We start from the raw sequence: 115,343 nt of genomic DNA, 5'->3' as shown, positions 1-115,343 counted from the left end.
CCGGCAATGGCGGCACAATCGATCTGACGATGGACACGTCGATTGCCACCTACGGCAACCGCTCTCATGGCGTTCTGCTCCAGTCCATCGGCGGCGGCGGTGGTTATGGCGTCACCGGTAGCGTAGAAGGTGGGCTTGATCTGGCAATCGGCGGCACGGGCGGTGCGGCAGGCAACGGTGACGCGGTGACGTTCCAGCTAACCGGAGGCGCGGGCATCCAGACCCGCGGCGACGGCGCTTTCGGCCTGGTGGCACAATCCATCGGTGGTGGCGGTGGATTGGCGGGCGATGCGACCGGCGGTTCCATGACCAACGCCACCGCGAACCTGACCTCCGGCGGCGCCAGCGGCAATGGCGGCCAGATCACACTGGATATCGACGCGCCGATCACCGTCACGGGTGACGAGTCCATCGGTATTATCGCTCAGTCCATCGGCGGCGGCGGCGGTATATCCGGAACCGGCACCGGCGGCGTCGCTGGCCTCATGTCAACAGACAGCACGGGAACCGCGGGCGCTATCGATCTGGAAATCGCAAGTCAGGTCTATGCCTCCGGATCGCGTTCGTCGGGTGTCTTTGCGCAAAGCCAGGGCGCTGACGGCAACGGCACAATCGGGATCACGGTTGACGGACAAGGCAACGTCCAGGGGGGCACGGATACGGATGCCGCGGCCATCAGGGTCTCCAACGGGCTCAACAACACGCTGGTTCTGAACGACAATGCCATTGTCCAGTCAGGCGCATCTCGCAACGGCACCGACGACACCGGCTCCTATGCGGTCTGGTATTCCGGAACGGGCACGACGGCTGACGGGGCAATCCTCAATGTAACCGTCAACGACACTGCGTCTCTTTACGGGGATGTCGTCCTGACCAATGCCGACGGCGGCAGCGCCGGTACAGTCACCAACAACTCACCCAACACCCTTGCTGACGGCTATCTGTACGATGCAAATGTGGTCAACAACGGCCGCTTTGTTTTGGGCCGCGCACGCGACCCCGGCAAGACAGTGATTACCGGCAATTTCACGCAGAACGCACAAGGATTTCTGGTCGCGGACATCGACCTGAACAATTTCGATTCCGATTGGCTGGAAGTGCGCGGCGACGCGACGCTTGCAGGCACACTCGGCCTCAAGACCATCAGCCTTCTTCCGGACAGGAAGACGAAAGTTCTGTCGGTCGGCGGATCTGTTACAGGCACCCTCACCCCGCAGGACTCTCTCATCTTCGATTACCTGTTCAGTCCGGAAGGCTCCGACTATTATTTCCAGGTAACCGGCGCCGACTTTACCCCCAACGGCAAGGTGAAACTAAACCGGGATCAGAAGGCCGTTGCGGAAAACCTGCAGAATATCTGGGATCGCGGCGGCAACAACATCTTCGGAACACTGTTCGGGGCCATTGCCGACGAGGTCGACAATCAATCCGGAAGCTATGCAGACACCCTGAACCAGCTTCTGCCGCGCACCGGGCTTGCTGCCGTCGTCGAACAGACCTTCGAAATGCTGTCCTTCGGCGACAGCCTGATGAGTTGTCCTGTCTTCGAAGGCGATGGCGCCGGCATAACCGAAGGCTCCTGTGGCTGGGCACGCGCAACCGGCGGAACGGGCCACCGCTCAGCCATCGGCAATTCACCGAGCTATAACGCTAACGCGCTGACCTACCAGTTGGGAGGACAACGGGAAATAGCGCCCGGCTGGTTCATCGGTGGCGCTGCTGCCTTTCAGCAAACATGGATTTCACAGGCCTCCGGAACCGTGAAAGGAGACGGCAAGGCGGGGTATCTCGGGGCAAGCCTGAAGCGGGAGATAGGGGCCTGGACCCTTTCGGCCGCTGCCGCTGGCAGTTACGGAGCCACCAGGTTCGACCGTAACCTGTCGATCTCCGATCTTTCCGAGACGATCTCCAGCTCTCCCGATGTGCTGGCTGGCTCCGTCAGAGCACGGATCGCACGCACCTTCGCGGCAACCAACGTCTACGTTAAACCTTATGTCGACTTCGACGCTATCTACTCCCGGGTCGGCGACTACCGGGAAAGCGGTGATTACGGACTTGAATTCGACTCCACCGGCCACTGGAATTTTGCCGCAACACCTTCTATCGAGATTGGAAGCCGCCTGCGCTACAAGGACGGCAAGGACCTGCGTGTATATGGAAAACTCGGTGTGTCGTTCCTGTCCAGTGACCAATGGGAAACAGATGCACGCTTCACCAACCGCGCCGGGGGAACCGGGTCGTTCAAGACGTCTCTCGAACATGAGGATCTGTTTGCCTCGATCGGGGCTGGCCTTCAGCTCACATCCATTGAAGGGGTCGATCTGCGCCTGGAATACAATGGCCGGTTCTCCGAAAATCTGGCCACCAACAGCGGCTCTCTCAGGCTCAGCATTCCGTTTTAAGTTTGGCGTTGGTCGGCAACGTAACCGCATATGGCCAATCAGACCACGTCTTCCGCATTTCCAAATCGTGCAAGGAGCAACTCGGCCCCGCCGTGTTCCTTGAGGGCATTTTCCAGTGCGTTCTCGTAATCCGGTTGCGCGGTTTCAAAATGTGCACGTCCCTTGTCGGTGAGAACGGTGTAGACACCGCGCTTGTCGTCCGGACAAAGATCACGAACCGTGAAGCCACCCCGCTCCAGACGCTCGACCATGCGTGATACGGAACTCTGGTTCAGCTGCAGATGGGCGGCCAGTTCCTGCATTCGCAATTCGGAGGTGGGCGATTTGGAGAGGATCTCGAGGGCGCGATAATCCGACAGACCAAGGCCATGCCGGTCTTGCAGGACTTTTGCGAGGTCTGCTTCGACATTGGCGACCGCGTGGATCAGCCTGAGCCACGAACCACTGCTATTGGACATGATCTATCTGGACCTTCGAGTGTTCTGCGCTTGCGTTGAACATTTGTATGCTCATGCAAGCGCAGAAACAAGTAACTGCCATTAGTCGGAAATGCGGCTTTTCGCGGCAAAGTTCTGGAAAGGCCGCATAGCTTTGGGCACGGCCAGCTTGGCCACGCGAGGCGACTGCCAGGCCAACGGATCACTGGCAAACAGCCCATAGGAACCTCGATAATCAAAGCCGTGCCTTGCCACTTCATCACGATCGGCGGCAAAGAATACCTGCGAGATACCTGCATAAAGCGCGCTCATGTAACACATCGCGCAAGGTTCGCCTGAAGCAAGCAGAATGGCCCCATGCAGATGTGGAGTTTTTAGCGTGCGGCAAGCGTCGCGGATCGCGTCGACTTCCGCATGCGCGGTCGGATCATGATGATCCCGAACGCGGTTGACACCGCGCCCGATTATTGTGCCATTTCCGTCAACGACAAGAGCGGTGAAGGGAATGCCGCCTTTGTGGACATGATCCACGGAGAAGGCCACGGCCTCCTCCATGAGCTGGTCAAGGCGTTCTGAACGATCCGTCCCCATCAGGCTGTCGCCGCAAGCTTCGGGCTGTCGGCCAGCTTCAGCCAGACGACACCTGCGATAATGACACCCAGCCAGACTGCCTGGATCAGCGTCAACGGCTGGTCGAGCAAGAAGCTGCCGAAGACGGCAGCCCCGACCGAGCCGATCCCTGCCCAGACCGCATAGCCGATCCCCACGTCGATGGTTCGCAGCGCGGCACTGAGGAAGTAAAGCGTGAGCAGGAAGAAAACGACGGCAGCAATCGACCAGCTCGGAATAGTGAATGCCTGACTGCCGCCGACGCTGAGCGCATAGCCGATTTCGAACGCGCTGGCGAGCATCAGCATGCCCCATGCACCGCCATTGCCTTGGGTTTTCTGTAGCGTATCCATGATTTGCTGTTCCTTTTGATCAGAAGAGAATTGGAGGAGATACTTCGTGTTTCAGTTGCTCAGGCAGCACCACTCAGGCGCAGGCCGACAACGCCGCCGATGACGAAGGCGATGCCGAGGCCTTTCTTCCAGTTGAGCTGCTGACCAAAGAACAGCGCCCCCAGGACGACGATCCCGACACCTGAGACGGAGGTCCAGATTGCGTACCCGACACCTACATCGAAAGTGAGGAGTGCAAGGCTCAAGAAGAAGGTGGCGATAGCGCCGCTCACGAGGGTTGCGACGGTCCACCCGAACCGTGTGAACCCTTTTGCATTTCCGGCACTTATTGCGACCGCGATCTCAAAGATCACGGCGATTCCGAGATAAACCCAGCTCATTGCATATTCCTTTTGTAGATTGAGAGTGTGTGAAGGCGGATGCCTTTCGACTTGGCCGCGTCGATTAACGGGAGCGGCCGCTATTGCCGGGGGCGCTATCCAACCGGTCGATTGCCTGAAGCAACTCGTCCAGCGGGGGCACTTCCCGGAAAATCTGATCACCGACCACGATCGTGGGAACCGACGTGATCGCCATGTCTTCGCGGGCGTGGCGCAGTGCTTCACGGTGACGTTCGCGATAGGCCCCGGTTTCGAGAGCCTGCCGGGCTTCATCCGGGTCGATCCCCGCTTCCGCAGCCAATGCGACAAGAACCTCGGGATCGCCGATGTCGCGATCCTCCTGGAAGAAGGCGCGCAATATCCGCATCGAATACGGATGATCCAGTCCCCTATCCTGCGCCAGGGCCAGCAGCTCGAAAGCCTTGTTGGTGCGTGGCTGAGGCGAAATCGACGGCAGCTTGATTGGCACCTGAAGGCTTTCCGCAAGCGGATAAACCGACCGGTTCCAGATCGTCGGAAGGTAAGGATCTTCGGGCTTCAGCGTCGGCACCGGGTCGGGCCGCAATTCATGAGCCCGCCAGGATATCGGGATCTTCCTGTCACCGATCGCCGTCGTCACGACCTGTTCAGCGAGCAGGCAAAAGGGGCAGACGTAGTCGGTGTAAACTGTAACGGCACTCATCAAGTTGGCTCTCATTTTATTTGTATGTGCATGCAATATAGTTAGAGCCTCGCCATCGTCAATATATTTGCATGCGCATGCATGTTTATTTTTGCCTTACGAGTGAAAAGGTCTCTTCTTGTTGCCGCTGCCAAAACCTCAAGGAGCGACCGTGCGGCACTGCCAACAGGCGATGGTGAGACTGGCAACCCTTGAGAGGTTTCGCAGTCGCGGCGGTTCGCCTAACGTTGTTACAAAGGGATTTTGCTCAAAGGCTCAATCCGCGGGGCAAACAGCGCAACGGAAATGCCCGCAAGGCCAGAGCCCTGCGGCGGCGCCATCCCTCATTGGGAGCGCAAAAGGAATGGAAGAGCAATTTAGCCGGGTCATTAACGCTGCAACACTTCAGGTCAATGGGTGGCCCTGAAGTAGCACCGATCGAACGTTTTATTTAAGTGATATAATTTCTATCAGAATGATCTGTTTAAATGATCATTTTCCCAGCCGCCGCAACATCGATTTTCACGACGGTCGCCAGCGGACAGGAGCCCCTTTGCCAGGAGTTTCCGATCCGCAGACACTCATTTGGACGGCTGGGATATCACGCGTGCAGGAGGGCGTTGCCGGTTTCCCTGTCGAACAGGTGGATGTGTTCCGGTTTGATCGAAACGGAGACCGACCGAACGCCATCTTCGACACGAACCGGAGCAGTAATCAGGAGCCCGGGATCCGTGTCGGTGAGCACGTAGGAGACTGCCCCCGTTCTCTCAACGAGCGATACCGGAAGCGTCATTTCATTTCCGGAGTCCCCCTGCCCCACCATCAGGTGTTCCGGCCGCAGTCCGACCGTTACCTTTTGACCGGGCAGTTGCAGTCCTTCAAATGCGACCACCGGTGTCCCGGGAAGAGCAAGACCAACACTCTTGCCCCCCTCCGCTACGACGCCATCGACAAAATTCATCGCCGGGGAGCCGATAAAGCCCGCAACGAACTTGTTCACTGGCCTGTCGTAAAGGTCGAGTGGCGCGCCTTTCTGTTCAATTACCCCGCTTCGCATGACCACCACCTGATCGGCCATTGTCATCGCCTCGATCTGGTCGTGGGTCACATAGACGGACGTCGCACCGAGGCGATTGTGCAGTTGCCGGATTTCGGAGCGCATGTGCACCCGGAGCGCCGCATCCAGATTGGAAAGCGGTTCGTCGAACAGGAACGCCTTCGGGTTGCGGATGATGGCCCGGCCCATGGCAACGCGCTGGCGCTGCCCACCGGAGAGTTGCCGCGGATATCTGTCGAGAAGTTCGCCCAACCCGGTCACGCGGGCAATTTCCTCCACCGCCTTTTCGATTTCGGACTTGGGGCGTCTCCGAAGCCGCATGGAATAGGTCAGATTCTGGCGAACGGTCATGTGCGGATAAAGGGCATAGGACTGGAACACCATCGCCAGGTCCCGCTCGCGTGGAGCCTTATCATTTACCGCATCCCCCGCGATCCGCATCGTGCCGCTGGTGATTTTTTCCAGTCCGGCGATGGTGCGCAACAAGGTGGATTTGCCGCATCCCGAAGGCCCGACCAGAGCAACGAATTGTCCCTTGGGGATCTGCAGGCAGACGTCGCGGAGCGCGTGATAGGCACCGTAGTATTTCTGGATGTTTTCCAGCTCGATCTGATAGCTCATTTGAGGGCTCCGGAGGTCAGGCCGCTGACGATCTGGCGTTGCAGCAACACAAATATGATGAGAACCGGCGTCACGTAGATCGCGGAGTAGGTCATCACACCGGACCAGTCGGACGTGTTGGGGCCCATGAAGGATTGCAGACCGACAGTCGCCGGCTGCAGCGCCCGCTGTGTGATCAGGGAGCGCGAATAGACATATTCCCCGAAGGACTGCAGGAAGATGAGCACCGACGTCACCAGAATGCCGTTTCTTGCAAGCGGGACGATGATGGACAGGAAGGCACCGATCCGCGAGTTGCCGTCGACCAGCGCGGCTTCTTCCAGTTCCCTTGGAACCTGCAGAAAGGTTGCGCGGCACAGCACGATATAGAGCGGCAGAACCTTCGCCGCCTGCGCCAGTATCACCGATGTTCTTGGCACTTCGTTGAGGCCAACCTGGTTGAAGGCAACGAAAATCGGCGTGATCATCAGGGAAGATGGCAAGACCTGCATCATCAGAACGATGAAGAGCACCACGTCCATCCAGCGGTTGCGGATGCGAGAGAGAACATAGGCACAACCCGTGCCGCAGATGGCGACGATAATCGTCACACCCGAGGCAATCAGAAGCGAGTTCCAGAGGTAGACGTCCATCTTCAGGCGCGTCCAGACTTCGCCAACCATCCATTGCGGATTTTCCGGCCAGAAGGTCGGCGGATTGGCGAAGATTTCCGTGCCGCTTTTCAGGGCCGTGATGTACATCCAGTAAAGCGGGAAGAGGTAAAGGCTCACCAGACAGAGCGCGATCGCGGTCAGGCCATATTTTTTCATCATCGCTCGACGCCTCAAGCTAGCTGTTCGTGGCGCGTGGACCGCACATAGACCGCGGCAACGAAAATCACGAACAGGATCATCAGAACCGAAATCACCGAACCGACGCCAATCTCGTAGTACTGAAACGACAATTGCCAGCTCCAGTACTGGAAGACGTTTGATGCATTCGACGGACCGCCCTGCGTGAGGGCTGCAAACAGGTCGAACTGCTGAAGGGTGAAAATGACACCCAGTGAGATCACCGCTCCGAGCTGGGCGCGCATCATTGGCAAGGTGATGGTGAAAAACCGTTGGATGGCATTCGCACCGTCCATTTCGGCGGCTTCGTAGATATCCTCCGGAATTCCCGCCAGTCCGACGGACAACAGGATCATGTTGAACGGAACACCCAGCCAGATATTGGCGAGGATGACCGAATAAAGGGCCACGTTCGGGTCGGACAGCCAGAAGATACGCTCACCGGTCAGGCCGAGAGACAACAGGACATGGTTGAGAACGCCAAAATCCCCTGCCAGGATCCAGCTCCAGACAGCGCCGACAACAAGAGCCGGCATGATCCAGCCCGCCAGGAACAACCCGCGCAGCCAGGTGCTTCCCGGAAAATTCTGCTGAAAGAACATTGCCAGGGCAAATCCGATGGACAATTGCGCTGCGACCGAGATGCCGACGAATTTCACGGTGTTGAGGAAGATGCCCCAGGCCTCGGGACGTGACAGCACATCAACGTAATTGTCGAGACCGACATAGGGCCTGTCGAAGGATCCGAGTGAAAACAGGTCCACTTCCTGAAACGACATGACGAGGTTGTAAACGAGCGGAAAACCCGAAAACAAAACCAGGTACCCGAGTGCCAGCGTCACGAGGATCGTGTCGAAACCGGCCCCGTCCCGGAACGGTCTGGTAAAGTTGAGCATCCGTCTCCTCCTCCATGGCGGATGAAAAAGGGTGTGCGCTCCCGTCCGGTCGGACGGCTCGCGAGCACACACCCCAAGGCAGGGCGAACATCGCAAAACCCCGCCTGAACAGACCCTACTTCAGGACCTTGTCGATGCTGGTCTGCGCGGCAGCGAGAGCATCTTCAGGCGTTGCCTGACCGGTCAGTGTCGACTGGATTGCGGTCTGGATCGCCTTGCTGATGCGCGGCCACTGCGGATGAGGTCCGCGGTTGCGGGCATATTTCATCGATTCTTCGAAGACCGCATAGATTTCCGGATACTTGGGATCCTTCACCTCGACCTTGGAAGCCGGCAGGTAGCCGAATTCATTCCAGACGCGGTCCATGTTGTCATAGAGAAACTCCAGGAACAGGAAGGCTTCATCCGGATTGTCGGTGCTGGCCAGAATGACGTTGTCGCCCTCCCCCAGCGCCGAAGCACGGTCCGCTCCCTCGTCCGGTGCAGGCAGGAGCGCAGCCCTGAAATCGAACTTGGCTTCCGAGCTCATTCGGGGCAGTTCCCAGGGTCCCGAGATCGACATTGCGGCGGTCCCGGCATTGAAAGTACCGGTGCTGTCCCACTGACCGCGAATGAGCGTGTCCGGCGAGGCCAGTCCTTCGTCGAGGATTTTCTTCCAGAGTGAAAGCGCTCGTACCGCCCCGTCCGTGTCGACATTGTCGTAATCCCCACCGGTCATCTGCAGCCAGGGCAGAAACTGGAAAGTGCCCTCTTCGGTCGCAACCGCAGAAAAAGCGAGGCCGTAGATATTCTCTTCCGGCTTGGTCAGCGCCTTGGCGGCTTCGTAAAGCTCGTCCCAGGTGCGTGGCGGGTTGTCGGGGTCGAGCCCGGCCGCACGGTACATGTCGGCATTATAGTAGAGAGCGATCGTATTCGCCCCACGCGGAATGCCATAGATGCCACCCTCGTAGCTGACTGATGACAGCGGTCCCGGGAAGATGTCGTCGGCATTCACGATATCGGACTGCTCGATATAGGGCTTCAGGTCGAGCAACAGTCCGCGAGAAGCAAACAGCGCCACTTCCGGATTGTCGATGTAGGTGATGTCGGGAGCATCGCCGGTCGCCACGCCGCGTGCGAGGTCATTGACCATGTCCTCGAACTGGACGGTTCGCACGTTGATCTTGATGTCGGGATGCTTGGCCATGAACTCGTCGGCCATGACGTAGTGATATTCGCCCGGGTCGTCGATGGTCCACAGATCCAGCTCGACCGGATCGGCAACGGCGGTTGAAGCCAGCGCGATCAGCCCGGATGTTGCCAATGCTATTGATTTCAAGTCCATGTTGGGTCTCCTCCCTGTATGCGACATGAATGACGGACGGCGTTGCCCTAGGTCAGTGAGGGATCGCCGCCTTCGTATTTGCCGGTTCCCGGTATGAAGGCACCGCCCCGGCTAGTTTTCAGATGGTTGAGCGCATGCACCTGGCCGGTCATTTCGAGCTCGTCGCGATAGACCGGGTCGTGCCAGCCCTCAATGTCGATGGAGCCTGAATACCCTGCAAGACGCAGCTCGCTGATGATGTCTGTCCAGTTGCTATCGCCAAAACCCGGCGTACGCATGAAGACGAACGGATGTTTTCCGAAAATGCCGTGTTCCCGGATGACATCATGGCGGACTGTGGCGTCCTTGCCGTGCACGTGAAAGATCTTGTCGGCCCACTTGCGGATCTGCGGCAACGGATCGATCAGATAGACAAGCTGGTGGCAAGGCTCCCATTCCAGGCCGAGATTGTCGTCCGTCGTTTCGTTGAACATCAGTTCCCAGGCATCCGGATTATGGGCGATGTTCCAATCGCCGGTCTGCCAGTTGCCGTCCATGGCGCAATTTTCAAAAGCGATCCTGACACCCTTGTCGGCGGCGCGTTTTGCAAGCTCGGACCAGACTTCCCTGTATTTGGGCAGGCTGTCTTCCAGGGGCTTGCCACGGATCCTGCCGGTAAAGCCGGCGACGCAAGTGGCGCCGAAGTGATGGGCGTTATCGATACAGTCCTTCCAGCCCTGCAGGGTGTCTCGGTCCAGCGGCTGATCTTCCAGCGGGTTCCCGAACATGCCCAGGGTCGAGATGGTGATGTCCCGGTCGCCGATCGCCTCGACACAGCGCTTGCCGAGCTCGGCCAGGTCCTGCCCGTTGGTCGTCTGCCAGAAGAACGGCTCGAAGCTTTCAAACCCGAGATCGGCGATTTCATCGATCCGCTTCGCAGCTTCTCCGCCCGTGGCGGCGATCATCGTTCCGATGCGAATGGATTTTGCAGGATTGCTCATGAATGAATGTCCTCGGGTCAGATATCTATCTCGACGAAGCGCTCTTCCTCGGCACTCCGGATTGCAGCAAATGTCATGGCGAGTGAGCGGATGTTGTCGGCGGAATCCGTGAGAGCGGCCCTGCCGGTTTCACGCGCATCCAGGAAATCGGCAATGACGCCTGCATGGCCGGTGGCCTCCAGCGATGCGGGCAATTCGGGCACCTCGACCTCTTCCAGCGGATACAGAAAGCCTTCGGCCGCTTTCACGATTTCGGCTCGGAAGCCTTCGTTGCCGTCCCACAAAAGAGTTCCGCGCGATCCGATGATCCGCCAGGAGGCTTCCCAGTCCGTGCGTGCGCCTTCCGCACACCACGAGCCGCGATAGGTCATGGTCACATTGTCATGGCAGTCGAAGATGGCGGCGGCACTGGCTCCGTGGCGGTACCAGGAATGGGACGGATTGCTCTCGTGACAGAAGACCCGGCGCGGTTCCAGACCGGCGACGAAACGGGCCGCGTCGAAAGTGTGGATTGCCATGTCGTGCAACAGCACATGATCCATCTCTTCCCGGAACCCACCGAAATGCGGTGCGATGAAGAAGTCGCAATGGACCTCCGCAATCCGCCCAATGCCACCCTGGTCCAGAAACTGTTTTGCACGCCGGATGCCGGGCAGAAAGCGGCGGTTCTGAATCACGGCATGCAACCTGCCCTGATCCCGTCGCACGTCGAGCAGTGCTTTTGCCTCGTCCAGCGAGTTCGCCATCGGTTTTTCGGAAAGCACATCGCAGCCGGCAGCGAAGCCCTGGGTCACCACTTCGTTGCGGGCAGATGGCACGACGATATCGAACAGGAGGTCTGGCTTCAGCCTGGACAGCAGTTCCGTCAGATCGTTTCCGGCCTCTGCGTTGCCGAAGCCGGAGGTCTGAGCACGTTTTTGCGCAAGGTCCGTGTCAAGGTCGACAAAGCCGACAATCTCGACCCGCTTGCCGGAAGAGTTGATGTCCTGAAGTGCACGTAGCCAGCCCTCGGACATGGCTCCGCACCCCACCATGACGGCGGTCTGCATGTGATTTCCTCCCATCGGGCGCGGTTGTGACCTTTCGTCTTTCCGGGCTCCGTAAACGTTTACGACGCTAGATTACGATGGAACTTTGTGTCAAGAAGTTTCGTAAACGTTTTCGGAAATCTTTTCAGGAGCCCCTGTCCTTGAACATAAAAGACCTCGCGCAACATCTTGGGATCTCTATCGGAACCGTTTCGCGAGCGCTGAACGACAAGCCGGATGTAAACGCAAAGACCCGAGAGCGCGTGCTCAATGCTGCAGTTGAACTCGGCTACAGTGCGAACGCTTCGGGCCGTTCGCTGCGTCGTGGAACAACGCAGACAATCGCCTTCATGCTTGAAACCGGGCAGTCAGAACTCAGGAGCGGCGACAACTTCTTCATGCGCGTGATTGACGCCATGCAGGCCGAACTCGACGACCAGGGCTATGATCTCATCATCCTGCCTTGCCATTCCGCCAATGATCCGACGGAGTTTCTGAAACGCGTTATCGCGCGTGGCACGGCGGATGCCATTGTTGTAACCGCGACCATGAAGAACGATCCGCGGATCGAGTTCCTGCTCAAGTCAAGGCTCCCGTTCCTGACACTCGGACGGTCACGCCTGGAAGACCAGCACCCCTGGATCGATCTCGATTTCGAAGGATATGTCGATCAGACAATCCGCAAGCTGGTGGCCCTCGGGCACAAACGCATTGCCATTACCGTGCCGCCGACCCGATCCAACATCGCCAGTGTGTTGCGCGAAGCCTATGAAACCGCAGTTGCCGAAACGGGGCTGGAATTCGATCCCGGTCTGATCTTCGAGTGTGAAGTCAGCGAGTCCGGCGGCAATCAGGTGACCCGCCAGATCCTGGAAATGTCCAACCGGGCGACCGCGCTGCTGCTGAACTACGAACTGATGGCCTTTGGCGTTTACTCGGCCCTTCAGGAAGCCGGGCTCTCACCGGGCAAGGACCTGTCGGTTGCAACTCTCCGCAGAAGCAAGCTCCTTCGCTTCCTCAACCCGCCGGTAACGGCATTCGAGATCGATCTGGAGCAGCTCGGGCGAACAATCGCGAGGGAAGTTCTGCAAGTGCTGCGCGACAACAGCCACAAGACCAGGATTGTCTGGCCTGCCACGATGGCCATAACAGAGAGTTTCGCGCCGCCACCTGGCCGGTAGTCCAACTCGTATCCGACCAGCTTGCCACTTGTTTTTCAGAGGACGCTGCCCTCCCCTCCCAAAGGCAGTCAGTCCCTGATGACGCGTCACTACATCGGAAATCGCTGCACAGCTGCGTCAAACAGAGTTGACGAGCAGGTCGTTCCAAGGACATCGCCGACCGGTCGAGTCAGCCATTCCGGCTGAAGTGCATCTGACAGGAATGACGGCAGTTTCTTTTCGTGTTCGCTGAAAGCCTGTGTGCTCATCAGGCTGGGATCGGCGTCCAGGCACAGGGTCAGGTTGCTTGCGTCATCCTCTCCTCGGAAAGTGAGATTGAAGCCGTCAGCGGGGCCACTGCCAAGAATATGGCGGCGAGACCTGCAACCGGTGAAAGCCGGTGCATTGAAGGGCAGCACGTTGATCAGGGGAGAGAAGAAGTACCGGCTGCCTTCTGTCAGCCCCTGGTCTTGTGAAATCTGCTCGATACGGTAGCGGCTGTATCGCCTTTGGCGTTTCAGCTCAGCAGCCGAGCCTTTCAGAAAATCTGCCAGGTTGTCGGTTCTGTTCACCTCCATCCGGAACGGCAGAATGTTGACCAGCAGCGCCGGCAAATGCGCCCCCACACTGCCCCACCGGCTCATGAAAGGAAGCCAAAGGGTCAACGCATTCTCGGTCGGCATCTGCCGACCGGTCCGTTCGCGCAGAAGATAGAGACCGCAGAGCAGCGTCAGGAGATCCGGCCAGCCAATTTCAACCGCCGCAGCGGTTGTCTGCAGGTTTCGCTTGAACTCCGGAAATAGAGAAACCTGAGCGTGATACCCGGGGCCACCATAGTCTTCATCTCCCCTCTCCAGAACTTCGATGTCGGAGGCTCTTGCGAAATAGTCCGACCAAAACGCCTTGTCGTCGTTCCACTGCCGGCTCTCCTGATATCGAGCCTCTTCAGACAGAAAACTTGCCAGCGGATGGAATGGCAGACCGGCATCGCCCTGGCCGCGATAATGGTTGTACAGCTCGGCACAGCGCTGTTCGATCAGCGCCAGACCATAGCCATCGACGATGATATGGTGAGCGCGGATGTACCAGAGGTACTTTCTCTCCCCGACGCGGTAAAGCGCATGCGCCGACAGTTTATCGTGCTGCAAATCCAGTTTTGCGGCCAGATCGGTTTCCATCCGCTTTCTGGCAACTTCGAGTGGCTCGGCATCCCCGCGCAAGTCCACCTGTACAAGCGCGGGCAGAAACTCCGGATCACAAACCTGAACCGGCGCTCCACCATCCGGGCTCACACGGAACCTTGCCGACAGGATCTCGGCCTCGCTGATGGTGCGTGTGATCGCCCTGGTCAACGCTGGCTCGTCAATGTCGCCTTCAAGCTCGATGTAATGCGCGACCGTCGACACGGGCTGGTCGGGATGAAAGGTGAATTCTTCCCAGAAGTCGAGCTGTGGCAGCGTCAGCGGCATCTCACCGGTTGGACCGATGTCCGGCATGAACGAAACTCCTTTTTCGATGTCAAATGACGACGGAATTATTCGCAAGGTTGGAAAACGGAACGTCTTGAGGCCAATCAAGGCAGCTCTCGGGAAACGAGTTCCTCCACCTGGTTCGCGTTTCGGCACGTGAGAAGTTGCTTTGGCGGCAGAGCGACGCCGAATTCGTCGGAGATGCGCTGAGCGATCGACTTGAGATGCGACGGTAACAGCCCCATCGACAGGAAGTCGGTAGCCCCATTTACGGCTGACGGTGCTCCGCAGCCGACGACCTCCAGATAGATGTCGAGAAGCCGACGGTTTGCCGTGGATGTTTTCCTTTGCGGCACCGGTTGTCTGGAAGGGAAATCTGCAAACAATTGCCTCGCAGCCCTTCGATCCGGTTTTCCATTGGCAGAAAGCGGAATGCTATCCACCTTTAAAAAGTATGCGGGAACGTGGGATTCCTGCAGGTGCTGTCTTGCAAAATGCCGAAGGTCCGCATCGGAAAGTCCGCTTCCTGGAACCGGTTCATAAAGGGCGCCCAATTCGGTTTCCCCACGGCGTTCGTCTCCAAGATCCGTCAGTAGAACGCGGGCGACGTCAGGGTGTTTCACAAGTTCATTCTCGACGTCAGGCATGGAAATGCGGACGCCGCGCACCTTGACGTAACCCTGAACGCGGCTGTCGAACAGGATCAGTCCGTCCTGCCTGTATCGCCCCCGGTCTCCGGACCGGAATGCGCGAACCGGCTCTCCGTGCTCATCCCGGATCACGACGAAGTCATGCTGCCGCAACTCGCCGTCTTCCAGATATCCGAGCGCCGTGTTCACACCCGAAGAATGGATACGGCCAACAACACCGACAGGGCAGTGCTCGCCTTTCTCGTTGAGCACGAAATACCGGTTTGCCGGCAGCGGTCGGCCATAAGGTATGTTGCCTGTATCTTCCGGACAGATCCTGTGCCAGATACTCCAGATCGTGGTTTCGGTCGGTCCGCCGATTGAACTCAATCGGATAGCCGGGTTGCTGCGCCTTACTTCTGCGATCACCGCCGGTTTGAGGTAGTCGCCGCCCTGGTTGATCAGGCGCAAGTTGGCAAGTTCCGGCTCTTGACGGCAGGAAAGCAGCATCTCGAAGATGGTCGGAACCGAGGACCAGATCGTTACGCCGTGCGCGTCAATCAGCTGGTTCCACCGAACCGCATCCTTCTCCTCGCCCTCAGCGGGTTGAACCAGCGTTCCGCCAGCGGTCAGACACCCGAAGACCTCGTAGACAGACATGTCGTGATGCAATGGACTGACTGAAATGAAGATGTCACCCGAAGTGATTTCCCACTCCGCATTGGTACTGCCGATGACGTTGTCGGTCGATCGGTTGGACAGCACGACGCATTTCGGTTTCCCGGTCGTGCCTGACGTATAAAGATAGTAGGCAGCCTCCGGACTGGACGAGAGCTCCTGAAGCGGCGGCATGAAGTCAAATACGTCGCCGGAGGGTTCTCCCTGCAGCAGCGTCTCGGCAGAAACGACGTCGTAGCCCTCAACCGGCTGCGTTCCGACGACAAGGTCTGGCTTGCAATTGTCGCAGAGAAATTTTCTGCGCTCTTCTGGGGCAGAAGCATCCACGGGAACCCAGGTTACCCCACGCAGCGCACAGGCCAGCGTCACCATCGTCTGTTCAGGAGAACGCGGCAGCGCAAGAACCGCAACATTTCCCTTTTGAAGGTTTCGGGCCGCGAGAGACGCCAGCACCTTGTGCACGCCCCTGCCGAGCTCTGCATAGGAGACCCGACGGGCACCGCAGACAAGCGCGTCGTTTTCCGGCGGTGTTGAAAACATGTTGTCGGCAATGCGCCTCAGGAACCCGCAGGCGGCAAAAGTCTCCTCCGGCATGTTGAACCGATAGTGGTCGAAATCCAGCACGTTTCGCGCTTCGACCTGAAGCTCTTCGCTTTCGCAGATAGCGGTCACGGCCCTGTCGATGGCTGTAAGAATATCGTCGACGACGGTGCGCTCGATAGCCTCGACAGCATGATCGATATCGATCACCAGACCTCCGTCGGCCAACGCACCCAGGCGAATGTCCAATGCGACCTGCGGTGTCTGTGTCAGGCCGTCATGCAGGCGAACGTGCGCATCGGACGAGAGCACTGGCCAGGACAGCCCGTTCGTGAGGACAACCGGCAGGGCGACACCACTTGCACCACCGCCGAGATCCATCAGGAACCGGCTGATGTCGACGCCGGAAAACGACAGGTGATCCAGCCCCTCCAGAACGTCGTCCTGCAAGGCCCTTGCCCTGGCAACAAAATCGTCGGTTCCCTGCCCGTCCCAAGCGACGGCGAAGAACGTCGACCCGTTTTGGTAGCCCCCTTCCGTTCGCGGGGCCGCCGGTACGCCGACATGAAGCCCCCCTTCGCTCAACCAGTGCGACAGAACTTCCAGGATCACGGCCGACAGCACCGTATTGCGAAAGAGGCCCGCCTTTGCCCCCATGCGCGTGAGCTTGCGGAATCGTGCTGCATCGATCGTCAAACCGGCGCGCGCATAGCGAGAGGTTCCAATGGTCTCCAGAGATTTCGCCCAGGGAAGCTTCGGCACGCCTTCGTAAGACCCGAGCTTGGCCCTCCAGTAGTCTGCATCAGCCTCGTTCTGGCTCTTGATCGGCTGTATGGCAGAAGGAACAGGCAAGCTTGCCGCGGATTCGATCTGTCGATCCTCGAACAGTTCAACCATCAGCGCAGCTATGGAAAAACCGTCCAGGATCAGCGCATCGAACCGGAAGAAGATTGCACAGTCATCTCCGGTCTCACCGCCCGTTTCGGGCAGCTGGAACGCGACGACCCGCCAGGGCGGTGCAGTCAGATCGAACAGCTCATGGGTAAACCCCTGCTTCAACTCGGCGATCTTTTGCTCAGCACTTTCCGGCGTCTGGTCGGACAGATCGATGCGGAGGAAATCGACCTGCGGCGTTGCCAGGACGTGTCTCGATTGGCGTTGGCCATCGACAACCGTCCGCAGACTGTCATATCGCTCCGCCAGATGGAGCAGCCGGCGCTCCAGAAGAGCGAGGTTGAAGCGACCGCGATACTCGCGAAACTCCTGCATCGCGACACCGCCGAGAGGCACATATTCGCTTCTGCCAAGGAGGTACGCGCGCTGCAGCGACGTCAGTTCGGATGTCATGATGTCTCCAGCGGATCTATTCGGCAGGTTGAGCGGCAAACGAAATCCGGCTACTTGCGCCAACCGCCTGCAGAAAAGCTCGTGCGATGCTGTCCGACGCCTTGCCAGAGCGATCGTTGATCAGGGATGCCAGGGCAGCAGTCGTGCTCGCAGGCCCAATGTCCTCCGGTGCAATGGCTGCAGATGGAATGTAACGATTGAGAAAGGTGACGAAGTCCGCAAGATCGCCCTCGCCCAGTCCGAAATCCCGGATAGGGAGATGCATGTCAGTGTCACTGCCAGTCACCCTGCCCGGCGCCAGCCGGTTCAACAATTCCAGAAGCATGTCTTCGGTGTATGTGGCGGGCCGTCTTGCAGAGCCGCACGTCATGACGCTGCAAACTGCCTGTTCGCCAAGTGACCGCGGGTCGGCCGCAACTTTCCTCGCGAGCCGCTGATAGCTCTTGAACGCGGCATCGACCCAGGCTTCGGGCAGTGCGTCATATCGGATATCCCAGTTGACCAGGATACCGCCGTCCAGTTCCGCAACTTGGGCATCCAGGGCAACTTGCGGCCCTTGTGACACGGCCCAGTTCATCGATCCGAAAACCTGGCGGACACGTTCGGAAAAGAGGCCTCCCCCCGGCAGACCGAGGCCGGAGGTAAACACGATGGGCGCAGACTGCAGGGACCGATGATGGCGCGACAGATCACGCATCACGCTGACACCCGGATAGGCAGAATGGGCGAGCAGGTCCAGCATTCTGCCGGCCAGAGATTTGCAAACCTCTTCGTAGGTCTCCCCGGGCCGTAGATCGACCGCCAGAATGAGGGTGTTGGAAAAGTCTCCGACAAGCCGCTCGACACCGGCGGTGTAAGGAGCGCGCCAGAACATCGGCACGTTGAGACGAAAACGGCTGCTGCCGGTGGCCCCTCCCACAACAGCGGCGAACAACCCCAGCATCAATGCCGACACTGTCACGCGCAGCCGGCGTGCGGTCTCTTCCAGTGACCTGCGTTCAGCAGGCGACAGATAGGCGGCGAGCCTGCCGCTTTTGACCCGTTGGCCAGCGGCAACGACCGGCAGATCGGGCGCCGGCGGCATGTCATCCAGACGCTCTTGCCACCAGCGCTTGTCTTCCTGCTGACGCCTGTGCAAATCCGCATCATCGGCTTTGGCGTCCAGCCAGTCGAAAAAGCTGCTTTCCCCGGGTTCCACTGGCAATGAGGGCTTTTCGTAGTACCGGGCAAGGTCCTCCATGAGGAGGCAGAAACTCGGCGGGTCGATCGCCGCCATATCCGTGTCGACATGCAAGCGGCTGGCACCATCGGGCAGCAGGCTAAGTCCGAATGCGGACGTCTCACCGCTGGCAAGTTCCAGCGATCGACTGGTCCAGCTCTCCCGCTTTTCCGCCAATCGATGGGCGAGTGCTTGCGGTTTGAGACGGCTCAGGTCCTCAACCTCGAAAGACAGGCTTTCTTCTGTTTTTCCAATGATTTGCCGGCCATCCGCCGTGATTTGCATGCGAAGCATGGCATGCGTCTCATAGAGTTTGCGAACCGCCTCCTCCAGCCGGGTCGGATCGATGTTGCTGCCATCGAATTCCACATAAAGATGAGCTGATACATTTCCGAGGAAGCCCTTGGCTTCGCGCCCGGTCCAGTAAGCGGCCTGCATGGGTGTAAGATTTTTCATTGCGACTTTTGGTGTTGACAAAACATGAGTATCATACTCAAGTATTGAAGCAGGTCAACCATTCATATAGGAGATGCTCCATGGCAACCGGAGCGAGAGTGATGCGTCACGAGGACGTGGCCATCCAGCCTGATCCCAAGCGAAAATTTCTGTTCACTTCAGGCGGAAACGAACTGCATGCCGACGGAATTATTGAGCGGATTGCCGTCCCGGCCCGGACCGGAAAAACTTCGGGCGACCTGTTTCAAGCCACGGTTGGCGCAGCCCTGGAACGCGCCCGCAATGCTGGCCAGGAAAACCCGATTGTCGTTGGTGCCATTCCGTTCGATCTCGGTGAGGTGTCCTGCCTCTACGTGCCTGAACGCCATGAATGGCGCACCTGCAAGGAGCCGAACGGAGGCGCCGTCACCAAACGCATCATGCCGGAGCTGCTCGCGCAGCGGAGTTATCCGGATGAGGCCGGCTTCAAACGGGCCGTCCAACACGCCATCGTCAACTTCCAGCACAGTGATGTCCGCAAGGCCGTCCTTTCGGTCATACGGGAACTGCAATTTGCAGAGCCTGTCGATGTCGAGCGGCTCATGACAAGCCTGCGAGCCCAGAACAGCGACGGCTATCAGTTCCAGGTGCCACTTCCGGATGGCAGCGAGCTGATCGGCGTCAGCCCGGAATTGCTCATTCGCAAGAACGGCCGCTCGTTCACGTCAAACCCGCTAGCGGGGTCGACCAGACGCCTGCCCGAACTCGCCGATGACAAGGACGCCGGCACTGAATTGCTTCGCTCCGAAAAGGATCGCTACGAGCACAGGCTGGTCGTCGAGGACATTCACCGTTTGCTGCAACCCTATTGCTCACAGATCGATGTGCCGGATCAGCCGTCGCTTCTTGGCACAGCGGCTTTGTGGCATTTGTCCACCAGGATCGAGGGAAAGCTGAACGACCCGTCGATGACCGTGTTGCAGCTAGCATGCCTCCTGCATCCGACGCCGGCTGTCTGCGGATATCCAACCGAGCTGGCTCACCGTCTCATCCGATTTGTCGAACCGTTCGAGCGCGGGCTTTTCACCGGAATTGTCGGCTGGTGCGACGCCCAGGGCAACGGTGAATGGGCCATCACCATCCGCTGCGGCATCGTAGAGCGTGACGTGGTGCGGCTTTTCGCAGGCGCCGGCATCGTTGAGGCCTCTCAACCGGATTCCGAATGGGCCGAAGTCCAGACCAAACTGGGTACCATGCTCAAGGCTTGCGGCCTGGCCGCCTGAGCCCCTGACCTTACCAAACAATCAGGTTTTCCAATGAACGTCGAATTTCAGCGCTGGCCAGAGGATCTGGCAGCGCATTACCGCACCTGTGCCTATTGGATCGATCAGCCATTGACCCGAATTCTGGATCAACAAAGGCAAACGCGTCCCTCCGCACCGGCGATCGTGTGCGGCGAACGAACCCTTTCCTATGAGGTACTCGACCAGCTGTCCTCCAATCTGGCTGCAAGATTGGCGGCAAAAGGGTTGGGCCACGGTGACACCGCACTGGTACAGCTGCCTAACCTCGCCGAGTTCTACATCGCCTTTTTTGCGTTGCTGAAGGCCGGCATTGCACCGGTCAACGCGCTCTACAGCCATCGACGTCACGAGATGACGGCCTATGCCCGGCAGATCGAACCGAAACTTCTGATCGCCAGCCGCCAACATGAGCTGTTCAGGACGGAAGACTTCATCGGCACCCTGCAGGAAATGCAGGACGGTGCTCTCACTGTTCTTCTTATGGACGAAGCAGATGCCGCCTCCAGCCTGTCACACTGGATCGAAAGTGCTCCGGAAGGCGTTGCCCCCGATTACGGCCCGACACCCCCACGCGAAGTCGCCTTTTTCCAGCTGTCCGGCGGCAGCACGGGTACACCGAAGCTGATCCCACGCACGCACAACGACTACGACTACAGCGTCAGGGCCAGCGCGGAAATTTGCGACCTGACACCCGAAACGCGGTTTCTTTGCGCGTTGCCGGCCGGGCACAACTTTCCGCTCAGTTCACCAGGCGCACTCGGAGTGTTCCATGCCGGTGGCTGCGTCGTGCTCGCCCCCAATCCGGAACCTCTTGCCTGTTTCGAGCTTATTCGCAAACACAAGGTGACCATGGCCGGTCTTGTGCCTTCCGCCGTCAATCTCTGGCTTCAGGCAGCGCCTGATCATCGCAATGCGCTGGAGAGCCTGAAACTCCTGCAGGTGGGTGGCGCACATTTTCCCGAGTCCCATGCGCGTCTGGTCCCTCAGATACTTGGCTGCAAGCTGCAACAGGTCTTCGGAATGGCGGAAGGACTGGTGAATTACACCCGTCTGGATGATCCGGATGAGCTTGTCTTCACGACCCAGGGACGCCCGATCAGCCCTGACGACGAAATCAAGATTGTCGGAGAAGACGGGCAACCTGTTCCCGATGGCGAAACGGGCAGACTTGCGACGCGTGGTCCCTACACCTTCCGCGGCTACTTTCGAAGCCCGGAACACAATGCCGACGTCTTCGATGAGGACGGGTTCTACTATTCCGGTGACCTGGTGTGCCGCACCGGTGAAGGTTATCTGCGGGTGGTCGGGCGGGTAAAGGACCAGATCAACCGGGGCGGCGAGAAGATAGCCGCGGAAGAGGTGGAAAGCCTGCTTCTGCTTCATCCTGATGTGCGTGAAGCGGCCCTTGTCGCCATCCAGGATCCGGCACTCGGCGAGAAAAGCTGCGCTGTCATTGTCTCGGACAACTCCTGCATCAAGCCGCTTGCTCTTCGCAGGCACCTGATGTCGCTCGGAGTTGCCGACTACAAGCTGCCTGACCGCTTCAGTTTTGCGGACGCCATTCCCCTCACAGCCTTCGGCAAACCCGACAAGAAGAAACTGCGCATGGATCTCGCGCAGAAATTCACTCCCGCTCTGACACAGTAGAGGTTCCCAATGACCATCCCGACAATTTCCGACTACCCGATGCCGAAGGACTTTCCAGCGAACAAGACCGGCTGGAAACCGGATGCCGCTCGTGCTGTCTTCCTGATCCACGACATGCAGGACTATTTCCTCCGCTACTACAACGCCGACGGCGAACTGATGACGCGGTTGATCGCCAACCTGCAGCGTGTCCGCAACTGGGCCTACGCCAACAACGTCCCGGTCATCTACACGGCTCAGCCTCATGACCAGCCGCCGGAAGACCGAGCACTCCTGAACGACATGTGGGGTCCCGGCCTGACCGTGGCCGACCCGGCCCTGCAGCAGGTGGTCAAGGGCCTGGAGCCAGGCGAAAACGACGTGGTTCTGACGAAATGGCGCTACAGTGCATTTCAACGATCCGACCTCAAGGCCCGCATGGCATCCCTTGGCCGCGATCAACTGATCGTCGGTGGCATCTACGCACACATCGGCTGCCTGATGACTGTTGCGGATGCGTTCATGAACGACATTCAGGCCTTCATGATTGGCGATGCGGTTGCCGATTTTTCCGAGGCCGAACACAAGATGGCCCTGAAATATGTCGCCACCCGCTGTGGTGCGGTCACAGATACGGCAAGCCTCACAGGTGCAGCCCGGAAGTCTAAGCCGATGCGGGACTGGCTGCACAGCCGCGTGTTGGAGCTCATCGAAGACGACGCCGATCTCGATCCGGAAGAAAACCTGATTTTCTATGGCCTCGATTCCATTCAGGTCATGAAACTTGCCAGTGAACTGAAGGAACGCGGCATTGTGGTCGGCTTTGACGAACTGGCGCGTGTCCCGACCCTGAACGGCTGGTGGGCGCTCATTGAAAGCAAGCGCCTTGCAGCCTGACACAGCAGAGCGCTCCGACATGTCAACTCGGCAGTTCGCAGGCAAGCGCGTGTTCGTAACCGGTGCCGCAAGCGGCATCGGTCGGCGCATCGCAGAAAGGTTTTGTGACGCGGGCGCCACGGTCCTTGGTCTGGACAGACAGGCCGGCGACAGCACCCTGCCATTTCGCATTCTCACAGCGGACCTTGCCGATGCCCGTCAGGTTGAAAAGATCTCTAGCGGGCTCATGGCAGACCGGTGGTACCCGGACATCCTGGTGAATGCCGCCGGTGTCCTGCGAACCGGGGCGGCGGAGGATCTGTCGCTAGAGGATTGGCAGGCCTGTATGAACGTCAACGTCAGCGGACCGTTCTACCTGCTACGCCAATGGATACCGGTGTTCAAGGAACGGCAAAGCGGGGCGATCGTGAACATTGCCTCCAATGCGGCGCATGTGCCTCGCACGGGCATGACTGCCTATTGCGCGTCCAAGGCAGCGATGGCGAGCCTCAGCCACTGCATCGGGCTGGAACTCGCTCCCTTCGGCATCCGCTGCAACCTTGTCTCGCCGGGTTCGACCGATACGCCGATGCTGCGCGAGATGGCGGGTGGAGCATCCGGCTACAGGCAGCTGGTCGCGGGCCAACCGGATCGGTTCAAACTCGGCATTCCGCTGCAAAAGGTAGGCACGACCGACGATATTGCCGAGACCGTGTTGTTTCTTGCATCCGACAAGGCCGGGCACATCACGCTGCAGGACATCGTGGTCGATGGAGGTGCGACCCTGGGCGCATAACAGCCAGCGCCCTCCCCTGCCCTCCATTGAGCCGGACCCTCCGGCAAATTTTCATTTACAAGGATTGCGAAATTGACAGCACAAGCTCCCACACCTTCCGAACACCCGGCAGCCGTTCCACCCTTCAAGCTGATGGCACAGATCACGGCATATCGCACGTCTCAATGTATTCGTGCTCTTGTCGAGCTCGGGATACCCGCCCTCCTGGTCGAGCGGGCGAGATCGCTGGGAGAGCTTGCGGAAATCACTGGAACAAAGCCCCGTCTCCTGGAACGAGTGCTCAGGCACCTGGTCAATGAAGAAGTGATTTCCCTGGATGCCCAGGGGCATTACCTCCCCTCCCCTGTCACCCGCCACCTCGTGCCGGGGCATCCGCAGAGCCTGCGCAACTGGGTGGCCTGTGAACTCGACCCATTGCTCTGGCAAAGCTGGGAAAACCTGCCCGAACAACTGCGAACCGGTACGACTGCCTTCGATCTGGCCCATGGCTCCGCGTTTTTCGATTGGCACGCACAGGATGAGGCAGCGCAAAAACGGTTCGACGACCAGATGAACGGGGCCTCAAAAGGCATTGGTGCTGTCGTCGTCGACAAACTGGCATTCGCACCAGGCACCAGGATCATGGATGTCGGCGGCGGCAACGGGTCGTTTCTGGCACAAATTCTGGACAGAAACGCGGAAACCACGGGAACTCTGTTCGAGCTTCCGCGCGGTGTTGAAGACCACGATCCGTTGTTCGAGCGGATGCGGTCAAACGGCCGGGCAACTACTCAAAACGGATCCTTCTTCGAGCATGTACCAGGTGGTGCCGATGTTTATCTGTTCAGCCGGGTCTTCCATGACTTTGACGACGAAGCTGCGATCACCATCCTGCAGAACACCAGCCAATCCCTGAGCGGAAAAGAGCGCCTTTACCTGATCGACATGATGACCAGCGCCGCTGCTGCCGACGCCCGCGGATCGTCCCAGGATATCTTCATGATGACGCAGCTCGGTGGCAGGGAGCGGACGGCCGAAGAATTTACCGAGCTGTTGGCGAAGGCAGGTTTTGAGACTTTTTCCATAACACCGACGGCCAGCCCCGTCAGCATTCTGGAATTCAGGCTGGCAGGTTGATGCAGCCACTCCCCTCCCCTCTCGCGCGGAAAATCGGTTCGCATCAGATAGATATTTAAACGGCTAAGTTTCTTAAGCAATCAATGTTCTGCCGGCGGCAAGGTTTCCCCAGCCGCCGGCAGAATTGTGTCGTGAAGCCTGATTTAGAACGTTGCCTTTGCACCAATGCCGAACATGCGCGGTGCCGTCATGGTGGCGAAGGAAGCGACTCCCGGCCGGTTCTCGAGATAGGTCGGAACACGCTCATCGAAGATATTGTTCACGTAGCCATAGAGCTGGAAATGATCGTGAACCTGGTAGGTCGCCCGTGCATTCGCGATTGTATAGGGATCGACCTGAAAAGCCGGCGTGTTGAGATCGTCCGAATAGTACCCGTCGAAATGCTCGACATTTGCCGAGAGGGTCAGGTTTTCCAGCACACTCCAGTCCACACCAAAGCCCAGCATATAGCCCGGAGCCTTGCCGAATTCATTGCCTTCGACCGACGGCAGCGTGTCGAATTCGGAGATCTCACTCTGAAGCACACCGGCATTGGCATTCACACGCAGATTGTCCAGGACCTGGTAGCTCATCGCCACTTCAAGACCATAGGCGTGGGCCCGTTCCGCGTTCAACGTGAGGAGCTGCGTCACGCTGCTGCCAGGCAACACCGTTTGGAAGTAACGCTGGGAGTCGTGATAGTCGGTGTAGAAAAGGTTTGCGGACACAAACAGTTTGTCGTCCAGAAGATTGGCTCGGCCGAAAATTTCGTAGTTCCAGGACGTCTCCGCCTTGAACGGCAGGGCTTGTCCATTCAGGAAGTCGAAGGCAACACCACCTGGATTGAAACCCCGATTGACAAGGCCGCCCACGGTAACGTCCGGCGTGATGTTGTAGGCGAGCGCAATCTTCGGCAGAAGCGCGTTGAAGGTCTCGTCGTAATCGAAATCCACGGGCCTGGGCGCAACCGTCGACGACAGGCCGGTACGCTTGATCCGGTCGCTCTCGAACCTCAAGCCGCCTGTCAGGGTCCAGGCATCGCTGATCCGGTAATCGATCTCGGTGAATACACCCAGATTGGTCTTGGAATCCTCGAAATCCGGCGAACCATTGAAGGGCAAGAGCAGGGTTTCGTCTGACTGTGTATGAGCTGCATAAAGGCCCGCAACACCGCTGAAAGTGCTGTCTTGGGTTCCGAAGTTCACCAGGGTCTCGTTCGACCAGTTCTGCTGGTCGATGGTCGCATCGCCGTTGCCGACTGTTTCGACGCTCCGCTTCACTTCCAGATCGGTGTATTGGGTGACGTTGCTGACGACAATTCCGTTTTCGAACTCATAGGAAAGGTCGGCGATCCCGGTGTGTGAACGGGAATAGAAGCTCGGCACGTTTGCCTGGCTGTTTTCAAGCCGGTCGTAGGGCTGGACCGTCGCAGCTTCATATGTCGGCTGATTGTTCTGAGCGGTCGCATAGGTGAGCTTTGCCGTCAGACCCGGAATGGCGTCAGGCGTATAGAGCAACTTCGCCCGTCCATTAAAGGACATGATGTCGAGGTTGGTCTCGTCATCCGTGAAGCTTGAATTGATATAGTCGATGAACGTGTCACGGCCGTAGTAGTCCAGCGCGACACGGGCGGCGAGCTGGCTGCTCAGCGGTCCGCTCAGCATGCCCGACACACGGTGAGTGTTGTAGCTGCCGTATTCAGCCTGCAGCGCACCTTCCGGCGTGAACGTGGGATCCATGGTCTTGACGATGATCGCACCGGCGATGCTGTTCGCACCTTGAGACGTTGTCTGTGGGCCCCGGAACACTTCGATCTGGTCCACATCCCAGATCGATGTCGCACCGAACACCGTTTCGAAATAGGTCTGGTAGTGACCGTCAATGTTGATGGACGCCCGAGGAACGGTACCTGAATAAAACGCGACCGCGCCGGTGTTCGGCCCTTGTGTATCCTGCCCGCGGATAATGGGCGCAACGCCTGCCGTGCCGGGATAGTAGACGTTGGGAACGTCCTGAATGGCACTCTGGACATTTTCCTCATCCGGCCGTGTTTCCAGATCCTCCCCCGTAATGATTTCTACCGAACTGGCCGTCTCCTGAAGGCTGCGCGAAATCTTCTCGCCGCTCACGAGGATAGTATCGAGGACAGTTACTTCTGCAGCAGTTCCGGTTCCTGCATCTTGAGCCCATGCGATGCTGGTAACCATCTGTGAAACGGTGAGCACGGCGGTGCTGCCAAGCATCGTCGCAATACGAGTCGGTTTCATCTCTTGATCCTGATGAGTTTATGACTGCGCGAGCTGGAAAAGCCTTGCCCACGAGCAGTTGGGGAGAGGCGACCCTGTCACCGGTTGCGGCTCATGCTTGCCCCAGCCGCCGGTGACCGGATCAACTGAATTTCACTATACAGAACTCATTACACATTTCAACATGAGTATAAAACTCATAAATAAATGTGGCGAACTGGCAACACCTTCTGTCAACAAACTGAATTTCAACGGAAAATCTGCTGCATTCACGATTGAACTTGCAACGGTTGCCAAATACCCTGTCGGTGAGATGGGAGGGGTGTGCGTTGTCGAAATATTCAGATTGGTTGCACGACGAATCCAGGCATCAGCCGATTAAGGTGCCAGGCAATGAGTGAAGACGCAGATGGTGAAATGACCGGACAATCACCCAAACGCTCCGGTAACATTCAATCCGTTTCCATTGCCACGCGGTTCTTGAACATCCTGGCCAATGGTTCCGAAGCCATGGCACTTGGCGTCATCGCCAAACAGGCTGGCACCGGCAGCCCAACCGCACACCGATACCTTCAAAGCCTTGCGAAGGAGGGGCTCGTCATGCAAGACCCCCAGACCGGGCACTACGATCTTGGCCCGACAGCGCTGAGTATCGGAATTGGCGCCTTGAAACGTGTAAACCCTGTCGAGATCGCGGCAAGGCACACGAAGCAACTCGCCAGTGGGTACGCCGCAAGTGCGGGCATTGCCATCTGGACCGAGCGTGGCCCAACAGTCGTGCGCTGGTATCGCAGCGCACTTTTTTCGATCAGTTCCGTCGGGCTTGGTGACGTCCTTCCGGTCGACAATTCCGCGTGCGGTCTGATCTTCCAGGCATTCCTTCCCGAAAGCCAGATCAACGTTGCCAGGAAATTGCAGCCCCCTCATTTCCGAGGCAAACCACCCTCGCGCAAGATCCTCGAGACCGTCCGCACCGAGTGCTGGGCCGAACTGACCGACCACCTGCTACCAGGTATTACGGGGCAGGCCGTACCGGTGTTTGATGCACAGCAGGAGATTGCCTGCGTCATGACAACGGTCACAAATCTTGGCCTCATGCACAAGCCCGAGGACAGAAAGGCTCTGTTCGACTGTGCCCGGCAAGCTGCCCGGGAAACTGGTGGCCTCGATGCTTTCAGGGGTTTGTAAGCCCCCTCCCCTCTCCGGGGATTTTCGATACAGCAGGCTCACAAAAAGCTTTTGGCCAGATCGGCTCCAATTAAAAAGCCGGCGACCATCTAAAAGCCCACCTGGCACTCGTTGCCCAATCCACCAGAAAGATCTTCGGGAGTGAATACAGGCCCTGGCATCTGACGATGCTGCTTTCATTAGCGTCCGCCCAATTTTTTGCCGCGTATTTTTGCCATGCATCGCAGGACTGTTCGCCTGGAACCACTGCATTACAAACCACGATCATGGCCGAACAATCGACGAAATTGGCGTCAGGCTCTTTGTGCCTCTACGAACGCTCAGCACAACACCGGCCAATATAGCAATTGCTATAATTTCTAGCGGAGCGACTTTTAACACTGAAGGGTCATACCCCACACCCGGAAAAATCAGCTGATATAGCAATTGCTATATTCACAAGTTTTGCCCTTGGCAGCGTGAAACGTTTGCGAACGTTATGAGGCATCGTCGCCTGCGACTCTGGTACTTCCAAAATTTCGGTGCAGGCAACACATTGCAGATGACTATCTATATTCGCCAAGCCTTGGACGTTCAAAAGAAAGCCCTATCACAGAGCCTCCGCTTGTTTTCCGGCGAACATTCTCAGAACCAAAACATCGCGCCACTCAGCGCAAGAAAAGAAGAGATCAGAAAACACCTCAAGCTGAACAAGGCTTCGGACGAAAGTTTGGTCCTTGGCATAACGAGCATCGGCTCGCGCGGACTGTCTCGATATTCTCTTTTCTTGAAGCGGGTCAGGACAAAAATGGAGCGGGCAGGGAGGTGACACTGAACGATGAAAGTAACGTGACCTCTGGCTGGAGACACAAGCTTACGCTTCTCACAATGCGTCCAATCGAAACGTCCGGAACATCTGCAACTCCAGCACCAACCCGTCTACCGCTCCATCCACCAATGAGTGCTCCGCAACACCTTCCATAAACCACGTGGCAATAAAGAGCTCAATCATTCGGCAGCTTCAATTCAAGGCTGAACGACGAACAGCCTGTATGGCAGCAACCGGACTCCTGACCGGAGCTCATTAGACCAACGAAAATTACGCAACGCTTCAAGAAAACTTCCTCAATCGAGGGAGCGCATCGCATCTGGGGGGCTATGACTATTGAACGAACCCCATCGCGCTAAAGGCCATTTCACACAACTAGCAAATCCCAAAAAGCAATCAATTAGCCGAACCTGTCCGCGAGCTCCCCGGCATCTCACAACTAAGTATTTTCAGACCGGAAACCAATGAACCGGCAACACAAGCATGGACCAAGCCGACAGCTCCCTTGTTGGCTCTATATAGCTCAACCCGTGTTGGTGAAACCCACTGTGGCTATGCGACCAAACTTTAGTTTCCTGTTTGCTTCCCCAATCAGCCGTCACCTATCCGAACGAAATCTTGAAGAGAATGAACCAACTCAAGAGAGGAGCAAGTGGTCACGTATTTAGGAGCGACCAGATACATGTCCTGCAAACGCTAGCTGCTTAAATTGTGCAACCGGCCTGACAGGAACAGGACGACCTGTTTTCAGAAAGATGAATAAGACTTGATGGCATCGACCTGACCGCCGGCCCTGCGAACAGAATTCAAACGACAACCAAGAGAGGCATTACGTGCAATGGCGCACACCAATCAATACGCTCAACGATCATGCCGCGCTGAACAACATTGGGAAATTGCGCGGCAGTCCCGTGCAATGCAAAACGCCAGACCCAAGAACGACCGCTCAGCAAACAGAGCCGGCCGAAGTCTGCACAACACGAAATGGATGCACCCTGGCCATGACAACAACCTCTCGTCGCTTGTATGCCGCAAGGGAATATGAGAGTTTATTAACTGTTTTTTAAGGAGTTCAACTCGACTGATGGATCAGCTAATGATTGAGGAGAAATGATCCGGACGGGCCACTTTCAAGACTTGCCCGGATCTCCCTCATGAGCTTCCCTCGCGTTGAACATCACCCCAACAATCTGGCCGACCGCCGTCTGCTGCGCCCGGCATCGCTGTAATAGCTGGACGCCTGGGCGAGGGACCTGTGCCGGGACTGCAGCATCGCATCCTGGATTGGAATGTCCCTGTTGGCCGCTTCTGTCAGAAAGCCAGAGCGCAAGCCATGCGCGGAAAAGTCCTGCGGGTCCAGTCCGGCAAGTGCACAGCGTTTCTTGACGATGGCATTCACCGATTGCGGAGTGAGGGCGCGGGATTTCAGGTTGCCCCACTGATCGATCGCGCGGAAGACGGCCCCTTCCTGAATCCGGGCCGCTGCCAGCCAGGCCTTCAGCGCATCGACACTCCGGCCGATCAGAAGAACCGAATTGTCGTCCGAAGATTTTTCCGTCTTGGTGCGCCCCAGTCGCAGGCTGGCGGCAGGCAGGAGGTCGCTATCCGGGTCACTCGGATCCAGAGGCAAGAAGTCCTCCCAGGTGATCTGACCAAACCGCATTCCGGATAACTCGGAGCGCCTGCGGCCACCGGAGGCAAACCCGACCAGCAGCAAGGCCCTGTCTCGAATGTCCATCAGGCTTGGTGCGGCGTAGTCCGTGCCGTCACATGTCGCGAGCAGCAGCTCCAGACAATCGGCCGTGATGGCCTTGCGGCTTTTCCGCGCCCGCGGCCGGTCGGCGACACGAACAGCCAGACGCATGGCGGAGCGCACTTCCGCCGCGGAGAAGTCTCCCGTCAGACCCCGCCAGCGATGCAAGGTCGACCAGGAGGCCAACCGCCGCTGCACAGTCGCCGGTGCATGCGGGGGCCGTTGGCCCGCCGTATTTTTCGCGCTGCGGAGCAATCCTTGCGCCTCAAGTTGCGTCGCAATGTCTTCAGGCATCCCGTGACCGGGATCAGAAATCTTCTTCTCAGAATCCCACAGGTGATGGGCGATGAACTTGAGAATGAGCGGCGCAGGCGCGGGCCAGGGCAGGGGGCTTCCGGTTGCCGCCAGGCACCAGCCTTCCAGATAGGAAAAGTCGGAGGTCAGAGCCCTCAGCGAATTCTCGCCCATGCCTTCCCTGGCAAGGTGGCGCAGGGTGTCGATGTCCTCATCGGTCAGAAGCCGGGCCAGCTGCTCTGCCCGGTCTGACCCGGCGAGGGCTGGCAGAATGGCGGACAACGTGTCGAGGGTTTCTATCTTGTCGCGCATTGCCTGATCCGCAGCCTCGCTCCGTGCGGGCTGCGACGAGAGACGGGGCGCGGGGAGGGGGCTTTCGGGCATGGCTGACAGGCTTTTGCGGATCGGGACAGGAGCCAATGTCTAGCATGAGGTCGCTAAAAAGTCTAACTATCGATAAGCTTTGATTATCATTGCTTATGATCCTTAGTTGACTGATATCCATGTGATGATACTTTTTTGCTTGTTGATTATCGTTAATGAAATATTATCAGCCGATGTCAATGGTTTACGATCTTCACAAGTCCCTGAAATCACTGGATTGGCTCGATCTGGCCGACCCGCTCGATCGCGCCAGCCGGTCACTGACCCGAGCTGATGAGAGATTGCGCCGGACACAAGCGCTGGAAGACGGCGTGCGCAGCCGGTCCCACCTGTTTGAGACCTGTGCCTCCATGGCCCTCGATGGAGACCTCGTTCATCTGGAGGACCTTGTCCTGCACGACGCCGGCACCGACAGACGCGCGCCCACCCACGAATTGACCCGGGCCGCCAGGTTCCTGGCGCTCCGCAGACGGGTCGACCGGCAAACCCCGGACAGTGTCTTGAGCCGCGACGGTCTACTGGCACTTGTGGGCCGGCCGACAGATGACGCCGAGTTCGAGACAACGACAATCCGAAGCTCGGGGGAGGGGATGGGACCTGCCGCCTCAGCTTCGGCCCAACAGGACACTGCCGATACGGAAAAAAATCTCCTTGCCGAGATCGACGCCGTTCTGGAACGCTCCAGACAGCTGGCGCAGGGAACCGTTCCGGAAAGACCTGTCTCGTCCCGCCAATCCGGAGACATACCTTCCGTGCACTTCTCTCGGTTTTCGGAACGGGGTGACCGTCTGGACGACTGGCTCACTGTCAAAACGGAAGCTGAAGCCCTGAAATTGCCGCCCGTTCTGGCGGCGGCAATTTTGCTTGATGCATGGCAGGTGCTGCAGCCGCTGGACGGATGGCCGGAACTTGGCCGCCTGCTGTCGGCGGTCTTCCTCAAAGCACAGGTCACCACGTCTCATTTGCCGAGCCTGTCAGCGGGATTGCGAAAGTCGCCCTTTCGCTGGCGCCGCAAGGACACGTTCCAGGTGCGTATCGCCGGCTTGCTGTCCGGTTTTGAAAAAGCCGCCCAGGAAACCATGGATCAGCTGGACCGGCTATCGATTGCCCAGGAGCAATTGGCACGCCATTGCCAGTCTTGCCGAAGCCACTCGAGGCTGCCGGAGTTTGCCCGGATGTTCCTGTCCCGCCCCCTGGTGACCATTCCCATGGCCCGTCAGGACCTGGGTGTCACCGCCGCTGCCGTCGACCGCATGATCCGCCAACTCGGCCCCGCGCTCCCCCGCGAGCTTACAGGCCGAGACAGATACAGGGCCTGGGGTATCCTGTGACGTCTGATTGAGTGATCTGCCCGAGGAAGATCCCGTGACACAGGGGTCTGGGGTCTGGGGTCTGGGATCAGGCACAACGCCATAGCCTCATTCCGGGCGATACCCGCGCTTATGCTTTTGTGCCGCCAGCTTCTGCTGATGCGCCAGAGCCGATGACACATCCGCAAACAGATCAAGCCGCGTTCGACCCCAGGTGCCCAGGCGTCCCCATGTCCGGCGAACGGCAAATCCGCCGAACAGGGTGGGCTCGACCGACAGGTGGTAGAACCGGTTCATGTTCCGGCCGGGGTCCACGCGTTTGAGGAGAAGGAGATCGTCATCTGGTTCCATGACCGCAGTGTCGAAGATCTCCGAACAGCGGTCCAATGAATGATTGGAATCGATGCGAAGGAACGGATTCAAATGGATGATAAGTGGCTGGGAAGAACACCGCCAAAGGCGGAGGCTTCTCAGCCACATTCGGATGGCGTCCAACATGCCTTAATCTGGCCAAGGGTGACACCGCGACGGGATTGCGCCTGGCAAGACTTGATAGGCGGCCGGTCAATCAAGCCGGCTGCGAGACAACGGTTTGTCGCTGTGTCCCAAGGCCGGAGATGCTTAGATCGACAACGTCACCAGGCTTGAGAAACTGCGGGGGATTGAATCCAAGGCCTACGCCTTCCGGCGTTCCAGTGGCAATGACATCACCGGGCATCAGACGCATGAAATTGGACATGTAGGAGATGATTTTCGCCACGGTGAAAATCATGTCGTCGGTTGAGCTGTCCTGGCGAACCACTCCGTTCACCGAGAGCGTCAATCGAAGGTCCTGAGGATCCCGGATCTCGTCCCGTGTAACCAGCCAGGGACCAATCGGGCCAAAGTTTGGTGCGGATTTGCCTTTGATCCACTGGCCACCGCGCTCGATCTGATAGGACCGCTCACTGACGTCGTTGATGAGGCAATAGCCGGCGACCATTTCCAGCGCGTCCTGCTCTGGAACGTATTGGCATTCGCTGCCGATCACGACACCCAGTTCGACTTCCCAGTCGGTTTTTTCCGATCCCTTCGGCAAAATGATCGGATCGTTCGGACCGCTGATGCATGAGGTGGATTTGGAAAACAGCACCGGTTCGGAGGGATTTGGATTGCCTGTTTCCTTTGCGTGCCGGGCATAGTTCAGCCCGACTGCGTAGAAATTCCGGACGCCCCCCACACAAGCGCCAAGGCGCACGTCCGGATCGACGACCGGCAGCTTTGCGGTGTCCAGGGCACTCAGGGCAGCAAGGGTGCTTTTTGTGAGTGTTTCGGGCGTCAGGTCGCTTATGTGATCGGACAGGTCCCGAATGCGGCCTTCGGCATCAACACAGCCAGGTTTTTCCTGACCCAACGGGCCAAAGCGCAGAAACTTCATGTGAAATCCTCGTGATTCTGTTTCTTGGGGAGTTTTTGTCAGGCAGAGAGCAGGATCATGTCTGCGGCCTTCTCGGCGATCATCACGACGGGTGATGCCGTGTTGCCGGAAACAATGCGCGGCATGATCGAAGCATCCACGACACGCAGTCCATCAATGCCCCGCACCCGCAGTTCCGGGTCGACGACGGCTTTGTCATCGACACCCATCCTGCAGGTTCCGACAGGATGAAAAATGGTTGTCCCGATGTCGCCCGCAGCACGCATGAGCGCCTCATCGGACCGGACGTCGAGGCCGGGCAGAGCTTCCTCCGGCTCGTATTTTTTCAAGGAAGGCATGGACAGCAACGCGCGTGCATGACGCAAGGACCTGAGCGCAACCGTCCTGTCACCAGGAGCAGACAGATAGCGCGGTGTTATTTTCGGTGGCGTTTCAGGGCTGTCGGAAGCGATATGAACCGTGCCGCGGCTTTCCGGCCGAAGATTGCAGACCGAAACGGTGACGGCCGGATAGGGATGCAGAGGCTCGCCGAGCCGGTCGGTCGACAGGGGTTGAATGTGATACTCCAGATCGGGAGTCGCCACATCCGGGCTGCTGCGGGTGAAAATGCCGAATTGGCTGGGCGCCATGGAAAAGGGACCCGACCGCGACCAAAGATATTGGGCAGCCATCGACACTTTGCCTGAGAGCGAATTGACGACCTGGTTCAAGGTCCGGGCATTGCGGACTCGAAAAACCATGCGCAGTTGAAGGTGGTCCTGGAGGTTCTCACCGACGTCATCCAGGGCATGCACCACATCAATGCCGGCCTTCCTGATGACCTCCGGCCGGCCAATGCCTGACAGTTCAAGCAGCGCGGGAGAATGAACGGCTCCCGCCGCAAGGAGGACTTCCTTTCCGGCCGTGGCTATAAGCTCCTGTCCTGCGTAACCGAAGGCAACGCCCGTGGTGCGGCGGCCGTCCAGAATGATCCGCTCGACTGTGGCGCCGGTCAAAAGCCGCAGATTGCCGCGTTTCAGTGCCGGTTTGAGAAAGCCCCGTGCCGAACTCCAGCGGCGGCCGCCTTTCTGGTTGACCTCGAAATAACCTGCGCCTTCGTTGTCTCCTGCGTTGAAATCGGTCGTTCGGGGAATGCCCATTTCGCTTGCGGCGCTCTGGAAATCATCCAGGAGGTCCCATCTCAACCGCTGCCGCGCGACCTTCCACTCTCCGCCCGCACCATGCAGCCTGCCATCCGCATCCGGTCTGTCCTCGGACCGCACGAAGTAGGGCAGCACGTCTTGCCAGCTCCAGCCGGTGTTTCCCATCTGCGCCCAGCCGTCGTAGTCGGCTGCCTGACCGCGCATGTAGATCATGCCGTTGATGGAGCTGCATCCGCCGAGGACCTTCCCCCGCGGGTAGGCGAGAGACCTGCCGTTCAGTCCTGGATCGGCTTCCGTGCGAAGCATCCAGTCCGTACGCGGATTGCCCATGCAGTAGAGATACCCGACCGGAACATGGATCCAGGGGTAGCTATCCTTGCCGCCCGCTTCCAGAAGCAGAACCCTGTTGGCCGGATCTGCCGAAAGGCGATTGGCAAGCACGCATCCGGCCGTTCCGGCTCCTATGATGATGTAGTCGTATTCGCCGTCTAACCTGCGTCTCATGAAGTCGTCTCGATTACCATTCTTGAGGGAAGTGCGTCAGTGCAGTGCGAGGGCCGGGAACATCACCAAAAGCCCTACCGCAATGACCTGAAGAGCGATGAACGGAACTAGGGACCGGAAGATCTCTCCAAGGGAAATCTCGGGTGGTGTCACGCTCTTCAGATAGAAGGCGGCTGGCCCGAAAGGTGGCGTCAGGAAAGACACCTGCATGTTCATGGCAAACAAGACGCCGAACCAGACGGGGTCATAGCCAAGTTCCTTGATGATGGGCACGAAGATCGGCATCGTCAGAAGTGCGATCCCGACCCAATCCAGAAACATTCCGAGTATGAAGAGGATGAGCATCATGAACAGGATGATGACGGTTGGATTGTCGGATATGCCGGTGATGAGCTGGGAGATGAAACGGATGCCGCCCATCAGGTTGTAGACGCCCACCAGGGCGCTGGCACCGATGCCGATCCACATGATCATGCCGACGGTTGCCAATGTGTGCATCGACGCATCCAGCAACATGGAGAATGAAAACTCCCGCCGCAGGATGGTCGACACGATCACGCCGGCGACCCCGATGGCCGAGGCTTCCGTCACCGAGGCGATGCCGCCATAGATCGAACCCAGGACCACGAACACCACCGCCATCGGCAAGACCAGGCCGCGCAGCAGGGGCAGATGTTCTGAAAGCGAGATCCGTTTTTCGGGCGGGGGAGGCGCGACCTTGGGATCGGTGTACGAACGGAACAGGATATAGGCGATATAAAGCCCCGCCAGCATGAAACCCGGGACGAATGCCGCGGTGAACAGGTCTCCAACAGAGACGTTTGCTGTCAGTCCGTAGATGATGAGAACGATGGACGGAGGCACCATTGTGCCGAGCGCACCACCGGCACAGACAACACCGATGGCCAGGCGGCGGTCATAGCCAAGCCTCAGCATCTGCGGCAGGGCGACGAGGCCCAGGAGCACGATTTCCCCGCCGATAATGCCGCTCATTGCAGCCAGAATAACAGCCACGAATATGGTTTGGACCGCCACGCCCCCACGCAGCCGTCCGCCGACGAGTTTCATCGCGTCGAACAGATCCCTGGCAATGCCGGACCGGTCGAGGATCGCCGCCATCAGCACGAACATGGGCACTGAAATGAAGACGAAGGACGAGACAAAACTGTAGACGCGGCTGGTGATCAACGGAACGGCCATCGGTCCGAACCAGCCAACTGCAAAAAGAAGGGCAACCAGCAAGGTCACCATGGCAAGAGGCATGCCGGTCAGAAGAAGTCCGACCAAAAGGGCGAACATCACCAATGTTCCCCAACCGATGCCGAGTGCCTTGAGGTTCAGACCAAAATCGAGAAGGTCAAGCATCGCTGTCTCCCCCTGTCCGGAGTGGTCGGCGTAGGTAATTCACCGTCAGGATCAGGAACTGGATGCTCATGGTGACCATCACCACGAGCAGGAAGATCTTCAGGAGGGCCGGCGCGGGTGAGTTCCAGGCGCTGCCGCTGGTTTCCAGGAAGAAGGACCCATCCGGACGGAACATCGCTTTCTTGACCATGAGCCAGGATGCCCAGGCAAAGAACAGGCACGCCAGCAGACTGGCCATGGAAATCAGCACATCCAGCACCCTGCGTGCACGCCGGCTGACCACGTCGTAAATCAACACGACCCGGATGTGCGAATTGCGAGCGACACAGAAAAGACCACCGAAGATGAAGGTGACGGCACTGAGGAAGGTGGTAGTTTCATGCGCCCAGATAGTGGGCGAGTTGAAGACATATCGAAGGAAGATTTCGACGACCAGCACCGCCATGGCGATGATGATTCCAACCGCGAACAATCGGGCAAGACGGGTGATGGCCCAACCCAATCGGCCAGATTCAGGCAAATATTCCTGAGCCGGCAAAAGAGGTTCGACCTGATCCGGCACTGGGGCACGTTCTGGCGGCAGAGGCATGGACAGCCACTCCAGTCTGAGAATGGGGGATCAACCACAACGACCAGGGACGTTACCGTTCGTCCCCTGAAACCGGTCGGCAGGCGGCAGCGTGTCGGGGCCAGACGCGGTTGCCCGGTTCCCGGACGCATTTGTCCGAGCAAACGCTTTCAAAGGGCTGCTTGCCGGTTGTGGCTTATCAAAAGTTCGAAGGAGGAATTCGGGCGCTGAGGCAGCGCCCGAAAACATGTGTCACTTCAACATGCCCTGACTGTCGAGATAGGAGGTCAGGGTCTCATAGACGTTCTGGGCATTGTCTGAGCGCGCGGCCACCTTGGCCCACTGGTCCATCGCGATCCTGCGGAACTTCGCCCGTTCTTCTGCCGACCAGTTGTGAACGGTGATGTTCGGGTCTGCGGTCGCTTCCGCATAGGTCTTCAGGTCGTTCATCGACAAGATGGCAACCGCATCCTGCGCAAAGTCACGAACGGAGACTGTCAGGATTTCCTGAAGATCAGAGGGAAGGGCGTTCCATTTGTCGAGGTTCATGGAAACCTCCACCAGAGGCATGGAATGGAACCCCGGATAGACAGGATGTTCGGCAACCTTGTGCAGGCCCTGCTGGTGATTGGTTGAAAAGACGGTGGAATCCGCAGCGTCGATAACGCCCTTGTCGAGCGCTGTGTAAACCTCGGAATAGGGCAGGTTGACCGGAACCGCGCCGGCGGCAGCGAAGACTTCCTGAATGAGGCCTTCCGGGGCCCGTACCTTCAGGCCTTTCAGGTCATCGACCCCGTCAAGAGGACGTTTGGAGACGAAACCTTCAAGCCCCGTGGTGGTGGCGCCGATGAAATGAAGACCATACGGCTCCTCAAGCGCGTTCATCAGCTCATAGCCACCGCCGTAATTGATGAAGCGGAACATTTCGTCGGGTGCGGCCCAGGCGCCGATGGGGTTTGCAATCAGCCCGAACGCAGGATCCTTGCCGGAGAAATAGCTGACGTCGGTGATGTGGCCGTCCAGAATGCCATTGCCGACTGCGTCCTGGGTTTCATTGTATTCGACAACCGAGCCAACCGGCAGAAGCTCGATCGACAACCGGCCGCCTGACATCAGTTTTACACGTTCTGTCCAGGCCTGCTGGATGGCGAAGTTCGGGTTTCCGGCCGGATCGACCGACTGGAATGTCAATTCGAAATCCTGTGCGACGACCGAGGTGCTGCTGAGCATGCACGCTGCGATGAACGTCTTGAAAAACGTCACTTTCATACTTTCCTCCCTGAATTGGACATGTTTGGTGATCCCATGTCCTCGGATCATGTTGCGGGTTGCTGGTCCCGCAGGAGCTTTGCGTCAGGCCGCCCCGCTGAGAGCTGGCGTGACCGGTGAATTGACGAGGTTGCGAAGGCGGCCCTCGCGCAGGAACTGCATGGCCGTTTCCACCGAAAGGCGCCGCGCGTCGGCGACGCTTTCCGGGCTGGACCAGGCCGCATGGGGCGTCACGAACAAGCGCTCACCGACGATCGGATCGGCGCCATTGGCATAGGCAAGGGCGATTTCATCGGATTTGGAAGGCGGCTCGACCGGAAGCACGTCGATCCCGGCACCTGCGATCGTTTGCCGTCGCAAGGCGTCCAGAAGCGCGTTCACGTCGATGATCGCGCCGCGCGCCGTGTTGATCAGAATTGCGTGCGGCTGCATCATCGACAATCGCTCCGCGTTGATCATGTTGCGGGTTTCCGCTGTCAGCGGACAATGCAGGCTGACGACATCGCTTTGCGACAGCAGCTCTTCGAGATGGTCGCACCGGTCCACGCCTGCGGCGATCTCGGTACCGCGCGACACCAGCGGATCATATGCCAGAACGCGCATGCCGAAAGCCTTGGCCCGAAGCGCCGTGGCAATGCCGATCCGTCCGAGGCCGATCACGCCGAACGTTTTGCCGCGCAACCGTGCCAGCAGCGGCGCCCGGGCATGGTCAAAGCCGTCTTGGGGCGATTGCATGAGGTTGCGATGATAGCTGGCGATACCGCGCCGCATGGTGAGCATCAGGGCTATGGCATGATCGGCAACTTCGCTGGTGCCGTAGTCCGGTGTATTGCACACCGGAATGCCTGCATTGGCGGCTGCCTGAAGGTCGATGTGGTCAAATCCGACACCGGCTCTCACAATGATCTTGCACCGGTCCAGCTTTGAAATGAGCTGGGGTGAAACCGGCATTTCATGCCAGACCACCATCGCATCACACGACCGCAGAACTTCTTCAGGCAACTGCTCGGGAGAGCGCTCGCGGTAAATATCCCAGTCCACATCGTCACCCGCCGTGGCCCGTTCGATCAAGGCATCGTCTGGGTATTGGGCATCAGGGGTCAGGAGACGCAGGCGGGACATGAAATACCTCTTGAACTTCAAAGTGCATTTTGTGTTTGCATTGGCTCTTCTAGAATTCTAGAATTTATTCGAATGTCAAACAAATTTTTGAAACTATGAAAAAAGCAAGGTTTTTGGCGATTACAGGTCTGCTAGACCGTGGTGTAGTGAGCCAGGTGGATGCGAGGAGAAGAGAGTGTCGCTAACCCAGGAAGCCAGCGAGCGCATTCGCGATGCGATCGTGTCCGGTAAATTTGAATTCGGTGAGCGGCTCTCGGAAGAGCAAATCGCAAGAGCGCTCGGGATGAGCAAGGCACCGGTTCGAGCCGCCTTCATGGAATTGCGTGACATGGGTCTGGTGACCATTGTCCCACAGGCTGGAACCTACGTGTTTACGCCTTCGCGAAAAGACGTGGAGGAAATGAGCCAATTCCGGGCCATGCTTGAAAAGGAAGCTCTCCAGATGGCACTGGAGCGGAACCGAAGTGGGCTGGTGCAACAGTTGTCCGCCGCCATTTCCCAGATGGACCATGCGATAGAAATTGGCGACCGGCTGCGCTACAGCACGGCCGACAGCGCGTTTCATCGGGTCATTCTTCAGATTGCCGGAAACAGGTATCTTGAAAAGGCCTATGATCTGACGGCAACTGCTCTGGCCGCGCTGAGAGCGCGCCTTCAGTCAGGCGAAGGCGACTACTGGCACCGCTCCTACGCCGAGCACACCCGCATGCGCGACCTGATCGATCAAGGCGAATTCGACTCCGCTCACGCACTCCTACAAGAGCATATCCTGATCATCAATCGATCTCTGGCCCTGCCGGATACCAACACCCAGGTCCGCCAGAAGGCACAGCTGCGCTCGGACCAGGAGTGTCAGGAATTGCTTCTTCAAAGTCAGGGATGACTGCCTTCGGTGAGTAGCCGCAATTTTTGCGGCTAAGCGCTTGCGACAAGCCCGGCGATAGTCGCGGCGCCGTGACCTTAATAGCGAGGGTCTTTTGGGGAAAAGATCATTCAGAATCTGACCCCGGCCGTCGGACGACCAACAGTTTTCCGGCACCTCCGCTGCCGCAGAAAAAGCGATCACCGCCATCGGATTCAAGTCCCGAGACGCCGGAACCCGATGGCATTTGCAAACGCTCCAGCACATCTCCAGTCGTGGCATTGATATGCCGGATATCGCTTTCGCCGTCCTGCCAGGTGCCGTGCCAAAGCTCGCCATCCACCCACGTGACCCCGGTGACGAAGCGATCCGATTCAATTGTACGATGAACCTTGCCACTTTCTGGATCCACCTGGTGAATCCTGCGGCCCCGATGCTGTCCAACCCAAAGGAACCCCTCGGCCCATGCCAGTCCCGAATGCCCCCCGTCGCCGGGGGTCGGTATCGTGGCCAGCACTTCTCCGGTTGTGGGGTCGATCTTGTTGATCGCATCATCGGCAATCTGGAACAGATGAGTTCCATCGAAGGCGGTGCCTGCATCGGCGGCAGTCGCGATCGATCCGGTAATCTCTCCACTTTCCGGATCAAGCGCATTTAGCCTGTCTCCGGACGCGAACCAGACTCGCTCGTGATCAAAGCTGACCCCGGCAATGTCATCGATGCCGGGGAAGGGGCCGAACTCCCGGATGATCTCTGCTGTTCTGTGTTTCATGTGGCGATTCTAACCGGTGGCGATTGCAAGGGGGAGTAACAAACTTGTCGGGAATCCGGGAACGCTCGATAGGATCCAGCGGCAGGCCCGGCCTCGTCCGAAGGAACGAACTTTCCCGGCAAGAGCAAGGTCTTCAAGCTTCCTTTGAACCGTGCGTGGACTTACGCCGAGTGCCAAGGCCAGCGCAGAACTCGACCAGGCCTCGCCGTCCGCGAGCAGCGCTAGCACCTCCGGGTGGTCGCTTTCCACCGGCGGCGCCAGCACGGCGACCTGGTGAGCGCCGTGCAGCTTGAGAGCAAAGCCCAGGCTCGTTGACCTTACCCCGGCGACGGGTTTGATGACCTTGCGAAGGCGGGCAATCTCGACACGCAACCTAGCCCGGTGCGAGTCGTCCACATGCTTTGCCCCGAAGGCGTGCATGAGAAGGTTTTCGCGCGAAACATCTTCCGGCCAGACCTCTGCCAACGCCCGTGCCAGAGCAAGCAGGACTGGACGGCGGTCGAGTGAGATCATCTTCTCCCCAAGCCGCACAGCATTTCGGCAGGTATCTACAATAAACGTATCGGAGGCGACCAGAGCCTCGACCCGGTCAAGCTGCAGCAAGTCTTGCCTGTCGCGAGAGACAAGACGGGCGGCCGGTGCCTCCAGGGCATGCCTTGCCTTTTCAACTTCGGCCTTGAGGGAGGGAATACCGGCATCCTGGGCTGCACGCGCCGCCTGCTGGAGTGCGGCTCGTGCAGGCCCTGTCCGGATTTGCCGCATGGCTATGCCGGCGACCACAAGACCGTAGCCGGCTCGAGACGCAGGCGGCAAGACGTCGATGTCGATGCTGTCGAGTGTCCTCTGGGCATCTTCGAGCCGGCCGATGAGCAGAAGCTGGCGGGCTTCGAGATAGCCGGCATGTGCGGCATTCACCTGGTCACCACCGGCTTCGAGCGTCGCGCGTGTTGCACCGAGCGTTTGAAACGAACGGCCGAGGTCGCGGCAAACCAAAGCGATCTCGGCTTCGGCAACCATGCAGCGTGCACGCGCCATCGGCTCATCCGGCCCGAAGGCGCGGGCCGCATCCTTCAGCAGCTCTCTGGCGCGCGCAAGGTCGCCGAGCTGGGCCATGGCAATGCCGCGCAACGCCAATGCCGGCGCGTCGTTGCGCAGTGCCACCCGTTTCAATACCGCCAGAGGATCTCCGGACGAAAGGGCGCGCGCCGCCGCGGCGATCAGCATGTCCATGGAAATCCCGCCAAACTTGTAACTCTCACCCGCCCCGTCTCCGCATCTATGTCTTTGCTCACCGGGCGATGGTCGCAAACGCCGGATCATACGGAGGACCGATAATGACGATGTTTGCAGGTACAGGGAAGACACAAGCACCCTCTGGTCACCGCCGCGACACAGCAGGGTGCCTTCAGCTGGCCGCCGCGCCAACCTTTGGCTCAATGGCATGGATTTCCGCAACCGGAGTGCAGGGGTGGGAGATCTGTTCATCCGTTCCAGGCTTCCTGCCAGTGAATGACATGACCCTGATGTACGTCCTGATGGGCGTGTTCCACCTGCCGCCCTGGCTCAGGCTGATGTCCGCCCGCTCGCGGCGCTTCGATATCCCCACTACCCAAACTGAAGGAGAATGATCATGCAAAACGCTGTTGTTTCACATGAAGACTGGCTCGCTGCACGGCGGGACTTGCTGCAAAAGGAAAAGGAACTCACGCACCTGCGCGACGGTGTCGCCAGCGAGCGCCTCGCCTTACCGTGGGAACGCATCGAGAAGGACTATGTCTTCGATACACTTGACGGCCCGCGCTCTCTTGCCGGGCTTTTCGAGGGACGGTCTCAACTCGTGGTACAGCATTTCATGTTTGCACCGGGATGGAAGGAAGGCTGCCCGAGCTGTTCTTTCATGGCCGACCACGCAGATGGCATGAACCTGCATCTTGCCAACCATGACGTGACCATGATTGCTGTCTCCCGCGCACCCTTGGCCGATATCGAACGTTACCGCAAGCGCATGGGCTGGACGTTCGGATGGGTCTCGTCCTTCGGTAGCGACTTCAACTACGACTTCCGGGTCAGTTTCACCCCCGAGGAAGTTGCCACCGGGCACATCGACTACAATTTCGGCGGCTGGAACATGACGGGCGAGGAATGGCCCGGCGTCAGCGCCTTCATCAAGAACGAGGCCGGCGAAGTTTTTCGCACATATTCGACCTACGGACGCGGTGTCGAAGTGATGATGGGCACCTATGCCATGCTCGACCTGACGCCCAAGGGGCGCAATGAGGCGAGGGGAATGGACTGGGTGCGCCGACACGATCGCTACGAATAAGCACCTGGGAATTGAGTGCGCAATGCATGTCGGCATCGCCGGAAAAGGTAAGATCGCCGGGCCTGCAAAGGCCCGGCAATTTGCAAATTAGCCTCTAGGCCTACCAGCCCCTTTCCGGACAGCAGCGACAAGGGCGAACAGCTGATTGAGACTGCTCGCATCAGCAGTCACGGCATTCATTATTTTCGACTTTCAGCGAAGGTTGGTTTTTTTGCCACCGCTCTGGCGACTAACTTATTTTGATGCTGCTTGCTAGCGGAAGACCTGAGGCAAACCATCGCTGCGGCCTCGGAAGGTGCGTGTCACACCGACTGCGGATAAGGCCGACCTAACGTGTCCTCGGTCAGAGGCGCAATTTCTTGTTTCAATCGGTAATTCCTGCAGACATTATGTTTCCGGTGACGTTGGGTCACAGCACATCGGGTGGGGGAACATTCATGAGCACAACGGCAACGACGGCGCAGACACTGGACCCACCGCCGGATTCCTGGGTCGCGCCCGGCGCCAGCGACGGCTTTGCCACGGCCGGGTTGATCACACTGCTGCTGCTCCTTTTCCTGGTGATCTACCTCTATGCCGTTTTCGACCGCTACGCGGAGCACAAAGGATCGAGGACGCCGATCCGCACCACGATCCCGACCATGCTGGTGATCGGCCTTGCCTATGATCTGGTGCCGCCCTTGCGGGACGTGAGCCTTCTGTTGCCGTTGACCCTGATTTTTGCCGCCTTTGCCTATGACGTCGTTCTCTGGATGAAGCCGGAACCGGTCGCGGACGAGACGTTGCAGGAAGAGGAAACAGCAGCCGTCGAGAACGCGTCGCCTGCCAATGGGACGCCCCCTGCCAAAGAACAACCGATAGCAGAGCAGTCAGTTGCGGATCTGCAGACACCGGTCGAAGGAAAAGGAGCCAACGCATGATTGAGCTCCTCATCACCTGCTTTCCGCTGTTGCTGCGCATGGCCTATCTGCGCTGGCGGGGACGCCCCGTGACGCTCTACAACGTCCACCGCGCACTGTTCGTCTGGATTGTCTTGTTCGTCGCGCTGATCTTCACGGTCGAGTATTATCATCCGGACACCCCAAATGCGTTGATCCCCTACCGTGTCGTGCCGATCGTCACCGAACGCGGTGGCACGGTCACCGAGGTGCCGGTCAAGGCCGGTCAAACCGTCAAGGTCGGCGATCTGCTGTTCACGGTCGATGACAGCAGCGAAAAGGCGGCGGTCGCGACCGCCCAGACCGCGGTCGGCGAGGTCAACAGCCAGATCGATGTCGTCAAGGCACAGATCAAGGCAGCCGCTGCCGACCTCGCCCGGACGAAAGCAGCTCTCGACACCGCCAACCTGACCCTGTCGGAGCAGCAGGACCTCAAGGACAAGAACTCGCCCGCCTACACGCTGAACAGGTACGAAAACGCAAAGGCCGCACAGGAGCAGGCGGCCGCCAATGTGAACGCCGCCAACTCCAAGATGGAAGCGCTGCAAGTGCAGCTTGATCAGGTCCTGCCTGCAGAACTGAAATCCGCAGAAGCCGCCCTAGACCAGGCCAAGGTCAATCTTGCCAAGACCAAGGTGTATTCGTCGGTTTCCGGCAAGATCGAGCAGCTAACCCTGAATGTCGGCGCTCGCGCCGCGCAGTTCTCGGTTAATCCGGCGATGGTCATCGTGCCGGATCGCGACAAGACCGATCCCATCGAAATCGTCGCCGGCTTCAGCCAGACAAACAGCGCGGTTCTGCATGTCGGCATGCCTGCGGAGGTCGCCTGCGAGAACAACATCAACAGCGGCATGGCGAACACGGTGCTGGCAGCGCGCATCGTCCGCATCCAGGACGTTATCGCGACCGGCCAGCTCGGTCCGACCGGCGTGCTGATGCAACCGTCAGACCGTCGCGGCCCCGGTGACCTGGTCGTACATGTTCGGCTCGAATATCCCGAACAGAACGCTCTCTTGGTTGATGGTGCCAGATGCCTGGTCCAAGCCTATACCACCCATATTTCCGGCTCGCTTCAGGGCACCTTCATGGGTGGCATCATCCAGGCCTGGGCGCTGGAAAAGGCGCTGATCATGCGGATGAAGGTCTGGATCATGCTCTTCGCTGGAACGGGACTGATCGGCGGGGATTGAGTCGGCAGAAAATCGTCAGATCCGTGACGCGATGCTCGATGTCATCCGCAAGGACAGCGCAAATTCGACTTGTTGACCAACTGCGGGCATTCCCCGCTGATGATTGGGTCGGGTTTCTGGATCCTGACGAGAGCCGCCGAAAGACTGATATGGGGACGCTTTGCCGGCTGGCAGGCGCCGATGGCACCAACCGCGTGCGCAACGAAACCTTTGGTGCAGTGTCAAATGTGATGCCGGTAAAGGTCCTGAGATCTGTTCAGGTGCGAGCGCATTGCGCTTTCGGCCTCTTCCGCAACGCCGCCTTCGATGCACTCGACGATTTTCGAATGCTCGGCAAGCGTGACGTTCTCCCGTCCCGACCAGATCAACAGGTCCGTATGATAATTGAACAGCCAGTTGAGCATGGCGTCACTCACTGCTGCAAAAATCGGATTGCCTGAGATCGAGGCGATCTTGCTATGAAACGCGATGTCGGCCTTGATGAAGTCGGACGGACTGTCGAGCATGTCCTCTTGATGGCTTATGAGGTGTTTGAGCTCGGAAATGTCTTCGGGCGTTGCCATTTCCGTTGCGATCCTGACCATGCCGACTTCAAATAGTCTACGCGCCTGCTTCAGGTGCTCCAGATTGTCCGAAGACGCAGACAGCAGCATGCGCGCCACCATATCCATCTGCCGAAACGCAAGATCGGCCGAAAGCTCACTGACCCTGGAGCGCTCACCCTGCGAGATCGAAATGAGACCCTGGGTGTGCATCGTCTGCATGGCCTCGCGCACCGCGGGCCGGCCGACGCCGAAACGTTGCATCAGTTCACGCTCAGACGGCATGGGGTCACCGGGTCCAAGCTCACCCCGTACAATCATTTCACGCAATCGATCGAAAACCTGATCGGAGAGTTTTCGCCGGACAATCTTGTCGTCACCGGCCCCCAAGCCGTTCCAGTTTTCCATGACCCGCCAATCTGATCTCTTCATTGTTGGGGTGTCTGAACGTCGCGACAAGCACGGCGTCAAATTCGCCAGCCGCTTCAACACCCTTGGGAAGACTTATAGCCGGATAACTTCAAATGGGCCAAACGTCCTGCGTTCCCCAAAGCCAATTTCCAGTTCCCGATTTGTCAGATTTGCAGCAAACCGCAAGACCTCACCGTCCTTCTCCACACAAAGGGCAGCTACGCTGGCTGGTGTTTCATCGCTGCAATCGATGACAGCCCCTTCGCTTAGCCCAGCAAGGAGCGAGACAACTTCACCGACAGGCAGAAGAGATCCGCTTTCTGTGTCCACGATTCCTCTCGGGCCTGTGAAGCTGGCAGGGATCCATTGGCGGATATCAGCGTTGGCAATTGCGGACGCATACCCCATGGCCCAGGCAGCGGCGAAAAGGCCGCGCTGACGCGGATCGTCGTGGGTCATGCAGATGCGCTCGTTCCCGGGATTGGCGAATGTCTGCGAACCGTAAGGATTCTGGCGCATTCCGATGGTTGTCGGTCCCAGTCTGTATTCCTTGTCCTTGCCGATGATCGCACGGGCAGTGCGTGTGATATGCGGCTGGGTCTCAAGTGTTTCGAGAACACTCTCGTCATCAGCAGCATGGACAATCGGATTGGTCGCGTGGGTCACGAAGTCAAGCAACGACACCGGAGGTCGCTTGCGGTTCAACTCGGTGAAATAGCTGAACATGCCGCCCCCGAGCCTCATGCCGGGGAAACAGTGCCTTGCGGCCGTATAGATGTCCGCCAGGGGAGGGCATTGCGGCCATTCGCTTCCAGGTGGTGTCGATTGTCGATCAACGGAAGGACAGACCGCAATGGAAGCCAACTCGAGCCCGCTTCGATCAATCATGTCGGCAAGGTTTTGAAACTCGGCCAAGAGGTCTCCCTTGCAGGAAACCACATATTCAAGTTCATAAGACGCCGGGAAAAGAACTTGCAGCTCCCTGAAATCCTCGAGCGCCTCCTGCCCATGCAAAGCAGTGGGATCAAGGTGACACAGGATTGCTGGAGGGTTCACTTTCCTCAGGAGGTCAATGTGACTGATGGCAGACTTCAGGTCTTCCGGGCTGATCAACAAACCGATGCGTGGAAACCTGCTTTTTGTTTTCTTTCCCGATTTAAGTTCGACACCCCCGGTGGAGGTGCTTAGCGGTGTTATGGTCGATGGGGCAGTCTCGTTTGCAAGATTTTCTATCTGAAGGGTAATCGACTGCTCGACCTCCTTGCCCGCTTCAATGACATATGGCCACGGAAGCGCCAGGGGTCTCACATAGGTCTTGTAGGAAGCGTCTGACCAGTTGCGCTGGTCCTCCATTTCGAACGTGTCGCCGTCCATCTGGCATCGGGCCTTCAAGTGCGGCGCAGGTGCGTGGGTCAGCGACCGGATCGACTTGAACGGTTGCCAGGGATCTATGAGGTCTGGAAACCAGGTTTGGACGACCGAACCATCACAATGCTCCACTTCGACAGGTTCACCGGCTACTCCGTTGATCGGATGCAGCACCGTGAAACCACAGCGGTTGGTTTCGAAGGCGCTGTCGGCAACAGCCGAGGAGGCAAATCTCAAGGAACCGGTTTCCGTGCCGGTGATGCGTGCCGTGACGCTGAGACCCGCCCCCTGGTTTTTGTAGCGGGAAACATAGGAAATCTCGAACTTCCCAGGCTCTTCCAGGACAACGAGATCGGAGATGGCTCCGGCCAGCGTGCCCCAGTCCTTGTCACGCACCACGTAGGAAATAGCGCGCAGCACTTCGTGGCCCTCGAAACGGACGTAGCGCAGGTTTCCGTTTTCCAGCCGTACTTCCAACGGTCCTGCGCGCAATATCCGGAAAGGCTCCGGCGCACTTTCCGTTCCATACAGGCGCATGCGGCTCACGGTACTCATCTCAGGCGCTGCCCAGTATGATTGTTCGGCTGTTCCCGGCGGCAGAAAGATACGCAGCCTCGACCAGTTCCAGCGTCTTCAGGTTGTCCATTCCAGATGTCTCGGGCGTGCTGGCAGTATTCAGGCAATCGATGAAGTGCCGTTGAATGTTGTAGACACTTTCCTGAATGTTGTGCCAGGGGCGCTCCGCCCAGGAAAGCAATGGGGGTGAAACATCCAGTTCCCTGGTGCCGGACGCATTGTGCAGCACCAGCCTGTAATCAGGCATCAGCCTCAGCGTCCCTTCACTGCCATCCACTTCAAGAAGGCTTTCCGGAAAGCTTTCCCGGGACAGCCGCGATGCGTAGCTGCAGTCGACAACACTGGTGACGCCGCTTTCGTGAACCAGCATCATGGTGGCAACGTCTTCCGCCTTTATTGCCGGATTGACCCGCTTGGTGCTTGCCGAGATGGTACGCGCGTCACCGAACAGGAAACGGGCGATATCCAGGATATGAATCCCGAGGTCCTGGATGATGAAACGGTCATCTGTCGCAAGATACGGCTGGCTGGCATAGACATCATAGGCCGAGCGGAAACTGACCCGCCCCCAGAACGGCGTTCCGATACTTCCCTTTTCGATTTCGGCTTTCGCCGCACGGATTGCCGACTGCCAGCGAAAGTTCTCGTGCACCATCAGGGTCACGCCGGCCGCTGCAGTAGCATCGACCATTGCAGTGGCGTCTGCCAGAGTGTCCGCAAAAGGCTTCTGGCAGATGATGTGCACTTTCGACCTCGCCGCGAGTTCCACCAGCGGCCGGTGGGTCTGAACTGTCGTCGCGATGTCGACAAAGTCGAGCTCTTCCGATTTCATGAGATCGACCGCGTCGGAATAGGTCCTTTCAATGCCAAAGCGTTCGGCCGTTTCCTTCAGGCGTTTGTCGTCGCGATCACACAGCGCGATGATGGCTGCTCCGTCGACATCGGCCCATGCATGCATGTGATTTTGGGCGAAAAAACCGCAGCCGATCAATGCGCCTTTCTTCATGAAATTCTCCTCAAGCTGCCGCGGCCTGCTGCTGTAGTGCCACACGGGCCTGCAGCTTTTGCTGCGCCTGGTCGACAACTACGGCGGCGATGATCACCAGGCCCTTGATAACGGTCTGCCAGAAGGAACTGACACCCATCATCACGAGTCCGTCGGACAGAACGCCTATCACGAATGCGCCGACAATCGTTCCACCGATCCGTCCGCGTCCACCCGACATGGATGTGCCGCCAAGGACCGCCGCGGCAATCGCATTGAGTTCGAAGGTCTCTCCCGTCGCCGGATGCGAAGCCACCAGCTGTGACGAGATGACAAGGCCGACAATGGCCGCGCAAAAGCCCGAGAACATGTAGACGAACATCTTGACGCGGTTGACCTTCACACCTGACAGGGCGGCTGCCTTCTCGTTGCCGCCCACCGCATAGATGTGCCGTCCCAGTGGCGTTCGGCCTGCTATATACGCGGCGATCAATCCGACAGCTATCAAGAGCCAGATGGACACCGGGATACCGAGAAAGCTACCAGTGCCGAGCATGTCGAAACCCGTAGATCCATAGGCCTCCTTGCCGACAAGGTTTGGAAACGTCGCCCCGTCAGAGGAAAGCAGGGCCAGCCCGCGAGCCACGTAAAGCGTTCCGAGCGTCGCGATGAAAGGTGCCACATTGAGACGCGTTATCAGCACCCCATTTATCGCTCCCACGAAAACACCGACGGCGAGCGTGATGAGAATGATCTCGAAGATATTGAAATAGAGCGAGTACCCAATCCCCAGATCGACACCGTTGAGAATGAGATAGCCGGCCACCATTCCGCAAAGGCCGACAATCGACCCGACCGAGAGATCGATCCCGCCGGTAATGATGACGAAGGTCATGCCGATCGCCAGAAACGCGTTCAGTGCCACGTGCTTGGACATGATGACGAAATTCGCGGTGCTGAGGAAATTCGGAGCCGCAAACGAGAAGAACGCAAACACCGCAATCAGGGCGATGAAGGTCCTGAGCTTCAGGAGCAGCAGGATCATCGGTTGTCCGCCGGAGGTGCCTGAAGGCTGCATGGTGGTGACTGATGTCATCCGTTACTACTCCCAATGAAATGACCTGCTTCGGAGGCAGGAGCGTGCCCGATCGCAGACGCCGCGATTATCTGTTCTTCCCGCACGTCGGCGCCCTCAAACTCGCCCGTTATGCTGCCGTTCGACATCACGATGATCCGGTCGGACAGGGACATGACCTCTTCAAGATCCGAGGTGACGAAGAGAATTCCCAGTCCTTCAGCCGCAAGCCGCCGCATGGTGCGAAAGACCTCGGCCTTTGCGCCAATGTCGATGCCGCGGCTCGGCTCGTCCATGAGCAGGACCTTTGGCGAGGTCATCAGCGCCTTGCCGATCACGACTTTCTGCTGGTTGCCTCCCGAAAGAGAGCTGACGGGGTTTTCCATGCTGGCAATCTTGATGGCGAGGTCCTTCACGAACCGCTTCACCGTCTCCCGCTCTGCCTTGAGGCTGAGGTGAATGCCCTTCACGAACCTGCCGAGGCTCGACAAAGACATGTTCTCCCGGATCGGCAGGATCTGGATCAGACCTTCCGACTTCCTGTCTTCGGGGATTAGCGCCAGCCCGCGTCCGATACGCCCAGCAACGTCCGGTTCGTTCAGATGGCGTCCCTCGACGTAGAATTCCCCCGTACAATGGGGATGTTGGGCCATGATGCACTCGAACAATTCGGAGCGCCCCGCGCCCATGAGGCCGTAGATGCCGACAATCTCGCCAGCCCGCAGGGACAACGACACCTCATCGACAACGAACTTTCCCGTCCGGCCCATCAGGCTGATGTTCTCGCAGCGAAACACTTCGTCGCCGAAGTCATGATCGACCGTCTTGGCGAAATCCTTTGAGGCCGCTCCGATCATGTTCTGCACGATCCAGGGCACATCGACGCCGTCCATGCTCCTGGCACCGGTTCGTGCACCGTCCCTCAGCACCGTGATGTAGTCGCCGATCCGGATCAGTTCCTCCAGGCGGTGCGAAATGTAGACGATGCCGACACCGCGTTTCTTGAGGTCCGCGATGACCCGGAAGAGGATTTCGACTTCTGCCGCACTGAGGGCGGATGTGGGTTCATCCATGATCAGGATCCGGGCATCCTGGGCCAGCGCCTTGGCGATCTCGACAATCTGCTGCTCCCCGATGCGAAGGTCGGACACCATCGCATCGGGCGAAATGTCGTGTTCGAGACGCTGCATCAGCGCTGCGGCTTCCGACCTCTGGTCGCTGGCGGCGATATCCACTCCGGCGCGGGTCTTTTCCCGTGCGATAAAGATATTGTCGGCAACCGACATGTTGGGAAACAGGTTGAGTTCCTGGAAGACAATGCCGATCCCGTGTGCCGCGGCCGTGCGCGTATCGGGGAAAGAGACCTTTTTCTCTCCCATCAGAATATCACCCGAGGTCAGCTGCTCGACGCCGGCGATCACTTTCATCAAGGTGGATTTGCCAGCGCCGTTTTCGCCAACGAGCACATTCACTGCGCCAAGCCGGACATCGAAGTCCACGTCCTTCAGCGCGTGTGTACCTGGATAGACCTTGTTGGCGGCGCGCACGGACAAGCCGATCTGGTGCTTTGCTTCTGTCATGACCCACCAATTTTTGTCTCAACGGGTGTGATCAGGTACGGCGGACCATCACCGCGCACCGTAAAGGCACCAAGCACGTCAACCGTCTTGCCCACGAGATCGTCGCGGGGCAAATCTTTCAGAGCGCTTTCGTAAGCGCGTGTATTCAGGGAGCGGGAGAGCTGGGCGAACTCTATCTGATCGGTAAATGAGGAGAAATCTACAAAGGGAAGGATGTCCCGGAGTGCTGTTCCGCGGATCACCGGACCAAGCTGCAGGATAACATCTGCCTTGCCATCAGCGGTGACGTCCACTTCCGCGGTGGCGGCACGCGTATCGGTCTTGGCCGCCAAGATTGTGCCCTGTACCCGGGCTGCAAAGTTCCAGGGACTTCCCTCGCTGGACGGACGATAACCATGTGCTTCGCCGGCGACGTCAACATCTCCTGCGATCGCATCGCCGAGAACGGCCATGTCGGTCGCCGTTTGCTGAAGATGTGGCAAAACCTGTTTGGCCCAGATGTCGGCGACAAGGGCATCCATGTCGCCGCCCGGATCGCTTGAAACGACTTGCTGGGCCTGACCGTCACCGTCATTCGTGGCAACGTGCTTTTCGAGTTTGCAACCGCCCAGGCCGGCGGCAACTGCAAAAACTAACAACAGGGAAGGAACTGCGCCGCGATCCACTGTGCAACCTCCTTGAACAGAACCCTTCCGGCGGTTTCCGGCAGGATTTTTTCAGGTTTTCGTGGGAAAGATCACACCGCAGCGGAGCATCCACCGCGGTGTGATAAAGGGCCTAGTTCAGCGCGAAAGTCTCAAGGTTACCTGCATTCGAACCATTGATCAGGACGCAATCCATCAATTGTTTTTCGTCCTGACCGGTCGATCCTGTCTTCAGGTACTGGTCAGCCTGCTCCACTGCGATCTGGGCCTGTCGGTAGGCTGGTTGCAGCACGGTTGCCTTGATGCCGCCTTCCAGGATGGAGTCGCGTACGTCGTTGCTGCCATCAAAACCGACAACGATCACATCTGTCCGCCCGGCTGCCTTGAGAGCCGCCCAGGCTCCCATGGCCATGGTGTCATTTCCTGAAATGACACCCTTGATCTCGGGGTTGGCCTGAAGGATGGTTTCCATCTTTTCGTAGGCTTCGGTCTGGCTCCAATTGGCTGATTGCTGGGCAACCATCTCCAGATCGGGGTACTGGTCAATCACATCATGATAGCCTGCGGAGCGAATTCCGGCATTGGTGTCGGCTTCGCGGCCCAGCAGCTCGGCATATTTGCCTTCTTCACCCATCAGCTTGACGAACTCCTCCGCGCCGAGCTGGGCTCCCTGGTAGTTGTTGGAGACGATCTGGGAAACGGCAATCCCTGTTTCCTTGATTTCGCGATCGATCAGGAACGACGGAATGCCGGCTTCTTTCGCGCGGCGAACCGGAGCGACAGTCGCATCCGCACCGGCATTGTCCAGGATGATCGCCTTCGCACCACGGGCAATTGCCGTATCGAAGAGCTGGTTCTGCTTGTTCGGATCGTCATCGTGGACCAGCACGAGTGTCTCATAGCCGAGGTCTTCGGCACGTTTCTGCGCGCCTTCAGCTTCCGCCTTGAAAAACGGGTTGTCATGCGACGGTGTGATGATTGCAATGAGGTCGGCTGCGGAAGCGTAAGCTGGTGCAAGCAGGGTAGCTGCAACAGCAGCGCTGGCAAGCAGGATTCGTCTCGTGAATTTCATGTTGTCCTCCCAACAATAGGTTCAATCTCGTGCCAGGTCCCGCGGGGTCCCTCCAAGACCCCGACGGCACCAATCTGAACGTTCGCCATACGAGATGGCGGACCGCTCAATCAGGTGATCTGCCGGATGCTTTCCCTGATTTCGTCCGGCTTGAACACGCCGATCCAGTCGTCTCGCATGAGACGTTTCTTGCCATTGGTGATGGCCTTGTTGCAGGCATCGGAGAAGACGCCGTCGACTTCTTCCATGACGACTGCTCCAAGAATGTTCATGTGTCCCAGAAGAAAGTCCCGGGCCGCTACGGGGTCGACCCCTCGCCGAATGACTTCATCCATTGCTTCCTTCATCACAACGAGAAGGGTCGCGCAGACGGTTTCGGACAGGCCCGGCTCCAGGAGCGCCATTTGTTCCACCGAGACCCGGTGCGAACGCAGGATCGGCTGGAAAATGGTTTTCGCGATCTCCTCCCCGATTGCATAGTCCTCTTCCGGACCCTGCATGAGGGCGTTCACGATCGCCTGTTTGGCAGCAATACCGCCGAAATAGTCGCGTTTCGCAGGCAACTGCGTTTCATCGTTGAATATCGGCGGATGGCAGGGATGGGTGACGAAATAGGTCACGTCCTTGCGCTCTGGAAAGTGCCCTGCAAAGGGGGCAGCTGCGTCCAGTGCGATCAGCATCGTTCCTGGCGCAAGCTTGTCGATGATGCCTTTCGCCACCGCCCGGATCGCAGTGTCCGGCACAGCAAGAATAACCGCACGTGCGTCTTCAAGCGCGACGTCGACGTCGACACAGTCGACGCCGACTTCCGCCTTCAGCCGATCTCTGCCTGCATCGCTGACTTCCACATGGGCAACGTTGAAACGGGAGCCTTTCAGGTTCTGGGAGAGCCGCACTCCCATTTTCCCCCCCGCACCGATGAGAGCGATTTTCATGTGTCCTCCAAATTTGTTGCGCAAATAAATTCACATACAAATCATGTTGTCAACTGGTATGATAAGTTGATAGTCATATAAGCAATGCGCAACTTGGAACAGGACAGAGGACGGGAATGGGGAGGCTCTTTGCAACATATGATCTTGAAACACCGACAACTCTGGAGCGGGCCGCCGAGGTAATCGCAGGTGAACAATCCTCGGGAACATTCCTGAAGCTGCCGGGTGAAACAGACCGGTTAAAAGAGCTCTCCGGGGCAAGGGTCGAGCGGGTCACGGCAACATCGAACAGCAGGGTTCCCTCGCTGCCGTGCCGGATCAGTGCGGAGACCTACACGCGCGGCGAGGTCGTTCTTTCCTGGCCGCTCGAGAACATGGGCACATCCCTTCCCAACGTTCTGGCAACCGTTGCCGGCAACCTTTTTGAACTGGCAGACGTGTCCGCGCTTCGCCTGACGGACATTTCGTTTCCTGAAGAATTCGCCGTGGCGTATCCGGGTCCGGCCTACGGCCGGCAGGGAACTCTGGCGCTTGCCGGTGTCAGGGACCGGCCGATGATCGGCACGATCATCAAACCAAGCGTCGGTCTCTCACCTGCCGAAACAGCGTCTCTTGTCGCAAAACTCGCCGACGGTGGAATCGATTTCATCAAGGATGATGAATTGCAGGCGAACGGGCCTCACTGCCCGTTCGAGGACCGCCTGAACGAAGTCATGAAAGTCATCAATTCGCATGCGGACCGCACCGGCAGGAAGGTGATGTACGCCTTCAACATCACCGACGAGCTGGACGTGATGCGCCGTAATGCCGACCTCCTGCAACAAGCCGGCGGTACCTGTGCGATGGTCAGCCTGTTTTCACTTGGCCTTACGGGACTGACCGCCATCCGGCGGCACGTTGATCTTCCACTTCATTGCCACAGAAACGGTTGGGGCATCTATTCCAGATCGCCGGATATCGGCATCTCGTTTCGTGTCTGGCAGAAGTTCTGGAGGCTCGCCGGAGCGGATCATCTGCATGTCAACGGGATCGCGAACAAGTTTACAGAGACCGACACCACGGTTATCGAAAACGCCCGCTCTCTCGATGATCCCTTGTCAGAAGAGCGCGGATATCAGGCGATGCCGGTATTCTCGTCGGGTCAGACAGCCGTTCAAATGGAAGAGACCTGCCGGGCCGTAGGGCACACCGACTTCATCTATTGTGCCGGGGGCGGGATCATGGGACATCCCGGCGGTGTTGCCAGCGGTGTCGCCAGCCTGAAGCAGGCTGCAGAGGCTGCCGTCAGCGGAATTCCGGCACATGTTTTCGCGAAAGATCACAAGGAACTTTCCGAGGCCCTGGACCTGTTCGGCAAAAAAGACGGCACCGGAGCAAGGAAATGACCGGCGATCTTCTCATTTCCTATTACGGTGACGATTTCACCGGATCGACGGACGTGATGGAAGCCCTGACAACCGGAGGCGTCGAAACCGTCCTGTTCACGTCAATCCCCGGCGAAAAACAGCTCGAAAAGTTCAAGCATTGCCGAGCGGTCGGCCTGGCAGGCATCAGCCGTAGCCAGACACCCGAGTGGATGTCGGAGCACCTACCGGCGATTTTCTCCTGGCTGTGGACGCTGGATGCGCGTTTCTGCCACTACAAGACCTGCTCGACCTTCGACAGTTCGCCGCAGAAGGGCTCCATCGGCCGTGCTCTGGAAATCGGCCTGGAAACGTTCAGTCAGAAACGGACAGCAGTTGTGGTCGGGGCTCCTCAGCTTCGGCGCTACACCTATTTCGGCAATTTGTTCGCGGCTTACCGGGATGAAGTCTACAGAATAGACAGACATCCCGTGATGAGCAGGCACCCGGCAACGCCGATGCACGAAGCAGATCTGGTAAAACACCTGTCAGGGCAAACGAAGCTGCCCTTTGAATACCTGACCCCGCTGGACGGTTCCATCGCCGCCAAGCACGGCAAGGTCCCGGACATCGGCCAGGTGCGCAACCCCAATCTCCTGATAGATGTTTACGACAGCCTGTCCCAGGTGGCCGCGGGCAGTTATCTCGAAGAAAGCAGGCAGGACCTGGGTCCATTCATTGCCGGCTCGTCCGGCGTTGAATACGCCCTCTTGCACAAATGGCGCGAACTTGGCCTGCTGCGGCCACCGAAATCTTCTCCGCCCCTGACGTCCAAATCCCGTATCGCAGTTGCCTCGGGAAGCTGTTCACCAACAACCGCGCGCCAAATCGAAACCGCGGAACATTTGGGTTTCAGGGGCATCGAAGTCGATTTCAATGCACTGGCAACCGGCCACGGTATCAAGCAGGAATTCGAACGCGTGCTGCAGATCGCTTCCGAAGCGCTCGAAACCGGGCAAAGTCCGATCCTTTACACCGCCAAAGGTAAGACCACCGAACAGGTAACAGGGTCCTTGAACCTCGATCAGGTCGGCAAAACCCTCGGCCGCCTTCTGGCAACCCTCAAGGACCGGCATGGTCTCGAGCGTGTTGCCGTAGCCGGCGGTGACACATCAAGCCACGCTCTGGCGGAACTGGACATTTTCGCCCTGACACTCCGCCAAGCCATCCCGACCACACCCGGTTCGCCAGTGTGCACTGCGCATACCCGCGGAGGATCAGAACTCGAAATTGCGCTAAAGGGCGGCCAGATCGGAAATGACAGCTATTTTGCAGATCTTCGAGACGGCACGTTCAAGCCCTGACGACCAAAAAAGGAAAGCAATTGCGTGGTCGCTCTCCGTGCTGAAACCGCCCAAATGAAGCCCCACTCACGGTGGAGTTTCCACGGGTAGTATGTCGATGGGATTACGGCTCCCTGACACCAGGCAAGCGGTGGCAACCTACCCTGAAAAGCCGTATGGTTCTTTCATCGCCACAACCTTTGATATATTCCCGTGGAGAGTTCCCGACCATATCAACAGGTCACGGGCTAACGCTGGCTGCAAACCCAAAATGAAGAACGCAAGTAAGAGAGCTGGCAACCGATGCCGATGATCACGGATCCGGAAGATTTTTTTACCAAGGGCTGTGGTCGATGTGAACGCTTTGAAACACCTGACTGTTCAACCCGTCCCTGGATCGACGGCCTGAGGCATCTGCGCCGTATCTGCCTTGACATGGAACTGGAAGAAACCGTCAAGTGGGGGCATCCCACTTATATGCACGCTGGCCGAAACATAGCGATTTTTGGGGCGTTTCGCAGCGATTTTCGTCTGAGTTTCATGAACGCCGGTCTCCTGAATGACACGGAAAATGTGCTTGAACCACAGGGACCGAACGCTCGTACACCGAGCATAATCCGCTTTGCCGATGTAGCCCTGGTTGAAAAGATGGAACCAGTGATCCGTGCGTACCTTCGGCAACTTATGGAGCATGCGGAAAAAGGCACGAAGCCACCAAAGGTACGAACGGAAATTGACATGCCGGATGAATTGGCTGAGGCCCTGCAAACGGACCGGGAGCTGGCCGATGCATTTTATGCGCTCACGCCGGGTCGGCAAAGAAGCTACATGTTCAATCTTAACCAGGCCAAACAGTCCGCAACACGTGTCGCTCGAATCGAGAAGTTCCGCCACAAGATCATTTCCGGCAAGGGCGCCATGGAACGTTAGAATGTGCGGCCACAGCTCTGGAACCGTTGCGGACGTCCAAGTCTATCCAGACGTTTTTTCTCGATTGCCGCTACCTAGTAACGGGCCGATTTCTCCACTCGGGTAGCGGGAAGAGTTTGTCGTAAGCCCAGTTAAAGGCAAAAGCGTAGACCAGGTAGAACGCTACGAAAAAAAGATCCATTACCAGAGCCTGCCAAAGGGACACATCCAGATACCAGGCGATGAATGGCATCAGAACGATCAGCAGACCAATCTCGAAGAAAATCGAATGGATGATGCGCACAATGAGCGTCTTCAGGGTCTTGCCCATAAGGCGCTTGTAGGTCACGTCGAAAACGAAATTGTAGACGACGTTCCAGAGCGTCGCGATGGTTGCGCTGACCACACTGACGACGCCAACATCATGCATTGGCACGCCAAAGGCGACCGTTCCGAGCGGGACGGCCAGGACGAGTGCGATAATTTCGAAGCTTAGTGCTTGGCGAAGACGATCGAGCGGGGACCGCATTGAAACCTCAACAATGGTAGCGGGTCGTCCCGCTTTGTTATTTCCACATATGAGGTCGTCCTCAACGCGCCGATATAGAAATCCTGCACGCTCTTTTCAAGTTGGATCGATGAAGCCTGAAAGTGGCTGGACCGGAGAGGGCCACCCATCGAATTCGGCCTTGAGAAGTGTTCGTTGCGCACGTTCGTCGTTTAAGTTGGCATCGGTCTCCATAGGGTGTTGCGAGCTAATCCTTCGACAGTGCCTCATGTGAGAGTGTCTTGCAGATCAACCCTGCTGCGGGCGCCAGTCAGCCGATGGAATGACGTTGATCATCCATGGAATGCCGAAACGGTCGACCAGAGAGCCGAAACCTGGTGACCAGAAGGTTTCTGCGAACGGCATCACCGTCTTGCCGCCTTCGGACAGTTGTTCGAACCAACGTTCCGCTTCTGCCATGTCTTCGGTATGCAGCGTGACATCGAAGCCGTTTTTGGGTTTATCGATGCCAGGCGCCCATTCGGTGTCCATATCGGCGCCCATCAGCGCCTGGTCACCAACTTCCAGCCAGCAGTGCATCAGCCAGGTCTTGTACGCCTCATCGGTGATGGGCATGCCTGGAGGTGCGTCGGCATAAGGCATGGCGGCTGTAATCTTCCCGTTGAGTACCTTTGCATAATACTCAAAAGCCTCACGACACTGGCCCCGGAAGCTTAGACTGGTAACGATTTTCACGGTTGTCTCCTTTCGATTGGTGTTGCAGGTGCTCCCCGCGAGACACCGAGCCCGGAATTGCAAAACTGAGCTTCTCCTGTCTTTCAAGAAGCGCAACGGCGGCACGGTCGTTGGTATCGCGGAAGAGGTTCATTTTCAGGCGTCCGCATGCACTGCCAGATCGATAGACGGCAATGGGGGCGCATCCAGGCCGTTGAAGGGGTCACGCCAGGCATCGATCTGTTCGAGCTGGCGATACCAACGAGCGATGCAAGAATAGTCTTCTATCGGCAGTCCTGCGACGTCATTGAAGGGCAGATACGCCGCCATTCGGAAGTCGGCATAGGAAACCGAATTTCCGACGAGCCACTCGCGTTGAGAAAGTTCGACTTCGAGAATTTCCGCGGACCTGCGGAAGAGGCGTAGACCTTCCTCGATTTTCTTCGGGTCAATCAAACCAAGCCGGTAGCGCTGTTTGGTTTCCCGTTCGAAATGAACAATATCGCAAGCTTTCTCGAAGTTCTCTTTGCTCCAGCTCAGCCAACGGATCATCTCCGGTTCGTCGTCGCCGGTGCGCCAGAAATTCGAACGTCCGAGGCGCGAAAGCCGGCAGGCAATTGCATCGGTCTCCCAAAGGCTTTTTCCCGAGTCTGAGAGTATGGGTAACAACAGATTGGGATTTAGCGGTAGAAACCTCTCAGCCTCACCAGGGGCGAGGGGCGAGGCAAATTCGAACTCGATATTTGCGTCGAGATAGCGAGCCACCGCGACCGCCAGTCGAGGATTGGGATTTCGGCTGAAGAACAGTTTCATTCCATATCACTCCCGGTGTTCGTCCATTCCAAGCGAAATGCTGACTGCACCCAGCGGCCTTTTCGTTAGCAGTAATATCAATCCGGACATTTCCAACATCACCTTTGCAGAGGCATTCTTTCCGCGGACAAAAAGTAGTCTGCCAGGCAACAAACCGTCGACCTTGGCACTGCTCGCAGGTGTTTTCCTCGACCTTGGCTCTACCTCAGGCAGATCTTTTTCCCTGTGAAGATCACTCTTTTGGCTCCCCACTCCGCGATTGTTTCGCCAGTCAAAGTCGGAGGACTATCGTGCGCCAGCGAAGGATGACAGATTTAGTATTAAAAAACAACTTATAGTATTAAAAAACGACTAAACGGCTGAAGCTGTTCAAATTGCAAACACCTTCCGCTGACTTGTCACCACAAACGGTGGCTGACGTTTCCTTGGCGTTGAGACCTCCAAGGTCAGGCTCTTCATTGTCCAAATAAAGAGAGAAGCCGTTCGCTTGTTCATCGCCCAAGTGAGCGTGAAGCAGTATGATGGGGGTCAGGCAATCGCCTGCACTTTGCACGCGGCAAGGGATCGGCGGGACCTAATACCGCGCCTGCATCCTTCCCCCCAATCACTTTGCCACCGGCTCGAACCCGTTGTCCGCGACCGGTCAACGAGATGAACCAAGAGAGGTGGAGGGACAACATAACCCGTATAGTAGAGAACACCGTGAATGATCGGAAAATAGCGGCGCAATGTACCAGCTTGCTCAAGAGTGCCCCATACGAACCGATTCAGCGCAACATGCTCTAAAGTCAACAAAAATGAAAGAGACGCCTCCTCAAGCAATTTTGAAGAGGAGACTTCGTTGCCTTTGATGAGATCTACCATCAGGCAAATCGAAATTGACAACGCTATTGTTTTCGATAATATTTTTGAAATACTAATTTGAAATTGAAAATAACGTTAGCAGTCGCACGGTCGTTGATAACGAAGAGATACCTGCGACCAAACATGCCGAGCAGGCTCGATACAAGACTTCTGATTACACTTTTTGAATGTCGAGCAGCCACGTCGTTTCAGACCAACCAGGGCTGACAATGGACGTTAATCACCTTTGTTTTCGAAAATTGAATATGGTCCGCTATGAATTCCACTTCGCCGCAAAGTTCGCAATTCAACTATTCCGTACACGGTCTGCGCGGCGTTGCGTCGATCATGGTGCTGGTCGCTCATATTCTCGGTGGAACAGCCGAACACATCTACAATGACAGGCCGGGATATGTTGAAGGGATTGTGCCGTTTCACAACTTCGGCACATCCGGCGTCATGTTGTTTTTCGTAATCAGCGGGTTTGTCATCCTGCCGAGCGTGATGAGGTATTCTCCGTCAGAGTTTGCCCTCAGGCGCCTTCTGAGGCTCTATCCGCTCTTTCTCGTGTCGACATTGTTTTTTGCCATCCTGAATGGCGCGACAAACAGGTACCCGGAACTGAACAACCTTGAGTCAGTCCTGTTTTCCCTGACCTTCCTGGATTTGTTCACAACAACAAAGCAGGTTGCCCCGAACGCCTGGAGCCTGACCTATGAAGTGATGTTTTATACGTTGGCTTGCATGACGTATTTTTTCCTGACAAGAAAAATGAACATCGTCTGGAAGATCGCTTCCCTGGCGATACCGGTACTGTTTACCTACTACTATCCGAAGGCATTGTTTTTTCTGTCGGGGGCCGCCATCTACTGGATGTACAGGAGCGAAATCACCAACGGCTTGAAGTACACGAAAACGCTTGAGGCCATTTCGTTTTTCGTCTGGGTCTATCTGGCTTCCACGTGGGACTTCAAGTTTCGGACCTACGAGTTCTACGAGGCCTATCCGACCATCATACCCGCCCCGGCGCTCCTGGTCCTGGCCACTGCGACCTACTTCTTTTTTGCCGCTTCAAGAGACAGCTTGACCGGGAAATTACTGAACAACAGGATCATGTTCTTCTTCGGAACAATAAGCTACAGCTTCTACCTGGTTCATCCGTATATATACTTTGCAACACGGCAAATTTTCTCATCTTTCGGCCTGTTTGGCGACAATATATTTGTGTCCCTTCTAATTTTTGGCGCGGTCGTATTTATTCTCACAACAATCTTCTCGCACTTCTCCTATCTGATACTCGAGAGACTGCCGTACCAAATCTTCTTCGGTCAGAAAATATACCGAAACAGAAGGGTTCAGAACGCCTGACAACGTGGCACACGCCAATCAACGCTGGATCGCGTGTGAACCCGAGGCATTGATGGCCTCAAGGCCAATCTGGGTTGTTCGGCATGACGCTGGCCGGTTGCTTCAGGCGGGAGCCTTTGCAGGTGACTTGTGCGACACCGCAAGCGATCGATCAGCGATCGAAGCGACTTTTTCGGCCAGCTCGATGATCCGCTCCTGTTCCCACGTGGTATCCACGAGAAAGGCGAGACTTGTTTCGCCCAGCTGCCTGGCAACGGGAAGCGGTTTGTCGGGCCCCAGCCCGCGGTCGCGAAACATTGCCTCTTTGTAGATTTCCGAACAGCTTCCGGAAAACGCGGGCAGACCCGCTTCGGCAATTTCGGCAAGGATCCGGTCGCGCGACCAGCTGTCGGCCATGGCCTCCGGGCGTACGAAGGCGTAAAAGCGATAATAGGCATGGGTGAGGGGCTGAGGCGGAACGGGAACCCGTAACGCACTCGATCCGCTGAGGATCTCGGCAAGCGTCAAGGCGTTGCGCGTCCGGTGGGCTCGGGTTTCCGCGAGCCGCGACAATTGTATGCGCCCGATAGCGGCCGAAGGCCCCGCCATGCGAAGGTTGGTGCCCGGGCCTGAATCATGCAGCCATCGAAAGCCGGGCTGATGGTCTTTTTCAAACACCGTCGCATAGCCCTTGCCATGATCCTTGAAACTCCAGGAGCGAGACCAAAGGTCGGGATTGTCGGTGAGAAGCATCCCCCCTTCGCCCCCTGTCGAGATTATCTTGTCCTGACAGAATGAATAGGAGCCGAAATCACCCAGCGTACCCACATGCCGTTCACCGATCATCGCGCCATGTGCCTGGGCGCAATCTTCGATCACCCAGATATTGTGGGCGCGGGCAAGAACCAGGATGCCGTCCATGTCGCAGGGCCAGCCTGCCAGATGCACGGGCAGGATGCCGACCGTGCGCGAGGTGATGAGAGGGGCAATCGTCTCCGGCGTGATGTTCTGGCTGTCCGGATCAATGTCGGCGAACACCGGAACGCCGCCGGCCAGGAGCACACAGCTGGCTGATGCAACGAAGCTGCGTGGGGTCACGATGACTTCGTCGCCCGGCTGAATGTCGAGAATTCGCAGCGCGGTGTCCAGTGTTACCGAACCATTGGCCATTGCGATTGCGTGAGCAGCGCCGGTGTAGTCGCAATACTCCGTTTCGAAGGCAAAGACGTCCGGGCCGGTCCAGGCATTCACCTTGCCGGACCGCAGGACGCCGGTAACGGCGTCGATCTCTTCGTCAGTGTAGACTGGCCAACCGCCCATATCCTCTCTCCTCAGACCACATAACGCACGAGGACGAACCCCTCGGCGGCAGAACGGTGAACGGTCGCCCCGCGCAAGGTGGCCAGCGCCCGCAGGGACTCCACCGACCTTTCGTGGGGTGCCTCGCGAACCTGACTTGCGAACAGCTGGAAAGCCTCGAGCTTGCGGTCGAGCGTTGCTGAAATGTCCACGAACACATTGGGAACGAATGCCGGCGTGAGGTACGGCGCATTCCAATTGGTTTCCGAAAGAGTTTCGTAAGCCGCAATGACGGAGGGATGCCGGGCCTGATGGGGCCGGCTGGCAACCAGGGTGGACAGAAAGCAGAGCTGATGGTCGAGATGGATGTCGCCCGGATGTGGTGCCAGGACCAGCGTCGGGTCGAGATCCCGAACGAGCGCTCCCAGCCCGCCGTTCAGGTCGGCATGAGGATACTCTGCCAATTCAGCGGCAGGAAAATCGAGCCAGTGGGTTTGCGAAATGCCCAGATGGGCGTGCGCGGCTGCGGCTTCTTCGCGAACCGTGTGGATCTGCTCGGCTGAGAACCTGGGCGGACGTCCGCGTGTGACAATGGCGACATGCACTGCTCTGCCTTGGTCCGCAAGACGGGCAATTGTGCCTCCGGCACCCAGGACCTCGTCATCGGGATGGGGCGCGATTACAAGTGCCGGGCCGTCGCCGGTGAAAATTGGAGAATTCATGATTTTGCACGACTGCTGAATTTGGAGTGAAGACCTGGGCACCGGTCAGGGCCGGTCCATTCGAGAATTTCAAGACATTGGCCGTCGCCGCATGCGACGGTAAATACCGAACCGTCAACCGCCTGGACCTGGCCAGGAAGACCGATGTAGCGACCCTTGTGGGGGCAATGCCTGGCACGGGTCACAGTCAGCATGGCCCCGTCAGAGGTTTCCGTAAAAGCTCCGGGATAGGGGGGGCCGACGGCACGAATAAGCCGGTCGATCTCCGCCGCGGGACGGGACCAGTCGATAAGCCCATCTTCCGGCCGCCGCCGCGCACATATGCTTACACCGTTTTCAGGCTGCGGTTCGGACGGCACCTCGCCGGACTGGATCCGGGTCAACAAGGGCGGCAGCATCTGCGACACTGCGTTCCTCACGCGGTCATAGAGTTCACGAGCAGTGATCGTTTCCGGGTCGATGTCGTACCGCATCTGAGCTGCGATCGGGCCATCGTCCACGCCCTCACCAAGCCAGAACAGGGTTGCGCCAGCTTCGGTTTCACCCACGAGGATCGTCCAGGGGATGACACCTCGGCCGCGCAGGCGCGGCAGGGCAGAGGGATGGAACCCGATACAGCCGAGCCGTGGTATGGCGCGAAAGTCCGGCCCGCAGATCTGCGACCAGCCGATAACAAGTATCAGGTCAGGGTCGACTTCCCGAAGGACCTTGAGCGTCTCCTCGCTGTCGGATCTTGAAGTGTGGTGGACGGGCACGCCGTACTTTTCGGCCGTCGGTGCGAGATCGGCAAAATCCGAGTGCCGGCCGGACAGCTGCGGCGGCAGTGTCACCACGAGGGCAGGAACGTGACCGGCGGCGCAAATTGCGGCAAGAGCTTCAAGAGACCCTTCGACCGCACCCACAAAGACGGTCTTCATGCGGAAACCTGTTTGTTGTCGGCCCTGTTATCGAGACCTTTCCAGGAGCTTGCGGCATCGAGCCGGCTTGCATTCTTGTGCTCACCGAAAAGTGCAACCCCGATAGTTTCAAAGATAATCTGAAGATCGAGCGCTGCGGAGCGATGCGCGATGTACCAAAGGTCCAGTCGCAATTTCTCCTCGTTGCTCAACGACGTGTTACCGCTCACCTGGGCCCATCCGGTGAGCCCCGGCCGCACGGCTCCGCGCCGGATCCCGTCTGCCCCGAATTGCGCCACTGTCTCGGGCTTCAAGGGACGTGGTCCGACCAGGGCCATCTCACCGCGAAGGATTGACAGCAGCTGCGGAAACTCATCGAGCCGAAGGCGTCTCAGCCAAATACCGGATGTGGAGACGCGTCTTTCGTCGGGCAGCAGGTTCCCGCCGGCATCGCGCGCATCGCTCATGGTGCGCAGCTTGGCGAGGATAAACACCGTGCCGCCTTTTCCTGCTCGCGTTTGCGTGAAAAAAACCGGCCGACCCAACGTAAGCAGTGTGAGCAATGCCGCGAACACGAAAAACGGAAATGCAAAAACCAGCGCACAGAGGCACAATAAAATTTCAATAAACCTGTTCATCGGAATCCTTGGCTCCTGAAATTAAAAAACAGAGAAGATTCTGAAGGCCAATAAAACCAAAATAGAAAGAAAACTACGAACCTAAGATAAGCATCTACCTCGCAATATTGACACACTAGCCAAAATTTACAAGTGGAAGTCACATCACTGTTTAAGCACCTGGACAACAAACCGAATGCGCCCTGGGAATTCCTTTCCGAAGCCGCCAATTCAGCAACGGAAGGGTAGGGACGGACTTCCCGTTCCAAAGCCGGCAAAGAATTGGACAACACCTTTACAGAGGTGCCTCGAAATCCCCTGACAGAGCTCCATGGATAGTGTCTGTCCGCCGCCCTCGCTTCGCTCCAGCCACCCCGGCGGCAGGTCTAACCGAAGGGAAAACGAGTCGTCCGAATGCGGTTCGAACGGTAACAGGAAGGGCCCAAATTCATCATAAATCAGGCTCCGCGATAGTGGCGATGACGTTTTTTGCACTGTCAGAATGCTGCATCCTGAACTGGCTGATTTTAATTGTTTTTTCCGTATTTTTTGGGGGTTTGGAAACTCTAAAAAGGCCATCGGATCAATCCGTCCAAGAAATTTGTGGAAAAAAACTATTTATTAACCTTGCGTTATGTGTTACACCTTGGGTTGAAATTGCAAGACTAAATTTAACATGAAATGCTGTGACGTATGGCATTTTTTCATGCTCTGAAGATTTTATTTTTGAAACCTGATCATTATTTTAGATGATCTATGTCCTTCTAAGGGACTAATCTTCGGAAAAACTGAAAATATTTGTCGAAACTACATTCACGAAGTGGGAATCGTTTTATTTATTTTCCATTTTGTAAATACGCCACCGTCGCAGCAACAAAAAACAAAGAATAATCAGTCCGTTAAAAAATAGCGGACGGCGAGGCACAGCTATTTTTGTGCCTCAAGTGTTTAGCGGAGCGTTTGCTTATGGCGGATTTTTATTCTTCTGAGACGACGTCGAAGATTGGGATAAAAGCATCGGGTCACTCTGTCTTGGAAAGCCAGCCGAAGATTAATCGGTGGTTCCAACAATTATTGGCCGAGCTGAAAGCTAATCGCAGACTTGTCCTGGGTGACGTCGTTTCAATTACACTGTCTGCAGCGCTTGCAGTGCTCCTGACGGTGACCGGATCGGCTCAAAAGCAGTTATTGCCTGCGATACTGCCATTTGCGGCGCTGGCATGTGTCTGCGGTCTCGTGATTTTCCCATTGGCCGGGTTCTACCGCCGGGACACGCGATCAACTTCGTTGAGAGACATCGTTGTTCTGCTCAAGGGAGCCCTGCTCACAAGCGTTTCGCTTGCAATCCTGTCACGTTTCAACCTTGTGACAGCCACCGTTCCCATCCCTGTCGTAATTGTTCAGTTTTACCTCGCCGTACCTGCGCTCGGTGCGTTGCGGGTTATCGCCAGGGGCCGGGAGCTGACCCGTCAAAGCCGCCACCTCAAGGAGAAAGAGGTGGATTCGAGGATTCCGGTACTTCTGGTGGGGACCGGCGCAAGTTGCGATCTCTTCCTGCGCTCCTTGCGCAATACCGGCTCTCGCTACCTTCCGGTCGGAATTATCGATGATGCCCGCAACACCCAGGGGCTCTACTTCCACGACGTCCAGATCATCGGAACGCTGAGGGATCCAGAAAACGTGATCGAACGGCTTTCGCAGTGGAACGTACTGCCACAGCGGCTGCTCCTGACCGAACCGACGACCCATTTCGACAGCGACGGCATCCAGAAACTGACCGTCTGGGCCAGTGGACATGGGGTAACCGTTTCAAGGCTGCACGGGCTGGAGGATCTTGGCTCGCCAGACCTGGGCGAAGGGCAGAACATGAGAACCGTGGATCCGGATGACATTCTGGATCGGCCGCAAAAGGCAGTGGAACGCTCGTTGCTGTTCGAAGTCTTCAAGGGGCGACGCGTCCTGGTGACAGGTGCTGGCGGGTCGATCGGCAGCGAACTTACCCGGCAGATCGCGTCCTTCCATCCGGCAGAGATCGTGATCATCGACAACTGCGAATTCAACGCCTACTCGATCGATATGGATCTGTCGCAGCATTTTCCCGATGTGCCGCGGCGGATGTATGTGGCCTCCATTGTGGATGCGGACCGCGTCAACTCGATCTTCCGGCAACACCGTCCGGAACTGGTGTTCAACGCGGCAGCCCTGAAGCATGTGCCGATCGTCGAGCTCAACCCGTGCGAGGGCGTTCTGACGAATGTTGTCGGATCGAGAAACGTTGCCGATGCGGCCCGCGAAATCGGTGCTCTCGCAATGGTACAGATCTCGACCGACAAGGCCGTCAACACGACCAATGTCATGGGGGCAACCAAACGCGTCGCGGAATTCTACGTCCAGGCGCAAGACCGTATCACCAACGAGACGGAAGAACGCACCAGGTTCTTCTCTGTTCGATTTGGCAATGTCCTGGGGTCCTCAGGGTCGTTGATACCGCTGTTCCAGCGCCAGATCTCAAACGGCGGACCGATCACGATCACCGATCCCAAGATGGAACGGTACTTCATGACGATCCGCGAAGCTGTCCAGTTGACACTGGTATCTGCGGCGAGCGGCCTGAAGTTCGACACCAGCCAGGGTGAGATCTTCGTCCTGGACATGGGCAAGCCGGTCAAGATCGTCGATCTTGCAGAACGCATGATCCGTCTTGCCGGTCTCACACCTCACCAGGACATCAAGATCAATTTCATCGGCATGCGTCCCGGCGAGAAGCTGTTCGAGGAACTGTTCGACAAATCGGAAGCCCGCGCCGATTGCGGAATTCCCGGTGTCAGCGCCGCACGTCCGGAAGGCGTTCCGATTGCGCGGCTGCGGGCAATGATCCTGAAGCTGGAGCTTGCCGCACGGTGTCAGAACGGGTCCTTGGTCAACCAGTTGCTTCGGGACCTGGTGCCTGGCTACGGCACAAAAACCTCGTGCGCGGTGGAGCCGGCCAAAGTTGGTGCAAGCGCTGCATGGTCAGGTGCGAAGGAAATGACCGTGAAGTTGCCAATTCCGCCCCATGCCGTTCTTCGGCCGGTTGGTGCACCTGAAGTGCTGAGTACTGGCTAATGAGCGCTTCTGCCAACCATATGGACTACGCGGTCAGTGTGTCTTCCAAGACGGAGACAGGGTCTTCCGGCCGCCGTCGGCGGGCTGTGGTCGTCGGTAGCTTGGGGTATTCGCTGGTCAATTTCCGGCTGGATCTCATGCGGCGCTTCCAGGCAAACGGCTATGAAGTGACCGCTTTCGCCGCCGAGATCGATGCCGAGACCGCCAGAATTCTGGACGAGAACGGGATCGCTCATCGCGAAATTCCCATGAAACGCACAGGGACGAACCCCTTCAGCGATCTTGTCAGCCTCTGGGCTCTCATTCGCGCACTTCGCGAGGAAAAGCCGGAACTCGTCCTCGCATATACAATGAAGCCGATCGTCTATGCCTGCCTTGCAGCACAACTGGTCGGCATCCGGTCCCGCTACGCGCTGTTCACCGGGCTTGGATATGCCTTCATGGAAGAAAATCCAACCGGACGCAGGCGTTATGTCCGCAGCGCCTCCGTATTGCTGCACCGGATCGCACTGCGCAAGCTTACCGCGGCTTTCTGCTACAACAGCGCGGATCGCCGGGATATCCGGAACTATCGGCTGATACCGGACCAGGTGCCTCTTCACGACATTCCGGGTTCAGGCGTAGACACCGCACGCTTTTCGACGACACCTGTTCCGCAGGGGCCCGTCCGCTTCCTGTTCGTGGGGCGGCTGCTTCGGTCCAAGGGGCTTGCTCTTCTTGCCGAAGCCGCGAAGCTCCTCAAGGCGCAGGGGCTCGAATTCGAGCTCGACATCCTGGGCCCGACCGACAGTAATCCGGATGCGATCGAACCAGAGCAGCTCGACGCCTGGCAAAGCGAAGGATTGCTGCGATATTGCGGCGCGACAAACGATGTCGTCCCCTTCCTTCAGGCAAGCAGCGTGCTGGTTCTTCCGACGTCGCTGCGGGAAGGCATTCCGCGTTCCATTCTCGAAGCCATGTCCTGCGGGCGCGCTGTCATCACCACCGATGCGCCGGGGTGCGGAGAGACGATAGAACACGGTGTTTCCGGTTTCGTCGTCCCGCGCGGTGATGTTCAGGCTCTCGCCGCAGCGATGAAAAGCTTCATCGAAACACCGGCGCAGGCTGCAAAGATGGGAGCGGCCGCCCGGGCGCTCGTTTGCAGCAGGAATGATATTCACCGGGTGAATGCCAGGCTGATGCAGCTCATGGGCATCGAAGCCGTCCGATATGCTTCCGGCTCGCGTAGCCTGGGTTCTCCGGCCGAAGCCGAACAGGTCTGCCAGGTCTCGGAGGTAGCCCTCCCATGACGCAGTCCGTCACAACGGCCCGCACGGCATTCTCCGACCTGATGACTTCCCGGGTCGTTCGTTTTCTTGGCGCCGGCATAATCAATACAGCGTTCGGATACGGGGTCTTCGCAATCCTCGTCCTGGCAGGTGTGCACCCGCAGGTCGCTCTCGTGGCGCAGTTCGGTCTCGGGGTCATCTGGAACTATTCCATCCATGCCCGGTTTGTTTTCGGTGTCAGCGGCTTTGGCAGGCTTCCGCTCTACGGGCTCGCCTATGTGGCGGCCTATGCATTCAACGCGCTGTTGCTTGCGGCCCTGACCGGCGCCGGGATACCTGCGCTCGGTGCCCAGCTCCTGTCGCTGCCGCCCGTCGTGGCCTTGTCCTATATTCTTGTTGCCCGCGCCCTCGGCGTGCGGGCGGGCAGAAAGGACGCACAGCAATGAGTGTCCTGCAGTCCAACCAGTTGGCCGCCGCGGTGGATCAGGCTTCAAATGCCGGACACCGTCAGAAATGGCTGCGCCTTGCAGTCAGTGTGGCGTCGGTTGCGGGTGTTGCGCTGCTGCTTGGCGCTCTTTACGGCAGGCTGATGACCTTCGGTTTGCGGCGGGACGAGATGATGTTCGTTCCCCCCGCGCAATTTATGCCGGACTGGCAGCTATACCAGGACGTCTTCTTCAATCATGTGCCGAATGTCGCCTGGTTCTTCCACTCCATGCATATCGTCTTTAGCGATCAAGGTTTGCTGGGCGCGGCAAGGACAGGTGTCTTTCTTCTTTGGGTGCTGCTGATCCTTGCGATTGTCTGGACCACGCTGCGCATCTCGCGATCCTGGCTGCTGGCGCTCTTCTCGGCCGTGGCCATTCTCGCCGCGGATCCGTTGCTCGGCCAGGCCGGTATGGCCGCGACCAACAATCTGCTGCCGCTGCCGCTTGCGGTGCTGGGGCTAGGCCTTTTCGTGGTCGAGACCATGGAACAGCGGCCGCGATCCAGCCTGATCTTCGTTGCCGGAATATGCCTTTCGCTTGCAGCAGGCAGCAAGGTCAGTGCGGTGGTCTTCATTCCCCCGGTCGCGCTTGCCGCCTTCCTGCTTCCGGCACGTATTTCCTTGCGCACACGCCTGACCGGAACTGTTCTTCCGCTCGCCGCCGGCGGGCTGGTCGGAGCCTTGCCCGTCTTCTGGTATCTGCTGGACGATCCGCAGCTCTTTCTTGCTCATGTTCTGTCATTTCATACCGGCCCGCATATCGCCTACTGGACAGCGAACGCCGCCAGCGAACCCGGCCTGGCGATGGGGCTTGGCGGCAAGTTGCAACTCGCGTTCGGAGCCTGGCTGGCAGGTGGTTCGCTGATCCTTGCAACAGTGCTGGTTTACCTGCTCTGGATGTCGCTCCGGGCAGGGCACAAAGGTGAACGGCAGGACGGCAAATGTCTCGGACAGATTGTTGTCGTCCTCGCAGTCACGGCTCTTGCTGCCGTTCTAAGCTTCGTTCCGACACCCGGTTTTCCGCAGTATTACATTCAGCCGCTGGTCTGCCTTCCGATCCTTGGTGCGTTGCTTTACCGGCAGATCGGAACGCGGGACCGCCAGCAAGTGGTGCCGGTTGTTTGTGCCAGCATGTTTGTCATGCTCGTCATCACGCTTCCGCGGCTCATGCCCGGGCTCGCAAGCCTTGCCAAACCTGATGACTTTACCTCCGCACGCCTGGTTCGCGGCGGCCAGGAATTGCAGCAGGCGCTGGCCTCGCACAATGTGCCTGAAGGCCCTGTGGCGACCTTCATGCCGCTTTACCCCATGGAAGCCGGTCTCGACATCTATCCGGAATTTGCCTCCGGTCAGTTCGCGTACCGGATCGCGCCTTACACGGACGCCGAACTTGCCGCTTTCTATCGGATGGTCGGCGCCGACGGTCTGGGTGACCTGTTCGGCAACCAGCCTCCGGCAGCCATCCTCATTGGCTACGACCCCGACCTTGAAGCGCCGATGCTCGAGTATGTGCGGGCAAACAACTACCTGGAAGTTCCGGTTGCCGAACTGAGCAACCGTTACGGAGAAGGCCGACTTTTTGTTCGAACAACGGGAGGCCAGGACTGAGCCGCCGGTCTGTGGCTCTCAATGTTTTGTCAGTGCGATCGTTTCAGTCGGACTGACTTCGTTTCACACCAAGATGTTGTTTTCAGTGTTTAGACAATCAGGGAGAAGAAAAATGCAAACCGTACTTCTTGCCGGAGGGTTAGGCTCACGCCTGGCTGAAGAAACAGTCACCATTCCCAAGCCGATGGTCGAGGTCGGTGGTCGACCGATCATCGCTCGCGTGATGGATATTTACAGTCATTTCGGCCATCGCGACTTCGTTGTTGCGGCCGGTTACAAGGCGTTGCTGATTAAACAGTTCTTCGCCAACTACCATCTGATTGCCAACAATATTTCCGTTTCGGTGGATACAGGAAAGCTGCGTCTCGTACCGTCGGAACCGGGCGGCTGGAACGTCTGCGTTGTCGACACCGGTTCCCACACGATGACCAGTGGCCGCATTCGCAGGCTGCGTGACTGGCTCAACAACGAAACCTTCATGTGCACCTATTCGGACGGTCTGGGCAATATCGACATCAACGCCCTGCTCGACTTCCACAAGTCACATGGAAAGCTTGCCACCGTCACCGCCGTTCAGCCGCCTGCACGTTTCGGCAACATCGAACTCAAGGGTGATCGGGTCTTCGCGTTTACGGAAAAGGTTCGCAAGCGCGACACCTGGATCAACGGCGGCTACTTCGTGTTCGAACCGGGTGTTCTGGATTACATGGTCGATGATGCCGAACCGCTCGAGCAGTCGCCTCTGACCCAGATGGCCAAGGACGGCGAGCTGATGGCGTATCGTCACGACGGTTTCTGGCATCCGATGGATACCGTACGCGATCGGGACACGCTCAATTCGCTGTGCGATGAGCTTCCGCCGCCGTGGTTGCGGTTCAATGAGGAAATGCCAGCCAATATGCCGGCACTCGCGATCTGAGACGACGACCATGTCCGAGTTTATCGATCCTCATATTGGCCGAGCTTTCGCCGGCCGCCGGGTTCTCGTCACAGGCCACACAGGGTTCAAGGGCGGCTGGCTTTCGGCCTGGCTGCTGCACCTGGGAGCCGATGTCGTTGGCCTGTCCCTGCCACCCAGTGAAGGACCGGGTGTCTTCAAATCCTGCGGTCTCGCCGATCGCATGGACAGCCGGATTGCCGACATCCGGGATCGGGGAGCGTTACAGGAAGCTCTGCGCGGCGTGGATGCGGAGATCGTATTCCATCTGGCTGCCCAGCCCCTGGTGCGCCATTCGTACCGGCATCCGGCGGAAACCTTTGCAACCAACGTGTCGGGAACGGCCAATGTCCTGGATGCGGTTCGCCAGATGCCTTCGCTGCGCGCTGTCGTCGTGATCACGACCGACAAGTGTTACGACAACCGCGAATGGACCTGGGGCTACCGAGAGATCGACCCGCTTGGTGGCCACGACCCCTACAGCGCGTCGAAGGCGTGTACCGAACTTGTGGCGCAAGCCTACCGCCACGCCTACTTCGCCGATAGCAACGGACCGCAGCTGGCCACGGCCAGGGCCGGCAACGTCATTGGCGGCGGTGACTGGGGTGAGGAGCGGCTGGTGCCGGATATCGTGCGGGCAGCGTCAACCGGCGTTTCGCTCGAGATCCGCAGCCCCGAGGCGGTGCGCCCGTGGCAACACGTACTGGAGCCGCTTTCGGGCTATCTCCAGCTTGCGGCTCGGCTTGTTGACGACAGCTCCGAGTTTGCAGGCGCCTGGAACTTCGGTCCCGAGCTGGAAAGCACGGTCAATGTGCGCGAGCTGATGCAGATGGTGCGGACAGCCTGGGGGCAAGGCGCCCCGGAGGTTCGTTTTCCGGAGCAGCAGACGGGAACGTCATCGGCCCTGCACGAGGCCGGCATTTTGCGCCTCGACAGCACCAAGGCCCGAACCCGCCTCGGATGGCGGCCGCAGCTCAGGCTTGCCGAGGCAATCGGAATGACAATCGACTGGTACAAGGCACACGCGCTTGGCGACGACATGAGCGACTGCACCGAACAGCAGCTTGCCGGCTACAGCGCCCTGATGGCTGGCAGCAGTCTCACGCGCTACGCGATGGTCGCTGAATAGACAGCGCGACATCACCGGAGAAATTGACACATGCGAGTTAATTACGGTCAGACAGTACACGGACAGGAAGAGATCGACGCCGTGGTCGAAGTGCTCAAGACCTCGACCCAGATGGGTCCGCGTGTCCGTGACATGCAACAGAAGGTCGCCGAGCTTTTCAGCAAGAACTTCGGGATCATGGTCAACTCGGGTTCTTCGGCCAATTACCTGGCCGTGGAGATCCTCGATCTACCCAAGGGCAGCGAGGTCATCACACCGGCGCTGACCTTCGCCACAACGGTTGCCCCGCTTGTGCGCCAGGGCCTTGTGCCGGCATTCGTCGACGCTGCCGAAGGCACCTACAACATCGACGAGACAGCCATCGAACGCATGATCACACCTGCGACCTCCGCAGTGATGATCCCGTCCCTGATCGGCAATCTGCCGAACTGGAAGCGCATTCGCGAGATCGCCGATGCCCACGGCCTCAAGGTGATCGAAGACAGTGCCGATACTCTGGGCGCGACGATTTCCGGTGAAAGCACGGGTATCTACTCGGATGTCTCGACGACGAGCTTTTACGGTTCGCACGTCATCAACGGAGCCGGCAACGGCGGCATGCTTTGCGTCAACACCCCCGAGCTGGCGCGCAAGGCTTTGTTGCTGCGTTCGTGGGGACGCAGTTCATCGCTCTTTGTTGAATCGGAAGCAATCGAGAACCGGTTCAATGTCCGCCTCGATGACATCGAATATGACGCGAAGTTCGTCTTCGAAGCGCTGGGGTACAATCTGGAGCCTTCGGAAATCAGCGCGGCGTTCGGCCTCGTGCAACTCGGCAAGCTGCAACACAACATTGCAGTGCGCGAACGGCATTTTGAAGCTCACAAGCGGTTCTTCGCCGACTATGAAGACTGGTTTGTCCTGCCGCGCCAGTTGGAAGGTGCCAGGACGGGATGGCTGGCTTTCCCGCTGACAATTCGGGACGACGCGCCGTTTACCAGGCGCGAGCTTCAGATCTATCTCGAAAAGGCCGACATCCAGACCCGCCCGGTCTTTACCGGCAATATTCTGCGCCAGCCGGCAATGAAGAACATCGACTGCCGCGTCGATCCGTCCGGCTATCCGATCGCCGACAAGGTGATGCGTGGCGGCATTCTTCTGGCCTGCCATCACGGCCTCAACGACGATCACGTCGAATACATGCACGCGCGCGTATCCGATTTCCTGAACCGGTTTTCCGCCGGTTTCGGTGCCATGGCAGCGGGCAACGAGAGGGTGGGATGACGCCAAGCCTACCGCACCCTTCAGGAGGTGCCCGTCGGGCGATGGGCAGGGACTTTCGGGGAGGAGCGGCGCCGAAAGCTTGAATTGCCGCGAATTTTGCCTGGCAGAATTCGCAATGAACCTGAACCTGACAATGCAAGTCATTTTAAGAGCGATTGAAAAAAATGAATAAATTCGAGCTAGACAAGTCCATTCGCCGTACCTGCAGAACCTGCGGTTCCGAGGATCTTTTGCTGTTCCTTCCCATGGGAGCCCATCCGCCGGCCAACCTGTTTGCCAGCGCGGCTGATCGCGACCAGCCCCAGGTTGCCTTTCCGCTCAACACGCAAGCCTGCCTCGATTGCGGATTGATCCAGGTTGCGGATCAGGTGCCGGCCGATTTCTTCACCAACTACCTTTATGTACCTTCCGGTGCCGCGACGATGCACTCCCATTTCGCGGAGCTTGCGGAGGTTGCCGTCGGCAAGGCGAACGGTGGGCTGATCGTCGATATCGGCTGCAACGACGGGCTCATGCTGTCCCACGCCAACCGGCTGGGCGGCAAGACGCTTGGCGTGGACCCGGCTGCGAACCTTGCGACAATCGCGCAGGAGCGCGGCGTGAGGGTGCACACGGCATTCTTCAACCCCGAGACGGCAGCGGAATTGAGGGCGTCCGAAGGTCCCGCCGCCGTGATCACGACTTCGAACACCTTCAACCATATCGATGACTTGCACGGCTTCACCGAGGGCGTGCTGACGCTTCTTGACGACGACGGTGTCTTCATCATCGAGGTGCCGTGGGGCAAGGAGATCCTCGAGACCAATGAATTCGACAATGTCTACCATGAGCATCTGTCGGAACTGAGCCTGCTTTCGATTGTCCGTTTGGGCGAAAGCGTCGGCCTCGATGTGGTCGATGTCACCAAGCTTCCGGTGCACGGAGGCTCGATGCGCATATTCATGCAACCGGCCGCCTTGAAGGTGGAACGCGCGGCAATCGTCGACGAGATGCTTGAAGATGAACGCCAGGCCGGCATGACGGAGGCCGCGACCTACCAGGATTTCGCCGAGCGGGTTCACCAGATCCGCAACGATCTGACCGGGCTGCTTGCGGAATTGAAGGCAGAAGGCAAATCAATTGCCGGCTACGGTGCTCCCGCCAAGGGCAATACGTTGCTCAACTTTTTCGGGATCGGCACGGAGACGCTCGATTTCCTGGTCGACAGGAACACGCTGAAACAGGGTCTCTTCTCTCCGGGCATGCATATTCCGGTTCTCTCGCCGGATGCCGTCGCCGAGAGGCAACCCGATTACCTGCTGGTTCTTGCATGGAATTTCCTGGATGAAATCCGCGAGCAGATGGCCGAATTCGAAGCGAAGGGCGGCAAGTTCATCGTTCCCCTTCCGGTGCCGAAAATCGTTCCCTGAGGCAGAACTATGGCGCGCGTTCTCATAACCGGAGCTTCCGGTTTTATAGGATCAAACCTGACCCGGGCCTGCCTGAAGCGAGGTGACGAGGTCAGTGTGATCTTGCGGCCCCGTTCGTCCACGGGCCGGATCGCCGATATCGCGTCGCGCGTTGGCCTCTGCAGGCTCGACGTCACCGACGCTCGGGCTCTTCACAGCTGCTTGGCAAAAGCCAGGCCGGAGATCGTTTTCCATGTGGGTGCGCGCACCCGTTTCGAAACCCGGCCGGACTTGCAGGATCTCGCCGACAGCGTCGAGGAGAACGTCTCGCCGCTGATCGCGCTCCTGTCGGCCCTTGCCGCTTGCGATTGCCCGCCCCGGACTTTCGTCAGGACGGGGACGATCGCCGAATACGGGGACTGTCCGACACCCTTTACAGAAACCGAGCGAGAAAGACCGGGCGGATCCTATGCCGCCTCACTCCTGGCCGGGACGCATTATCTGGAGATGGCGCAACCGCGACTTCCGTTTTTTGCCGTTACCGCACGGTTGGCCCTGACCTATGGACCCGGGCAGTCGGAAAGTTTCCTGATCCCGCGCGCCATCACTCAGTTGCTGGCCGGCCAGAAAGTGAGTGTCCGCAGCCCTCTGGATCGCCGTGACCTGATCCATGTCGATGACGTCACCACGGCGCTCATGATGCTGGGCGACAATCCCGAAAGTGGCGGACCGGTGGTCAATGTGGGGACAGGCGATTCCCCGACGGTCGCCGAGGTCATGGGGACCTTGATCAAATTGACCGGCGCCGACGTCGATCTCGTGAAATTCAGCGATCAAGTCCGCGATCCCGTCGAATTGATCGTCTCTGCCGAACGCATCCGCGAACGCCTTGGCTGGTCAGCGGAAATCAAGCTTCAAGATGGCCTCGAAAGGACCGTGAAATGGGCACGAGAGAACATCATTCCAAACTTTGCAACGGAGATGCAGGCATGACTCTCGTCTCGATCCTGATCCCGGCACTGAATGAAGAGGACAACGTTCGCAACACCTACAAACGTGTCATGGACGTGTTCGAGCAGCTTCCCGACTACGAGCCGGAACTCATCTTCACTGACAATCATTCCAGTGATGAAACCTTCTCCATTCTCACGGAAATCGCTGCCGAGGACCCACGGGTTCGCGTGATACGGTTCTCTCGGAATGTCGGATACCAGGCTTCGGTGCTGACCGCCTACAGGGCTGCCGAGGGCGCCTGCGCCATACAGCTTGATTGCGACCTCCAGGATCCGCCCGAACTGATCCCGCAGATGCTCGATACCTGGCGCAAGGGCTACCACGTCGTCTACGGAATCCGGCGGAGCCTGCCGGACGGTCCGGTCGTCGCGTGGCTGCGCAGAACCTTCTATGCACTGATCGACGCGATCAGCGAGGACGACCTTCCCCGGAACGCAGGTGAATTCCGGCTGACCGACCGGCGCATTCTCGATGAGCTGCGCCGCGTGGAAGACCGCTCGCCCTATGTCCGCGGTCTGATCAGCGGTATGGGTTTCAACCAGACCGGTTTTGAGTACGACCGAAACGCTCGCGTGGCTGGAGATTCCAAGTTCCCGCTTCGTGCGATGATTTCCCTCGCGGTCGATGGCCTGATCAACCATTCGCTTGTGCCGTTGCGGCTGGCTTCCCTGATCAGCCTTCTGGGCGGCCTTTGCGCCTTCCTGCTGCTTTCGGGCTACCTCATCGGCAAACTCGTCTTCGGCCAGGAGTGGCCTGCCGGTTTTGCGACGACCACGACGCTGATCCTGCTTTCGATGACGGTGAACGCGATGTTTCTCGGCATTCTGGGTGAATATGTCGGACGGATATTCCTGCAGTCGAAGAACCTAAACCGGCCACTGGTTGAAATCGAACTGAATGGCAACGGACAACGAAATGATGCGGTTCCGAAGGGTCGACGTACCATGGTGGAGGCTGCGGAATAAACCATGAAACTGCTCTTCGTTCAGGCTAGTTTTGGCGCAGGCGGCACGGAAAAGATCGTTGCCATGCTGGCGGCACATCGTGCTGAGCTTGGCGATGAAGTGCACGTCGCAGCAATGACCTGCCCCGATGCAGGATCGTATTTCGACTATCCGGACAACGTCGTCCTGCACGTTCTCGACAGGGATAACGGCAGAGGGCTGCTTCCCCTGCCGTTGCGCCGGCTTGCCAGTATCCGCAAGCTGGTTCGGGCTCTATCGCCGAATGTGTGCCTCTCGTTCCTGACAAAGGTCAACGTTCTGACCCTTCTGGCCACCGGTTCGTCGGTGCCTGTGATCGCGTCCGAGCGCAACAATCCGCTGGCACAAAAGGCACACCCGATCTGGCGCCGTGCCCAGAATGCCCTGATGCCCAGGGCCGCCGCGATGGTCATGCAGACCGAGCGGGCACGGCAGGACCTGCCGGCGCGGGTACAACCCTGTGCCCAGGTGATCCCGAACCCCTGTGCGCCGATCGACGGTGTGGCCCCTTCAACCGGTGGCAAGAGGCTCGTTGCCGTTGGACGACTGGATCACCAGAAAGGCTTTGATCTGCTCATCGACGCCATGTCTCTGCTGCGCGAAAAACAGCCGGATGCAAGACTGACGATCTATGGAGAAGGCGCCGCCCGTGCTTCCCTGGAAGCGCAGCGTGACCGTCTTGGTCTTCAGGATATTGTTTCCCTGCCGGGCAAGAGCGCAAGGCACGGAGAATGGATCCGGACTTCCGACATTCTGGTTCTTTCGTCCCGTTTCGAAGGGTTTCCGAACGTTGTCGCCGAAGCTGTCGTCAGTGGGCTTCCCGTCGTGGCGTTCGACTGCGCCTACGGCCCACGGGAACTGGTCTTCGATGGCGTGAACGGACTTCTGGTTCAGGACGGTAATGTCGGGGCACTGGCCGACGCGATAGGTCGCCTGATGTCCAACCCGACCCTGAGGGCCGCAATGGCCGATGCGAATGTCCGCCTGCAGCAAAAGCTGGCACCTGAGACCATTCTAGCCCTCTGGGACCGGACGATTTCCGACGCGGCCCGGAAGGAAGCATTCAACCGCGGCAAACCGGCAGGGGAGGGCTATTCACATGCGAATGCGTGAGCCTTTCAGCTCTGCAAGTGCCGCAATGTCCGTGGCAACGGACCTGGCGCGAACCGATATCGGAGCGCCCAGCAAAATCGACTTCAATACCAGGACAATCCGGCGGAATTCGTCGGCATTTGGGGGATCTTCATGAGCAGTATTGTTGACTCGCAGCAGGAGCAATATGCATTCGCTGAACGTCCGATACAGTTCGGTTTCTTTGCCATTTTCAAGGTGTTGCGAAGAAACTGGATCTGGCTGACCTTGGCCATGTTGCTGGGTCTGGGGGCCGCCTATCTTGCCCTTCAGGTCATTCAGCCAAAATATGCCGCTCGGTCGACCATCATTCTGGCGAAGGTCGAAACGAGAATTAATCCGACAGAGACGACAATCGAGAATTCCGACACGTCGCTTATCCACATCGAGACCGAGATCGATTTTCTGCGCTCAGTCGAATTCGCCCGCAAGGTCGCCAGCGAATTGAACCTGATCTCAGACACCTATTTCAATCCGTACCTTTCGGCGACCGAAACGCCAGTTCCCACCGATGAACAGCAATTCGAAGCGGTCCTGGTACGCATGCTCAACAGCTACACGGTTGAACGGCGAGGCGAGAGCCTGGCGCTCGATATTCGTGTGCGGCATCCAGATGCCGTCATGGCTGCGCAACTGGCCAATACACTCTCAAGCACCTACATCGATGACTCTCTTCGGGACAAGAAGAAAGCCGTACAGTATTCAATCTCCGAATTGTGGGACCGGATAACGTTACTCGGTGGTCGCCTGAGCGAGATGGAAGCGCGTCTTGCGGAACTCATTCGCGAAAACGAACTGGACGACACCACCCTCGGCGACGAATTGAGGGCAGAGCTGAACAGATTGACGTCTATCCTCAATCTGGCGCGCGACCAGAATGCGTCTTCCATCCGGATCAATGAAAGCAAACAGCGCCTTGCCGAGGTGGAAACGAAGCTTGAGGAGCGAACGCGCGCCGAACTGACACAGTCCAAGCTGCAGAGGTCGCTGGATGCGGATCTTGCCAGGTACCAGGCACTTGTAGACCGACGTAACGCACTGGAAACACAGATCGACTTTCTTCAGCCCGATGCCCGGCAGGTGACCGTGGCTTCCGCTCCGCTGAAACCGGCGACACCCAACCGTCCCGTCATTTTTGCGCTTGGGATTGCCGGCGGCCTGATTGTCGGTCTGGCCTTGGTGCTGTTGCGCGAATTGTTCGACCGCCGGGTCTGGACCGGTACCCAGACGATGCAGTACCTGGGCCTGCGAACCATCGGCTACGTTCCGCGAATCCGGTACTGGCGGAAGAGGGACAAGCAGGAACTCTTTCTGAGCAGAACCTCCAGGCAGGAGAATTCACCGTACCAGCTGGCGTTGCGGAGCCTGCTCACACTGCTTTCCAACCAGATCCGAAAAAAGGACAGCATGGTCATGGCCGTAACGTCGGCACTTGCCAACGAAGGCAAGACGACCCTGACGTTCTCACTCGCAGTTTCCGCCGCCCAGGAAGGACACCGGGTACTGTTGATCGACCTCGACATCCACCGGCATGGCCTGACACGCATGTCAGGTTGCGAAATCCCAAAGGAAACGCCTCAGGAAATCTGGGAGGATCAGAACGTCTTCGACGCGCAGATAGTGCCTTGCACCCGTTTCGGACAGATCAATCTCCTGTCGTTCGCTCAGGATTCCATCATTCCGAGGCGCGTTTTCAATACGCCTCGTGGCAAGGCGATTTTGAGAAAATTGCGCGCGTCCTATGACGTCATCCTGATTGATACGGCCCCCGTTTTGGCAGCCGACGAAGCAAACCGCCTGGCGTCGCTTGCGGACTTCGTGATCCTCATCGCCCGCTGGGGACGCACGTCGGAAGATGCGCTTGGAACGGCGGCAGAAGCCTTGCGGTTCAATCAGATCCCACTCGCTGGCGTGGTGTTGAACGACATCGACATGCGGCGATATTCGCTTCGCGACTACGGAGCTCACCGGGCAGGAGGATACTACGCCTATAACAACGGCTACATCTACAAACCGCCAAGTTGAAACAGCTTCCGTCGCGGTGGCGCGACCCTTTCAGTCGACACGATCCACCGAAAAAACCGTGTCTGACATGCTGTTTTATCTGGAGTTTTTCGACATTTCGCTGCGCACCAGTGTTTCACGCGCAGCTTATTGAAAATTGCATCAAGTGCCGCGGCGCCGCTCAAGTTCTGATCTGGTGTTCCGCAATTTCAAGCGATCGCATGGTTCGGCGCACACGCGCGACACAATGAAGGAGACGATCCCTGTTTTTGATCAACACCAGCTCTCAAACCGCCGGCAAGGTGGCTGATCAGGTGTCAAAACGTGATCGCCATGCCGAAGGTGCTGCCGATTTCAGACCAGAGAATATCCAGATTCTGACGCTGATCTTCAGAAATGCGGTTCTGATCGTCCTGTGCATACTGGCCTCTGGCGCCCTGATGTGGTTCCGGCTCACCACCGTTGTGCCGACTTACAGTGCGCAGGCCACGCTGGTGCTTGATGACGCGGTCCTGCGTCTCGATCCATTCGGTGCCCGGTTGCGGGCCAGAACCTTGTCGATGCTTCAACTGGCCACCGAAATCGAAGTCATGAAGTCACGAGAATTCGCAGCAAGGGTAGCGGAGGAGGTCGTACCTGATGAGATTTCCGGGACGGGTCAGAGCGCCTTGTCCGGAAGAGAAAGCACGGTCGATCGCATTCTGGAGAGCTATCAGATCATCTGGCATCCCACGACCTTCGCCCTGGACATCCTCGCCACGGACGCCAGCCCTCAATTGGCAGCAGACATCGCGAATGCTGTCGCCCGGAACTATGTCGACTACACGCTTGAGATACAGCGCGCCGATGTCGAACGAACCAAGATGTCGATCTTGTCGCGCCAATCCGCGCTGCAAGAGACGTTGAAAGATGCGGAAGCCAATCTTCTGGAATTCACCAGAACCAACAATCTCGACGATCTGACCGAGACGGAAACCCTGACCAACAATCTTCGCCGCCTGCAAGCGCAATTGGCGTTGGCAGAAGAACGCGGAGTACCCTTGCAAGAGTCTGCAGAACTCAAGGCCGACCTAGATGCGACGCTGGCAAAACTCGACGCACGTTCGGCGGCCGAAGTTGAGAAAGCCGGCTTCGAACGGAGACTGGAATCGATGCGAAGACAGGATGATCTTCTGTTCGATCAGCTTGAAGCACTCGCATTGCAGGAAGCGCTACTGACCCCGGTCGCGCGGCAAGTGTCCATCGCTATCCCAACGACCAGACCTGTTTCGCCTTCTCCCAAAACCGAAATGGTGGGCGCGCTGATCAGCGGGCTCACTTTCGGTTTCCTTCTGGCGCTCTTGCGGGAAAACCTTCGCGGACGTCTGCGGTGGCCGCAGCAGATAACCGCGTTCCGCGCACCGGTTCTGGGGCAATTGCCTCCCCTATCACGGAAATTCGTAAACCGTATGGCATGGACGACCAGGAGCGGGAACTTGCGGCGGGCGCTGCACAAGATCGCACCCCTGCACACCGCCGTGCGGACAAACACCAGGGCGGACAACAGGACCGAGAATGGGACCGGTGCAATGGTTCTGATCACGTCACCGGGGAGCCGGGAGGGCCGGAGTACACTCAGTTTCGCACTTGCCGCATATGCGGCCGCGGGGGGTGAAGATGTTCTGCTGGTCGATCTTGATCCTTCGCCGAGGGACTTGATCTCGACCCTCTCGCGCAAACGCACTGCGAACGGATTTCTCGATCTTCTGAGCAACCCTCTGCGGATCGATGCAGCCGCGTGGCATCTGCCCGGCCATCCGCATCTGTCGATAGTCGCCCCTGCATCGGGGCCCGTACCAGTTCGGTTCAACAACATGTCCAGCGTCGAAGCGTCACTCAGCGTTCTGCGCCGCAAGTACTCGTTAATTGTGGTCGATTGCCCACCGGTACTGAGCGACGACACGACATGCCGCCTCGGCAGTGTCGCGCAGGCAGTGCTGCTGGTCGCGCGCATGAAGAAGACACGCTTCGAAGACCTTTCGAAAGCCGCTCAGCAACTCGAACTGAACAACGCCTCAAACGTCGGGATTGTGGTGAATGATGGCTAGGAACAGAACACAGGCCGCAGTCCTTATCGTCTTCGGCCTCTTGATGTCGCAATCGCTGGCGGCCGAGGCCGCGCCTCGAGCCTTTCCGGGGGCGGTCGGGTTCGGAGCATCTGCAACTGGCTGGACCGGAGGGGAGGTCATCCCCGTCACAACGCTGGCAGATGCTGGCGCCGGCTCTCTGCGAGCCTGTGTGGAAAAGGGCGAAATGCCTCGGATCTGCGTCTTCCAGGTGAGCGGAACGATCACGCTCGACACCCCCCTCTTTTTTCGCTCAAACCTCTACGTCGCAGGTCAGACGGCACCCGGGCAGGGAATCCAGATCAGACTGGGCAAGTCCCGCGCCACACCCGTCATCATCAAGAATGCCAGCGATGTCGTCGTCAGGTTTCTCAAGGTACGCCCGGGACCGAGCGAACAACCTTCGTCGTCGGTCGATGCGGTGACGCTTGAAAACGCGACGCGCGTTTATCTTGATCATCTGTCCCTGATGTTTTCGACCGACGAGAACCTCGGCATCCACGTTTCCCGCGAACGGTCCAGCGACATTACGGTCGCCAACAGCATTTCCGCCTGGGCTCTGGATCATGCCAACCACCCGAAAGGGCGCCACTCCAAGGGGGCCTTGATCTGCTCTGGAGACGGCCGGGATTTCGATTGCGGACGCGTGAGCCTCTGGCGAAACCTCTTTGCTCACAATCGGGACCGAAATCCCGATATATACGGCCATGATGACGGGCCGGTCGAGGTCGTGAACAGCGTATTCTACAATCCGATCAGTCAATTCGGAGAGTTTCGAAACTACTACGGCAACGCGTTTATCGTCTATGCCGGCAATGTTGCGCTGACCGGCCCGAGCACCGTCGACAGACGGCCTGCAGCAGTTGAAGCAATCATGGCAAGCGACCAGTACAGACTTGAAGTTCAGGTCGATGACATTCTCGCAATCGACCGTGGACGCTGCGACCAAGACCGCCCCTTTCGGCAAGTCGATGCCGATCCCGGAGCGGAGATCATCGAGGGTGTGACCGGCACACTGTCCGTCCCGCGCGTCAAGGCAAGCGAAGTGCTCGACCTTGTGCTTGAAGGGGTCGGCGACCGCCTGCCATCGGGTGGACATCGGGACTCGCTCGACCAGCAACTTGTCGAAACCGTTCGCGATTGCAAAGGCAAGGTGATCGATTCCCCATCCGAAGTCGGCGGCTGGCCGGACCTCCAACCGGAAGAACGGGTCGTGGACAGTGACGGCGACGGGTTTCCTGACGCTTGGGAGCAGTCAACAACGGGGCTTGATGCCGGCCAGCCGGACGATCCCTGGCAGATCGTTGCGGGCACGGACCAGTCCTACATTCAGCTTTGGCTGGCAGAGCTTGCCGGCGACCGGGAGCTGGAGGACTGATGGCCCGCCTGATCAACCTCTCTGCTGAAGACAGCCAGACCGCCGGTCGGCTCATGCGCAATTTTTCATGGGTCTTTTCGTCCCAGGCGGTCAGCGGGGTGATCAGCATCGGGACCCTCGCCATCATGGCTCAGTCGCTTGGTCCGGCAGGCCTTGGCCTGTTTGCGATCTTCCAGGCTTATGTTCGCATAGTCGACCGGCTGCTGCGGCTGGAGCCCTGGCAAGCCGTGATCAAATACGGTGTCGACGCTTTGTCCGATGATGACGGCGACAGGTTCATGCGGTTGCTGAAGGGTTCGGTTTACGTGAACCTTGCAGGCAGCACGCTGGCTGCCGGGGTTTCGATCCTTGCAGCTCAGGTGACCGCCCGAATGATGGGCTGGCCGGAGGACAGTGCCGCTTATCTGGCTTTGTTTTCCCTGGCGCTTCTCTTGAACCTAAAGCCGACCGCGGTCGCGGTCCTGAGAATTTTCGACCGGTTTGATGTTCTTGCCAAGGTCGATGTCGGTATCGCCCTGCTGCGTCTGGTGCTGTCGGCCGGCGTGTGGTTGATGGGCTACGGCCTTTGGGGGTTTGTCCTCGTTGCAGTGATCGAAGGCCTGGCGAACAGTCTGCTGCCGTTCGTCTATTCGCTCCGATATGTCCATCAGCGTGGCTACGGCAAGTTCATGCAACTGCCGATCAGGGGCATACGCGAAGAGAACCCCGGAATTCTGCGGTTTCTCTGGAATTCGAACTTCAATGTCATCATCCGCCAGACAGTCCAGCGTCTTGACGTGATCCTGCTGTCGGTTCTCGTTGACGAGAAATTCGTCGGATTTTTCCATATTGCCCGCAGGGTTGCCGACAGCGCGCTCAAGCTGGGACGGCCGCTGAACCAGGCGATCTTTCCGGAACTGGCCCGCAAATGGAGTTCCGGCGAGGAACGCGGGTTTTACAAGCTCGTCAATGGCGTGCTGCTGGCAATCGCTGGCCTTTGCATGGTCGTGCTGGTTCCTGCCGCTTTCCTGATGCCATACGTCTTGTCGGTCATGTTCGGCGCGGGCTTCAACGAAGCCGCCAACATGGTCAACGTCCAGTTGCTGGCGGTCATACTTCTCCTGGCAACCATGGTGCTCAATCCGGCCATGTTGAGCATGGGGCGCGACCGCGAGCTTCTGTGGGTGACCTTGCTCGGAAGCGTCATGTTCCTGGCCTGTTTCGCCCCACTGGTCGGGATGCTGGGGCCGGTCGGGGCTTCGGTCGCTCATGTTCTGTTTAATGGCACGCTTGTGGCAGGCACCTTGTTTGTCCTTTACTGGTCGCGCCGACAGCCCACCGTGAGGAGGCCGGCTTGACCCCAAGCGCGATACCGATCTCTTCCCACAGCGGTTCCCCTGTCCGGAGCACGACGAGCCAGGAAATCGAACGCCTGCTTGTCATCGCCGCGGTGTTCCTGTCGCCAATGACATATCTTCGAACCGACATCGTGTTCTTCACGCTGTCCGATCTCGTCGCCAGCGCCGCTTTCGTCGTGATGATTGCAAACAGGCGCGTGCCGCTTCGCCCGTTCGCGGACATGACCTCTTTCTGGCTGTTCTCGGTATTGCTTCTTTGCAGTGGCCTGATTGCCGGATCGTTGTTGAACGGCGATCCGCTTACGGGTGCGGTTGGCGTCATCCAGTACGTCTTTTCGTTTGTATGCATACCGCTGCTGCTTCTGGGGCGTCCTGCGCGGGAGACGATGTTCCTTTGCAAGGTGATGGCGTTTTCCCTTGTGTTCGTAATGTTGCACGGAGTGCTCTATTCGGTGTTCAGCCCGGACGATGCGCGTTTCTTTTCCAGAAACGGCCGACTGACCGGACTGATCGAGCGGGAAAACGGGGTCGGTCTCCTGGCCGGAGTAGGGATCGTCTACGTGATGTGGCTTTACTTCATCTCCCAGATATCCGGCATCGTGTTCCTGGCACTGGTGGCACCCGTTGCCTACGGCCTGTTGTTGTCTGCATCGAATTCAGGGTTCATCGTCGCGGTTGTCGGGATATTTGGAATCTCTTTTTTCCACGGCTCCGCCAAACATATCCTGGCTTTCATCGGGATTGGAGCTCTTGCACTGGCGGCCCTGTTCCTGTTCGGACAGTATTTCCTTCCCGAGGTGTTTCAGGAGCGGGTCTACGGCGCATTGACGACCGGCGATTCCAGCGAAGCGGGAACCTTCGATGGGCGACTGCTTCTCATCCAGGAGGCAATTTACCTGATCGATCGGTCGATCTGGTTAGGGGTCGGAGTGGATCAGCACCGGTTGATCAGCCAGTACGGAGCGCCGGTTCACAATACCTATCTGTTGCTGTTTTCCGAAGGCGGCCTCGTTTCGCTGCTCGGCTTCGTCTGCTTGCTGCTTACACTGGCATTCGTCGGCTGGCGGTCATTCAGCAATCCCGACACGCGCTGGTCCGGGGTCCTGATGTTCACGATACTGCTCATGTTCGCGGTTGCCCTCAACGGAGTGACCCACGTTTACGGCAGGTTCCTGTCCGTTCCCCTTCTGCTTCCGGCGGCGATCTGTCTGTCGGGTTACCGGGTTCGCCGGCACCGGAAACGGGAGCACAGATGACCCATGAAAAATGTCCTTACCAACGTTCGTCGAGACCATCGAATAAACCGGATGCAACTAAAGCATCCCGAAAGAATCATGAACGCTATTTCGGGAAAAATTTCTTTTTCGTTGTTTTCCGATTTTCGTGATAATCTTGGATATATTGATAATAATTTTGTTTCTTTAAGTTAAAAGATGGGAGATCGCGCATTGAGTATTCGGTTTATAATTGCCGTACTTTCATTATCGACTTTTCTTGTGTCGGGTCTCTCGGCCGAACAGTACAGGCTGTCCGGCGGTGAGACACTGGAACTGCGTGCTGGTGCCTGGGATGCCAGAAACAAGACCTTTGCCAACTGGGATGGCGTGGCCGGTTCCTACAAGATGGCACCGGACGGCAAAATTCATGTCCCGATTGCGGGAGCCGTGGAAGTTGTCGGCAAGACCCTGGACGAGGTCGCGGATACGATTGCCAGCCGCATGCAGCGCATCGTCGGCTTGACGGAATTACCCGCGGTCTCCGTCGAAGTATCCCGGTATGCCCCGGTGTTCGTGGGCGGAGCGGTTACGGCTCCCGGACAATTCGACTTCATCCCCGGCATGACGGTCGAGAAGGCCCTGGCAATTGCCGGTGGCTATTATCGCCTGCCGAACGAAGAGGGGACACAACAGACCTCGCTCACCCGAATAACGGGGGAGATCAATCAGCTTCGCGGAACCGCATCCAAACTGTTGCAGCAGGAGAAAAGGCTCGAGCAGGAAGTGCAGCTCTATTCGGCGGAGACATTGCCAGACGCCGTGGAGTCGCAATCATCCGACCCTGTGCAGTCGAAGATCCTTTCCGCCAACATCAAGGTGATCAAGGCCGAGCTCCAGAGCCTCAAGGATCTTCGTGTCCTGCTGAACGAGAAAATCTCTCAACTGTCCGAAGAAATCGTCCTGCGTGACAACCAGATCGAACTGGCCCGCAAGGATCTCGCATCGATGGAGCATCTGAAGGACAAGGGGCTGGCCGTGACGACCCGCGTGTCCTCTGCCAATACGGCGCTCAACGATCTGGAGGCAAAACGTCTGCAGCTCGAAGTCGCCCGTCTCGACGCACAGCAGCGTCTCAATCTTGCATCGAGAGACGCCGCGACCCTGTTCGACAGGACCCGCGGGGAAAAGCTCTCCGAACTCACGGAGGTGAAATCAAAGCGTTTCGAGGTCGAATCCCGTCTTGAATTGGCCCGAAAGGTTTACGCCGAGACGCTGTCCGCGAACTCGGTTGATACCACCACCCAGGACAGCATTGTCACACCTTCCTACAGGATATCGCGGCTCGAGAACGGCGAGATGCAGAGCCTGGACGTCGACCTGAATGCCTTCATGCGTCCGGGCGACAGTCTGACGATCAACCTGACGATTTCTGAACCAGCGTCCAAGTAGATCCGGAGCAGTGATGAGACGCATTCGAGTATTATTTCCGTTCGTAGGCGGACCTGTCCTGGGCGGCAGCCACATTTCGGCGCTCAGCCTTGCCGCTGCCCTGGATCCGAACCGTTTCGAGGCGCGCGTCCTCGTCCATTTCGAGCCTGGCGCCATTGGCCAAAAGACGCGGGAGCTGGGGCTCGATTACGAGGTGCTGGAGGACACGCCACTGATGTCGTCGCCCGGCCTGCCTCTGCCCGGCCGCGTAGGCGGGCTCGGCTATCTGACGCGAACACTGCCGGCCTTGCGACGAACGCTGAAAAAGATCGATCCCGATATCGTGCATACGAACGAAGGACGCATGCACGCCAACTGGATCATGCCGAGCAAACTGTCTGGCTGCCGCCACCTCTGGCATCATCGCCAGGATCCGGCTGCGAAAGGGGCGAACATGCTGGCCCCCTTGCTTGCCGACCATATCGTGAGCGTCTCACATTACGCCATGCCATCACGTCCGATCCGGCCGATTGGCGACCGAGCAAGCGTGATCCGAAGTCCTTTCGATTTTCCAGCCATACGGCCCGATCGCACAAATTCCCATGACAAGCTTTGCGACGAACTCAGCCTGCCGAGGGACGCGGTGCTGCTCGGGTATTTCGGCTCGATCATCAAACGCAAACGTCCCGATGGCTTTGTTCGGGCGGTCGATGCGGTTCGCCGCGCCTTGCCGGGGCGTCAGGTGCACGGACTGCTGTTCGGCGATACCGTCGATGCAACCCGGGGCCTGGACGAAACCTGCAAGGCGCTGGTCAGTAGCCTGGGGCTGAACGACAATTTTCATTTCATGGGCTTCCGCTCACCGGTTTTCGAGGCAATGAGCGGTGTCGATGTCATGCTTGTTCCCGCTGTCAACGAGCCATTCGGCCGGACCCTGATCGAAAGCATGTATCTGGGGACGCCTGTCGTCGCGACACGGCACGGTGGCAACATCGAAGCGATCTCGGACGGTCTGACGGGGTTCCTTGTTGAGCCGGACGATCCGGAGAGCTTTGTCGAACCTATTTGCAAACTGCTCAGTGACCCTTTGTTGCAAACCCGGATTGCCGACGCGGCGCAGGCAGATGCCGCGGCCAAGTATGGCGCCGAACGCCATGTTTCCGAAATTTCCGGCCTTTACGAACAGCTCGTCGAAGGCACCCAGGTAGCAGGTACCGCATATGCTTGACTCAAACATACGATTTCTGATTTTCGGCGCGGCCAAGTCCGCAACGACCTGGCTGCAAAGATCTCTGGAGCGCAGTCCGACGATATCGATGCCCAGCCCGGAGCTGCATTACTTTTCCGATGAGTATCACCGTGGAGCGGACTGGTACCTGTCTCAATTCGACTTCAGTAAACCGGACGCAATCGTCGGAGAGAAGTCGAATACCTATCTCACGCAGCCCGAGGCAGCAGAGCGCATCCGGCGGGACCTTCCCGATGTCCGGCTGATCGTTCAGATGCGGGAACCTTCGGCGCGTGCCTACTCCGATTATTGCATGCTCTTACGACGCGGGGAGGTGTCTCGTAACATCGAGGATCATCTCGACCCGGCGAAGGCCGCAGGACAGCGTTTCATCAACGACGGCCGTTATGCCCTGCATCTTCGCCGGTTCTACGATCTGTTCCCGCCGGAGCAGATCCTGCTGCTACTGTTCGAGGATATCCGGCGCCAGCCTGAAAATCAGCTCGCCCGCCTTGCCACGCATATCGGTCACGAAGCTCCGCTGGCTCCTCCGGTAGACAGCAAGGTGAAAGACAAGAACGCCGCCATCGTTCCACTGCCCTTGCGCAAGGTCCTGAAGCCGTTTCGCCCCGTTCTGGACGGCGTTCGGCACACCAGGCCAATGAGGGTGCTTCGCGATGCCGTCGCCCGGCCACAGGAATACCCGCCGTTGAGCCCCGATCTGGAAAAAAGGCTGCAGGACTTTTTCGCTCCGGAAGTCAGCGAACTTGAACAGCGGATCGGCAGACCGCTCGACGTCTGGCAGGGTGCACGAAAGGCGTGACCTGATGGACTACGTTGGCAGCGAAGGTGCCGGACTGGAGGTTGGAACGGACACTGCCGCGCCGGTCATGCATGTGATTACGAATTTCGCCGCCAGCGGCGGAGCGGAAACGATGCTGGCAAGGCTCCTGGCAGCGACATCCGAACCGGCAATCGTGGTCCCTCTGATCGGCGTTTCAGAGCGCAACCTGAGTTTGGCCGGACGACCGGACGTGGAATATCATCCGCTCAACGCACGCGGAGCGGTGCACATGCCGGGTGCAATCCTGAAACTGACAGGGCTGATGCGGGAGAAGCGCCCGCGAGCGGTGCTGTGCTGGATGTATCATGCAATGGTTGTCGGCACCTTGTCGGCGCGCTTGTCCGGGGCGCCGCCCGTCTTCTGGACGGTGCGCCAGGCACTTGACGATCCGCGCAGCCTGACGCGAAGCACACGCCTCGCCGTCGCAGGGGCACGCATGCTATCGTCTCGCGCCGCCGGCATCGTTTACAATTCGGCACGGGCAAGAGAACAGCACGAACAGTATGGCTATGCCGCGCGGTTCGGAAAGGTCATCCCGAACGGCGTCGTGGTTCCCGAGCAGGCGGACCCCACGCCGCGCAAGGCCCGTGTGTTCGGTATAGCCGCGCGCTTTCATCCTCAAAAGGACCACTTGAACTTCTTCCGGGCCGCAGCGCAGATCGCCGCACAATTTCCCGATGCTCGCTTTGTTGCCGCAGGTTTCGGTCTTGATGACCGCAACAGCGAAGTTCTGGCCATGATTGAAGACGCAGGGCTTGATCCGGCACGTCTGGAATTGCTTGGGGAGCTGCGTGACATGGGGGATTTCTATTCGCAGATAGATGTTCTCGTCCTGTCGTCCAGAACGGAAGGGTTCCCGAATGTCGTCGCCGAAGCTATGAGCCATGCCCGTCCGGTGGTCACCACCAATGTCGGCGACGCGGCACTTGTTGTCGCGGATACCGGCAAGGTTGTTTCACCGGGCGATCCGGATGCGCTGTGCGATGCGATGGCCGAATTTGCCCGAATGCCCCCCGAGCAGGTTGCCGATCTCGGCAAAAGGGCTCGGCAGCGCATCGTGGCGAACTACCAGGTGAAGCATATTCTCGGTGAATACCAGGAGGTCCTGTCGCAGCGTGGTCCAGCCTGAAGGCACACTTGCGGCCCACAGTTAGCTATTTCATCGAAACCGTCTGGACCGTCAACGCGCCGTCGAGTTCATCCAGCGACGTTATTTCGACATGGGCCGCGTGTGCATCATCTTTCGCGTGCGGCGGATGCACGGCGCCCGCCCGCCGGATCTGAACGGTGATCCAGCCGCGCGCTTTTGGCGTCACGAAGTCCTTGGCGGGATTGTCGGCGACGTAGACCATCGGCCCGCCGCCTGCCGCAAGTCCTTCCATTTCCTCGTAAGCGCGGGGATGTGGTTTGCCATATCCTTGAGGCCAGTCTCCGGTCTTGCGGATATTCTCAATCCAGCGGTCAAGACCAAGGGCAACGATCTTGGCGTTTTGAGTTTCCGGCGGACCGTCCGTAATCAGACCGAACGGACCGCGGTGACGCTCGAGAAAACGCGCCGCGTCCGGAGCCAGCGCAATTTGCGGCGGGTGGCCACGGTAAGCCGCAACAAGATCAGCGATCAAATGGCTGTCGCCGCAGTGTCCGAGCCTTTCAAGCGCGCGGTTGAAGATCTGACGCCGCTCGCCTTCCTCGAACAACACCCTGCAGGCGTTGCCAAAGCCTTCCAGGCTTTCGCGTTCTTTTACCCAACCGTCGAGAAAACGATAGCCGCTGAACGCAAACTCCCGCTCCAGATAGAGCGTATCGTCCAGATCAAAAACAATCATCGCAATCCGCCAGTTAACGAATGTGAGGTCGGCCGGACAACGCTACCGGCCAGGGCTTTTACTGCCAGAACAAAGCCGAGGTGCGGGTCCTGACAAAAGACCATTGCGGCTCCGGCAAACCTGAGACGATCAGCCGTCGTAGATCGCGCTGTCGTATCGGAGCATTTTGACATTTTCTCGCCAGTCATCGTTTGCGCTGCACGGGAGGCCCGACACTTCCTCAAGAAGCCATTGTGCAAAACGCGCGCCGGCCTGGTCGGCCAAGGGATACCCGCCCCCAAATCTTGCATTGATTTCAATGACACGCGGTCCCAGCTCCGGGTCGTCGATCACCTGGAAACAGGCGACGCCGGTCAGGCTTGGCAAGGCCCGGTGCACGCCTTCGGCGATTTGCCGGAAGTCATCCCGTCGCACCGTTCTTCCCTTCTCGACTTCACCAGCGCGGATCTGGATGCGCAGATGAGGAACCACCGTTCGCAGGCTGCCGCCTGAATCGACGAACATGTTGATCGTGTATTCCGGGCCACGCAGAAACTGCTGAAAGACCATTGGTTCCTCAAACCGGCCGGGCAGCTCTTCGATAGCCTGAAAGACCTGCAGTCCCCGGCTGGCGCTGCCGCCGCTCGGCTTGGCAAACACCGGCCAGCCGAGTGCATCCGGATCGGACAGCAACGCCTCGTGTCCCAGCGATTTCGGCACCGGCACGCCTGCCGCCTCGAGCATTTCAGACGTCAACCGCTTGTCCCTCACAATTTCGATGACTTCAGTCGACGCCACATGCACCCGCGCTCCCAGTTGAGTGAACGCGTCGGACACGCAGGCAAGCGCCATCAACTCCGTGTCAATCGTCGGGACCACCAGATCGACCCGGTTGTCACGCGCAATGTCGAGAATGGCGTTGGCATAACTCGGGTCGTCGCAACGCGGCACGGCAAACGCCCGATCCGCAGCTGCGCACGCTGCACTTAAATCCGGAGCAAGATCACAGGCGAGGATTTCCAACTGGATTCCCAGATGGTCAGCAGCAGATAGGAAACATTGAAGCAAACCAACGCGGCGTCCCGCAGAACAGAGCAGCAATCGTAATTTTTTGACCGGCACAACAAATTCTCCGGAAATGTGAGAGGCAATTCAAATGGAATATCAATTCAGTATACGCGGCAATTTCGACCGCAGAGAGAATATAACCAGCCTTGGCTAGTTTGTGAATTCAGATTCACGAACGTAAAGAAGTCAGCGTGATCTTTTTGATTGTTGAAATTCACCTGCGTAACAAATTTGCCGGCATGCTCATCTTGGTGTCGTCACGTTGTTGGAAGCGCTTCAGCCTTTCCACGTTTCTCAACGTCCCCCTGCGGTCCCTTGATCGAGACAAGGCCGGTGAGAAGCAGTGCGATGAGGTCTGCCTGACGATTGGTTCCGGTCTTTTCGAAGAGATTGCGCAAATGAAAAGCGACTGTCGTCGGTGCGATTGAAAGCTCCTGCGCGATGTCTTCCTTTCGCCGACCCTGCGCCAACGCACGGGCGACCTCCGATTCAGTCGGCGTCAGATCGAACAGGCCTGCCAGGATCTCGTCCGGCATCCTTGGCCGATGCGCGAGATCCGAAATGAATATCACCGCCTTCGCGTCATCGTTCGGCAATCCCGTACTGTCCGGGAGCGAACAGACCGTAAGCAGAAAATCACGGCGTCCGGACGGTCTTTGCACCGTCAGGCTGGCAAGGTGGTCCTGTCCGTTGCAGGCAGCCTCACAGGCATTCGCCAGCAGTTTCCTGATATCGTTGGCGAGCTGCGATGAACCGGTATGGAGTGTCCGGTCGATCACCAGCCCGTCCCTGGCCATATGTATTTCCCGAGCTGCTCTATTTGCGAAGACAACACCGGACAATGATACCAGCACGATACCGAAGGAAAGCACGTTAAGAACGCTCTCCATGCCGTTCATTCCAAGCGATCGGTCCGATCCGCTGCCTGCCAGGGCCTGCCGAAGCGTTTCCAGTTCGTTTTTTTGCCTGTCATCGATCCGGCTGACCTGGCGCAAGCGAGCCTCGATCGTCGCCAGCAACAGGTCATAGTCTATCGGTTTGACCAGATAATCGTCCGCGCCCGCGCGCTTGCCATGAATGATCTCGTCGCGCTGGTTTAGCGCCGTCAGGAAAACGAAAGGAACATCTGCGAGATGCGTGTGCCTGCCTCTGACGGTTTCGAGCAAGCCGTAACCGTCGAGCCGGGGCATGGAGATATCGCACAAGATAAGATGCGGGCGGATCGTTTCCAGCACGTCCAGCGCTTCGCGGCCATCAGCTGCACCGACCGCGTCATAGCCTGCAGCGGAAAGTTCATCGATGATATCCTGGCGAAGATGGCACTGGTCCTCAACACAGAGAACCGTCAGTTTCGAACCGGATTTGGGCATTGATTGCATCAACTGCTCTTTGAACCAGACCACGTTGAAATCTGACCGCGATGAGCCCGATAGTCGGTTCCATGGATGGCGGCGTCAATGGGCGGTCTTTCTTGACGCGATTTCATTCACCTGTCCCCGTTCAAACGCAGGGGGACAGCATTCACGTTCGACAATATTCTCCCGCCATATTGCAACAGAGCGTTCAAGGAGACGCCAAATATGTGGGATTTTTCTATTGGCCGTGCATTAGGCCTGATGTTTCAGACACTGCCTTTCATCATCTTGCGCATGGCGATCTATTTCGGAGCTGCCGTTGCCTACATTCTTGCAACGGGTATCGGCGCCGGCGTCGGCTGGGGCATCGGCGGGTTCGGCGATGCCGATTTCCAGGCAACGACCACGACCTGGGGCGGTGTCATCGGGTTCGGTTCGGTCGCCGTTGTGATGTATCTGCTGAGAGAATACGTTCTCTATGTCGTCAAAGCCGGGCACATTGCCGTTCTGGTCAAGCTGCTCGACGGCAAGGAGATGCCGGGCGGGAGGTCCCAGATTTCCTACGCCCGCGAAGAAGTCTCTCAAAGGTTTATGCAGGCCAGCGTGCTTTTCGGCGTCGACCAGCTGATAAAGGGTGTGCTGCGCGCAATCACGGGCCTGGTGCGAGGCGTCTTCACGCTTCTGCCGATCCCCGGTGCACGGCAACTGATCTCGATTGCCGAGGCCTTCCTGCGCATTGCCGTCGGTTTCATCGATGAGGTTATCCTCGCCTATGCGATCCGCACAAACTCGGACAACGTGTGGGCTTCGTCCCGGAGCGGGCTGGTGCTTTACGCCCAGAATTACAAACCGATGCTCAAGAATGCCGCCTGGCTCACACTTATCGTCTACGGCCTGTCGTTTCTTGTCTTCCTCGTCATGTTGGCTCCGGCCGCCCTGGTCGCATATCTCGTTCCAGGCAGCTGGTCTGCGGGTGGCATCGTGTTTGCTATTTTGTTCGCGTGGTCCGTCAAGTCCGCTTTGCTGGAGCCTTTTGCAGTTACCTGCATCATGGAGGTCTACTTCCGGACAATCGAAGGGCAACAGCCTGATCCGGCCTGGGAAGCCAAGCTCGAACAGCTTTCGACAAAATTTTCCAGTCTGAAGGAAAAGGCAGCGTCCTATCAGCCTCCCCGGATCAACGATCCCGTCAAGGCGGCTGGCTGATCATCACGCACGCAGTCAGGACTGCCTTGTCCTGTCTGCACCGGCATCCAGCATCCGGCATCCGGCAAATCAGCGCCCTGTTTCTTGTTGTTCGCGTAGCGGGAACTCGGGACAGGGCGAAATGCGCAATTTTCGGCGTGGTCAACATCGGAGGTCTGGCATCGGTTGAATGTTTGCAACATCGACAACCGGTGCCATAATGATTTTTTTGACCTTTGCGGGCCCGATCATTGATTGAAGCATTTGAAAAACAAGCGTTACCGGCAACGAGACGAAATGACATGGCAGCGGTGTTGTTCCGGTGTTGCAGTCACCTTCGCTGCTCCTTCAGGTTCAACAATCTGCTTTCTTCCCTCAAACCGTCAAAGGCATTTGCAGGGACAATGCTCATGCTGATCGGTGTCGGTTTATCCGTTGCGACAGCTCGATCGGAAAACATGTCATTGACCGCCCCAGCAGGCGAAGTCCGGCTGACGGTCACCGGCAATATCCGCAAGACAAACTCAGAGGCCGCCGCGCTTCTTGACGATGCAATGCTGGAAGCACTGCCCCGTCACACCCTCGAGACCTCAACTGTCGTCACGGATGGCGTAAAACGCTTCGACGGCTTCCTGATGCGCGACCTGCTTGAATTCGTCGGCGCCGACGGCAAGACGGTTACCGCCAATGCGCTCAACGATTATACCATCGACATCCCGATGGAAGACTTCGTGCGGTACGATGTTCTTGTCGCAACCCATATGGATGGCGAACGGCTACAACCCTCGGACAAGGGCCCCTTCTGGATCGTCTATCCCCGGGACGAGTATTCCGATCTTCAGGACATCCGTTACGACTATCGCTGGGTGTGGCAGTTGATCCAACTGAAGATCAAATGACGCGCAGAAGCGATCTTGTCGCCTATATCGTCGCAGGCACTGCATCCGTTGCCTTCGTCTTGCTGCTCGTTTTTTCCCTCGCACGGCTTCTCGATACCGAAGCGGAATTGCGGCGCAACGAGGGGGACAACATGCTGTGGGCGATCTCACGAACGCAGTCCGCCGCGCTCCTGCTGGATGCCGAGGTTTCCCGTCATGTCGGCACCATCTCCCGCAAGGCGGCTGAACTGGACAAACGATACAACGTGATGCTTAGCCGCTTGAACCTGTTATCGGAGGGGCCTCAACGACGCTACATGCGAGAGCTGGGCCTGGACGGAGAGCTGGAAAAGGTGGCTGGGGCGCTACGAGCGCTTGAGGCACAAATCCTGGAGATGTCATATGGCGACGCCCAGACGGCTTCTGCCGTTCACGACCTTCTTCAGCCTTTGATTGAGGATCTCGGCCGCGCCGGAAACCAGTCCATGGTCCGGCAATGGGAGGCCACGGGTGCGCGGCTCGACAATCAACGTGCCGCAATCGTGCAGGTCATCATTTCCATCGCAGCGATCATTGTTCTCGGCGCCTTTCTGTCCTTCACAATGTTGCGGGCGATGGCCGAACAGCAACGCATCCGGCTGTCGCTCTTGCGTGAACGCGAAACCGCCGAGATCTATCGCAGTTTCGTTGCTCTGGTTTCTCACCAGTTTCGAACGCCGCTCGCCGTCATCGATTCCGCGATGCAGCGCGTCTTGCGAAGCGGGAACCAGATGCCAACCGATGAAATCAGGCAACGGGCAAGCCAGGTGCGCTATGAGGTCCGGGGCCTGACAAGCCTGCTGGAAGCAACGCTGGATGTCGTTCGCCTCGAAGAAAGACAGGTGACGGCCAGACCCGGAAACTGCCATGTCGAGGATCTCATTCAACGGGTCGTCGCCCGTCAGAGTGAAGAGACACCGGAGCGGGCGTTTTCCCTGGAAATTGGCAACAAGGTTCCCCAATCGATCGAGACGGACCGGTTGCTGGCGGAGCAGATCCTCGACAATCTTCTATCGAATGCGGTGAAATATTCGCCGGTTACCGAGCCGGTTTCAGTGAGTGTCCGGGCGCAGAACAGGTCCATTTTCATCTCCGTGCACGATCGGGGTGTTGGTATTCCGCCGGAGGAGCAGGAGCGCGTGTTCAGCCGCTTCTTTCGCGGTCATGGCACTGCGGGAATTCCCGGCACGGGTATCGGGCTGAACATCTCTTCCCAGGTTGCAAGATTGCTCGGGGGAGAGTTGTCTTTTGAAAGTCAGGCGGGAATAGGATCGGCCTTTACTTTGAAACTGCCGGAGAAATGGCCGGGCGTGCAATAGATGGCGTTCTTGTCACCAAAACTGCTATGAGACTGGATTCACGGCTTTTGTTCGCACGTGAAGTGCGAGCATTGATCTGAGCACAAACTTACTTGCGCAGATTTTGCGAAATCAGGTTCTGAGCTCGGGATCCATCAGTTTCCAGGGGAGGGGAAATGAAGCGCAAAAAACCACTTGTAACCCTGCGCGATGTGGCAGAGGCAACCGGTGTCAACGTGTCGACAGTTTCGCGCGTGCTTCAGAACAAGGGACGTGTTTCCCAAAAGACCAGAACCCATATTCTGGAAACAGCCGAACGTCTCGGTTACCACGGCAACCCGGTTGCGAGAGCCCTGAAAACCGCAAAATCCTCGACACTTTTGATGGTAGTTCCCCAGATCGAAAACCCGATCTTTGCGTCGGCGATTGTGGGGGCCGAAATCGAGGCACGCGAGAAAGGTTTTGCCCTTCTGGTCTCCTATGACAAGGGGGATGGGCGCGAGATCATCACGGACATTTCTCGATCAAGCATCATCGAGGGTGTCATCATTGCGAGTTTCGATGAGGATGACCGGTTGCGACAGATGCTTAACAGCACGGGATTGCCGCATGTGATCCTCAACCGACATCTGGCCGGTGACCGGAATTGCGTTGCGATCGATACCCGCGAGGCAGCCCGCATCGGGGTTGAGCACCTCATCGCCATGGGGCATCGCCGGATCGGGCATCTGGCCGGGCGGCTCGGCCGGTTCAATGGCGACATGCGGCGCCAGGGATGGCAACAGGCTCTCGAAGCCGCCGGCCTCGACCACGGCGAGGAATTCGTTGCCCAGGCAGGCTACGATCCTGCAGCCGTACCTGCGGCCGTCGACAAACTGTTGGCCTGCGGCGTGACCGCTATTCACGCCGCGACGTTGCTGACCGCAGCTGCGGCCATTGCCAGATTGCACGAACTCAAGTTCCGTGTGCCGGAAGATGTTTCCGTCGTCACGATGCATGACGACCTGCTTGCCCGGGTCGTTTATCCCCAGGTGACCACAGTGGCTTTACCCTCCCAGGAAATGGGGCGCGCGGCAGCCAGCCGGCTCATCGACCTGATCCAGGGAACTGCGCCTGACGAGGGCTCAGCGCTCGAAAGTCTCCTTCTTCCTCCAGGCGATCTCATCGTGCGCGCATCGGTCGCCTCCATCTGAAATTCAGCAAACCGGGCTTGACATCCAGACCAAAGTGCAATTGTTTGTGTTTGAGCAAACGTTTGCCCAACTCGATTTCTAACAATCCGATTGGGCATGGAGGAGGAAAAATCTTTGAGTAATCGTGATCTCGTTTCCGAGCTTTCGGAGCTGGTCGGTGCGGAAAACGTCCTGGTGGACGAAGGTTCGCGCGCCGGCTATGCACACGACCGTCTGCCCTATGCGAACTTCCGTGCAAGGGAAGGCGCCCTGGTCGGTACGCTGCCAGGCCTCGTCGTGCGCCCCGCCACAACGGAACAGGTCTCGGCAATTGTCGGGAAGGCAAGCAAGGCCGATCACCCCCTCATTCCCTATGGCAGCGGCTCCGGTGTCCTCGGCGGGATCATTCCCCTGGGCGGCGAAGTCATGCTCGACATGCAGCGCATGAACCGCATCCTGAAGATCGACCGGGACAACCATCTGGTAACGGTCGAAGCCGGCATGAACGGCGAAGTGTTCGAAGACGCGCTGAACGCAGAAGGTTTTACATCCGGTCATCTGCCGCAATCGCTGACCATCTCGACGGTCGGCGGGTGGGCCGCCTGCCGCGGCGGTGGTCAGGAATCGAGCCGCTTCGGTAAAATCGAGAACATTGTCGTTGGCCTCAAGGCGGTCATGCCGGATGGGCGCGTGCTGGAAATCAGGCCGCTTCCCAAGCGGGCCTCCGGACCATCGGTTCTCGATATCATCGTCGGCAGTGAAGGCACGCTTGCCGTCATAACGGAACTGACCCTGCGCATCTGGACGCTGCCGCCCGCCGAAGAGGCCATCGTGCTGGCACTTCCCGATCGCACCGCAGCCCTCTCGCTTGCCAAGCGCATCATGCAGGCGGGGCTGCATCCGCGCATCGTTCGTCTCTATGACGAAAAGGAAACCGCCTCGCGCACCGAAGGCATCAGTGCTTTTGAAACGCGCCCGGTGATGGCCAACATCGTGGTTTGCGGCGAAGAAGCCATTGTGGCTGCAGAAGCAGCACTGGTACGCGAGTTTGCAAAGAGCGTTGATGCCGTGGAAACGGAAACACGTCCCTTCGACGAATGGCGGGCAAAGCGCTACGTCTCCATTACGAAACAGTGGCTTGATAAAGGGTACTACAACGACACGCTCGAAGTCTCGGTGAACTGGAGCAAGGCTTCGTCGCTTTACGACACGATCGCAGCCCGGATTGCTGCGGAAGTCTCCAAGGACGCTCATTTCAGTGCCCACTGGTCGCATGTCTATCCGGAAGGCGTGTGCCAATACATGACCTTGCGCCTTCCTCCCATGGATCAGTCTGCAGCCTTGCCGCTGCATGAAAAAATGTGGGACATCGTCAACGGTGAAACGCTCGCGCATGGCGGCTCGATCGCTCACCACCATGGAAGCGGCCTTTTCCGCGGACCCTGGATGGACGGAGAGCACGGCGTCGGAATGGATATTCTGCGCTGTATCAAGGCCTCCGTTGATCCGCAAAACCTCTTCAATCCCGGCAAACTCGGCTTTCCACCGCGCGCCGGCTCCATCGATCCGTACCGGGACAGGGGTGCCAATGTCTGACGCCCTTTTGCTTGGGATCGACCTCGGAGCAGGATCGCTCAAGTCGACGGTCATCACCACGGACGGGAAGGTCGTGGCTTCGGCCTCCTGTCCGGTCGAAACACTCACACCGAAACCCGGATTCAGCGAACAGGATCCGGAAGGCTGGTGGTCGGCACTCGTCACGTCCCTGCAGAAGATCTGGCAGGGCGGCCTGGAGCCGCATCGCATCGTTGCGGTTTCCGTGACGGCCGGAGCTCACACCCACGTGCTCGAAGACGGGTCAGGCAGCACATTGCGGCCCGCGATCATGTGGAATGACCAACGTTCCGGTTCTCAGGTGGTGCGGGAAAGAGCAGCGCGCGGGGCTCAGATCCTCGACCTTTCGGGCAATCGCATCAGCCCCACCTGGACGCTGCCGCAATTGATCTGGTTGCAGGAAGAAGAGCCGGAAACACACAGCCGCATCCGCCGGCTTCGCCCGGCCAAGGATTGGCTGCGCCGTCGTCTCGACGGCAGCGATGCAACCGACATCACGGATGCCTGGGGGCTCATGCTTGCCGATGCACGTTCAGGGGGCTGGTCTTCCGAACTCTGCGCGATGGGAGGGCTTGAAACCGAAGTTCTTCCGGAAATAGTTGCATCGACGGCGACGACGGGGACAGTGACACCGAGGGCCGCTCAGGAAACCGGTTTGCGGGAAGGCACACCGGTCATTTGCGGAACCTCCGATACCAATGCGGAAACCTATGCAGCGGGCATGACACGCAAAGGCATCGGGGCCCTGAAGCTCGCCACGGCAGGCACGGTCTCTACATTGACGGACGCTCCCCGTTTTTCCGACGATGTCATACATTACCCGCACCTGGTGTCCGATCATCACTACTCGATCCTGGGAACCAACTCGTGCGCCTCGGCCCATCGCTGGCTGCGTGACGCGCTTTTCTCGGATATGGGTTTCGAGGGCATGGATGCCAAAGCTGCCGAAGCCCCTGCAGGGTCGGAAGGTCTGCTCTTTCATCCCTACCTCAACGGCGAGCGGAGCCCCTACTGGGACCCCGACTTGCGCGCCTCTTTCGTTGGGCTGGGGTTCCAGCATGGAGCACCGCATTTCTGCCGGGCTCTCTATGAAGGCGTTGCCTATACGCTGCGCGATTGCCTTTCCGTTCTGCAACAGCGCGGCATGGGCTTCACCACCGCCCGTCTCGTCGGCGGGGGGACACGCAGCGCCTTGTGGCGGCAGATCATTGCGGATGTCACAGGACTGACGATCGAAGTTCCCGCCGAAGGCGACGCGTCCTACGGTGCAGCGCTTATCGCGGGCATTGGTGCGGGCGTTTTCTCGGACACGGACGACGCTGCTCGCGTCATCCGCGTGGCAGAGACTTTGACGCCCAACGCCCGGGCCGCGGCGACTTACGACGAAGGCTTCGTTCGGTTCCGGGAGGCAAAGGAAGCCCTCACACCGATCAACCACAAAACCGTGCGGGCAACCGGGGAGGCCAAGTAATGGCGGAAGTCAGTCTGCGCAAACTGCGCAAGACCTATGGGGCCGTGGTTGCGGTGGAAGGCGTCGACCTTGAGATCGCCAAGGGCGAACTCATCGTTCTGCTTGGCCCTTCCGGATGCGGGAAATCGACAACCCTGCGGATGGTCGCGGGGTTGGAAACGATCAGCGCCGGAGAACTGCATATCGGTGGCCGGAACGTGACCACCCTGGAGCCCAAGGACCGTGACATCGCCATGGTGTTCCAGAACTACGCGCTTTATCCGCACAAGACCATTCGCGGCAACATGTCGTTTGGTCTCAAGATGCGCGGCATGAAAGGGGGCGAGATCTCCAGGCGGGTCGACGCTGCAGCGGAAATGCTGGACATCACGCACCTGCTCAACCGCAAGCCCGGCCAGCTTTCAGGCGGACAGATGCAGCGTGTCGCACTCGGCCGTGCCCTTGTTCGCGACCCGGCGGTGTTTCTGCTCGATGAACCGCTATCCAACCTGGATGCGAAGCTTCGCTCCAGGATGCGGGAGGAAATCGCCCTTCTTCAGCGGCGCATCGGCAAGGCAATGCTTTACGTCACGCACGATCAAACGGAGGCAATGACCCTTGCCGACCGGATCGTGATCATGCGCGACGGACATGTTCAGCAGATCGGCTCGCCGCTGGAGGTATACGACCGGCCGGCAAACGCCTTCGTCGCGGGCTTCATCGGCTCGCCCGAAATGAACCTCGTTGAAGCTGACCTCAAGAACGGTTTCCTCAGCCTGTCGGCTGATGTCTCCATTTCTGCCGGCAGCGATACCGGTGAGCGGGAGGTGATTGCCGGCATTCGGCCCGAAGCCATCACGATTTCCGACGAAGGTCCGGAGTTCGCGGTCCGGGGCATCGAACAGCTCGGCTCGCAAACGCTTTTCATCGGCGAGACAGCTGGTCATCGCCTGCGGGTCATGACCCAGCGCAGGGACGACATCAAGGTTGGTGAGAGCGTTCATCTCGCTCTTCCCGCAGCAGCAATCCACCTGTTTGACCGCGCCAGCGGTGAACGCCTCGAGATGCCGGGAGGGGCAGCTTGAACAAAAGGGTTTAGCCGCACCTGAAAGCGGTCAATTGGAGGAGAAACATGACTAAGAGCAAATTCGAGACAGGTCTCTGGACTAGACGCCAGGCCCTCAAAACCATGGGTATCGCCGGCGCCGGGCTGGCAGCCTCGTCCCTTGCGGCCCCGGCGCTCCGCGCCCAGGGCAACAAGCCCATCCGGTTTTTGAACTGTGAAACGGGCAAGGACACGCTCGCCTTTTTCTCGAAGGTGGCCAAGGAATACCAGGAAAAGACCGGCGTTGAGGTCGTCATCGATTCCGTACCGCTTGGCGAAAGCTTCACTAAGATCACCAATGGCATTCGCTCCGGAACCCCTTATGACGTGGCAAACGTCGGTTTCATCGGCCACGTGCTGTTATTGGCCGAGCAGGAACAAATCGTCCCCTTGAACGAGCTGACGGACGAATACCAGTGGGGGAACAACATCCTCTTCCCCATCGACAACAAGGTGTACTGGTACCCGTTCGACTACAACCTTGCGCTGATCTATTACCGCAAGGATCTTTATGAGACGAACGGTCTGTCCTTGCCGAACACGTGGGATGCGTTCGTCCAGAACAGCGAGGCGCTTGTCCAGGGCCGCCAGAAAGGCGCGCTGTTCCCGATCGGATCGAACGGGGCAACCAACTGGATGTCGTTTGCCTTCCTGTGGGCCGAGGGCGTCAAGCTGTTCGACGACCAATGGAACGTGATCCTGGACAACGACGAGATGAAGCCTCGGGTAGCCGCCTACCTCGACTTCATGACCAAGCTCTACGGGACGATGCCTCCAGGTGCTCTTCAGGCCAGCTATTCCGATGTCCTGTCCAACCTGGTTGGCGGTGCCGTGGCCCACGGAGCCTATGCCGGACGTGTTCTGGAAGCTGCAGAGCGGGACAACCCGACCCTGGCCGAGAACCTTGGCGTCATGCCCTACATGGATATGTCCGGAAAGCAAAAGGCGGTCAGCCACGGCTACGACGGCTGGGTGGTCCTGAAGACGGACAACACTGGTCCGGCGATGGATTTCATGCGGTGGCTTACGACCGATCGCATGGTCGACTTCCTGCACACCGCACCGGTTCACTTCCAGCCGACGCGACTTGATATCTATGAAGACCAGCGCTGGCGCGACAACGCAATGATCCAGAAATACTCTGGTGTGGTCGAGCAGATGCGAGAACTTGTGACCGACGAGTCTGTTGTGCTCACGTCCATTGATACGCAAGGCCCGGCGCCTGACGTCAGACCCGGCAAGGTGTTCGAGTCCTTCGTCATGCCTGAAATGCTGCAGAACAAGATCCTTCGCGAGATGGATTCTGCAGAGGCCGTGGATCAGGCCGCAGCCAAAATGCGTGAAGTGATCAAGTGACGAAACGGAGAGGGGAGTGGAAGCTCCCCTCACTTTCACACCATCTGGAGTTCGTGAATGACTCGCTGGTTGTTGCCGGGTTTTCTCGGTATCGGGTTTCTTGCGACCCTTGTCCTGATCGTCGGGCCTGCGCTTTATGCGGTTTCGCTCAGCTTTTATGACATGCCGTCGCTTACTGCCGATCCGGTCTGGGTCGGTTTCGCAAAATACGCCAAGGTTCTTGCAAGCGCAGAGTTCTGGAACGCGCTTTGGAACGGCTTCGTCTATGCCGGGTTGGCGATTGTCCTGCAGGTGGTGCTGGGCATCGGCTTCGCGTTGCTCTTGAACCAGAATTTCATCGGCCGCTCTCTGCTGCGCGGACTGACATTCCTGCCGTATCTTCTGCCGACGGTAGTCGCGGTGCTGGTCTTCAAGTGGATGGTTGACGGCTCACTCGGCATCATCACCGTTCTGATGGATGACCTGGGCCTGCCGCCGATCTACTGGTTCGAGACCGAGACCGCATCCATGACGTCGGTCATCCTGATTTCGGTCTGGTTGTGGACCCCGTTCGTCACCACGACCTTTCTCGCCGGGCTGCAGACAGTTCCGACCCAACTCTATGAAGCGGCGCGCGTAGACGGTGCCGGGCCCGTTCGGCGTTTCTTTCACGTGACCCTGCCGTCGCTGCGCCCGATCCTGACCGTCATCATTCTTCTGCGGGGTGTTTGGATGTTCAACAAGTTCGACGTCATCTGGCTGACGACGGGCGGCGGCCCGCTTGGTGCCACGGAACATCTGCCGGTCCTGTCCTACCGGGAGGCATTTGCCCTTTATGACATCGGCAGCGGGGCAGCGATCGCAACGCTTTCCTTCTTCGTCCTGATGGTCGCCGTTGCAATCTATTTCCGGGTGTTCCCGATGGAGGAAGGCAAATGAGTGGACAAATCCAGGCTCGCCGCGTTGCCGGCCGGGCGGGACTTTACTTCGCGGTGATCGTTCTGGCGGTCTACAGCGCCTTTCCCATCTACTGGATGGTCGTTTCTTCCCTGCGTCCCACGCAGGAAATGCTCATGAACCCGTCTCTGGTTCCGCAGCGATGGACGCTTGAGTATTACACCAGCCTGTTGGCGCAGACCGACTATCCGCGGCAGTTCCTCAACAGTCTCATTGTTGCGGTGACCACCGTTGCCCTGACAATGCTTCTGTCCGTCATGATCGCCTATGGTGTCACCCGCCAGCGCATTCGCGGCAAACAGATGATCATCGCCGGCATGCTCTATGCCTACATGTTCCCGCCGCTGTTGCTGGCAATCCCGCTTTACGCAATGTTCGCGGCAATCGGCCTCAACGATACGCTGCTGTCGCTGGTCATTTCCCACCTGACCATCACGATGCCGCTCGGCGTCTGGTTCTTGTGGGGGTTCTTCAAGACAATGCCCTTCGAGCTTGAGGAAGCAGCCATGGTGGACGGTTGCACGCGCCTGGGGGCTTTCCTGCGTGTTGTACTGCCTCTGTCGGTCCCCGGGCTGGTAACGGTCGCGATCTTCGCCTTTCTCCTTTCCTGGACCGACTACACCTTTGCCCTGGTCATGATCGGATCGGACGCGAACAAGACGGTGCCCCTGGGTCTGGCTTCGATGATCGGCGCCTTTGACCTGAGATGGGGAGATATCATGGCGGGCTCCACACTGATTGCCATGCCGTTGTTCATAGCATTCATCACGCTCTCTCGTTACTTCGTCCAGGGCCTGACCGCCGGTGCGGTGAAAGGATAACTCATGACAATGCGCATTCTGGGCGCTCCACTGCGCTATGTGCAGGGACCGGGAGCCATCGACCGCCTGGCCGAGGAAATTGCCATCATTGGCGGTGGCCCTGCGGCGGTGGTCATTGATCCGGTAGCCCGCGACCTGCTTGGTGAACGTATCAGCTCCCAGCTTCCCGGCGCCCGCCTCATGGAATTCGGGGGGGAATGTACCGCGGCAGAAATCGCCGCCAGGGCAAGGGAAGCCGGCGATGCCCGGCTTCTTGTCGGCATAGGCGGGGGCAAGGCGATCGATACCGCCAAGGGAGCTGCAATCGAGCGCGGTCTGCCGGTTGCCATCGTGCCGACCATCGCCTCCAACGACAGCCCGACCAGCCATATTGCCGTTGTCTATACGCCGGACCATGCGGTTGAGGGCGTCCGTCACATGAAGACCAACCCCTCCCTTGTCCTGGTCGACACGGCTGTCATCGCCGGAGCACCACGTCGCTTTCTGGCGGCCGGTATCGGCGATGCGATGTCAAAGCCGTATGAGCTGGCAGGTGCACTTGCCGGAGGTGGTCTCAACTTCTTTGCAGGCCGTCCCACGGAACTCACCAAGGCCATTGTCGCACGTGCCAGCGACATTCTGCTTGCCGATAGCGAAGCGGCGATGTCGGCCGAAGGCTCGAATGAAGCTTTCGAGCGCGTGGTGGAGGCCACCGTGCTTCTCAGCGGCCTTGCCTTTGAAAGCGGAGGGTTGTCGATAGCCCACGCGATGGTGCGCGGCCTGTCGGTCACACCGGCGCTCTCTGGGTTGCTGCACGGGGAGATGGTCGCTCTCGGCACCTTGACACAACTGGCAGCCGGGCAAGGGTCCGAGGAGGAAATCCGCACCCTTGCAGCCTTCTTCCGACGGATAAATCTGCCCACATCCTTCGCAGAATTCGGCGTCTCCGGCGCAGCGGAACTGAAGCATATTGCCGAGGTTGCGCTCACAGCCCCCTATGCGCCGAACTACTACCGCAAACTCGGCGTCTCCGACCTCGTTCGCGCGATGCAACTGCTCGACGAAGGACATTGATCGATGCCGCCATCAAGAAATGTCGTGGTCACCGGCGGAGGTACAGGTATCGGTCTTGCAACAACGCAGCTTTTGACCGAACGCGGCTGGCAGGTAACGGCCGCAGGCCTGGAACGGGAGGAAGGCTTTCCGCAAGCTGCCCGGTTTGTCGAGGTTGACGTCACTGATGAGGCCGCCCTTGCCCATCTCCTTGAAGAAGAGCAAGAGCTCGGCGGTCTGGTCACCTGCGCGGGCACGATCCAGTACAGCCGGGAATGGGACGCAGCGGTATTCGAGAAGGTGATGGCGGTGAATGTCACCGGCGTGCTCAGCTCCTGTACGGCCGCGCGCGTTGCACTTCAACGCGGCAACGGTTCCGTCGTCAACATCGCTTCCATGTGGAGCTGGTTCGGCAACCCCGTTGCGCCTGCTTACGGCACCAGCAAGGGGGCGGTCGCTGCCCTCACCCGCTCCCTTGCCGTTGCCTGGGGAGGAACCGGAATAAGGGTCAACGCGGTCGCACCGGGTTGGGTGGAAACACGCATTTCCGAAGGCGCGCGATCAGACCCGGCACGGCGCGCACGGATCGACGCCCGCATCCCGATCGGCCGTTGGGCCGCGACTGTGGAGATTGCGCGGGTTGTCGCGTTCCTTCTTTCTGAAGACGCTTCCTACGTTCACGGCGCGATCGTTCCGGTAGACGGTGGCTATCTGGCGGCGTGAACCATGCAAGGTATTGCGTCGCTGTGGCATGCCTAAAACGCCGAAAGGCGTTGCCGGGTTCTGTTCTTCCAAACCCGGCAACGCCTTCTGATTTTACGGTCACACGACAGCCGCTTTAGAGTACGCGTTCTTCCCGGAACGCCCGTCCGAAGGACTGCAGCACAGGATCCAGCAGATAGCGCATCGGCGTATGGGCTCCTGTTTGAATGAAGACCTGCGCGGGCATGCCTGGCACCAGCTCAAAACCGCCTCCGGCTTCCCGGATGTCGTCGGACGTAACCCTAACCCGCACCGTATAGTATTGCTCTCCCGTCTGCTCGTCCGTTTCGGCGTCCGCACCAACCTGGAAGACTTCCCCTGTCAAAGGCTTCATGTGCCGCCCCATGAAAGAGGTGAGCTGAACTTTGGCGTCCATCCCGATCATCACGTTGTCGATGTCGGACGTACGCAGGCGCGTGTCGAGGATGAGTTCCTCGTTCTCGGGCACGATCGTGATGATCGGTTCGCCCGGTCGCACGACACCGCCGACCGTCTTGTAGTTGACCTTGAGCACCCGCCCCTCGATCGGAGAGACGATCTCTGTGCGGTTCAGGATGTCCGAAGTCGCGGAAAGCGCCTCGTCGGCTTGCGCAATCTCCGCGTTGATTTCCGACAACTCCTTGGCCACCTTTTCGCGTTCTTCGCTGACGGCCGTCAGTTCCGCGATCTTGATTTCCTCGATCTTCTGCCGCGCACGAGCGATCGTTGACCCGATGGCATTGCGCTCCGACCACAGTTCGGCCCGCTTGCGTTGCAGAGCCAGAAGCTCAGGCTGCCGCATCAGACCTTTGTCCATCAGGACCTTTTTGCTATCCAGCTCCTTGTCAAGCAGCAGGATCTGATCATCCATGCCGTCTATCTGGGCCTTCAGGCTGCTGATCTCGGCTTCAACCTGGCCTGCCTGCACATGATAGGTCGACTGCTGCCTTCCCAGCAGCTCGCGCCGTACCTTGAATTTTGTAATCTCGTTGGCAACGAACTGCGTGTAACTTTTGTCGGCCGACATGACCGACGGCATCTGGACCTCAAAGGTTTCATCGCCACGCTCTTGCGCCAGCAGCCGGTCTCTGGTCACCACATAGCGTTGGTGCTTGCGGTAGATCGAAAGATAGTTCGCCGTTGCCAATGCCTGGTCAAGAACCATGAGAAGCTGACCGTCCTTGACGACATCGCCCTCCTTGACATTGAGATGGCGTACAATTCCGCCTTCCAGATGCTGCACCACGCGCAAGCTTCCGTCCGGACTGACCTTGCCGGCGGCGATGGCGGCCGACGACAGCTCCGCGAAACTCGCCCAAATTCCCGTGCCGAAGAAACAAACCGCGACGACCAACGAACCCATGATCCAGTGTTGCCGGATGGAGCGACGGAGGGACGACGCCGGGTTATTTTGCTCTTTCATCACTGACCTCCCTGAGTTTCGTTGGCCGGCGAAGCGCCTTTCGCTTGCGCCGGCTGAACCTTGCCAAGTTTCTGCAGAATATCGCTGACCGGGCGGATGGCGTGCTTCATGAACTCCTCGCCGGTTTGCGTCTTCTGAATTGTGCCGTCCGCAAGGGTGATGATCAGATCGACTTTCGAGAGCGCCGAGGGTCTGTGGCTTACAATGATGACCGTGCAGCCTTGTTCCCGAAGGAGCACGAGACACTCCTGAAGCGAGGCTTCGCCATCACTGTCCAGGTTGGAATTCGGTTCATCGAGGATGATCAGCTTGGGCTTGTTGTAGATCGCCCTGGCCAGACCGACCCTTTGGGCCTGTCCGCCGGACAGACGAAGTCCGCCCGGGCCGATCAGGGTTTCATAGCCGTTCGGCAGAGCGTTGATCATGTCGTGGCAACCGGCAAGGCGCGCGGCAGTCACAACCTTTTCATCGTCCGGCTCGCCCATCCGGGCGATGTTTTCCTTCACAGTGCCGTATAGCAGTTCCACGGACTGCGACAGGTAGCCAATGTTCCGGCCGAGTTGCTGCGGGTCCCAATTGCGCATGGCGACACCGTCAAGACGGACCGAACCGGAACTCGGATCCATTGCGCCAATCAACAATTTGCACAAGGTGCTCTTGCCGGAGCCGGAATGGCCGACGATTGCATTCAGGGTTGCCGGCTTGATATCGATCGTGATGTTGCGCAGCAAAGGCCGTTCCTGGCCTGAAACGAGCAGATTGACACCTTTGAGCTGCAGGTGCCCACTGGGTTCCGGCTGCTGGGTCCGGTCGAAGTGGAGCGGAGCTGCCAGAAAGATGTCGTTCAGCCGACGATGGGACTGCATCGCGCCGACGATGCCTCGCCAGGCGCCGATGGCCTGTTCGGCAGGCGCAAGCGCACGCCCCATGATGATTGACGCTGCAATCATGCCACCCGGGGTGATTTCACCCAGCGTGGCAAAATAGGCACCGAGACCAAGGACACTGATCTGTGCCGTGAACCGGATGAACTTGGTGATCGCGGCTGTCTTCGCTGAAAAGGCGGCGACGGCGAAAGTCGAATTGGCCACCAGTTCGTTGTCGTTCCGGTAGCGGGCGAGAACGCCAGGCAGCATTCCCATGCTGTAGACGCTTTCCGCGTGTTGCGTCGCGATGTCAATCGTCTGCTGTGCCCGCACACGAGCCGCCGCAGCACCCGCCATCCGGCGGCGGGTAACCGTGTCGTTGATACCTGCGATTATCACCAAGAGCACACCGGCCGCGATGGCGACGAAGCCGAGGGCAGGGTGGATGAGAATAATGGCACCGACAAAGAAGGGCACCCAGGGCCCATCGAAGAAAGGTAGCACGCTCGAACTGCCAACGAACTGCCGGATGGTTGCCAGGTCGTTCATGGCATGAGAGTGGGACTTGCCCGTCGACCTGGCCGTCTGGATGACGGCATGCAGCAGGTCGGCATGTACGGTTTCATCCCACCATTTGGCTATGCTGGCGAGGATGGAGCCGCGGATTGCATCAAGAACCGCAATCACAGCCAGAAAAAAAATCACGATCATCGTCAGGAAGACAAGTGTCTCGAGGTGGCCGCTCTGCATCACCCGGTCGAAGATCTGCTGCATGTAGAGGGGTGAGGCCAGAGTTCCGAGATTGACAAAGATCGAAAAGAAACCAACGGCAAGAAACCCGGCCCAGGAAGAGCGATAAACCTTGAGAGCGGGATAAACGCTTTCCCTTGCGCTGCGTACAGCCATGTAGACTCTCCAAAAAAAACATAAAAAAGAAGAGAGGAGAGGGCGCGTGCGCCCTCTCCAGAAGTTTCATGATCAGACGACCAGCGGACCGTCGCCGTCTCCGTCAAATGTCGGGATAAGCATTTCAGGGATGTCGCCCGCACCGTCCGCGGTGGTCCAGTCGTCACCGCCGAAGGTGTTGGTCTTGTCCGGATCTACCGACAGTTCAATATCGAACTCGGCGGAGTTGGAGACCGCATCATGGACATCCACGACAGTCATGGTACCCGAGATGTTGGCGGTTTCGCCCTGATCCATTACCTGGGCCATAATGCGTTCCAGGTTATGGGTGAAGGTTACGCTGCCGTCGGCTTCACCGATGTTCAAAAGCCCTGCGGCTTCCAGATCGGCGATATCCAGCGTCACCTGATGGCCTGCGATGGACAGGCTGAGAGTACCCGAGATCTCATCGATCTGGAGCGTTTCCGTTTCACCATCATCAACGTCGTTGGCAGCCAGAAGCTCAAGAAGATTGAAGCTGCTTTCGTCGTTGTTGGAGTTGCTGTGAACAACAGTGAACGAACCCGTGTAGTCCTCAATAGTCGGGGCATCGTTCGTGCCGTTGATGGTGATGGTCACGTCGGTGGTGACAGTGCCGCCGTTGTTGTCGGATACGGTTACCGTATAGACTTCGTCGACGCTGTCGCCTTCGTTGAGGGCCTGAACATTGGCGTTGAACTGGTCAATGGTGTAGGTCCATTCACCGGTTTCCTCATCGATGCTGAATTGACCCAGTGCCCCGTCAACGACAGAGGCGGAGTAGGTCAGGACATCCCGAATATCGACATCCATTCCGACGATCAGGCCAGTGGCAACGTCTGTACCGTCTTCCCCGACGCCGGATTCCGTCACCTCGCCCAGGACATCCGCTTCGGAGATCGTGGGATCATCGTTGGTGCCGGTCACGACGACCGTCACTTCCCGCGTGTCCGTCGCTCCGCTATCGTCCGTCACGGTCAGGAGGTACTTGACTTCCAGTTGTTCGCCTTGGGCGAGGAAGTCGAGTGCCGTTGCGGCGATTGCAAAGGTCCAGGTGGCGCCTCCGTTGTTGGCGTTACCGGCCGATTGCTGCACCGTCAGCGCATTCGTGAAGGCAACCTTCTGTTCCGGCGTCAGCGCGAAACCACTGCCTGCGACTGGTTCGACAGAGGTGAACTGAGCGGTCACTTCCGGCGTGTCGGACAGGTCAAGGTCGGTGAAGAAGACCTCACCGGATGTTTCAAGCTGTGCCGGGGTATTGGCTTCCTCGAGAACGCCATCGAAGACACCGCCAGAGAACACCGGTCCATCATTGGTGCCAGTGATCGTGATGGTGATCTGTGTGGTGTCGGTGCCTTCCGGGAACCAGTTCCGATCGCTGACTTTGACGTCGAACGTCAGGGTCAGCGTTTCGCCGTCCGCCAGCCAGTCGAGTGGAGCCGAGCCGTTGTAGGCATAGGTGAATTCAACGTTCCCATCTTCGCCCTTCGGCACGGAGAAGATGTTGTCCAGTGCGTCTCCGCTGGTGAAGTTGAAGTTGCTGGTTGCCAGAAGGCTGCTGATATCGACGCCATCCGGAAGAGCGCCTTCCGAATAGGCCGGCGAACCATCGCCTTCGACCGAGATGTAGAGCGTGTCGCCCAGATCCGGATCGTCGACCACGATGTTGCCG

97 protein-coding genes (1 of these 97 running past the window's edge) are annotated in these 115,343 nt (G+C 58.3%); 51 read left to right on the top strand and 46 right to left on the bottom strand.

Going from position 1 to position 115,343, the window contains the following annotated elements:
* Window positions 1-2,402 carry the final stretch of an autotransporter outer membrane beta-barrel domain-containing protein gene (locus tag HEP89_RS27590; protein ID WP_168693590.1) on the top strand. Its footprint begins 4,315 nt before the window's first position, so 2,402 of the gene's 6,717 nt are visible here — the last part of the coding sequence; its start codon lies off the left edge, out of view; the stop codon is at window positions 2,400-2,402.
* A 38-nt stretch (window positions 2,403-2,440) separates the two neighbouring features.
* On the opposite strand, the gene HEP89_RS27585 is transcribed toward HEP89_RS27590, so the two are convergent.
* From HEP89_RS27585 to HEP89_RS27535, 11 genes are all read right to left on the bottom strand, one after another.
* Window positions 2,441-2,860 carry a MarR family transcriptional regulator gene (locus HEP89_RS27585; RefSeq protein WP_031269552.1) on the bottom strand — a complete coding sequence of 140 codons (420 nt, stop codon included), beginning with the start codon at window positions 2,858-2,860 and terminating at the stop codon, window positions 2,441-2,443.
* Between the two features lie 81 nt (window positions 2,861-2,941).
* Window positions 2,942-3,430, bottom strand: coding sequence for a nucleoside deaminase (locus HEP89_RS27580; protein ID WP_353622320.1), 489 nt, complete (start codon window positions 3,428-3,430; stop codon window positions 2,942-2,944).
* Window positions 3,430-3,801, bottom strand: coding sequence for a multidrug efflux SMR transporter (locus tag HEP89_RS27575; RefSeq protein WP_055660707.1), 372 nt, complete (start codon window positions 3,799-3,801; stop codon window positions 3,430-3,432). The genes HEP89_RS27580 and HEP89_RS27575 overlap by 1 nt, the downstream gene beginning before the upstream one ends.
* A 59-nt stretch (window positions 3,802-3,860) precedes the next feature.
* Window positions 3,861-4,181, bottom strand: a complete 321-nt coding sequence (locus tag HEP89_RS27570; protein ID WP_152507773.1) for a multidrug efflux SMR transporter — start codon at window positions 4,179-4,181, stop codon at window positions 3,861-3,863.
* Window positions 4,182-4,245: 64 nt separating this feature from the next.
* Complete coding sequence (locus HEP89_RS27565) at window positions 4,246-4,863, bottom strand: DsbA family protein (protein ID WP_168693588.1); 618 nt, start codon at window positions 4,861-4,863, stop codon at window positions 4,246-4,248.
* A gap of 580 nt (window positions 4,864-5,443) precedes the next feature.
* Window positions 5,444-6,520: a sn-glycerol-3-phosphate ABC transporter ATP-binding protein UgpC gene (ugpC, locus tag HEP89_RS27560; protein WP_168693587.1), complete on the bottom strand. Its 1,077-nt coding sequence runs from the start codon at window positions 6,518-6,520 to the stop codon at window positions 5,444-5,446.
* On the bottom strand, window positions 6,517-7,332 hold the full coding sequence (locus tag HEP89_RS27555; RefSeq protein ID WP_075281839.1) for a carbohydrate ABC transporter permease: 816 nt from the start codon (window positions 7,330-7,332) through the stop codon (window positions 6,517-6,519). The genes ugpC (HEP89_RS27560) and HEP89_RS27555 overlap by 4 nt, the downstream gene beginning before the upstream one ends.
* Window positions 7,333-7,343: 11 nt before the next feature.
* Window positions 7,344-8,246 carry a sugar ABC transporter permease gene (locus HEP89_RS27550; RefSeq protein ID WP_023001537.1) on the bottom strand — a complete coding sequence of 301 codons (903 nt, stop codon included), beginning with the start codon at window positions 8,244-8,246 and terminating at the stop codon, window positions 7,344-7,346.
* 115 nt (window positions 8,247-8,361) lie between these two features.
* The gene (locus tag HEP89_RS27545; protein ID WP_075281840.1) at window positions 8,362-9,570 is read right to left on the bottom strand and encodes a sugar ABC transporter substrate-binding protein; all 1,209 of its coding nucleotides are present in this window, start codon (window positions 9,568-9,570) and stop codon (window positions 8,362-8,364) included.
* A 47-nt stretch (window positions 9,571-9,617) separates the two neighbouring features.
* Window positions 9,618-10,550, bottom strand: a complete 933-nt coding sequence (locus HEP89_RS27540; protein ID WP_168693586.1) for a sugar phosphate isomerase/epimerase — start codon at window positions 10,548-10,550, stop codon at window positions 9,618-9,620.
* Window positions 10,551-10,567: 17 nt separating this feature from the next.
* Window positions 10,568-11,599 (bottom strand): Gfo/Idh/MocA family oxidoreductase, encoded by a 1,032-nt coding sequence (locus tag HEP89_RS27535; RefSeq protein ID WP_152507769.1) that lies wholly within the window; start codon window positions 11,597-11,599, stop codon window positions 10,568-10,570.
* A gap of 140 nt (window positions 11,600-11,739) precedes the next feature.
* Between HEP89_RS27535 and HEP89_RS27530 the strand changes: the two genes are divergently transcribed.
* Window positions 11,740-12,759, top strand: a complete 1,020-nt coding sequence (locus tag HEP89_RS27530) for a LacI family DNA-binding transcriptional regulator (protein ID WP_168693585.1) — start codon at window positions 11,740-11,742, stop codon at window positions 12,757-12,759.
* Between the two features lie 89 nt (window positions 12,760-12,848).
* On the opposite strand, the gene HEP89_RS27525 is transcribed toward HEP89_RS27530, so the two are convergent.
* The 3 genes from HEP89_RS27525 to HEP89_RS27515 all read right to left on the bottom strand — a co-directional run bounded on the left by HEP89_RS27525 (window position 12,849) and on the right by HEP89_RS27515 (window position 19,076).
* On the bottom strand, window positions 12,849-14,234 hold the full coding sequence (locus tag HEP89_RS27525) for a condensation domain-containing protein (protein WP_286201082.1): 1,386 nt from the start codon (window positions 14,232-14,234) through the stop codon (window positions 12,849-12,851).
* Between the two features lie 77 nt (window positions 14,235-14,311).
* Window positions 14,312-17,401 carry an AMP-binding protein gene (locus HEP89_RS27520; RefSeq protein WP_168693584.1) on the bottom strand — a complete coding sequence of 1,030 codons (3,090 nt, stop codon included), beginning with the start codon at window positions 17,399-17,401 and terminating at the stop codon, window positions 14,312-14,314.
* A 16-nt stretch (window positions 17,402-17,417) separates the two neighbouring features.
* Window positions 17,418-19,076 carry a condensation domain-containing protein gene (locus HEP89_RS27515; RefSeq protein WP_168693583.1) on the bottom strand — a complete coding sequence of 553 codons (1,659 nt, stop codon included), beginning with the start codon at window positions 19,074-19,076 and terminating at the stop codon, window positions 17,418-17,420.
* A 101-nt stretch (window positions 19,077-19,177) separates the two neighbouring features.
* Between HEP89_RS27515 and HEP89_RS27510 the strand changes: the two genes are divergently transcribed.
* The 5 genes from HEP89_RS27510 to HEP89_RS27490 all read left to right on the top strand — a co-directional run bounded on the left by HEP89_RS27510 (window position 19,178) and on the right by HEP89_RS27490 (window position 24,773).
* Window positions 19,178-20,338: an isochorismate synthase gene (locus HEP89_RS27510; protein ID WP_286201094.1), complete on the top strand. Its 1,161-nt coding sequence runs from the start codon at window positions 19,178-19,180 to the stop codon at window positions 20,336-20,338.
* A 33-nt stretch (window positions 20,339-20,371) separates the two neighbouring features.
* Window positions 20,372-22,006, top strand: coding sequence for a (2,3-dihydroxybenzoyl)adenylate synthase (locus HEP89_RS27505; RefSeq protein WP_168693581.1), 1,635 nt, complete (start codon window positions 20,372-20,374; stop codon window positions 22,004-22,006).
* A gap of 9 nt (window positions 22,007-22,015) precedes the next feature.
* A complete protein-coding gene (locus tag HEP89_RS27500) occupies window positions 22,016-22,882 on the top strand; it encodes an isochorismatase family protein (protein ID WP_168693580.1) in 867 nt (288 codons plus the stop codon).
* Between the two features lie 19 nt (window positions 22,883-22,901).
* Window positions 22,902-23,657 (top strand): 2,3-dihydro-2,3-dihydroxybenzoate dehydrogenase, encoded by a 756-nt coding sequence (gene dhbA / locus HEP89_RS27495; RefSeq protein WP_168693579.1) that lies wholly within the window; start codon window positions 22,902-22,904, stop codon window positions 23,655-23,657.
* A gap of 72 nt (window positions 23,658-23,729) precedes the next feature.
* Window positions 23,730-24,773, top strand: a complete 1,044-nt coding sequence (locus tag HEP89_RS27490; RefSeq protein WP_168693578.1) for a methyltransferase — start codon at window positions 23,730-23,732, stop codon at window positions 24,771-24,773.
* 143 nt (window positions 24,774-24,916) lie between these two features.
* Here the strand turns inward: HEP89_RS27490 and HEP89_RS27485 are convergent, their stop codons facing one another.
* Window positions 24,917-27,019 (bottom strand): TonB-dependent receptor, encoded by a 2,103-nt coding sequence (locus HEP89_RS27485; RefSeq protein WP_168693577.1) that lies wholly within the window; start codon window positions 27,017-27,019, stop codon window positions 24,917-24,919.
* 372 nt (window positions 27,020-27,391) lie between these two features.
* Between HEP89_RS27485 and HEP89_RS27480 the strand changes: the two genes are divergently transcribed.
* Both HEP89_RS27480 and HEP89_RS27475 read left to right on the top strand, forming a co-directional pair.
* Complete coding sequence (locus tag HEP89_RS27480; protein ID WP_168693576.1) at window positions 27,392-28,186, top strand: IclR family transcriptional regulator; 795 nt, start codon at window positions 27,392-27,394, stop codon at window positions 28,184-28,186.
* A 541-nt stretch (window positions 28,187-28,727) separates the two neighbouring features.
* Window positions 28,728-28,994 (top strand): hypothetical protein, encoded by a 267-nt coding sequence (locus HEP89_RS27475; RefSeq protein WP_168693575.1) that lies wholly within the window; start codon window positions 28,728-28,730, stop codon window positions 28,992-28,994.
* 1,177 nt (window positions 28,995-30,171) lie between these two features.
* On the opposite strand, the gene HEP89_RS27470 is transcribed toward HEP89_RS27475, so the two are convergent.
* Window positions 30,172-31,353: a tyrosine-type recombinase/integrase gene (locus HEP89_RS27470; RefSeq protein ID WP_286201081.1), complete on the bottom strand. Its 1,182-nt coding sequence runs from the start codon at window positions 31,351-31,353 to the stop codon at window positions 30,172-30,174.
* Between the two features lie 251 nt (window positions 31,354-31,604).
* Here HEP89_RS27470 and HEP89_RS27465 point away from each other — a divergent pair, with 251 nt between their 5' ends.
* On the top strand, window positions 31,605-32,756 hold the full coding sequence (locus tag HEP89_RS27465) for an RHE_PE00001 family protein (protein WP_286201080.1): 1,152 nt from the start codon (window positions 31,605-31,607) through the stop codon (window positions 32,754-32,756).
* An 87-nt stretch (window positions 32,757-32,843) separates the two neighbouring features.
* Here the strand turns inward: HEP89_RS27465 and HEP89_RS27460 are convergent, their stop codons facing one another.
* From HEP89_RS27460 to HEP89_RS27430, 7 genes are all read right to left on the bottom strand, one after another.
* On the bottom strand, window positions 32,844-33,086 hold the full coding sequence (locus tag HEP89_RS27460; RefSeq protein WP_055661078.1) for a WGR domain-containing protein: 243 nt from the start codon (window positions 33,084-33,086) through the stop codon (window positions 32,844-32,846).
* A 217-nt stretch (window positions 33,087-33,303) separates the two neighbouring features.
* Window positions 33,304-34,152: a fumarylacetoacetate hydrolase family protein gene (locus tag HEP89_RS27455; RefSeq protein ID WP_168693572.1), complete on the bottom strand. Its 849-nt coding sequence runs from the start codon at window positions 34,150-34,152 to the stop codon at window positions 33,304-33,306.
* A gap of 38 nt (window positions 34,153-34,190) precedes the next feature.
* Window positions 34,191-35,798, bottom strand: coding sequence for a GMC family oxidoreductase (locus HEP89_RS27450; protein WP_168693571.1), 1,608 nt, complete (start codon window positions 35,796-35,798; stop codon window positions 34,191-34,193).
* 36 nt (window positions 35,799-35,834) lie between these two features.
* Window positions 35,835-37,163 (bottom strand): TRAP transporter large permease subunit, encoded by a 1,329-nt coding sequence (locus HEP89_RS27445; protein WP_055660624.1) that lies wholly within the window; start codon window positions 37,161-37,163, stop codon window positions 35,835-35,837.
* Window positions 37,156-37,752 carry a TRAP transporter small permease subunit gene (locus tag HEP89_RS27440; protein WP_168693570.1) on the bottom strand — a complete coding sequence of 199 codons (597 nt, stop codon included), beginning with the start codon at window positions 37,750-37,752 and terminating at the stop codon, window positions 37,156-37,158. The genes HEP89_RS27445 and HEP89_RS27440 overlap by 8 nt, the downstream gene beginning before the upstream one ends.
* 231 nt (window positions 37,753-37,983) lie before the next feature.
* Window positions 37,984-39,000, bottom strand: coding sequence for a TRAP transporter substrate-binding protein (locus HEP89_RS27435; protein ID WP_022999513.1), 1,017 nt, complete (start codon window positions 38,998-39,000; stop codon window positions 37,984-37,986).
* 84 nt (window positions 39,001-39,084) lie between these two features.
* Window positions 39,085-40,122, bottom strand: coding sequence for a C-terminal binding protein (locus tag HEP89_RS27430; RefSeq protein WP_168693569.1), 1,038 nt, complete (start codon window positions 40,120-40,122; stop codon window positions 39,085-39,087).
* 175 nt (window positions 40,123-40,297) lie between these two features.
* Here HEP89_RS27430 and HEP89_RS27425 point away from each other — a divergent pair, with 175 nt between their 5' ends.
* Window positions 40,298-41,005: a GntR family transcriptional regulator gene (locus HEP89_RS27425; protein WP_168693568.1), complete on the top strand. Its 708-nt coding sequence runs from the start codon at window positions 40,298-40,300 to the stop codon at window positions 41,003-41,005.
* A gap of 106 nt (window positions 41,006-41,111) precedes the next feature.
* Here the strand turns inward: HEP89_RS27425 and HEP89_RS27420 are convergent, their stop codons facing one another.
* Both HEP89_RS27420 and HEP89_RS27415 read right to left on the bottom strand, forming a co-directional pair.
* The gene (locus tag HEP89_RS27420; protein WP_168693567.1) at window positions 41,112-41,756 is read right to left on the bottom strand and encodes a PQQ-binding-like beta-propeller repeat protein; all 645 of its coding nucleotides are present in this window, start codon (window positions 41,754-41,756) and stop codon (window positions 41,112-41,114) included.
* A 9-nt stretch (window positions 41,757-41,765) separates the two neighbouring features.
* Window positions 41,766-42,986 (bottom strand): helix-turn-helix domain-containing protein, encoded by a 1,221-nt coding sequence (locus HEP89_RS27415; protein ID WP_168693566.1) that lies wholly within the window; start codon window positions 42,984-42,986, stop codon window positions 41,766-41,768.
* 104 nt (window positions 42,987-43,090) lie between these two features.
* Here HEP89_RS27415 and HEP89_RS27410 point away from each other — a divergent pair, with 104 nt between their 5' ends.
* The 4 genes from HEP89_RS27410 (at window position 43,091) to HEP89_RS27395 (ending at window position 46,207) form a co-directional block, all read left to right on the top strand.
* Entirely contained in the window at window positions 43,091-43,384 is a 294-nt protein-coding gene (locus HEP89_RS27410; protein ID WP_168693565.1) for a hypothetical protein, read from the top strand.
* A gap of 2 nt (window positions 43,385-43,386) precedes the next feature.
* Window positions 43,387-44,079 carry a thioredoxin family protein gene (locus tag HEP89_RS27405; RefSeq protein ID WP_168693564.1) on the top strand — a complete coding sequence of 231 codons (693 nt, stop codon included), beginning with the start codon at window positions 43,387-43,389 and terminating at the stop codon, window positions 44,077-44,079.
* A 437-nt stretch (window positions 44,080-44,516) separates the two neighbouring features.
* Window positions 44,517-44,999: a hypothetical protein gene (locus HEP89_RS27400; RefSeq protein ID WP_168693563.1), complete on the top strand. Its 483-nt coding sequence runs from the start codon at window positions 44,517-44,519 to the stop codon at window positions 44,997-44,999.
* The gene (locus HEP89_RS27395) at window positions 44,996-46,207 is read left to right on the top strand and encodes a biotin/lipoyl-binding protein (RefSeq protein ID WP_075283101.1); all 1,212 of its coding nucleotides are present in this window, start codon (window positions 44,996-44,998) and stop codon (window positions 46,205-46,207) included. The genes HEP89_RS27400 and HEP89_RS27395 overlap by 4 nt, the downstream gene beginning before the upstream one ends.
* Window positions 46,208-46,428: 221 nt before the next feature.
* On the opposite strand, the gene HEP89_RS27390 is transcribed toward HEP89_RS27395, so the two are convergent.
* From HEP89_RS27390 to HEP89_RS27355, 8 genes are all read right to left on the bottom strand, one after another.
* Window positions 46,429-47,181, bottom strand: a complete 753-nt coding sequence (locus HEP89_RS27390; RefSeq protein ID WP_228148160.1) for a transcriptional regulator NanR — start codon at window positions 47,179-47,181, stop codon at window positions 46,429-46,431.
* 72 nt (window positions 47,182-47,253) lie between these two features.
* Window positions 47,254-49,083, bottom strand: a complete 1,830-nt coding sequence (locus HEP89_RS27385; protein ID WP_168693562.1) for a hypothetical protein — start codon at window positions 49,081-49,083, stop codon at window positions 47,254-47,256.
* 1 nt (window position 49,084) lies between these two features.
* Window positions 49,085-50,110 (bottom strand): Gfo/Idh/MocA family oxidoreductase, encoded by a 1,026-nt coding sequence (locus HEP89_RS27380; RefSeq protein ID WP_152507741.1) that lies wholly within the window; start codon window positions 50,108-50,110, stop codon window positions 49,085-49,087.
* 10 nt (window positions 50,111-50,120) lie between these two features.
* Window positions 50,121-51,185 (bottom strand): ABC transporter permease, encoded by a 1,065-nt coding sequence (locus HEP89_RS27375; protein ID WP_055660605.1) that lies wholly within the window; start codon window positions 51,183-51,185, stop codon window positions 50,121-50,123.
* On the bottom strand, window positions 51,182-52,744 hold the full coding sequence (locus HEP89_RS27370) for a sugar ABC transporter ATP-binding protein (RefSeq protein WP_168693561.1): 1,563 nt from the start codon (window positions 52,742-52,744) through the stop codon (window positions 51,182-51,184). The genes HEP89_RS27375 and HEP89_RS27370 overlap by 4 nt, the downstream gene beginning before the upstream one ends.
* Window positions 52,741-53,409, bottom strand: coding sequence for a DUF2291 domain-containing protein (locus HEP89_RS27365; protein WP_055660601.1), 669 nt, complete (start codon window positions 53,407-53,409; stop codon window positions 52,741-52,743). Before HEP89_RS27365 ends, HEP89_RS27370 begins: the two co-directional genes overlap by 4 nt.
* Before the next feature lie 112 nt (window positions 53,410-53,521).
* Window positions 53,522-54,460: a D-ribose ABC transporter substrate-binding protein gene (locus tag HEP89_RS27360; RefSeq protein ID WP_075283097.1), complete on the bottom strand. Its 939-nt coding sequence runs from the start codon at window positions 54,458-54,460 to the stop codon at window positions 53,522-53,524.
* A 110-nt stretch (window positions 54,461-54,570) separates the two neighbouring features.
* The gene (locus HEP89_RS27355) at window positions 54,571-55,395 is read right to left on the bottom strand and encodes a phosphogluconate dehydrogenase C-terminal domain-containing protein (RefSeq protein ID WP_168693560.1); all 825 of its coding nucleotides are present in this window, start codon (window positions 55,393-55,395) and stop codon (window positions 54,571-54,573) included.
* Between the two features lie 116 nt (window positions 55,396-55,511).
* On the opposite strand from HEP89_RS27355, the gene HEP89_RS27350 reads away from it, so the two are divergent.
* From HEP89_RS27350 to HEP89_RS27340, 3 genes are all read left to right on the top strand, one after another.
* Complete coding sequence (locus HEP89_RS27350; RefSeq protein WP_168693559.1) at window positions 55,512-56,780, top strand: ribulose-bisphosphate carboxylase large subunit family protein; 1,269 nt, start codon at window positions 55,512-55,514, stop codon at window positions 56,778-56,780.
* Complete coding sequence (locus tag HEP89_RS27345; RefSeq protein ID WP_168693558.1) at window positions 56,777-58,102, top strand: four-carbon acid sugar kinase family protein; 1,326 nt, start codon at window positions 56,777-56,779, stop codon at window positions 58,100-58,102. The genes HEP89_RS27350 and HEP89_RS27345 overlap by 4 nt, the downstream gene beginning before the upstream one ends.
* A gap of 282 nt (window positions 58,103-58,384) precedes the next feature.
* Window positions 58,385-59,011 (top strand): YdeI/OmpD-associated family protein, encoded by a 627-nt coding sequence (locus HEP89_RS27340; protein ID WP_197923318.1) that lies wholly within the window; start codon window positions 58,385-58,387, stop codon window positions 59,009-59,011.
* 70 nt (window positions 59,012-59,081) lie between these two features.
* On the opposite strand, the gene HEP89_RS27335 is transcribed toward HEP89_RS27340, so the two are convergent.
* The 3 genes from HEP89_RS27335 to HEP89_RS27325 form a co-directional block, all read right to left on the bottom strand.
* Window positions 59,082-59,519, bottom strand: coding sequence for a PACE efflux transporter (locus HEP89_RS27335; RefSeq protein WP_168693557.1), 438 nt, complete (start codon window positions 59,517-59,519; stop codon window positions 59,082-59,084).
* A gap of 267 nt (window positions 59,520-59,786) precedes the next feature.
* The gene (locus HEP89_RS27330; protein ID WP_168693556.1) at window positions 59,787-60,233 is read right to left on the bottom strand and encodes a VOC family protein; all 447 of its coding nucleotides are present in this window, start codon (window positions 60,231-60,233) and stop codon (window positions 59,787-59,789) included.
* A gap of 135 nt (window positions 60,234-60,368) precedes the next feature.
* Window positions 60,369-61,025 (bottom strand): glutathione S-transferase family protein, encoded by a 657-nt coding sequence (locus tag HEP89_RS27325; protein ID WP_168693555.1) that lies wholly within the window; start codon window positions 61,023-61,025, stop codon window positions 60,369-60,371.
* Between the two features lie 1,119 nt (window positions 61,026-62,144).
* Here HEP89_RS27325 and HEP89_RS27320 point away from each other — a divergent pair.
* The gene (locus HEP89_RS27320) at window positions 62,145-63,236 is read left to right on the top strand and encodes an acyltransferase (protein WP_286201079.1); all 1,092 of its coding nucleotides are present in this window, start codon (window positions 62,145-62,147) and stop codon (window positions 63,234-63,236) included.
* Between the two features lie 102 nt (window positions 63,237-63,338).
* On the opposite strand, the gene HEP89_RS27315 is transcribed toward HEP89_RS27320, so the two are convergent.
* Genes HEP89_RS27315 through HEP89_RS27300 form a run of 4 tightly spaced genes read right to left on the bottom strand, consistent with a single transcriptional unit; the run spans window position 63,339 to window position 66,770 of the window.
* Entirely contained in the window at window positions 63,339-64,535 is a 1,197-nt protein-coding gene (locus HEP89_RS27315; protein ID WP_168693553.1) for a DegT/DnrJ/EryC1/StrS aminotransferase family protein, read from the bottom strand.
* An 11-nt stretch (window positions 64,536-64,546) separates the two neighbouring features.
* Entirely contained in the window at window positions 64,547-65,236 is a 690-nt protein-coding gene (locus HEP89_RS27310) for a PIG-L deacetylase family protein (RefSeq protein ID WP_022999547.1), read from the bottom strand.
* Window positions 65,233-66,153 carry a methionyl-tRNA formyltransferase gene (locus HEP89_RS27305; protein WP_168693552.1) on the bottom strand — a complete coding sequence of 307 codons (921 nt, stop codon included), beginning with the start codon at window positions 66,151-66,153 and terminating at the stop codon, window positions 65,233-65,235. The genes HEP89_RS27310 and HEP89_RS27305 overlap by 4 nt, the downstream gene beginning before the upstream one ends.
* A complete protein-coding gene (locus tag HEP89_RS27300) occupies window positions 66,150-66,770 on the bottom strand; it encodes a sugar transferase (RefSeq protein ID WP_168693551.1) in 621 nt (206 codons plus the stop codon). The genes HEP89_RS27305 and HEP89_RS27300 overlap by 4 nt, the downstream gene beginning before the upstream one ends.
* Window positions 66,771-68,246: 1,476 nt before the next feature.
* On the opposite strand from HEP89_RS27300, the gene HEP89_RS27295 reads away from it, so the two are divergent.
* From HEP89_RS27295 to HEP89_RS27200, 20 genes are all read left to right on the top strand, one after another.
* Window positions 68,247-69,854 (top strand): nucleoside-diphosphate sugar epimerase/dehydratase, encoded by a 1,608-nt coding sequence (locus tag HEP89_RS27295; protein ID WP_168693550.1) that lies wholly within the window; start codon window positions 68,247-68,249, stop codon window positions 69,852-69,854.
* Window positions 69,854-71,143, top strand: coding sequence for a glycosyltransferase family 4 protein (locus HEP89_RS27290; RefSeq protein ID WP_168693549.1), 1,290 nt, complete (start codon window positions 69,854-69,856; stop codon window positions 71,141-71,143). The genes HEP89_RS27295 and HEP89_RS27290 overlap by 1 nt, the downstream gene beginning before the upstream one ends.
* Window positions 71,140-71,568, top strand: a complete 429-nt coding sequence (locus HEP89_RS27285; protein WP_022999552.1) for a GtrA family protein — start codon at window positions 71,140-71,142, stop codon at window positions 71,566-71,568. The genes HEP89_RS27290 and HEP89_RS27285 overlap by 4 nt, the downstream gene beginning before the upstream one ends.
* Window positions 71,565-73,217: a hypothetical protein gene (locus tag HEP89_RS27280; RefSeq protein WP_168693548.1), complete on the top strand. Its 1,653-nt coding sequence runs from the start codon at window positions 71,565-71,567 to the stop codon at window positions 73,215-73,217. Before HEP89_RS27285 ends, HEP89_RS27280 begins: the two co-directional genes overlap by 4 nt.
* Window positions 73,218-73,329: 112 nt before the next feature.
* The gene (gene rfbF, locus HEP89_RS27275) at window positions 73,330-74,136 is read left to right on the top strand and encodes a glucose-1-phosphate cytidylyltransferase (protein ID WP_022999554.1); all 807 of its coding nucleotides are present in this window, start codon (window positions 73,330-73,332) and stop codon (window positions 74,134-74,136) included.
* Window positions 74,137-74,146: 10 nt separating this feature from the next.
* Entirely contained in the window at window positions 74,147-75,283 is a 1,137-nt protein-coding gene (gene rfbG, locus HEP89_RS27270) for a CDP-glucose 4,6-dehydratase (RefSeq protein WP_168693547.1), read from the top strand.
* A gap of 30 nt (window positions 75,284-75,313) precedes the next feature.
* Window positions 75,314-76,546, top strand: coding sequence for a DegT/DnrJ/EryC1/StrS family aminotransferase (locus HEP89_RS27265; protein ID WP_022999556.1), 1,233 nt, complete (start codon window positions 75,314-75,316; stop codon window positions 76,544-76,546).
* Between the two features lie 164 nt (window positions 76,547-76,710).
* Window positions 76,711-77,955 (top strand): class I SAM-dependent methyltransferase, encoded by a 1,245-nt coding sequence (locus tag HEP89_RS27260; RefSeq protein WP_168693546.1) that lies wholly within the window; start codon window positions 76,711-76,713, stop codon window positions 77,953-77,955.
* 9 nt (window positions 77,956-77,964) lie between these two features.
* Window positions 77,965-78,927, top strand: a complete 963-nt coding sequence (locus HEP89_RS27255; RefSeq protein ID WP_168693545.1) for an NAD(P)-dependent oxidoreductase — start codon at window positions 77,965-77,967, stop codon at window positions 78,925-78,927.
* Window positions 78,924-79,913 carry a glycosyltransferase family 2 protein gene (locus HEP89_RS27250; RefSeq protein ID WP_022999559.1) on the top strand — a complete coding sequence of 330 codons (990 nt, stop codon included), beginning with the start codon at window positions 78,924-78,926 and terminating at the stop codon, window positions 79,911-79,913. Before HEP89_RS27255 ends, HEP89_RS27250 begins: the two co-directional genes overlap by 4 nt.
* Window positions 79,914-79,916: 3 nt before the next feature.
* Window positions 79,917-81,044, top strand: coding sequence for a glycosyltransferase family 4 protein (locus HEP89_RS27245; protein ID WP_075283070.1), 1,128 nt, complete (start codon window positions 79,917-79,919; stop codon window positions 81,042-81,044).
* A gap of 132 nt (window positions 81,045-81,176) precedes the next feature.
* Window positions 81,177-83,087, top strand: a complete 1,911-nt coding sequence (locus HEP89_RS27240; RefSeq protein WP_075283069.1) for a polysaccharide biosynthesis tyrosine autokinase — start codon at window positions 81,177-81,179, stop codon at window positions 83,085-83,087.
* A gap of 293 nt (window positions 83,088-83,380) precedes the next feature.
* The gene (locus HEP89_RS27235; RefSeq protein ID WP_168693544.1) at window positions 83,381-85,153 is read left to right on the top strand and encodes a hypothetical protein; all 1,773 of its coding nucleotides are present in this window, start codon (window positions 83,381-83,383) and stop codon (window positions 85,151-85,153) included.
* On the top strand, window positions 85,143-86,549 hold the full coding sequence (locus HEP89_RS27230; RefSeq protein WP_168693543.1) for a hypothetical protein: 1,407 nt from the start codon (window positions 85,143-85,145) through the stop codon (window positions 86,547-86,549). Before HEP89_RS27235 ends, HEP89_RS27230 begins: the two co-directional genes overlap by 11 nt.
* Window positions 86,549-87,886 carry a lipopolysaccharide biosynthesis protein gene (locus tag HEP89_RS27225; RefSeq protein ID WP_168693542.1) on the top strand — a complete coding sequence of 446 codons (1,338 nt, stop codon included), beginning with the start codon at window positions 86,549-86,551 and terminating at the stop codon, window positions 87,884-87,886. Before HEP89_RS27230 ends, HEP89_RS27225 begins: the two co-directional genes overlap by 1 nt.
* Window positions 87,883-89,142, top strand: a complete 1,260-nt coding sequence (locus tag HEP89_RS27220; protein ID WP_022999566.1) for an O-antigen ligase family protein — start codon at window positions 87,883-87,885, stop codon at window positions 89,140-89,142. The genes HEP89_RS27225 and HEP89_RS27220 overlap by 4 nt, the downstream gene beginning before the upstream one ends.
* Before the next feature lie 240 nt (window positions 89,143-89,382).
* Complete coding sequence (locus tag HEP89_RS27215; protein ID WP_168693541.1) at window positions 89,383-90,552, top strand: polysaccharide biosynthesis/export family protein; 1,170 nt, start codon at window positions 89,383-89,385, stop codon at window positions 90,550-90,552.
* Window positions 90,553-90,565: 13 nt separating this feature from the next.
* Window positions 90,566-91,759, top strand: a complete 1,194-nt coding sequence (locus HEP89_RS27210) for a glycosyltransferase family 4 protein (RefSeq protein WP_077293899.1) — start codon at window positions 90,566-90,568, stop codon at window positions 91,757-91,759.
* The gene (locus HEP89_RS27205; protein ID WP_075283062.1) at window positions 91,752-92,582 is read left to right on the top strand and encodes a sulfotransferase; all 831 of its coding nucleotides are present in this window, start codon (window positions 91,752-91,754) and stop codon (window positions 92,580-92,582) included. The genes HEP89_RS27210 and HEP89_RS27205 overlap by 8 nt, the downstream gene beginning before the upstream one ends.
* A 4-nt stretch (window positions 92,583-92,586) precedes the next feature.
* Window positions 92,587-93,732, top strand: a complete 1,146-nt coding sequence (locus HEP89_RS27200; protein WP_077294561.1) for a glycosyltransferase — start codon at window positions 92,587-92,589, stop codon at window positions 93,730-93,732.
* Between the two features lie 25 nt (window positions 93,733-93,757).
* On the opposite strand, the gene HEP89_RS27195 is transcribed toward HEP89_RS27200, so the two are convergent.
* The 3 genes from HEP89_RS27195 to HEP89_RS27185 all read right to left on the bottom strand — a co-directional run bounded on the left by HEP89_RS27195 (window position 93,758) and on the right by HEP89_RS27185 (window position 96,855).
* Window positions 93,758-94,429: an HAD family hydrolase gene (locus HEP89_RS27195; protein WP_077293896.1), complete on the bottom strand. Its 672-nt coding sequence runs from the start codon at window positions 94,427-94,429 to the stop codon at window positions 93,758-93,760.
* A gap of 129 nt (window positions 94,430-94,558) precedes the next feature.
* Window positions 94,559-95,530: an ATP-grasp domain-containing protein gene (locus HEP89_RS27190; RefSeq protein ID WP_353622317.1), complete on the bottom strand. Its 972-nt coding sequence runs from the start codon at window positions 95,528-95,530 to the stop codon at window positions 94,559-94,561.
* Between the two features lie 203 nt (window positions 95,531-95,733).
* Window positions 95,734-96,855 (bottom strand): response regulator, encoded by a 1,122-nt coding sequence (locus tag HEP89_RS27185; protein WP_156912558.1) that lies wholly within the window; start codon window positions 96,853-96,855, stop codon window positions 95,734-95,736.
* A 201-nt stretch (window positions 96,856-97,056) separates the two neighbouring features.
* Here HEP89_RS27185 and HEP89_RS27180 point away from each other — a divergent pair, with 201 nt between their 5' ends.
* The 12 genes from HEP89_RS27180 to HEP89_RS27125 all read left to right on the top strand — a co-directional run bounded on the left by HEP89_RS27180 (window position 97,057) and on the right by HEP89_RS27125 (window position 110,440).
* Entirely contained in the window at window positions 97,057-98,037 is a 981-nt protein-coding gene (locus tag HEP89_RS27180; RefSeq protein WP_168693540.1) for a hypothetical protein, read from the top strand.
* A 437-nt stretch (window positions 98,038-98,474) separates the two neighbouring features.
* On the top strand, window positions 98,475-98,915 hold the full coding sequence (locus HEP89_RS27175) for a molybdopterin-dependent oxidoreductase (protein ID WP_228148158.1): 441 nt from the start codon (window positions 98,475-98,477) through the stop codon (window positions 98,913-98,915).
* On the top strand, window positions 98,912-100,252 hold the full coding sequence (locus tag HEP89_RS27170; protein ID WP_077293887.1) for a HAMP domain-containing sensor histidine kinase: 1,341 nt from the start codon (window positions 98,912-98,914) through the stop codon (window positions 100,250-100,252). Before HEP89_RS27175 ends, HEP89_RS27170 begins: the two co-directional genes overlap by 4 nt.
* A gap of 155 nt (window positions 100,253-100,407) precedes the next feature.
* Window positions 100,408-101,424 (top strand): LacI family DNA-binding transcriptional regulator, encoded by a 1,017-nt coding sequence (locus HEP89_RS27165; protein WP_168693539.1) that lies wholly within the window; start codon window positions 100,408-100,410, stop codon window positions 101,422-101,424.
* A gap of 114 nt (window positions 101,425-101,538) precedes the next feature.
* On the top strand, window positions 101,539-102,999 hold the full coding sequence (locus tag HEP89_RS27160) for an FAD-binding oxidoreductase (protein WP_161633227.1): 1,461 nt from the start codon (window positions 101,539-101,541) through the stop codon (window positions 102,997-102,999).
* Complete coding sequence (locus HEP89_RS27155) at window positions 102,992-104,488, top strand: xylulokinase (protein ID WP_077293878.1); 1,497 nt, start codon at window positions 102,992-102,994, stop codon at window positions 104,486-104,488. The genes HEP89_RS27160 and HEP89_RS27155 overlap by 8 nt, the downstream gene beginning before the upstream one ends.
* Window positions 104,488-105,552 carry a sn-glycerol-3-phosphate ABC transporter ATP-binding protein UgpC gene (gene ugpC / locus HEP89_RS27150; RefSeq protein WP_077293875.1) on the top strand — a complete coding sequence of 355 codons (1,065 nt, stop codon included), beginning with the start codon at window positions 104,488-104,490 and terminating at the stop codon, window positions 105,550-105,552. The genes HEP89_RS27155 and ugpC (HEP89_RS27150) overlap by 1 nt, the downstream gene beginning before the upstream one ends.
* Window positions 105,553-105,599: 47 nt before the next feature.
* The gene (locus tag HEP89_RS27145) at window positions 105,600-106,928 is read left to right on the top strand and encodes an extracellular solute-binding protein (RefSeq protein WP_077293872.1); all 1,329 of its coding nucleotides are present in this window, start codon (window positions 105,600-105,602) and stop codon (window positions 106,926-106,928) included.
* A gap of 57 nt (window positions 106,929-106,985) precedes the next feature.
* Window positions 106,986-107,846: a sugar ABC transporter permease gene (locus tag HEP89_RS27140; RefSeq protein WP_022999582.1), complete on the top strand. Its 861-nt coding sequence runs from the start codon at window positions 106,986-106,988 to the stop codon at window positions 107,844-107,846.
* On the top strand, window positions 107,843-108,685 hold the full coding sequence (locus HEP89_RS27135) for a carbohydrate ABC transporter permease (protein WP_022999583.1): 843 nt from the start codon (window positions 107,843-107,845) through the stop codon (window positions 108,683-108,685). The genes HEP89_RS27140 and HEP89_RS27135 overlap by 4 nt, the downstream gene beginning before the upstream one ends.
* Before the next feature lie 3 nt (window positions 108,686-108,688).
* Entirely contained in the window at window positions 108,689-109,738 is a 1,050-nt protein-coding gene (locus HEP89_RS27130) for a glycerol dehydrogenase (RefSeq protein WP_077293869.1), read from the top strand.
* Window positions 109,739-109,741: 3 nt separating this feature from the next.
* Window positions 109,742-110,440 carry an SDR family oxidoreductase gene (locus HEP89_RS27125; protein WP_077293867.1) on the top strand — a complete coding sequence of 233 codons (699 nt, stop codon included), beginning with the start codon at window positions 109,742-109,744 and terminating at the stop codon, window positions 110,438-110,440.
* A 115-nt stretch (window positions 110,441-110,555) separates the two neighbouring features.
* On the opposite strand, the gene HEP89_RS27120 is transcribed toward HEP89_RS27125, so the two are convergent.
* The 3 genes from HEP89_RS27120 to HEP89_RS27110 all read right to left on the bottom strand — a co-directional run.
* On the bottom strand, window positions 110,556-111,881 hold the full coding sequence (locus HEP89_RS27120; RefSeq protein WP_077293864.1) for an HlyD family type I secretion periplasmic adaptor subunit: 1,326 nt from the start codon (window positions 111,879-111,881) through the stop codon (window positions 110,556-110,558).
* Window positions 111,881-113,653, bottom strand: coding sequence for a type I secretion system permease/ATPase (locus tag HEP89_RS27115; protein WP_152507966.1), 1,773 nt, complete (start codon window positions 113,651-113,653; stop codon window positions 111,881-111,883). The genes HEP89_RS27120 and HEP89_RS27115 overlap by 1 nt, the downstream gene beginning before the upstream one ends.
* A gap of 72 nt (window positions 113,654-113,725) precedes the next feature.
* On the bottom strand, window positions 113,726-115,343 hold a 1,618-nt coding region (locus tag HEP89_RS27110; protein ID WP_197923317.1), incomplete at its 5' end, for a VCBS domain-containing protein.

The sequence above is a fragment of the Labrenzia sp. 5N genome (assembly GCF_012395805.1).
GTDB lineage: Bacteria > Pseudomonadota > Alphaproteobacteria > Rhizobiales > Stappiaceae > Roseibium > Roseibium algicola.
The sequence above is the reverse complement of the archived record's forward strand: the minus strand, read 5'-3'. Positions and strand labels throughout refer to the sequence as shown.

Bases quoted from the DNA above. Each gene is read 5' to 3' on its own strand.
- HEP89_RS27430 (WP_168693569.1), bottom strand. From the start codon at position 40,122: ATGTCCCGCCTGCGTCTCCTGACCCCTGATGCCCAATACCCAGACGAT.
- HEP89_RS27360 (WP_075283097.1), bottom strand. From the start codon at position 54,460: ATGAAATTCACGAGACGAATCCTGCTTGCCAGCGCTGCTGTTGCAGCT.
- HEP89_RS27350 (WP_168693559.1), top strand. From the start codon at position 55,512: ATGGGGAGGCTCTTTGCAACATATGATCTTGAAACACCGACAACTCTG.
- HEP89_RS27340 (WP_197923318.1), top strand. From the start codon at position 58,385: ATGCCGATGATCACGGATCCGGAAGATTTTTTTACCAAGGGCTGTGGT.
- ugpC (WP_077293875.1), top strand. From the start codon at position 104,488: ATGGCGGAAGTCAGTCTGCGCAAACTGCGCAAGACCTATGGGGCCGTG.
- HEP89_RS27540 (WP_168693586.1), bottom strand. From the start codon at position 10,550: ATGAGCAATCCTGCAAAATCCATTCGCATCGGAACGATGATCGCCGCC.
- HEP89_RS27410 (WP_168693565.1), top strand. From the start codon at position 43,091: ATGACGATGTTTGCAGGTACAGGGAAGACACAAGCACCCTCTGGTCAC.
- HEP89_RS27510 (WP_286201094.1), top strand. From the start codon at position 19,178: ATGCGTCACGAGGACGTGGCCATCCAGCCTGATCCCAAGCGAAAATTT.
- HEP89_RS27385 (WP_168693562.1), bottom strand. From the start codon at position 49,083: ATGAGTACCGTGAGCCGCATGCGCCTGTATGGAACGGAAAGTGCGCCG.
- HEP89_RS27290 (WP_168693549.1), top strand. From the start codon at position 69,854: ATGAGCGCTTCTGCCAACCATATGGACTACGCGGTCAGTGTGTCTTCC.
- HEP89_RS27145 (WP_077293872.1), top strand. From the start codon at position 105,600: ATGACTAAGAGCAAATTCGAGACAGGTCTCTGGACTAGACGCCAGGCC.
- HEP89_RS27170 (WP_077293887.1), top strand. From the start codon at position 98,912: ATGACGCGCAGAAGCGATCTTGTCGCCTATATCGTCGCAGGCACTGCA.
- HEP89_RS27380 (WP_152507741.1), bottom strand. From the start codon at position 50,110: ATGAAGAAAGGCGCATTGATCGGCTGCGGTTTTTTCGCCCAAAATCAC.
- HEP89_RS27125 (WP_077293867.1), top strand. From the start codon at position 109,742: ATGCCGCCATCAAGAAATGTCGTGGTCACCGGCGGAGGTACAGGTATC.
- HEP89_RS27545 (WP_075281840.1), bottom strand. From the start codon at position 9,570: ATGGACTTGAAATCAATAGCATTGGCAACATCCGGGCTGATCGCGCTG.
- HEP89_RS27420 (WP_168693567.1), bottom strand. From the start codon at position 41,756: ATGAAACACAGAACAGCAGAGATCATCCGGGAGTTCGGCCCCTTCCCC.
- HEP89_RS27415 (WP_168693566.1), bottom strand. From the start codon at position 42,986: ATGGACATGCTGATCGCCGCGGCGGCGCGCGCCCTTTCGTCCGGAGAT.
- HEP89_RS27230 (WP_168693543.1), top strand. From the start codon at position 85,143: ATGATGGCTAGGAACAGAACACAGGCCGCAGTCCTTATCGTCTTCGGC.
- HEP89_RS27335 (WP_168693557.1), bottom strand. From the start codon at position 59,519: ATGCGGTCCCCGCTCGATCGTCTTCGCCAAGCACTAAGCTTCGAAATT.
- HEP89_RS27195 (WP_077293896.1), bottom strand. From the start codon at position 94,429: ATGATTGTTTTTGATCTGGACGATACGCTCTATCTGGAGCGGGAGTTT.
- HEP89_RS27285 (WP_022999552.1), top strand. From the start codon at position 71,140: ATGACGCAGTCCGTCACAACGGCCCGCACGGCATTCTCCGACCTGATG.
- HEP89_RS27130 (WP_077293869.1), top strand. From the start codon at position 108,689: ATGACAATGCGCATTCTGGGCGCTCCACTGCGCTATGTGCAGGGACCG.
- HEP89_RS27465 (WP_286201080.1), top strand. From the start codon at position 31,605: ATGGTTTACGATCTTCACAAGTCCCTGAAATCACTGGATTGGCTCGAT.
- HEP89_RS27435 (WP_022999513.1), bottom strand. From the start codon at position 39,000: ATGAAAGTGACGTTTTTCAAGACGTTCATCGCAGCGTGCATGCTCAGC.
- HEP89_RS27400 (WP_168693563.1), top strand. From the start codon at position 44,517: ATGAGCACAACGGCAACGACGGCGCAGACACTGGACCCACCGCCGGAT.
- HEP89_RS27240 (WP_075283069.1), top strand. From the start codon at position 81,177: ATGAGCAGTATTGTTGACTCGCAGCAGGAGCAATATGCATTCGCTGAA.
- HEP89_RS27310 (WP_022999547.1), bottom strand. From the start codon at position 65,236: ATGAATTCTCCAATTTTCACCGGCGACGGCCCGGCACTTGTAATCGCG.
- HEP89_RS27280 (WP_168693548.1), top strand. From the start codon at position 71,565: ATGAGTGTCCTGCAGTCCAACCAGTTGGCCGCCGCGGTGGATCAGGCT.
- dhbA (WP_168693579.1), top strand. From the start codon at position 22,902: ATGTCAACTCGGCAGTTCGCAGGCAAGCGCGTGTTCGTAACCGGTGCC.
- HEP89_RS27570 (WP_152507773.1), bottom strand. From the start codon at position 4,181: ATGAGCTGGGTTTATCTCGGAATCGCCGTGATCTTTGAGATCGCGGTC.
- HEP89_RS27450 (WP_168693571.1), bottom strand. From the start codon at position 35,798: ATGAGACGCAGGTTAGACGGCGAATACGACTACATCATCATAGGAGCC.
- HEP89_RS27175 (WP_228148158.1), top strand. From the start codon at position 98,475: ATGTCATTGACCGCCCCAGCAGGCGAAGTCCGGCTGACGGTCACCGGC.
- HEP89_RS27210 (WP_077293899.1), top strand. From the start codon at position 90,566: ATGAGACGCATTCGAGTATTATTTCCGTTCGTAGGCGGACCTGTCCTG.
- HEP89_RS27250 (WP_022999559.1), top strand. From the start codon at position 78,924: ATGACTCTCGTCTCGATCCTGATCCCGGCACTGAATGAAGAGGACAAC.
- HEP89_RS27185 (WP_156912558.1), bottom strand. From the start codon at position 96,855: ATGCAATCAATGCCCAAATCCGGTTCGAAACTGACGGTTCTCTGTGTT.
- HEP89_RS27580 (WP_353622320.1), bottom strand. From the start codon at position 3,430: ATGGGGACGGATCGTTCAGAACGCCTTGACCAGCTCATGGAGGAGGCC.
- HEP89_RS27370 (WP_168693561.1), bottom strand. From the start codon at position 52,744: ATGACAGAAGCAAAGCACCAGATCGGCTTGTCCGTGCGCGCCGCCAAC.
- HEP89_RS27265 (WP_022999556.1), top strand. From the start codon at position 75,314: ATGCGAGTTAATTACGGTCAGACAGTACACGGACAGGAAGAGATCGAC.
- HEP89_RS27135 (WP_022999583.1), top strand. From the start codon at position 107,843: ATGAGTGGACAAATCCAGGCTCGCCGCGTTGCCGGCCGGGCGGGACTT.
- rfbF (WP_022999554.1), top strand. From the start codon at position 73,330: ATGCAAACCGTACTTCTTGCCGGAGGGTTAGGCTCACGCCTGGCTGAA.
- HEP89_RS27535 (WP_152507769.1), bottom strand. From the start codon at position 11,599: ATGCAGACCGCCGTCATGGTGGGGTGCGGAGCCATGTCCGAGGGCTGG.
- HEP89_RS27505 (WP_168693581.1), top strand. From the start codon at position 20,372: ATGAACGTCGAATTTCAGCGCTGGCCAGAGGATCTGGCAGCGCATTAC.
- HEP89_RS27470 (WP_286201081.1), bottom strand. From the start codon at position 31,353: ATGCGCGACAAGATAGAAACCCTCGACACGTTGTCCGCCATTCTGCCA.
- HEP89_RS27445 (WP_055660624.1), bottom strand. From the start codon at position 37,163: ATGCTTGACCTTCTCGATTTTGGTCTGAACCTCAAGGCACTCGGCATC.
- HEP89_RS27305 (WP_168693552.1), bottom strand. From the start codon at position 66,153: ATGAAGACCGTCTTTGTGGGTGCGGTCGAAGGGTCTCTTGAAGCTCTT.
- HEP89_RS27565 (WP_168693588.1), bottom strand. From the start codon at position 4,863: ATGAGTGCCGTTACAGTTTACACCGACTACGTCTGCCCCTTTTGCCTG.
- HEP89_RS27550 (WP_023001537.1), bottom strand. From the start codon at position 8,246: ATGCTCAACTTTACCAGACCGTTCCGGGACGGGGCCGGTTTCGACACG.
- HEP89_RS27515 (WP_168693583.1), bottom strand. From the start codon at position 19,076: ATGAAAAATCTTACACCCATGCAGGCCGCTTACTGGACCGGGCGCGAA.
- HEP89_RS27475 (WP_168693575.1), top strand. From the start codon at position 28,728: ATGACTATCTATATTCGCCAAGCCTTGGACGTTCAAAAGAAAGCCCTA.
- HEP89_RS27390 (WP_228148160.1), bottom strand. From the start codon at position 47,181: ATGAAGAGATCAGATTGGCGGGTCATGGAAAACTGGAACGGCTTGGGG.
- HEP89_RS27405 (WP_168693564.1), top strand. From the start codon at position 43,387: ATGCAAAACGCTGTTGTTTCACATGAAGACTGGCTCGCTGCACGGCGG.
- HEP89_RS27375 (WP_055660605.1), bottom strand. From the start codon at position 51,185: ATGACATCAGTCACCACCATGCAGCCTTCAGGCACCTCCGGCGGACAA.
- HEP89_RS27180 (WP_168693540.1), top strand. From the start codon at position 97,057: ATGTGGGATTTTTCTATTGGCCGTGCATTAGGCCTGATGTTTCAGACA.
- HEP89_RS27120 (WP_077293864.1), bottom strand. From the start codon at position 111,881: ATGAAAGAGCAAAATAACCCGGCGTCGTCCCTCCGTCGCTCCATCCGG.
- HEP89_RS27320 (WP_286201079.1), top strand. From the start codon at position 62,145: ATGAATTCCACTTCGCCGCAAAGTTCGCAATTCAACTATTCCGTACAC.
- HEP89_RS27140 (WP_022999582.1), top strand. From the start codon at position 106,986: ATGACTCGCTGGTTGTTGCCGGGTTTTCTCGGTATCGGGTTTCTTGCG.
- HEP89_RS27355 (WP_168693560.1), bottom strand. From the start codon at position 55,395: ATGAAAATCGCTCTCATCGGTGCGGGGGGGAAAATGGGAGTGCGGCTC.
- HEP89_RS27300 (WP_168693551.1), bottom strand. From the start codon at position 66,770: ATGAACAGGTTTATTGAAATTTTATTGTGCCTCTGTGCGCTGGTTTTT.
- HEP89_RS27255 (WP_168693545.1), top strand. From the start codon at position 77,965: ATGGCGCGCGTTCTCATAACCGGAGCTTCCGGTTTTATAGGATCAAAC.
- HEP89_RS27155 (WP_077293878.1), top strand. From the start codon at position 102,992: ATGTCTGACGCCCTTTTGCTTGGGATCGACCTCGGAGCAGGATCGCTC.
- HEP89_RS27440 (WP_168693570.1), bottom strand. From the start codon at position 37,752: ATGCCTCTGCCGCCAGAACGTGCCCCAGTGCCGGATCAGGTCGAACCT.
- HEP89_RS27455 (WP_168693572.1), bottom strand. From the start codon at position 34,152: ATGAAGTTTCTGCGCTTTGGCCCGTTGGGTCAGGAAAAACCTGGCTGT.
- HEP89_RS27485 (WP_168693577.1), bottom strand. From the start codon at position 27,019: ATGAAACCGACTCGTATTGCGACGATGCTTGGCAGCACCGCCGTGCTC.
- HEP89_RS27115 (WP_152507966.1), bottom strand. From the start codon at position 113,653: ATGGCTGTACGCAGCGCAAGGGAAAGCGTTTATCCCGCTCTCAAGGTT.
- HEP89_RS27200 (WP_077294561.1), top strand. From the start codon at position 92,587: ATGGACTACGTTGGCAGCGAAGGTGCCGGACTGGAGGTTGGAACGGAC.
- rfbG (WP_168693547.1), top strand. From the start codon at position 74,147: ATGTCCGAGTTTATCGATCCTCATATTGGCCGAGCTTTCGCCGGCCGC.
- HEP89_RS27555 (WP_075281839.1), bottom strand. From the start codon at position 7,332: ATGATGAAAAAATATGGCCTGACCGCGATCGCGCTCTGTCTGGTGAGC.
- HEP89_RS27500 (WP_168693580.1), top strand. From the start codon at position 22,016: ATGACCATCCCGACAATTTCCGACTACCCGATGCCGAAGGACTTTCCA.
- HEP89_RS27165 (WP_168693539.1), top strand. From the start codon at position 100,408: ATGAAGCGCAAAAAACCACTTGTAACCCTGCGCGATGTGGCAGAGGCA.
- HEP89_RS27460 (WP_055661078.1), bottom strand. From the start codon at position 33,086: ATGGAACCAGATGACGATCTCCTTCTCCTCAAACGCGTGGACCCCGGC.
- ugpC (WP_168693587.1), bottom strand. From the start codon at position 6,520: ATGAGCTATCAGATCGAGCTGGAAAACATCCAGAAATACTACGGTGCC.
- HEP89_RS27525 (WP_286201082.1), bottom strand. From the start codon at position 14,234: ATGCCGGACATCGGTCCAACCGGTGAGATGCCGCTGACGCTGCCACAG.
- HEP89_RS27345 (WP_168693558.1), top strand. From the start codon at position 56,777: ATGACCGGCGATCTTCTCATTTCCTATTACGGTGACGATTTCACCGGA.
- HEP89_RS27520 (WP_168693584.1), bottom strand. From the start codon at position 17,401: ATGACATCCGAACTGACGTCGCTGCAGCGCGCGTACCTCCTTGGCAGA.
- HEP89_RS27205 (WP_075283062.1), top strand. From the start codon at position 91,752: ATGCTTGACTCAAACATACGATTTCTGATTTTCGGCGCGGCCAAGTCC.
- HEP89_RS27480 (WP_168693576.1), top strand. From the start codon at position 27,392: ATGAGTGAAGACGCAGATGGTGAAATGACCGGACAATCACCCAAACGC.
- HEP89_RS27575 (WP_055660707.1), bottom strand. From the start codon at position 3,801: ATGGATACGCTACAGAAAACCCAAGGCAATGGCGGTGCATGGGGCATG.
- HEP89_RS27260 (WP_168693546.1), top strand. From the start codon at position 76,711: ATGAATAAATTCGAGCTAGACAAGTCCATTCGCCGTACCTGCAGAACC.
- HEP89_RS27395 (WP_075283101.1), top strand. From the start codon at position 44,996: ATGATTGAGCTCCTCATCACCTGCTTTCCGCTGTTGCTGCGCATGGCC.
- HEP89_RS27245 (WP_075283070.1), top strand. From the start codon at position 79,917: ATGAAACTGCTCTTCGTTCAGGCTAGTTTTGGCGCAGGCGGCACGGAA.
- HEP89_RS27325 (WP_168693555.1), bottom strand. From the start codon at position 61,025: ATGAAACTGTTCTTCAGCCGAAATCCCAATCCTCGACTGGCGGTCGCG.
- HEP89_RS27225 (WP_168693542.1), top strand. From the start codon at position 86,549: ATGGCCCGCCTGATCAACCTCTCTGCTGAAGACAGCCAGACCGCCGGT.
- HEP89_RS27585 (WP_031269552.1), bottom strand. From the start codon at position 2,860: ATGTCCAATAGCAGTGGTTCGTGGCTCAGGCTGATCCACGCGGTCGCC.
- HEP89_RS27315 (WP_168693553.1), bottom strand. From the start codon at position 64,535: ATGGGCGGTTGGCCAGTCTACACTGACGAAGAGATCGACGCCGTTACC.